The following is a 115,343-nucleotide window of genomic DNA, read 5'->3' as shown; positions in this document are numbered from 1 at the left end:
CAGAAGCAGCCCCTCCAAGATTCCGAGTACGCCGAAAATGGCGGCAAAGACGACAATCACGTATTTCGAAAGCCGAAGGGCCAGCGACTGCTGCAAGCCGACGATGGTCGAGTTCGCGATCGTCGTAGCCGCCAAAATGATAATGAGCAGATTACTGACCAGCTTCGCTTGCACGGCGGCTTGTCCCAGTATGATTCCGCCGACCATCGTTAGCGTCGGTCCGATCGTCTTGGGCAATCTGAGGCTGGCCTCGATCGTGAGCTCGATGACGAGAAACATGAATACGATTTCGATGATGGCGGGGTAAGGGACGCCGGCGCGGGTTTGGGCAATGGATAACGCCATTTCAATGCGGAGCACTTCGGGATTGACGGAGACCAGGGCGACGTACAGTCCTGGCAGGATCATCGTTGCCAATGCGCCAATGACGCGAAGCACGCGTACAAACACCATTAACGGCAGCGGAAAGTTCCGGTCGCTGTCCAGGCAGAAGGCATCCCATAACATGCCGGGGGCGACTAATGCGACCGGAAGCTGATCGACGAATAGAACGGCACGTCCTTTTCTTAGGGAATGGGCGGCTTCTTGCGGCAGCTCCGTATGGTTGAATTTCGAGATCATGGTCCAAGCCGGGAACCCCATGATTTCTTTCGAAAGCTGCTGCATGTTCTCGATGCTTTTGTGCTTGTTTTTTGCGATCTGGCTCACGATTTTGTGAATGAAATCCATATCGGCGCGGCCCTCGTAATAGACCAGCGCGAGATTCGAGGTTTCTTCGGTTCCGATCGGATAGAGATTCACCCTCAAATTGTCGGAGAGTACTTGTTTGCGAACCAATCCGATATTGGTATCGATATCCTCCGTGAACGAGTTCAGGGAGCCTTCCAATACGTTTTCGTTGATCGGCGCCTCAACGGCGCGGCGAAGCGCCTTGGGAGCAGGGTCCATGATGACGCTGGAGCCGTCTTCCTCGAAATAAATCAATAGTTTTCCTTGGAGAATGCGGATATAGACATCCTGAGCGCCGGCTGGTTCGTTGACTTCTCCGAGTACCTTTTTGAATGCGTCCAGCGTGATGTTGGATTCGATGGCGGCATTATGATACGTTTGCAGGTTGAGTTTCATAAGCACGACATCAATGAGCGTTTTCAACCCGAATAAGAAGACCGGCTTGCCTAGAAATGAGTCTTGAAGCATGAAGAAATCGTCGTTGCCCGAAAATTTATCCCTTAGCGTCCGAATCATCGGGTTCATTGGTGTTCATCCTCTGCATGATCATTGATAGGAGGAGTATGTCCCGGAACGAAGGGAATATACAAAATTTGGGGAGGCGGTTGCCTCCGTGCTCGAGCTTGGGCTGATGCAAACGGCACTGCTAGCTTAGCTTGGCCGGGGGCAAGCGGCGAATGGAATTTCTCCTATTGGCCGTATTTCTCCGCCATAGCTCGAATGTGATTCTTTAACTCCCGGATGAAATCCGGCGGTTCAATCGCCGTAACCTGGCTGCCGTAGCTAAGCACCGTCTGGATGGCGCGAGCCGCGGAGGAATAGTGGGCATGGACCGACAATGTGCCATCTATATTGTCATGAATCTGGTCGAAGCCGAATTCATCCAGCACGCGCGTCCTCGCGGATGGGGCGAAATGCAGCAGTACCTTCACCTTGGAGAAGTCTGCTCGGTTCATGAACTGCTTCTCCACGTCCTGAAGGGTATAATTCCGCCGAACGAATGTCTCCGGCAGCACCTGCAGACGGAGAATGCGGGATAATCGGAAGTTGCGCATCTCGGACCGCAGCAGGCAATAGCCGTAGAAATACCAGACATAGCCTTTCAGATAAAGGCCCATCGGCTCGACCGTGCGCTCGGATTCTTGACCGTTATTGTTCAAGTAGGCGAAGTGCACCAGCTGCAGGCTTTTGATGGCTTCATGCAGCGGAGCGAATTTCTCCTTATCATTAGGCGTCGGTTTGAAGTCAAGATCGATCTTGGAAATTCCGGTTGGGGCGACCCCGGCCATGCCCGGAATCATCGCCCCGATTTTGTCGAGCAGCTCATGATCATCCGCGCTGTCCGTCGCGGTGCGGATGCCGCGAAGGGCCGTATAGATGGACGCGAAATCATCGAGCGTCAGCACTTGCTTGTCGATCCGGTAGCTGGACATAATTTCGTACCCTCCATCCGCACCGGGGTAGGACACGATCGGGATCCCCGATTGATTGATGGCGTCCATATCCCGGTATATCGTTCGCAGAGACACTTCGAAACGCTCGGCCAAGGCCGTTGCGCTCACGCGAGGTTGATTGAGCAAGGTCATCGTAATCGCCAATAAGCGGTCCAGTTTCATAACGGCATCCTCCTTGGTGTAGCTGGTAACGATCATGCGAATTCAGCTTCGCCGTGTTCGCTACTACCAAGATTCTACGCCTGGATGGGAATGCCTTTATAAGCAGAACTCTCATACGGAGGGCCGGTATAGAAAAAGGCCGACGTGCGGCCTATACAGTGGACGGAAGCGACTGACGGAAACGACTAACGGAAGCGGCGGAAGAAGCTTTGAAGTTCGGAGACCAGAAGCCGAGGCTCGTCGTAGGCCGCAAAATGCGTGCCGCGCTCGAATTCCGACCACTGAACGATGTTCGAGTTGTCCCGTCTGGCAAAGAGGCCGATCGACTTGAAATCGTTGCCGAATACGGCAATGCCGGTTGGCGACGTATTCACTTCCTGAGCGGAGGGACTTGGAAGATGCGCGTTCTCGTAGTAAAGGCGGGCCGCCGACTCCATCGTGTTCGTTAACCAATAAATCATCGTATTCGTAAGCAGTGAATCGCGATCGATGAAGTCGATGTGGTCGCCAAATCCGTTAAACAGTTCGGCGATCCAGGCGAGTTGACCGACCGGGGAGTCCGCGAGGCCGTAAGACAGCGTCTGCGGGCGAGTCGATTGTATCGCGTTGAAGCCGGCGCGCTCATGGAAGTTCGCGAGGAATTGCAGTCTTCGGCCATCCTCCTCCGTTAGATTGGCCATCTCGGCCGGATCGCCGGAAGGGAAGGAGAAGAGCTGGAGCACGTGAAGCGCGAGCAGTCCCTGCGGCTTGATCAGGCCAAGTTCTCTCGAGACGAGCGCGCCGAGATCGCTGCCGTGAGAGCCATACTCGTCGTACCCGAGGCGGCTCATCAGCTCATCCCAAGCATGCGCGATGCGGGTAATGTTCCAGCCTTCCTCCAGGCTTGAGCCCGAGAACCCAAAGCCGGGTACGGACGGAATGACGAGATGGAATGCATCGGCCGGGTCTCCGCCGTAGGCGCGCGGATCGGTCAGAGGACCGATCACATCGAGGAACTCGGCAATCGAGCTGGGGAACCCGTGCGTAAGAAGGAGCGGAACGGCATTCGGCTCCGGGGATGCGATGTGCATGAAGTGAATGTTCGCGCCGTCGATGGTCGTGATGAATTGCGGATATTCATTCAGGCGCGCCTCAAACTTGCGCCAATCGTAGCTGTCGTGCCAGTGGCCGACGACGTCCTTCAGATAATCCTTGGATACGCCGTACTTCCATTCCGAGCCTGCTGCGCCGTTCAGCCAGCGCGTATTCGCTAAGCGCTGCTTCAGATCGTCCAAGTCCGCTTGGGCGATATGGATGCGGAAGGGGCGGATTTCGGAACCGGTGGGGTTTGCTTGATTGGCTTGAGCTGCTTGGCTTGCTTGATTCGTCGTTGTCATTTGAAAGGCCTCCTCGAATTTGGGTTTGCTGTGCTTCGGTGGACTTCTTCGTATTCCGCTGTGCTCTCTTGCTTACATGTATAAGTGTATACCTTTGACCCTGACAGCCTTATGTCAGGGTTTTTCGCTGCTGCTGGTTATTTTTTCTTTTCGAAGGAAGCCGCTCGTCCCGCGCGGGCGAAACGCGCTAAAAGCCGCCAAGCAGCAGCTTCTAAGGCCCGGCAGGATAGGGCTGTGAAAGTTGCGCGATAAGCACGAACGACGCGCACACATGATGAGGAAGTTTTTGGACATAATACGGTCAACGTTTGCCAATGCGAGAAGAAATCGGAAACAGAGGTGTCTCCCTTGATCCAATTCAACAACGTCGTGAAGACCTATAAGGACGGCGCTCCGGCGCTGAAAGGCATCAATTTGGAAATCAAGGCGGGCGAGCTGGTCACGCTGATCGGTCCGAGCGGCTGCGGCAAGACGACCACGATGAAGATGATCAACCGTCTGGTCGAGCCCACCTCGGGCACGATCTTGGTCGACGGGCAGGATATCTCGAAGATCAATCCGATCGAGCTCCGCCGGAATATCGGCTACGTTATCCAGCATATCGGCCTCTTCCCGCATATGAAGATCAAGGACAACGTGGAAATCGTGCCGAGACTGAAGAAGATGGACAAGAGCGCCTACGAGCGAAGAACCGACGAACTGATGGATATGGTCGGGCTCGACCCGACCCAGTATAAGAATCGTTATCCGGCGGAGCTCAGCGGGGGTCAGCAGCAGCGGATCGGCGTCATCCGCGCGATGGCTGCGGAGCCTTCCATCATCTTGATGGACGAACCGTTCAGCGCGCTCGATCCGATCAGCCGCGAGCAGCTGCAGGACGAACTGATCCGCTTGCAGGAGGAAGTGAGGAAGACGATCGTCTTCGTGTCCCACGACATGGACGAGGCGTTGAAAATCGCCGACCGCATCGTCCTGATGCAAGGCGGGGAGATCGTCCAAGCGGATACGCCTGAGCGGATCATCAGAAGGCCGAAAAACGATTTCGTCCGTACATTTATCGGGGAAGAGCGCTTGAACCATTCGGAGAAGCTGGTCGTCGAGGACGTCATGCTGCAAAGTCCCGTGACCATCCATCAGACGAGGGGCTTGGCATACGGAGCGATGCTGATGAGGCAGCACCGCGTGAACGGACTGCTTGTCATCGACAAGAACCGGATTTTGAAAGGCGTCGTCACGAAAGAGATCTTGGAAGCCCAGTTCGGGCAAGAGGATCTGACCTTGAACGACATCATGAGAACCGATATCCCTTCCGTAACCGTCGGAACCGGCGTAGCCGAAGCGGTGGAGATCATGAAGGAGCATGGGATACACAACCTGCCCGTTATCAAGCAAGGCGGACAATTGGCGGGTCTGGTTACGAATTCAAGCTTGATTGACGCGTTGTTGAAACAGCTCTGATGCGGAGGCAGCCATGAATCTTTGGGACGTGTTTGTAAACCGAAAAGAAGACATCCTTCGTGCCACGTTGGAACATATCCAAATCTCGCTCATCGCGCTCGTCATCGCGATCGTCATCTCGATTCCGCTGGGCCTCGTGCTGACGCGTTTTCCTAGGCTGGCGTCGCCTGTCATCGGCGTCGCCTCGCTATTCCAAACGATTCCCAGCCTGGCCTTGCTGGGCTTCATGATTCCGATACTCGGCATCGGCTTCGCCCCGGCCATCGTGGCCTTGACGGTGTATGCCCTTCTGCCGATACTCCGGAACACGTATACGGGCATCATGAACGTAGAGAAGCCGATCAAGGAAGCCGGAATCGGCATGGGCATGACGAGCATGCAGGTCATGTGGAAGGTAGAGCTTCCGTTGGCGTTGAACGTCATTATGGCCGGCATCCGCACGGCGACGGTCATGATCATCGGGGTGGCCACGCTCGCTTCGCTGATCGGAGCGGGAGGCCTCGGAGATTTGATTTTCCGCGGCATTTCCACCGTCAACACGGATCTGATCCTGGCCGGCACGATTCCGGCGGCGCTGATGGCACTGTTGTTCGATTACGTCTTAGGTCGGATGGAAAGAGCGATAACGCCTCGCGGACTGCGGAAAAGCTCGCGGCGGCCGAGGCTGATGAGAGGCGTGGAAATCGCGCTCGGTTTGCTGCTGATCGCGGCGCTGATCGCCGGTTTAATGTCCCGTCTCGGACAGTCCGGCGGTGCGGATACCGTAATCGTGGGCGGTAAAAATTTTACGGAACAGGATATCCTGGTCCATATGATGGCTTCGCTGATCGAAGAGAAGACGGATCTGAAGGTCGTTCGCAAAACGTATCTGGGCGGCTCGGAAGTCACCCACAGTGCGCTTATCGGAGGGGACATCGATCTGTATCCGGAGTATACGGGAACCGGTTGGACGGCGGTGCTGAAGGAACAGCCGGTCGGCGGCGATCCGGAGGTCACTTACCAGAAAGTGAAGAAGGCCTACGAGACGCAATTCAATGTGACCTGGCTGAAGCCTTTCGGCTTCAATAACACGTATACGCTGGCGATGAGGAGCGACCAGGCAGAGAAGCTCGGCATCACGACATTCTCGGAACTGTCGCGGCAGGCTCCTAATCTGGTTCTTGGAGCGACGCATGAATTTCTGGAAAGGCCAGACGGCTATAAAGGCCTGCAAGCCGCATATAACATCAAATTCAAGGAGACGAAGGGACTGGATCCCGGGATTACCTATGCAGCCGTAAGAGACGGCAAGGTCGACGCGAACGATGCCTTCTCCACGGACGGTCGCATCCCGGCGTTCAAGCTGAAGGTGCTGAAAGACGACAAGCAGTATTTTCCTCCCTACTACGCCGTTCCGATCATTCGCATGGATACGTTGAAGGCTCACCCGGAGCTGGAGCAGACGCTGAATGAGCTCGCCGGCAAACTCAACGAGAAGATCATGTCCGAGCTGAATGCCGAGGTGGATCTGAAAGGACGTCAGGCACGCGATGTGGCGGAGGACTGGTTGAAGTCAGCGGGACTGCTGCAATGACTGGCCTGTGCCAAAACCTCTTCGACACAAAGAACAAAGAGCCGCGCAGAAGCGCGGCTCTTTGTGTTGGGAAATCAAAAATCGCTTCAATGAGGTCGCCGGTCGCCGATCGCCGATGCAAACCAATATCGCCGTGCTTGCGAAAATGAACCTGAAGCACCGCGCGCAACGCCTAGCGCGGTGAGGTCGCGTGACGGCGGTCAGCCAACTCATCCTGAAGCTAACGGTTGCACGGATGACTAATCGGCTGGAAATGCCCCTTTTATAGTGCTAAAGGTTGTCAGAGGGCCTATTGCGAGATTTTCCCGTATAATCAGCTCAACTACGTCCAATAACGTCTGTCAGAACCATTAAAGCTTTATAAGCAGCCTTATTCGTGGATTAGCAACGCTGACAACCGTTAAGTGTGCAGCAGAATGCTGCAACTCCAACCTCGCGGTTGTACACGCCAACCAGTTTCCGTCCGAATTCACGTTGCATCCTCGGCGGCTTGCCGTTTCGATACCTCTACTTAGCAGCCTTCAGAAGCAGCCTTCAGAAGTAGCCTCCAGAAGCAGCCTCCAGCAGCTCCCGACCGGCACCGATTAAATGAATTGCACGCTCCTTCGGCTGGCGGCCAGCAGCTCCTGAATCCCTTCGGCGATCAGCCGGATTCCCCTGTCGATCTGTTCCTCCGAGACCTGCGATATGCTAAGCCGGATCACCGTGTTCTTGCGGAAGTCAGGCAGATACATGCCGGACGCTTCGTGCAAACGAACCCGTTTCGCCTCCAGATGCCTGCTCAGCTGCTCGCCCGTCAGCGGGTGAGGCAGCTCCAAGAACGCATAGAAGCCGGACCGTGGCTCGGTATGGACGGTCCCTGCCGGCAGATACCGTCTGCAGGCTTCTTTCAGCTTCTCGGCTTTGCCGCGGTAGATCGTTCGCATTTTCAACAGATGGGCGTCGAACATGCCGTTCTCGAGATAGATTTCCAGCGCGCCCTGCATTAATACCGGCGTATGCACGTCGGCGGCGAATTTGGCACGCAGGAAGGATTCGTGCAGCGCTGAGGGGAGCACGGCGAGCCCCAGCCGAAGTCCCGGCAGCATGACTTTCGAGAAGCTCTTGGTATAGATGACTCTCCCGGACGGATCATAGGCAAACATCGGATCCTGCTTGCTATCGTGGTCGAGATCGCCCAGGTAATCATCTTCGATGACGTAGATATCGTATTGCCGGGCCAGCTCCACGATTCGTTTCTTCTCCTCGTTGGCGTAGCTGTACCCCGTCGGATTGTGGAATCTCGACACCGTATAGAATAGCTTGATCTCCCCGGTCCGGAATAAGCGCTCCAGTTCCTCCATATCCAGCCCGTCCTTCGTGATCTCTACCCCGTAAACGCACGCCCCCTGCTGCCTTAACGATTCCAGCATGGAAGGGTGGGTAGGCTGCTCCACGACCAGCTTGCTCTTGCCATTGGGAAAAGGAAGCGCGATCAGCAGATGCAGCGCCTGCTGGGAGCCCGTCACGACAAAGACGTTCTCCGGAACCGTGAATACCTGAACATCTCTCAGCTGCCGCGCCAGTTGAACGCGCAGGGAATGCATGCCTTGCGTCTCCGAATAGCTGAACAGATCCTCCCGGTATCGCTCGATCGCCTGATTCATGGCGTGTTGGAAATCCCGATAAGGCATCGCATCCCGATCGGGCCCGGCCGAGAAGAAGTCGATCACCTCGTCTTCGTCCTTCTCTTCTTGATGAGTTTTCTGCGGATCCACGACGAAATAACCGCTTCGCGGCACCGCATAGATCAGATGCTCCCGTTCGAGCTGCTGGTACGCTTTAATAATCGTATTGGTGCTGCACCGGAACGCCGACGTCGAAGATCGGATGGACGGCATGCGGTCTCCTCTTCGCAGTCTGCCCTGCTCCATGTCCAGTTTGAAACGCAGAACAATTTCCTCATATCGATTCATTCAGCGTGTCACTCCTCTTGATCTGTATGGGTACAGGACGCACAAAAGCTCCTGCAGGTTGCGGACAGGCTGGACTATACTGGGAAACACCAACGAGGAAAGGAGGACGCGCGGTTCACTTATCCCCATTAAACCCAATCAGAATCTTTACCCGGAAGGAGCTTACAACCATCATGCAATCGTTATCGACAACTTTATGGAAAATAGGACAGCGGGCGCTGCTGCTAATCGGCATCGTCCTGCTCGCGAGCGGGATGACTCCGCTGCAGGCTCAGGCGGGAGCACCCCGTACGCATGAGCTGAAGGCAGAAGCGTTGTTCCATGGAACCCCGGGCACGATGATCATCAAGAATCTGAAGACCGGCGAACAATATGTCTATAACCCCAAGCGGAGCATGGAGCGGTTCACGCCGGAGTCTTCCTTCAAAGTAGCAAACGCGCTCATCGGCCTGGAAGAAAAAGCGGTGTCCGACGAGTATGAAGTCAAGCGATGGGACGGCGTCGTTCGCCAATTCGACGTGTGGAATCGGGATCATTCCTTGGCCTCGGCGATGCGGGCCTCGGCGATCTGGTATTATCAGGCGATGGCGCGGGACATCGGCAGCGAGAAGATGCAGCGGGATCTCGACCGTATCGGATACGGCAACCGCGATATATCCGGCGGCATCGATACCTTTTGGCTGAACAGCAGTCTCAAAATCTCGGCGCAGGAGCAAATTGCGTTTATCGAGAAGCTCGTGAAAGAAACCTTACCATTCAGCGAGCAAAATATGAAGACGGTCAAGCGCATCATGATCGACGATGACCAGGATGATTATACGATCCACGGCAAAACGGGAACGCGGCTGTCCGATATGGGACTCGGCTGGTACGTCGGCTATGTGGAGACCAACCGGAACGTCTGGGAGTTCGCCACCAATATAGACGGCAGCGGGGCGACGGCGCGGAGCATCACATTGGATGGTCTCGAGAGCCTGCATATCATCGATCGACCGGATGCCGAGCTGGACAAGTGAACGAGCAGGTGAGTTCATGGGGCCGTATTTCTATTCAAGAACGATCGGAATCGTCTTAGGGCTCGTAACCATCCTAGCATCGTTAGGATACGGCCTTCTGTATTGGCTTGGTACTTCCTTAGGGCAGGCGCTTCAATCCGAGGCGGATACATCGGCAGCGGATCGACGTACGCTGGTTATTCTTGCCGGCCTTCTCGCCGTCGGCATCATAACCGGCGCGGGTTCGCTCGGAATAAGTAGGAAGATATGTAGAATCGTTTACGTTAGCTTTTGCTGGATCGTCGGCATGGGTCTTCTTGTTGCCTTTGTTCGATCGATCGGCGCGTTAGGCAGCAGATTGGAATGGATGATTGGCGGAATGGGCATGCTGTATCTCTTATTGGGCTATCTGGTAAGCAAGGAGAAATGAAATCGGCGGTTCGTTCGATGGTGTAACGGTAAGACCAGGGAGCTTCCCTCCTGCTGGATGACGGCGGGGCGGAAGCTTCTTTTTGTTGTCAAGCGGCGGATGGCCAAGGGAGCTTTGGCATAGAGAAAGCTTGACCCGTGGGTACGGGCATGGAAGCCAACAGATGATTCTGGCCTATTTTTGAATAGGACCGAAATGGAGATTGTTTTTAAAATACTTATAACTATGGGTAAATTTAGCAGGAATAATAGAGGGGAATAGGTCTTGAATCACATAATCGATTCTTTTCTCGATTGTAAATGGCAAAAACAAACGTAATATCTACCAAATGGGCCATTGGAAGCTGGTGGCGTTGCTGCTATTTGGCTAACATTGGAAATGAAAAGGTCATTATAAGTACGAGGAGAATCGACATGACGGTAACGCAACAATCGGCAGGTGGAAAATTAATATCGGGGACCGGAACGTTTAAACTGGCGTTTCTACTTGGATTTATGCTGGTGGGACTGGCCTGCATGCTCGCCTTCGCAGGCAAAGCTTCGGCGCATGGCTACGTTGAATCGCCGGCCAGCCGGTCGCTGCTGTGTCAGCAAGGGGCCAACAAGGATTGCGGAGCGATTCAGTACGAGCCGCAAAGCGTGGAAGGCAAAGGCGGATTCCCGGCATCCGGGCCGGCGGACGGCCAGATTGCGGGAGCGGGCAAATACGCCGAATTGGATGCCCAGACGTCCGATCGCTGGAAGAAAGTAGACATGAAGGGCGGCAAGAACGCCTTCAATTGGAAGTTCACGGCGAATCACGTGACGAAGGAATGGAAATATTACATCACGAAGATCGGCTGGGATCCGAATAAGCCGCTTACCCGCGATCAGCTGGAATCGAAGCCCTTCTGCACGGTTGACGGAGGCAACGCGAAGCCCGAGATGGCCGTCACGCACACTTGCAACGTGCCGACAGACCGAACCGGCTATTATATTATCCTCAGCGTGTGGGAGATCGGCGATACAGGCAACGCCTTTTACCAGGCAATCGACGTGAACTTGACGCAAGGCGGCGGCACGACGACGCCTGATCCGGAGCCGACGGAGCTGCCGAATTTCCCGGCGAGCGTCTGGTGCTCCGCTCATACGGAGAGCAGCATCACGATGTCATGGTCGGCATCGACGGCTTCGGCAGGCATGAAGCAGTACGAGGTCAGCAGGGACGGCAAGGTAGTCGGAACGACAGCGCAAACGGCGTATACCGACAAGGGTTTGCCGGCCAATGCAACCTATTCGTATACGGTCATCGCGGTGGATAACGCAGGCAATCGTTCGAAGGCTAGCGCGCCCGTCTCGGCAAGCACGCTGCCCGTAGTCACGCCGGCACCGGATACGGAGGCGCCAACGCGACCGACGGGATTAGCGGCCAGCAATGTAACGGAATCGGCTGCTACCTTAACCTGGGCAGCCGCCGCGGACAACATCGGCGTGACGAAATACGAGGTGTATCGGAACGGCAAGCTCGCCGGTTCAACGGCTTCGAGAACGTATTCGGACAGCGGCTTGAGCGCTTCGACGGCCTACTCGTACACCGTAATTGCGTTGGACGCGGCGAATAACCGCTCCGCGGCGAGCGCTGCCCTGACGGTTACGACGAAGACGGCGCCGGTCGTGCCTGTACCGGGAACGGTCGCAGCATGGGATAGCGCCAAGATCTATCTGGCTGGCGACAAAGTCGCTTTTAACGGCGCGGAGTATACGGCAGGCTGGTGGACCCAGGGAGACCAGCCGGATGTTTCCGATGTGTGGAAGGCGGTTTCCAAGGACACCGTGCAGACATGGAACGACACGAAGGCCTACAATGGCGGCGATAAAGTCGCGTATGCCGGACATACCTATCAAGCGAAATGGTGGACCAAGGGAGAGATACCGGGTAAGGCCGGTGTCTGGACGCTGATCGCCTAGTAACGAGTGCCGTACAGGCAGATAACAGCAGCTCAGCAGCGTTAAGGAAGGCAGCCGATACGGCTGCCTTTTCCATTTGCTGCAACCTTTCAGCGTGGCCCGCGTCTACCCTTTTATTGGGATAAAAGGAAAAGATGACGGAGGTCCAAATATGAAGAAAGTCATCGCAATTACCGCGGTTTCGGGCGTATTGGCGGGTCTATTGATCGGAGCAGCGCAGAAGCCGAAGCCGATCTCGCTTATCGTGAACGGCATGACGCAAGAACAAGCGCCGCTGCGCAACCTGCCGAGCCCTCAGATCGTGGACGGCTATGTCATGATTCCGGCGGCTTCCTTGAATCGCACCTATCGAGAAGACGTGAAGTGGAACAGCGATTCCCGCAGCATCGAAATAAATCCGGACGTGTGGAAAGAGGGCGGATTCGGCTATAAGGCGCAAGACTGGCCGAAGGTGCGGAATGTCATCTATAAGTATCTGATCGCGGTTCAAGAAACGGATGGGAATCCCTCCGCCTACGTAAGCGAGGCATTCCATTCCGACTCGGTCTGGGAAGGCGTCTCGATCATGGATATTCAGTTCCGGGACGGCAAAGAAAACGAGACCGCGTATACGGTAAGGGTTGCGACGGTGAACTATAACACGGCTCAAGACACGCTCTATAATCATGTCATGGATTTCTCGATCGACAAGAAGAGCTTGAAAATCAATCGGATCGCCAGCGCCCCGGGCGGCGGCCGGTTTCGCGAATATACGGTATTGCCGGGCTTGGAGATCATGACACCGATCGAGGGCTAGCCAGAGAGGAACATCCATTCATGAAAAAGCGGTTGTACATGACGGGCATTAGCATTGCGGTTCTGCTGGCTGCCGGTTCGATCTTGGCTTATCAGCAGAAAGAAATCAAGGCGGGTCGGATTTACGGCTATGGCTCGTCGGCTTCGGACGAATACAGCATTTTCACCATTCCGGGAGGCGGCGGCACGATACCGTGCACCTACGAGGTTATTCACGCGATAGCCGACGATTCTTACACGAATGTTTCGTACGAGGTTATTTACGAGCAGCATAAATGGTTTAAGAAGCATCCGCGCATCATCAAGCTTCTTCGATTCGAACGACCGTTTCCCGAGGGACAGAACAGAGACGTAAAAAGCTTCTATTATCGCCTGGCAGACGAAACGCTCGAACAAGTCAACGACCATACTTCCGTGTTCACGAGAATATATGAGAAGCGCGAAAGCATGAATAATCTGTTCGACGTCGTTCCGCAGTCCATCGTTATTCCCAAAGTAGAGAGCGTGAAGAATGCCAGGCAGTGGGTGCAGCGGCATGAACCGGATTCTCTGCAGCTGCTGGACGAAACCGTAGTCGAAGACGACGTGCTGGGCAGCTGGAAACGAGACGACTACGAGCAGGCATACAGCGAAGCGTCACCCGAAGGATTAACGCTGGCGGATGTCGTAAGCAAGCATCATGATGAAGCACCGTGATGATGTTATAATGGATCTATCTTCCAAAATGAGGTGAGACGGTTGTCACTCCGAATCGTTCGAAGTAATTAGTTCCCGGGCTGGGCAAAACGCGTACCAGCCGCCAAGGGGGAGTTCTGTCCTTTTGGTCACAGGAAACTAAACGTTGAACGGTGCCCGGGCTGATAACGATTTTTAAGCCAAGGACACTCGTATTGCGTGTTTGATCATGCATGCCCGTACTTGGCTTTTTTTGATCTCATTTTATTAGCAGATGGAGGATGCAAGTATGAACAGTTCGGAGTACAAAGCCTTTTACGATCAAGTCGGAAAGCTGAACGGTTGGAACTTTAGTCATGTGAAAGCAACATCCGAGGGCGTGCAATGGGACTTCTTCAATGAGGTGGCCAAACGATGCAAGAAGTCCGACTCCCTGCTCGATATCGGAACGGGCGGCGGGGAAGCGCTGTTAGCGATCGCGGATTCCGCGCAGCTCCTTGTCGGCATCGATCAATCCGAAAGCATGATCCAAACCGCTGCCAAGAACTTGGCAGAGGCTAAGAAGACCAACGTTAAATTCATCCAAATGGAAGCGGAGCAAATAACGTTCCCATTTGGCTTCTTCAACGTCGTGTCCCGCCGTCACAGCGAGTTCTACGCGCGGGAGGTTGCGAAGGTATTGGCGCCGGAGGGGGTTTTCCTCACGCAGCATGTAGCGAAGCCGACAAATCCAACCTCACGCAAGCTTTCGGAAGAGGACAGCGTTCCGTAACCCGCAGCGGGACGCTCAAGGAGATGTACCTGAGCGAGCTCGCGGAAGCGGGCTTTACCGACATACAATCCTATGAATATGACGCAACGGAGTATTTCCGCACGTACGAGGATTTGCTCTTCCTGTTGAAGCACGCGCCCATTATTCCAAACTTCGGGCAAATGGACCAAGATTTCGATATCCTTCACGATTTCGTGAGAGCCAATCAAACGGCCAAGGGGATAAGGACCAATTCCGCGCGCTTCATGATCGTGGCTGGCAAATAAATTCGCCGGAAGAAGCGTATCACGCCAAAGCGGCGGCCCACGACGCTCACGTGCGTGGGCGCCCCTTTATCTGAGAAGAATGCTGCCCGCTTGCTCACCCTGGTGAATACGGACGGACTGCTGCATCCTTTTGCATAGAGATGAAGGGTGCGAATTCATTGTTGAATAGTGATGTTGATCCAATGTACTTCAACTATCCAAGGACGGCTTTGTTCGCATCTGTTGCGGACGGAGTCGTTTTCTTATTCAGGGCCTTGCATTTGAAGTCGAACAGAACCCCTGCCCCCATGGACAACAGCCTCCGGCCCTGTGATATCATGGTCATAAAGCGGTCATGGAGACACGGGCGATCCCGCTCTCTTATCTTGACGAGGAAATGCTAGTTACCCATCGGGGGAAGCAAATCCAACATAGAAACAGTAAAATGCAGCTATCCTTTTCGATTTATGAAAGCGCTACACTTAGAGAGCAAGGTACAAGAGACGAAAAGAGGGTGTTGTGACAATGAAGCTTAAAGGATGGTCGGCGCTCGCAAGCGTGCTGCTGCTAACGACAGTCATGTCGGCCTGCGGCTCGAACAACAACGATGGAGGCAATTCGGCTGGGACGAACAACGGCGCGACGAACAACGGCGCGGCGAATGCCGGCACGAATGACGGCGCAGCTACGAACGACGGGGCGGCAACCAATGACGGCGCCGCGAACGCAGGCGCGGACGGCGTGAAGAGCGACAAAGAATTCACGATCCGCGTGGGCGCCTGGTTCTTGGATGAGCGTCCGTATATGGTGCAGTTCAAGAAGGACGTGGAGACGGAGTACGCGAAGCTGTATCCGAAAGCGAAGATCCAATGGGATGTCGTTCTGGGCGCTACCTATTTCGATAAATTGAAAGCGCAATTCGCTTCGGGCTCCGCTCCGGACGTTATCTTCTACCAAGGTGCCGACATTGCGGCATCGGGCAACCTGGCGGATCTCTCCGGCGAGCCTTGGGTAGCCCGTCTGACCGACGGCGCCAAGAAGGACCTGCAAACGCACAGCGGCGGCAAAACGTACGGTGTACCGATGGGTCTCTCGATCGGCGGAGGCGTGTGGTATAACAAGAAAATCTTCTCCGACCTCAGCATCACGCCGCCGAAAACGGCGCAGGAGCTGTTCGACGCCTCCGCCAAAATCAAAGAAGCCGGCAAAACGCCGATCACCCTCGGCTTCAAGGATCAATGGACGGCGCAAATGTTCTTCACGAACTGGCTGAACTCGTACTCGATCGACAACCCGACGCTCGGCAAAGACGTCTACGACGGGAAGGTCAAAATCGCCGACGACGCCACGATCCAAAAGGTGTACACGAACTTCGAGCAAATGAAAGCCAACGGCTACTTCAATAAAAACGCGATCAGCATCGACTGGCCGCAATCGGGTCAAATGTTCGCTTCCGGCGAAGCGGCGATGATCGTCCAAGGCCCTTGGATGCCAGGCGCGAACGTCGACAACATTACCAAAGGCGGCTTCGACAAGTTCGATATCGGCTTCTTCCCGCTCGCAAGCGACGACGGCAAAGTGGCGATGACCCTCGGCAGCAACGAGGCGCTCGGCGTTAACGCCAAGACGGAGCTCGCGCAGGAATCGAAGGACCTCGTCAACCTCATCACGACGGAGAACATCATCAGCCCATTCATGGCGGGCGACGGCGCGCTGACTTCCTTCACGGACGTGCCGGTCACCTACGCGGATCCGGCGATGAACGAAGTGCAAGAAGCCGTTAACGGCAGCACGGTGCTGACATCGCAATTCATCAGCTACCTTCCGGCCAGCGCGGTCACGAACATGCTCGACTCGCTGACGAAAGTCGTCTCCGGCGTCAAGTTCGACCCGAGCGACCTGAAAGCGGCGCAATCGAGCCTGGAGAAAGACAAAGCAACGGTCGTGCTTCCGACGGAATAAGCAATCCGCTTCACACCCCGTAAAATTTCAACCAAAACCGTTCAGCCGCGCTTCTTGCGGCTGAACGCGTTTTATCCCGTCATGAAGAGTAGGTGAACCTTAATGAAATTGGAACGCAAGCAATATTGGATCGCCTGCTTGTTCCTGCTGCCGGCGCTTGCGATTTTCGGCTTGTTTTTCTATTACCCGTTCCTGCAGAGCTTCTATTATTCCTTCACGCAGTGGAATGGGCTGAAAGCACCCGTGTTTATCGGCTTCGACAATTACAAGTACATTTTCTCGGATCAGCAAATGCTCGACGGCATGAAGAACACGCTCAAGATGGTTGCGTTCGGACTCGTCGTGCAGAACCCGCTTGCCCTGCTGCTGGCGCTCTTGCTCAATCGAAAATTCCGGACGCGCGCCTTCCTGCGCACTTCCTTCTACTTGCCGATTATCATCAGCCTTGTCGTTACGTCCATCATTTGGGGGGAGCTGCTGAAGTACGACGGCTTCTTGAACGGCATCTTGAAGCCGATTATCGGCGAATCGCATATTCAAGATTGGCTCGGAACGGTCTACACCTCGTTCCCGACCATCATTCTATTGACCCAGTGGCAGGGGATCGGCTATTGCGCCCTTATCTACCTGGCCGGCCTGCAGTCGATTCCGACGGATATTTACGAAGCGGCGGATATCGAAGGCGCGAAGGGCATCGCGCTGTTCCGCCACATCACGCTGCCGATGCTCATGCCTTCGGTCACCATCGTGCTGTTCCTGACGATCGTCGGCGCGCTGCGCTTGTTCGACCTGCCGTACCTCCTCACCAACGGCGGTCCGGGCACTTCGTCGTATACGCTCTTCCTGGCCGTCTATAATGCCGCATTCAAAGCGCAAAATTACGGCTACGCGACCGCCGCGGGCATCCTGCTGGCTATCTTCATCATCATCGTCACGGTCGTTCAACTCGGCATCACCCGCAAGAGGGAGGTCGAGCTGTAATGGGACTCAACAAACGTCCGTCCATCCTGCTTGAGATCGTGCTGATCCTGGTCGCGCTGTCGTTCCTGTTCCCGGTCTTCTTCCTCGTGGAGTCCAGCTTCAAGGAACCGCGGTATTTCTTCAAGCCGTTCGCGCTGCCTCACGGCTTCTATCTGGAGTACTACAAGAAAGCGCTGCAGGACATGGACTTCTTCCGCGGGCTGTGGAACACGGTTTTGGTCACGGTCGGCGCGCTCGCCCTGGCGATCATGGTCGCTTCCATGGCGGGTTACGTCCTGTCCCGCCGGACCGAGCGGCTGTTCCGCTACGCGTACCTGTTCTTCCTGAGCGGCATGGTCATCCCTACTGTCGGCTCGCTCATCCCTCTGTTCACGCTGGCGGTCAAGCTCCACCTGATGAATACGCGGATCCTGCTCGTGCTGATCTACACGGCCGGCTTCATCCCGTTCGCGTCGTTCCTGTACGCCGCCTTCACGAAGGCGATCCCGCGCGAGCTGGAGGAATCGGCAAGCTTGGACGGCTGCGGGCCGCTGCGCCTGTTCTTCCGCATTATTTTCCCGCTGCTGCTGCCGGCGACGGGCACGTTCATCGTGACGAACGTGTACGGCATCTGGAACGACTTCCTGACGCCGCTCATCTTCCTTAACACGCCGGAGAAAATGACGCTCATGCCGCAGATCGTCCAGTTCATGTTCAACAAGCAGTCCGTCAATTACGGCCCCGTGTTCGCGGTCAGTGTACTTGCGGTCTTGCCGCTGGTCGTCCTGTTCGCGTTCACGCAGAAGTATATGCTGCGCGGGCTGACGGCGGGCGCAGTCAAAGGGTAGGGATAGCGCTTGGCGCTGGGTTTATCAGGCGAGGCAGCTGCGCTTCAGAGCCGGCAGAGCCGACGAGCGCTCCCGTGGTGCTATTCGCACCAAAGTCGCTCTCGTTCGGCCTGCCGGCGCTTTCGCTCCGGCCTTCGCCGGAGTGCCGCGCTTTGCGCGTGGGGGAGGGAACAGGGGCGCTTCGCGTCTGAGGCTTGGCCGCTGCGCTCTTTAGGACCCCTGCCCGCCTTTAAAACTTGTGCTTCCGCTCAAGTTAAAACAAATTCTGCCTTTTACGGGCAGCGAAAGAGAATTTCAATCATACGCTACACATTCGCGCGAAGCGCGTTATTGGGGCGAGGGCCGAAGCGCAGGCGCCGGCATGCCGAACGAGAGCGACTTTGGTGCACGGCACCACGGGAGCGCTCGTCGGCATTGCCGGTACCGAAGCGAAGCTGCCTCGCTGATAAATTGCGCTAGACGCTGACCACCACCTTTAGGAGGCGAAGATGAACATGTCTCAACCGCAGCATCCCTATGAAGTCGCGGTGTACTATTTTCCGCAATGGCATCCCGATGCGAAGAATGAAGCGAATAAGGGCGAAGGATGGACGGAGTGGCCAACGCTGCGTGCGGCGAAACCATTGTTTCCCGGGCACGAGCAGCCGAAGGTGCCGCTTTGGGGCGAGCTGGACGAGTCCGACCCCGAGGTGTCGGAGAAGCAGATCGACGCGGCCGCCGATCATGGCGTGACGTCGTTCATTTATGACTGGTACTGGGATATGGGCGGGGGAGACGGACCCTTCCTGCATCGCGCATTGGAGGATGGGTTCCTGCAGGCGCCGAATCGGGACCGTTTGCGCTTCGGCATCATGTGGGCGAATCACAACGAGGTGTCGCGCGAGCGGTTCGACGCGATGACGGATTACTTAATCATCCGTTACTTCAATGAGCCGAACTTCCTGAAGCTGGACGGCAAACTCTATTTCTCCATCTATGAGTGCCACACGCTGATCAAAGGCCTGGGCAGCATCGAAGCGACGCGCGACGCGTTGGAATCGTTCCGCGTCAAGACGCGCGAAGCCGGCTGCGGCGAGCTGCATCTGAACTTGGTCGAGTGGGGGTTGAACGAACGTCATCGCGACATCATCGGGAATCCCGTCGAGCTCGTTCGCACGCTCGGCATCGACAGCGTGACGTCGTACGTCTGGGTTCACCATGCGGAACCCGAAGCGTTCCCGGATGCTCCTTATGCCGATTGTGCGCGCGAGGCGGCCGGCATGTGGCCGCAATTCCGCGACGCGTACGACGTGCCGTATTATCCGAACGCGACGATGGGCTGGGACCCGGGACCGCGCTGCAATCAGGATCAGCCGCATGTCAAAGGCGAATACCCGTACATGTCGATCTTGACCGGCAACACGCCGGAGGCGTTCGAGACGATGCTCGCCGAGCTGAGGACGTACCTCGACGACGAATCCGGCCTCGCTACCCGCATGTTTACCATTTACGCCTGGAACGAGTGGACGGAGGGCGGCTACTTGGAGCCGGACACGGTTCACGGAATGAAGTATTTGGAAGCCATTCGGAATGTGTTCGGCGCGTAAGCTCATTCGGATTACGGACGATTAGCGCACAAACGAACGATTAATCGAGCAAACGAATAACCGAACGAAAAGGACAGCCCCTCGGCTGTCCTTTTGTCGTTTCGTTCTAGCGCGAACGGTCGGCCAGCGGCCCGAATTCCTCTCTCAACAGACCGTAGACATATTCGTCGTGCCGCCTTCCATTGGTGAAAATCATGCTCCGGAGCGTGCCCTCCAGCTGAAAACCGAGCTTCTCCTGCAGCTTGACGGAGCCGTCGTTGAACGCATAGACATGCGCGACAGCCTTCTCGTAGCGCAATTCATGAAAGAAGTAACGGAGCAGCAGCGTCACGGCTTCCGACGCATAGCCCTTCCGCCAATGCGGCCGGAAGATGGCGATGCCGTATTTGAACGTTCCGTTGCGCGGATCGCAGCTATGCGAATTCATGCAGCCGACGAGCTCGCCGTCCAGCGTCTCGATCGCGAGGCGGATGCTGTCGCCGTTTTGCCCCATGAACGCTTGCTGTTCGGCCCACGCCCGCGTGCCTTCTTCCGACCTCGGAAAGTACACGGCATCGGATGAACGCGCCCCCTCCGAATCCTGATCGTTCTCGTGAAATTTGACCCAATCCCCCGGGACGATGGCACGCAGTCTGACTTTCTCGCCTTCCCAAATGTTCACCGGCTTCCTCCCCTTTCCATATTCAGGATAGCATAGCCGGCGGATCGCAGACTAGGCGGATCTCCGAAGCCGTGCGTGCGGTGCAAAGGCGTTTTGCGGGAAACTCTTCCACGCCTCAGGCTGATTTTTAATATCCTTTTAAGCCTCGTCGGTTACGATGGATGAAGGTCGCATTTTGATAGACGGGGCGAGTGGTTACGGTGAAAATCGATGAATGGTTTGCTGCATTTCCTACCCTGCATACGGAGCGGCTCAGCTTGCGGCGAATGGAGCCCGGCGATGCGGAAGATCTGTACTCGTTCCATGCGGATACGAAGGTAACGAAGTATTTGGACTGGCACGGACCCGGCTCCGTCAAGGATTCGCGGCTGTTGATCGAGTCGTGGAATCAGGCTTTCGAGGAAAAAAGGCTGATTGCTTGGGGGATCGCGTACCGCCGGCAGCCGCGGTTGATGGGCACGGTCATGCTGATGCCGACGAGGGGAGTATTTGACGAAGAATCACGTTATCCGCTGACGCTCGGCTACGAACTGAGTCCTGCCCATTGGAACAAAGGCATCATGTCCGAGGCGCTGGACGGCGTACTGACCTTTACGCGGAGCGCGCTGCATCCTTACAGGATCCAAGCCGAGGTCGCTCCGGAAAATACGGCTTCGCTCCGGCTGCTGAATAAGCTTGGCTTTCAGCAGGAGGGCGTGCTGCGATCCTATCTCATGCATGAGGTGACGCACAAGCTGCTGGACATTGCCGTCATGGCGCTGCTTTGCAACTAAACCGAGGATGCGACAGCTTAACCCTGCAAGGGAGTCCAGCTCGAGACCGTTATTCCGCTCAAGGAATCCGGTCTTTTTTTATGGGTCGATTCGGGAAACCTAATCTTACCTATGCGCAGCTGGCTTGACCTTAACCAAGGTTCAGGTATTACGATACTTGAGCAGGACAGGCCAAGCTGCCACAAGAAGAGGAGCGAATCAGATGGAAACCACGTACGCAATCGCGGATATTTCGGCCGAAACGGGATTTAGCATCGACGTCATCCGCTACTATGAGCGAATTGGCCTGCTCCCGGCGGTGAAACGCAAGGAGAACGGACATCGGACCTACTCGAAGTCGGATCTCGCCCGGTTCACCTTCGTCAAGCATTTGAAACGGACTCAAATGCCGTTGAAGGAAATCGAGCAATACATCCGCTACTACAACGAGGGGAATATCGAAGCCTGCTACCGCGTGCTGCACGAGCATAAGCTCAGCATCGAGCGTCAGATCGCGGAGCTGACGGACTCGCTCGGCATGATGAATTATAAGCTGGACAATTATGAGCAGTTGATTCAACCACAAGAATAGGAGCGATGCAATCATGCAAACGACTACTACCTATACAAAGACAACTCAAGAGCCGATTCGTTCCGGCTTCGGGAGTGAAACGACGGCTGCGGAAGCACTGGGAGGCCGCGATCTGAGCGGTAAAATCGCGATCGTCACCGGCGGTTATTCGGGACTGGGGCTTGAGACAGCGCGCACGCTGGCGGAAGCGGGCGCCACGGTAATCGTGCCTGCGCGTACGCCGGACAAGGCTCGGGCGGCCCTCGCGGACATTCCGCGCGTCGAGCTCGAGGCGATGGATCTGATGGATCCCGCATCGATCGACGCTTTCGCGGAGCGGTTCCTCGCAACGGGCCGGCCGCTCGACATGCTCGTGAACAGCGCCGGGATTATGGCCGTTCCGCTGACGAAGGACGCCCGCGGTTACGAGTCGCATTTCGCGGTCAATCATTTGGGCCATTTTCAATTGACGGCCAGGCTGTGGCCCGCGCTTAAGCAGGCCGGAAGCGCGCGCGTCGTAGCCGTGTCCTCGCGAGCGCTTCGTATATCCGGCGTGGATTTGGCGGATCCGAATTACGAGCATCGGGAGTATGAGAAATGGCAGGCCTACGGCCAGTCCAAGACGGCGAACGTGCTGTTTGCGGTCGAATTGGACCGAATCGGCTTCGCGCATGGCGTTCGGGCATTCGCGGTTCATCCGGGTACGATCATTACGGATCTGTCCAGACACTTGTCCGACGACGAGATGAGAGCGATGGGCGCGCTCGATGATCAGGGCCGCCGCACCGCGCATGACAAGAGCCGCGAGTTCAAGTCGATCGCGCAAGGCGCCGCGACGAGCGTCTGGTGCGCGGCGAACGAACAGCTCGAAGGTCTAGGCGGGGTATACTGCGAGGATGCGGACATCGCCGCGTTGGTGACGCCGGATTCGAATCCTTTTGGCCCCGGGGTTACGGAATGGGCGGTCGATCCGGATATAGCCCGGCGGTTGTGGACGCTAAGCGAGGACATGACGGGCGTAAAATTTCTGTAAGTGGAAATCCTATCGTTGAAACGTACGCGAGCGCGCTCGCAAGATTCGGAGCGGTTATGTTTGACGCGGGTTCGACAGCATGGATGACAGGAGGTTGGCGAAGCATGTTTACCAATATTTTGGTTGCCTACGACGGATCTAATCTGTCCAAGAAGGCATTGAATAAAGCGATCGAGTTCTTCAGGCAATCGGAGGAATCGAAGCCGTCCAAGTTGGAAGTCGTGCATGTGTTCCAGGAAATCGTCAGGAGCGGCCAAGTTTATTTCGTGGTCGACGAAAAGTCGGAGAAGGAGTACAACGAAAAAGTGTTCGATGAGGTCAAGGCAGCGGTTCCTCCGGACATCCGCATGGAGTATTTCAAGGTGAACGGCGATCCGGCCAGAACGATACTCGAGCACGCCGATAAGCATGGCAACGATCTGATCATTATGGGCAGCCGCGGTCTTGGCAGGATTCGCGAGGTCGTGCTCGGCAGCGTGAGCCATAACGTGGCCCAGCATGCGAAAATTCCGGTGCTCATTATAAAGTGAAGCTGTTGTCGTAGAGCAGCACAGAAGCAAGAAGCAAAAAGCAAGAAGCAAGAAGCAAGAAGCAAGAAGCAAGAAGCAAGAAGCAAAGAAGCAAGAAGCAAAGAAGCAAAGAAGGCCAGCAGCTCGGCTGCTTGGCCTTCTTTGTATGTGAAACTATCTTGCTCGGCACGCAGCCAGCCCATGCTTACAAATAAGGCTCCACGATGCGCCGGACGCGGTTGATGCCTTCCCACATATCGCCGGGACCGTCGTAGATGAGCGAGATCGCGCCCTCATAGCCGCCTTCTTTCAACAGCGCGAGACAGCGGAGGTATTCTTCCGTATCGGGCAAGCCGTTCTCGTCATACTGCGCCTTGGCGTGAATGGACACGGCGTAAGGGAGAATCGCGGCAAGCTGCTCGTACTTGGTCTCGCCTTTGAAGTTGCCGAAGTCGTCGACAACGTTCAGTTTTCCCTCGAACGCCTCGACGATGGCGAGCACATTGTCCGAAATGGACGTAAGCGGCTTGAAGTTCTCGGTGATCACGCGGACGTTGCTGCTCTGCCCGTAAGCATGCAGTTCCTTTAGCGCTTCGATGGAACGGGCAAGGGCGGCCTTGTCGGACGGTTCGCTTTCGCCGGCGACGACGCGGATGTTCTTGGCGCCGGCTTTGGCCGCGATATCGATCCACTCGCGGATATAGGCGAGGTCGGCCTGTCTGCGGACCTCGTCGGCGCTCGAAATATCGCCGTAATCCAGCAAAATCGTATCGAACGAGAGGCCGACGCGCTCGAACGCGCCGCGCAGCTCGCCCAAATATTCGTCATCCGTGGAAGGGAAATGAAAATGGCCGATTTCCAGCGCGCCGAATCCTTCCTTGGCCATGTAAGCCGGCAGGTCGACGAGCTTCATCAGCTCCGGCTGCGGGGTCTCCGCGAAAATATGCTTGCTGGCATCCGCATCCCACTGCGTCCAGCGCAGCGGGCCAAGATTGCGGTGCAGGCTCCAGGTGCTCAGGGATAAGTAACTCATTTCAGCGATCACGCTCCCATAAGATGGTCGATTGCTTGTCGAGACAGACAGTGAAGCACAACAGATTTATTGTAGCAAACTTGCGGCGCTTGTATAGCGAAAACAAAACGGAGGCCTTGGAGCGGGAACTACCCGGGAAGGCCTCCGTTTCTTGTTCTGCTGGAGCGAGCAGGTCAGCTATGGACAGCGGCAGCTCGCGCCGGAAACCGAGAGAGGGCCGTGAGAGAACGGCTACAGAAATCTTCTGCACGCTTCGCATTTCTTGACCTTCGGATACTCCCGGGCCTCGAAGAAATCGTCGGTGAACAAATATTTGCCGTTCTTGTTGGCGTTATCCGCGACCTTCTCGCTGAAATGCTTGAGATCGACGAAAGTGCACCGGTTGGAATGCAGCTTGCGCCCCGTCGTGTCCGCGATGATAAAATAACCTTCCTTGCTTTTGTGCGTCTTGAAGTCCTCGACCGTTATGATTTCGATCAATGTGGTTCAACTCCGATCCTCGGGATGGATGCATGGGCGGAAACCATGCGTCGCTCGTTACGTCCGGGGAGCGCGGCAGCGGTGCGGGAAAGGGGCTTATTCGCGCGCAAGCCTCGCAAAGGCGTTACGCTGCGCATCGATGATCTCGTCTTCCCACGCAGCTTCGTCGGCATTCGGAATCCGGTCTTCGGCAGCCATGGCGTCGAACACCATCCGCATCCCGTCTTCCAACGAGACCGCCGGCGCGAATTCAGGTACGTCGCGCATCAATTTCGCGGAGCTGTAGATGACATTATGCGCGAAAATCTCGTCGCAAATGCTGAACCGGCCCGAGTCGATCGACTTCAACGTTTCGAGCGAGACGCCGACGAGCTCGACCTCGCGGCCAAGCACGCGCATGGCGAGCTTATGGTACTGCTCCCACGTCGTAAAGCCGCGGCCTACGACGTTGTACGTCTGCCCGATGCAGCGCGCTTTGCCGAGAACGCCGGCGAATGCTTGAGCCGCGTCGTCCGCATGCATGAACGAATGCAGCGCCTTGCCGTCTCCGCAGACGAGAATGGGCTTGCCTTTCCGAATCCGGTCGATCCAGCTGAAATCCCACGCGACTTGACGGAGCATGCCGCTCTGCGGGCCGTACGTCGTCGACGGTTTCAGAATCGTAACCGGGAAGCCTTCCCGGTAGTACGCCTCCATCAGGACGGCATCCGCTTCAGCTTTGCCGCGGCCGTAGCCGGTCGTCGGACGGAGCGGGTGGTCTTCCGTCACGGGCAGCCAGTCATAGTCGATGCCGTACGTGCAGACGGTGGAGCATTGCACGAAATGCTTCACCCCGCGGAAAGCGCGCAGGCTGCTCTCGGCATCCTCGCGGCTGAAGCTGATCATGTCGATCGCGGCATCGAAACGCTCCTGCTGCATGACCTGTTCGAAGGTTTCGCGCTCGCTGCGGTCGCCCCGGATGATGCGTACGCCGTCCGGCAGCTCCCGTCCGTTTTGTCCACGATTATAACATGTAACGTCATGTCCTTGCTGCAGCAAAAGCTTCACGATGCTCGTGCTGATCGTGCCGGTCCCGCCAAGAATAACAATTCTCATCGCCATAACCCTCTCTCCATATAATCTTCTTCGCCATAACGAGCAAACCTCCTGTGTCGGTTCAACACAGGAGGCATAATAAATCCGATCGGCTAGCCGCTTACCATTCCCAAGGCATTTTCGGCTGCTCTCCGACGCGTTCGTTGCGGAAAAGGCGCTGCGCGCGTTTGGACATGCCGTCGTACGTGTCGCGCGGAATCGAAATCTCGTGGCAGCTGCCCAGCCAGCTGCGGTTGTAGATGAGCGCGATGTTCGTGCGGCGCGAATCCGAACGATTAGGCGTGCCGCGGTGCCACATGCGGATGTCGCGGATGACGATGGAGCCCGCTTTCATGTAGACGCGCTCGGAGTGCATGCCTTCCGCGGCGCGGACGATGTGAAGGTGCTTGTTCACGGAACCGTCCAGCGTATCGTGATTGGAGCGGTCAGGCGTCAGATGCGTGCCGCCCGGCCAGATCTCCAGCGGCCCGTTCTCGTCCGTCGTATCGACGAGCGGAACATTGAACACAAGGCTGTAAGCCGGCAGCGCGACCGACAGATCCTCGAACAACGGCATGTTGTCGCAATGCACGTTCTGGTAATCGGAGCCCGGCATCGGCGTGTCGGAAGCGAAGTAAACGCATTTGCAGTCCTTGCCGATCAGACGTTCGATGACGGACAGCGCGATCGGATTCGCCACGATGGATTCGTGGTTGAACGGCGCTTGGAACGGCAAATGCATTTGGGCGCGGTTCGTGCCGGTGTTGTAGCCGCGGCGCTCGATGTATTCGTCGAATAGAGGATCGAAGCTACCTTTCAGCTCGTCGATCTGCTCTTGTGGAATAACGCTGTCGAAGACGATATAGCCGTTCACGGCGACTTGCTCGACGGCAAGCTCCAGAGTCTCGGGTTTCAACGTTTGCGTAGCCAATTCTTCTGCGGATAATTTGATATGCATATGAGGTCAACCTCCAAGTAAGTTAGAATTCTGCGAAATGCAATAAGGTTTCACATGAAACGCGATTCGCGGGTTTCAGGTTGGGCAATGGGCCATGCGCGAAGCGCGGCTTGGTTGGAGAAATACTCAGGCGCGAAGGGGCCAAGCGGAAGCCGCCGTCATGCCGAACGAAAGCGACTTTGGTGCGAAGCACCACGGGAGCGCTCGTCCGGCATTGACGGCAAGCAGCGCAGCTGCCTCGCCAACCCGGCGCGAAGCGCCATTGTCCCTCCCCAAAACGCGCGAAGCGCGAAACGGGGTTGGCGAGAGGCCAAGCGGAAGCTGCCGTCATGCCGAACGAGAGCGACTTTGGTGCGGAGCACCACGGGAGCGCTCGTCGGCATTGGCGGCACTGAAGCGCAGCTGCCCTCGCTTTTGAACAGCGCCAGCGCCCTCCCGCCCTATCCTTTCACCGCCCCGAGCGTCAATCCGCTCTCGATGCGGCGCTGGAACAACACGTACACCAGTATCGTCGGCAGCGCCGAAATCATGGCGGACGTCGAGACCATGCTGAAGTCCATCGTGAACTTCGAGCGGAAATAATCGAGACCGACCGGCATCGTGCGCAGCGCGTCGTCCTGGATGAAGATCGTCGGGAACATGTAGTTGTTCCACGACCCCATGACCGCGAAGATCGTAACGGCCACGACGGCAGGCATGACGAGCGGCAGAATGATGTGGATCATGTTCTTCCACTCCGTCGAGCCGTCGATGCGCGCGGATTCCAGCAGGGAAGGCGGCACGTCCTTCATGAAGCCGCGCAGCAGGAACACTGAGAACGGCATGCCGAGCGCGATCTGTGGCAAAATAATGCCAAGCAGCGTATTCAGCAAGTGCATGGATTTCAAATCATGAAACAACGGGATAATGATCAGTTCAACCGGAATAATGAGTCCGAGCACGATGAACAGGAAGAGCAGTTCCTTGCCTTTGAACTTCATGTAAGCGAACGCGTAAGAGGCCAGCACGGACACGAGCACGACGCTGAACGAGACGGCTAAGGTTACGATAACGCTGTTGCGGAAGTAGATCGGGAAGTTGCCGACCTTCCAGATGTCCACGTAATTCGACCAATGGAAGACGCTCGGCAGCGCCAAGGGACCGTCCGCGATAATATCGGCGGAGCTGCGGAGCGACGTGTTAAGAATGAGCAGGAAAGGCGCGATGGTAGCCAGCGCGGCGATCAGAAGCAGCCCGTAGACGGAGATGCGTTTCGCGAGTTCTGAAGTCGTCGTGGTCATCGTTAATCAGCTGCCTTTTCTCTGAAATAAATGATGGTGCGCGAAGCCGCGAGCACGATCAGCGTCAGAATAATGGACGCCGCGGCGCCGAATCCGACCCGGTTCACCATGAAGCCTTGGTTGTACACGTAATACGAGATGACATACGAGCTGTAGCCCGGTCCGCCCTTGGTCGTCGTCATGACGAGGTCGAAGATGCTGAACGACCAGACGGTCATGAGCGTGATGACGGTTGTAATGGATTGATGCAGCCCCGGGATGGAGACGTGGCGGAACTGGCCCCAGCTGCCGCAGCCGTCGATCTTGGCGGCATCGTACGTTTGCGGGTCGACGCCCTGCAGCGCCGCCGTGAAGATGAGCACGCAGAAGCCGTAGCACATCCAGATATAAATGATGAAGAGAGCGAGCATGACGATATGCGGATTGCCGAGCCAGCCGGTCGCCCAGCTGGAGAGGCCGATTTTGTTCAAGATCACGTTCAGAGGACCGAAGACCGGATCGTAGATCCATTTCCAGATGACCGCCGCGATGACCATCGAGATGACCTGCGGCATGAAGAAGATGATCTGGAACCAGCGTCCGAAGCGGATGCGTCCACGTACGAGCAGGTTCGCCAGGAGAAGTCCCAAGCCGACCGGGATGGTCGCCGAAGCGACCGCCCAGAGCAGCGTATTGCGGAGGGATTTCCAGAACAGGTCGTCCACCGTGAACAGGTCAAGATAGTTTTGCAGGCCGACGAAATGTTTGGGGCTGATGCCGTCCCAGTCCGTCAAGGAAATGATGCAGGTCTGCACGACGGGATAGCAGACGAAGAGGAAGAACAGGCCGAAGGCCGGAAGCAGGAACAAGTAAGCGGTCAGGCTGCTTCGCATATTGGCTATCCAAGAACGGTTCATTGCGTTTCACCACCTAGCTGCTGCCTTATTGTTTCGTAGCCTGCTTCACAAGCTTGTCGTATTCGGTCTTGATGTTCGTCCACGTCTGTTCCGGCGTGATCTCGGACAGCATCATGCGCTGCGTTTCCTTGCCGATGACGTCCAGGATGCCTGGTACCGCATTGTCGAGGTAGAAGCCGATTTGCGTATCCGCGACTTCCTTGTTGAGCTCCTGCTTCAGCGGCGTCAGCGTGTAGCCGGTCTCGTCATGCTTCACGGAGGACGTCAGACCGCCTTCGCTCCAGATCTTGACCACTTCCGGATCCATGAAGAGATCGACGAAATCGAGCGCCGCCTGCTTCTTGTCGCCCGTCAGCTTCGCGTTCAGCGCCCATGCGCCGTCCGTCGAGTTGACGATCGTGTTCGGCCGGTTCGGATCGACCTTCGGGAACGGGAAGACGCCGACGCCGAACTTCATGTCGTTGAAGGAAGGCAGATCCCAGTCGCCGTCGACGATCATGGCCGAGTCGCCTTTGGAGAAGAGCGGCAGCAGGGCGGAACCGTCGATGGACGCCATGTCTTTGCGGAAGTAGCCTTTATCGACCCAATCCTGCACTTTGGTCAGGGAAGCCAGCATCGCTTGTTCGAACGCCGGAGTCGCGCCCTTCTGGTAATAGAATTGGTTGACGTCCTTCATGTCGACCTGGCCGTAAAGCAGGGAGTAAGTCGTCCACATGAGCTGGTAGTTGGACAGGCCCGCATTCTCCATCGGCGTGTAGCCGGCGGCTTTCGTCTTCTCCAGGATCGTCTGGAATTCATCCGCCGTCTTCGGAGGCGTCAGGTTCAGCTTCGCGAAGATATCCTTGTTGTAGTACACGACGACCGGCGCCATCAGGAACGGGACGCTGTAATATTTGCCCGGCGTACGGATGTTGTTGAACTCTACCGCGCCAGGTATTTGTTTGTCGATGTAGCCTTTCTCCTTCACGACGTCGGTGAGGTCCATCAGGTAATCGTTCTCCTGCAGCATTTGCTGCTTGATGTCGTCGAGGTAGACGATGTCGTCGCCTTCGCCGGAGCTGAAGGAGAGCTTGAGGTTCTTGTCGTAATCCTGGCTTGTCGCGGAGTATTTGATGACCACGTTGGGATGCGTCTTGTTGTAGATCTTGATGGTCTCGTCCATCATTTTGATCCGGTCTTCGCTGCTCATTTGCGAGCTGACCTTGAGCGTGATCTTGGCGGCGGCGGATCCGCCGGCGTTGCCGTTATTCGCGGCTTCCTTCTCGGAACCGCATGCGATCAAGCTGCCCGACAGCGCGAGTACCATGCCTGCGACCGCCGATTTCTTGAATAGGTTTGTTTTTGTCATCCCTTAGCCCCCTGGGTCAAAATGTGTTGTCGTTTGCTATGGGTTCATGGTAACGCACGGCGGCCGGCGAAAAGATGTAAAATTCAACGGAAAAGGCGGGGATCTTTCGAACTTGAAGCCGAAGCCGAACCGCCCGGGCAAAAAGATGGACGATATTACGATTCCGTGACTACGGGCAGCCGGAGCGTGATCGTCGTTCCCTCGCCTTCGGCGGATTCAAGGACAAGGCCGTAGCGCTCCCCGTAATGCAGCCGTACGCGCCGGTGGACGTTCATCAGGCCGATGCCATCGCGGTCCGGTCCTTCTTCTTCGATGCCGGGGGCGGCATTTCGCAGCTCTTCCGTCAATGCGGATAGGCGATCGGCCGGAATGCCGTTGCCGTTATCGGAGACGCGAAGCACCGCTTCGCCCTGCTCGAGGCGGCCGCTGATGGTGACCGTGCCTCTGTATTGCCGCGATTCCAAGCCGTGAATGAGACTGTTCTCGATCAGCGGCTGCAGCAGCAGTCTGGGAATAAGCGCTTCGCGCAGCTCGTCCTCGACGTCGACATGGAGCAAAGCGCCTTCGCCGTACCGGCTGTTCATGATCGTCATGTAATGGCGCAGATACTCCAGTTCTTCCTGCAGCGGAATGAGGATGGACGTTTTTTTGAAAATCGGGCGAATCAGGCTGCCGAGCGCGGTGATGCTCTCCATGATCGGTTTCGCGTTCACGGCGATGGCCATCCACTTGATCGTATTGAGCGTATTGAACAGAAAATGCGGCTGGATATGCGACTGCAAAACCTGCAGCTCCGCTTTCCGCTTCTGCCGCTCGATCTGCTTCTGCTGCGTCATCAGCTCCTGGATGCTTTGCGACATGCTGTTGAATTCCGTAATCAACAGGCCGATCTCGCTGCCGGGATGCTCCGGGATGGAGACGCCGAGCCGGCCCTGCTCGAGGGTGCGCATACCTTTGATCAGCGTATAGAACGGCTTGGTGAGGCGTCTGGTCCAGAAATACGTGGAGACCGCCGCGATCGCCAAGCTGATGAGGGCGATATAGACGATCGTGGAGCGCATGCGATTGATATCGGACGTGTATACGGTGAGCGGAATTTGCATGCAGAGCGTCCAATTCGTATCGGGGATTCGGTAATAGATGACCTGATTCTGGCCGTCTGTTCCGTTATCCGTGAAGCTGCCGGTCGTTCCGGTCATCCGGGGGTAGACCGGGCTTGGCTTGCCAAGCAGTTCGGCTCCGGGCGAGCCCGAGATGATCCGGCCTTTCTCGTCCAGCATGAAGACGCGGCTGCTCGGATTGGCGGAGAGATTCCGGTACGCGCCATAGACCTCGGCTTCGTCGATGTTGATGACAAGCGTACCGCCTCTTCCGCCGCCCGCCTCGATCCGTCTTGAAGCGGTAATGAGCGGGGTGGCGAAGGACGGGTCGGTGTCGAAGCGGAACGAGCGATCGTAATCGGCGACCGCCTTGCCGCCGGTCCAGACGAGCTTGGGCGCTTCGGACTTGGCGAGCGACCGCTCTTCGGACGTATAGAAGGGGTGCTTGGCGGCGTCCTTGCGGTAAATGTAATCGTTGGCGTTGATGCCCGTGACGCGCCCGTCGTCCGCGAATAAATAAATGGAGACGATATACGGGTAGGTGTACGTCAGCTCGGACATTTTGGTCCGCATCGCGAGAATGAGGTCAAGCTCCGGGGAACCTGTCTGAACGTCGCCGGCGAGGAAGTGCGCGTAATCCCCGCCCATGAGGAATGACTTGGAGATGCTGTCGATTCTGCTGCGGAACGAATACAAGCTGTCGTCGACCTGCCGGAAGCTGGCTACAGTCGCCTCCTCGGATCGCTCCTTCATCATGCTCAGCATGCTGGAGTAGAGGAAGGCGGAGCCGATCCCGATCGTGACGAGAATGGTGAAAATGAACATGAGCAGCAGCTGCGTCCGAAGCTTCAGCATCTTCCGGCGCGGCTGCGGGCGGAGCGGCCTGAGCGGCTGCTCGTTGTTAGGATTGGCGGCGTTGTCCGTCGTCATCGCCCATGTCCTCCTCTCCGTTCGGGTCGGTTGATCGGCTTGCGGTGCCGCTGCCGAGCGGGCCGGATGCGTCGCTGCGTTTGCGATTAGCGGCATCGTCATTGGCATCGGCATCGGCGACTGCATCGACTGTCGTAGTTGCAGCGGCAGTGACCGTTTCAGTTGGAAGCGCAGCGGAAGAGAGGTGCGGCTCTCCTAGTTCAGCGGCGTCGACTGCATCGGAGCCGGACAAATGGCGGCGGTATTCCCGCGGATTGAAGCCCGTCAGCTTCTTGAATACTTTGCTGAAGTAGCTGTGGTCGGTGAATCCGACCTGCGCCGCCACCTCGTACGATTTCAGGCGGGATTCGCCGAGCAGCCGTTTGGCCTTCTCGATCCGCAGCAGATGGATATAGTCGACGACGCCATGGCCGGTCTCCTTTGCGAAGAGCGTGCTGAAATAATTCGGACTCATGCCGACTCCATCGGCAATCTCCTTCAGCGACAGGTCGCGCTGGCAGTTGCGGCCGATGAAGCTTACCGCGTCCGTCACTTCCTTGCTGGCAAACGTACGCTGCGTCTCGTAGAGCGAAGCGAGCTCGAGCACATAAGCGGTGAAGAGCGCGACCGCATCGCTCAGCGTATCGGCCGACTCCAGCTGCTCGTGGACCTGTAGGCTCGCCCGGCTAAGCGCGCCGTCGCTGCGCAGCTTGAAGAAATGAACGGGCAGCTGCATGAGCTGCTGCAGGAAATGGACGAGCTCCTTGCGGCCTGGCGTCTCGCCTGTATCGCTTTCGCTGTCCGCGTTCTGCAGGAAGGCGTCGATCTTGGCGCGGATCTGCGCGCGGAAAGGCAGATTCGGGAAGGCGGCGCCGCTGTCCTCGAGCGGCCGAAGCTTCTCGGCGATCACGACGAGCTCGCGGCAATCTTGCGAGGCGGAAGCGGTCAGCTTATCGGCGCCGTCGATGAAGACCGCGTTCAGTCCTTTCATCGCGCTGCGGTAGAGCGAAGGGAGCACGGCGAAGCCGTTCTTGACGCCGGAGGCCGAGAAATACACCGGCACGCCGTAGAGCGTACGCAGCGTATGCCGCCATTTCTGCGTCAGCTCGAGCACGATGGCATTCTGCTTCTGCTCGCTGACGATATCGCTGAAGCTGAGAATGGCGATGAACCGGTTGCGCTCGTCATGGAACAGCTCGCCGCGCTCGAACGGTTCGAAGACCTCGGCGAGCACGTTCAGCAGCGTGAACTTGGCGAGGTCGCCTTGCTCGTCCCGCAGCCGTTCGCGCAGCCGGCCGTAGCCGCCGATCTCCATGACCAGCACCAGCAGCCCGCGGTCCTGCAGCTTGCGGCGGTCGGTCCGCTGCAGCAGCTCGGTAAGCTCTGCGGCGGAATAGAGCTGCCGGAACATGTAGTCCTTGAACAGCTTCTCGACGACGAGATTTTGGTTCACCGAAGGCGTGGCGGGAAGCTGCTTCGTGCTGCGCTGCAGCTCGCTGGCCACGCGCTCCAGCACCTCCTCCATTTCGTCCGGCGTCATGGTGAGCTTCAGAATATATTCGCGTACGCCGTAATGCATCGCTTTGCGCACGGTTTCGAACTCCTCGACGCAGGAGAGGATGATGATTTTGGTATCGGGATCATGCTCGCGCACGCGCCGGATCAACTCCATGCCGTCCATGACGGGCATGCGGAGATCGGTGATAATGACATCCGGCTTCTCGCGCCGGTACACGTCGAGCGCTTCCTGGCCGTTCGGCACGTCGGCAATGACCTCCATGCCGAAGCGTTCCCAGCGGATGGAGCCGCGCAGTCCCAGCCGCACGAGCATTTCGTCTTCCGCGATGATGACACGGTACATCGACTTCACTTCCTTCGTTTCTAGTGTTAGCCAAGGATGAGTTATAAAGCGTTTTCAAATCGAAAATTTTTGATTCGTCCAATCAGAAGAAACCGCAAATGCAAGAAACACCGTTGAAGGGGGAGTAGTTAAGGCAAATCAGACTAAAGAGTAATGGAAAAGCACCGATCCGTAAACCATAAAAAAGAGCGAAAGCCAAAAAACCGGAAATCCATTGGCGGATTTCCGGTTCATATTCGTTCGTCGGGAGTGAACGGCGCTGGGCCGGCGGAAAACTCGAATTCGGGTACATGTAGTGCACCCAGTGCACTACATTCGGCGGAAAGCTCGAATTTGAGTGCAAGTAGTGTACCTAGTGCACTGCACGCTAATCCCGTCACATCATGTCGTTGCGTTCAACTTGGCTTCGGTCAACGCTTTGACTTCGCGCCACTGCGCAAGCTGCTGCTCGAGGCCGTAAATCAAGGCTTCCACGCCAGCGGCGAAGCCGCCGCTGCCAGTGCCCTGAGCCTGTGCCGCTGCATAGGCGGAAAGTGCTTCCGGCGTCAGCGGCTGCACGGCCGCGAGCGCCGCCAGCAGCTGCTGCAGACTGGAAGCCAGCGGCTCCGAGCCCGCCGCCGTTCCAGCGGCCGCCGTGCCAAACGCAGCGGCTGCTGCCTCGGCTTGCGCGGTGCCGCCCGCACCGGCACGGGCTCCGGCGCCAACCGGGTCCATGACGCCGCCGGCCGTCGCGCCATCACTGGCAGCACTGCCAACGCCGCCGACAGCTGAGCCGAACAGCCCGCCGTCTACCCCAGCGGCCCCGGCTGCGCCGATCGTGCTGCCCCCGGCAATCGCGGCCGGCATTCCCGCCCCTGCGCCATTTCCCGCTGCCGTACCATTCCCGGCAGCGTCAGCTCCGCCGCCAGCCGCAGCAGACTCCGCGGCCAGCCTCGCCTTCTCGGCTTTCGCTTCCGCCGCGCGCTCGGCCTGCTCTGCTTTCAGCTCCGCGGCTCGCTCGCGCTCTTTCTTGTTCTGCTGCACGGTCGACCAAGTTTGCAGCAGCTCGAAGCCGTTCTTGTAGAGCAGCTTGTCCTTCGTGCCGTCCGAGATTTCCTTGTCCTTGAACAGCTTGGCGATCTTCTTCACGTCGCTGACGGGCATCTCGTCGCGCGCGACGATGAGCGCGAGCGGATCGCGGTGCTCGATCGGCAGATCCTTGATCGGCAGCAGCTGATCCTCGGTCAGCTTGTCCTTGCGGATCTGCGTGCCGCTGACGATGAGCTTCCGCACGGCGTTGCCGAATTTGAGCAGCTCGCACTTGTTCTTGATATAGGCTTCCGGTTTGCCGAGCTTGCTCGCGAGAAACTTCAGGGAGCTGTTGAACTTGGATTCGTTCATCAGCTTATGGAACGCCTCGGCCTCCTCGATCGGGGAGAAGCCCTCGCGCGTCAGATTTTCCGCGATCTGCTCGAGATAGATCTCCATCTCGTCCGTAGCCGTCGAGACGATGCACGGAATGGTGGGCTTATTGAGCATTTTGCTCGCTTTGTATCGGCGGTTGCCGTAGATGATTTTATACCGGCCGTCAGGCGCCGTCCGCACCTTGATGGGGGAGAGCAGTCCGAGCTCCTCGATGCTCTTCATCAGCTCCTCGAGCGCCTCCTGGTCGAACTGGTAACGCGGCTGGTCGGTATCCTCATCGATTAAATGCAGGTCAATATGAATAATATCCATATGTAAGGACTCCTATCTATTGGGAAGGTGGTCAAATTCATCGAAAGAGGGCGCTAGCGGGTCCTCCGTATTATATACCACCCATTCGTCTGTGAAAATGACCCCGTAACCGCTTACGTCGAAATTGGGTTCTGCCGCGCGATGTGTTACGATCTAGCTATTGGGTTTACGGGCGGCAACGATATTGCGGACAGACCTGATCCGGCGGCTTTCCATGATCGGCTTGGATCAGTGCTTTCGCGCGTTGACGCGTCGCTTTACTTAGGAGAGAAGGGGGTGTTTATCTTGTCGCATGACATCGATGCACGTACGGTCGTGGGTAACGTTCAGCTGCGGGTCAGCGATTTGGAAAAGTCGATCGGGTTCTATCAGACGGTCGTTGGACTCCGGCTGCTATCGCGCAACGAGCAATCCGCGCAATTGGGTGTGCCGGGTTCAAATCAGCCCTTGCTGAAACTGACGGAAATCCAAGGCGCGAAGCCTCGTCCGCGCAGATCCGGAGCAGGTCTTTACCATTTCGCCATTCTCGTTCCGGACCGCCGATCGCTCGGGCTGGCACTGCGCAATCTGATTGCGAGCGGGATTAAGATCGGACAGTCGGATCATCTCGTCAGCGAAGCGCTCTATCTCTCGGATCCCGACAACAACGGCATCGAGATCTACCGGGATCGTCCGCGCAGCGAGTGGAAGTGGGACGCGAACGGTCATGTCCGCATGGCCGTGGATCCGATCGACTGGGACGGCTTGTTGGCGGAGGCAGGAGACGCGACTTGGAACGGACTGCCCGCCGGCACGACGATGGGCCATATTCATCTGCACGTGACCGAGCTGCCGACGACGGAGCATTTCTATGTCGACGTGCTGGGCTTCGGCGTGGTCGCACGCATGGCGGATTCCGCCATGTTTATTTCGGCAGGCGGTTATCACCACCACATCGGGCTCAATGTATGGGCGGGGGTCGGAGCAACGCTCGTGCCGCAAGACGCGCCGGGACTTGATTGCTTCGACATCGTCGTACCTACGGAAGAGGCCCAAATGGCAATCTTCGCAAAACTGCAGGCGGCAAGCGTACCGCTTCGAACGGATCGGGGAACGATCATCGTGCACGATCCATCCGGCATCCAACTTCATATCGTCGTCCGCGGCTCCGCTTAATCTCCGATGAGCGCGCTGGAGGCGCATCGTTCCGCCTCCGGCAATCATCCGCATTGCAGGAGGCTTTTTCGGCCGTTTCGAGAGCGAACCGCGGGCACGTGCAAAATGGCTGCGATTGCCAGCTAGACTTGAGCGAAAGCTATATGTTGTGCATATTCGCTGACCGGAAGGGTCGGCGAGACACCCTCATCCCAACAATCGGAAAGGAGCTGCAACATGGCTAGACAACGCGGACTGCTCATTACGTTCATTCGATCCAAATGGTATATCTACGCCTCGGGGGTTTCTTTCACGCTCGCGGCGAATCTGTTCCAATCTTACTATCCGAAGGTACTCGGGCAATTCACGGACCAGCTGGAGCAGCAAGGCCTTACGCAGGCGGCCGTCCTAGACGCCAGCCTGGCGCTGCTGATTATCGGCCTCGCCTACGGCATTTTGGGCGGAATCGGTCAATTTCATATCATGTATGTCGGGCGGCTGTTCGAGAAATACACGCGCAAGCGGCTGTTCAAGCATTTCACGAAGCTCGGCGAGCAGTTCTACGCGAAGAACGGGGTCGGCAAACTGCTCAGCTATGTGATGAACGACGTGACGACCGTGCGCGAGTCGATCTCGATGGGCGTCAACCAGACGGCCAACGCGCTCATGCTCATCGTGTCTGCCATCGTCATGATGGTCATCAGCGACATTCCGCTGTACCTCATTCTCGTCTGCATTTCGCCGCTCATCTTGATTCCCTGGATCGTCGTGAAGCTCGGCCCGAACATCCGCGCCCGGTCGCATGCCGTTCAGGAGTCGCTTGGCAAAATGACTGAGGCAGCGGAGGAGCAGTTCGGCGGCATCCGGGTGACGAAGAAATTCGCGGTGGAGGACATCATGAACGAGCGCTTCGGCGCCACGGTCGACGTTATCAAGGACAATCAGCTGAAGCTGGTGCGCGTCTCTTCGTTCTTCCAGGCACTCATACCTTTCCTGGGCGCAATGTCGCTGATCATCACGCTGGCTTACGGCGGTTATCTCACGCTCGTGAACCAAATCACGCTTGGCAATTTCGTCGCGCTGACGCTTTATGTAAGGATGATGGTTAACCCGCTGCAAGCTATCGGCAACGTCATCAATACGATTCAGCGTTCCCGGGCCTCGCTGGAGCGGGTAAATGATCTCCTCAACAAGCAGCCCGAAATCGTGGAGCATGACAAAGCGGTCGACGTCGATTGGTCGCATGCTCCGCTGTCCGTCCGGAACCTGTCATTCGCCTATCCCGGCGCAGCCAAGGAAGCGCTCCGAGGGGTGTCGTTCACGCTTACGCCGGGCAAGACGCTCGGTATCATCGGCAAGACGGGCAGCGGCAAAACGACGCTCGTCAAGCTGCTGCTGCGCGTCTTCGACCCGCCTGCCGGCGCGATCGATATCGGCGGAACGCCGCTCGACCAGCTGACGCTGGAGAGCCTGCGGGGCGGCATTGCCTACGTGCCGCAGGACGGATTCCTGTTCAGCACGACGATCCGCGATAATATCGCCTTCTTCCGCCGCAGCTCCGAGCTGTCGCTCGTCGAGAAGGCCGCGGAGCAGGCCAAGATTCACGACAGTATCAAGAGCTTCCCGGACGGATTCGAGACGAAGCTGGGCGAACGCGGCGTCACGCTCTCCGGCGGACAGCGGCAGCGGACGGCGCTGGCGCGCGGGATGCTGATGAACGCGCCGATCCTTATTCTGGACGACAGCGTCAGCGCGGTCGACGCGGTCACGGAGACGGCCATTATCGACACGATCCGGAAGGAACGCAAAGACAAGACGACGATTCTGATCGCCCACCGGATCAGCGCGATGAAGCATGCCGACGAGATCATCGTCATGGATGAAGGACGCATCGTGCAGCGCGGCACGCATGAATCGCTGCTTGCGCAGAAGAACGGCATCTATGCGATGCTGCACGCGATACAGGAGGAGGGGAGCAGCGTTGGCTAAAGCGAAACCGATGGAGACCGGACAACCGGCCGGAAGTGCCGACGCCGGGACGCCGAAGAAATTCAATAACCGCTCCGCCTACAAGGGGCTGTACAACTACTCGAAGCCGCATCGGTGGACGTTCCTGGGCGTATTCGGCTGTATCATTATTGCCATCGCGGCGGATTTACTGCAGCCGTATCTCGTCAAGATCGCGATCGACGACCATCTCACGAAGGGCGACAAGAATCCCAATACGCTCTTCCTTATCGTCGGCATCTATCTCCTGCTGTCCGTGGCAGGCTTCATATTCACGTACTTACAGAACAATCTGCTCCAGCATGCGGGCCAAAGCATCGTCGCTTCCATTCGGAAGCATCTGTTCCGCCATATTACGAAGCAGTCGATGTCCTATTTCGACCGGATGCCGGGCGGCAGCTTGATTACGCATGTATCGAGCGATACGGAGACGATCAATCAATTCTTCAGCCAGGTGCTGCTGAGCGTGTTCCGGGACGGCCTGACGCTCGTCTTCATCATCGTGCTGATGTTCCAGCTCGACGTCCGAATGACGCTGTACTGTCTGATCCTGCTGCCGATTATCGTGCTGAACGCCATCGCGTTCCGCTCGTACATGCGCAAGACGTACCAAATGACGCGGACGAATCTGTCCCGTCTCGTGGCATTCGTGGCGGAAAATCTCGCCGGCATGCACATCATCCAAGTGTTCCACCAAGAGAAGGAACAGCAAAAGCAGTTCTCCGAGCGCAACCAGACGTACTTCCGTTCCAACCTGCGGGAGATTCGCACCAACGTCCTGTTCAACCGGTCGTTCGACATGCTCGGCAACCTGTCGGTAGCGTTCGTGACCTGGCTCGGCGGCAATGCGGTGCTGGGCCATTCCGTGCCGTTCGGCGTCCTGTTCGCGTTCATTACGTACATTCGGCAGTTCTTCCAACCGATCAACACGATCACGCAGCAGTGGAACACGCTCTTGTCCGCATCGGTGTCGATGAACCGGATCTGGTCGATCTTCGACACGGTGCCGGACGTGCAGGACAAACCGCAAGCGGCGGTGGAATTATCGGGCGTGAAGGGTCAAATCGACTTCAATGGGGTAAAATTCGCGTATACGGATGGGCAGCCGGTCATTCATCACCTTGACCTGCATGTGCGGCCGGGCGAGATGATCGGCATCGTCGGGACGACAGGCGCGGGCAAGAGCTCGCTCATCAGCCTCCTTTGCCGGTTCTATGACGTGAAGGAAGGCAGCGTCGCCATCGACGGCATCGACGTCCGCGACATGCCGCAGGAGAAGCTGCACCGGCTGATCGGACTCGTCCAGCAGGAGCCGTACTTGTATTCCGGCAGCATCATCGACAACGTCCGGCTGTTCGACGATTCGGTGTCGCGGGAGGAAGTCCTCGAAGCCTGCAGGCTCGTCGGCGCGGATTCGCTCATCGCCGGCATGAAGGAAGGCTACGATACGCTGCTGTCCGAGCGGGGAAGCGGTTTGTCCGCGGGCGAGCGGCAGCTGATTTCTTTTGCACGGATCATCGTGTTCAAACCGAAGGTGCTGATCCTGGACGAGGCGACGGCGAATCTCGATTCCCATTCCGAGCAGCTCATCCAGCGGGCGCTGGCGGTCGTCTCCGAAGGACGGACGACGCTGGTCATCGCGCATCGCTTGTCCACGATCATGGGCGCGGACCGGATTATCGTGATGCGCCAAGGCGAAATCATCGAAGAAGGCACGCATCGCGAGCTGCTCCAGCGGGGCGGCTATTACGAGGAGCTGTATCGACATTCGCAGGGCCGAGCCGAAGTGACCGGAAGCCCGCTTAGCGGGAACGCCGCCATCGAAGCAGGCTGAAATAGACAACCCGGATTGAACTGTGCGATAATAAACTGCTGTCGAATTCAGGCTTCGGTAAGGAGTTAGAGAATGGAACTATTTCTACTGATTATGGAAATTTTGCTCGTCAACCTCGTTTTGAGCGGCGATAACGCCGTCGTTATCGCGCTGGCCAGCCGCAATCTGCCGAAAGAACATCGTCAGAAAGCGGTGTGGTGGGGCGCGATGGCCGCGGTCGGTCTGCGGATCGTGCTGACGGTGGTTGCCGTATATTTGCTCAAGGTGCCGTTCATTCAGATCGCGGGCGCGCTGATGCTGTTCTGGGTCGCCGTATCGCTGCTGAAGGACGACGGGGAGAGCAAGGACATAGAAGGCGCGCAGTCGTTGTGGAAAGCCATCCGCACGATCGTCGTGGCCGACTTCATCATGAGCCTCGATAATGTGCTTGCCATTGCGTCGATTGCGGAGAACCGGATTTGGATCATGGCCGTCGGCGTCGCGCTCAGCATTCCGATTATCGTATGGGGCAGCCAGTTGATCATGGCCGTGCTGCATAAGTTCCCGATCTTCGTCTTTCTCGGCGCGGGCATTCTCGGTTACACCGCCGGCGAGATGCTGGAGGAGAACGAGACGCTTGCGAAGGCGATCGGCAAGGTGGCGGACTGGGCGGACAGCGCCTTCCCGTTCGTCTGCGGACTGCTCGTCATCGGCGTCGGGTATTTGCTTCAGAAGCGCGATCGTTCGCGCGTGCAGGAAGCGCATTGATGTAAGTCAGTACCAGAGGTAGCTTAGAGAACAAGAAGGCCATGCCGGAATTCCGGCATGGCCTTCGTTCTTGTCGCGAGAATTCGGCGCCTATTCTTTCTTCTCGCTCAATTCCGCGAGTACAAAGTGCCAACATGGAGTAACAACCTATAGCCGCACACGATCGAACCTCTCAGCAGACAAACATCGCTTCGGATTACCTTGCGAGCGCTAACGATTGCACGGAGGGCTAATCGGCTCTAAATGCCCCTATTAAATCGCTAATGGTTGCCAGGAGGCTTATTGCGAGATTTTCCTGCCAAAATCCGGTCTCTAAACGCCTAATAACGTCTGCTAGAACCGTTAGCTTTTATGTAGCCGTATTTTTTGAGGAATAGCAACGCTGACAACCGTTAAGCGTCAGCGTCAGCCTGAATGCACGTTGAACGATTGGCAGCTCGTCTCTAGGAAAATAGTGGCGTCATCTGTATATCGTTGCATATGACATAGTATATAATCTGATATAGACGGAGCTCGATTACGGCTCTGCTTCTATAGCAACAATCTGAAAGCGTTTACTATAGTAAACCAAATCATGATTGATTTATCAGACAGCATTATATAGGAGCGTGAAATCTATGAACGCAGTTTACCAATTTGACGAAGCTGCCAGACTTCCCTTGCCCGGGGACAACTGTGCCGTTGCGACTCGCCAACTGGACGCCGGCACTGTCATTCACTATGAAGGCCAAACGTTGACCTTGGATTATACGGTTATGGAGGGCCATCGGTTTGCGGTGAAGGAGATTGCGCCCGGCGAAGACCTGCTCTCTTGGGAAATGCCTTTCGGTGCGGCGATTCAAGCGATCCCGCCCGGCCATTATGTGGTCAACGACTCGGTATTGCACGAGCTTAGCGTACGTCAGCTGAAATTCGCTCTTCCGGCGGAGCCGAACTTTGAAGATCACGTGCCTCCGTATGTGCTGGACGAGGCTAACTTTCAGCCTGCCCCGGCAGCTCCGGCGTACACGGATACGCGTACGTTCATGGGCTATCGCCGCTGTGAAGAACGAGGCGTCGGTACTCGTAACCACGTGGTTCTGCTCGGCACCACCTCGCGTACGGGCAGTTACGTGAAGCAGCTCGCAGGTCGTCTGCAAGCGGATTTGAAGAACTATCCCCATATCGATGGCATCGTCCCTGCTGCGCATACGGAAGGCGGTACAGAGAAGCCGAATAACCTGGATCTGCTGCTGCGGACGCTCGCCGGATTTATGGTGAATCCGAACGTCGGCGCGGTCTTGGTCGTGGATTATGGCAATGAACCCGTAACCAATTCGATGGTGGAGTCCTATCTGAGCGAACATAATTATCCCATCCATGACGTGCTGCACAAATTCGTATCGCTGCAAGGCGGGTTTGAAGCGAATCTGGCTCAGGGCGAAGCGATCGTACGCGAATGGCTGCCCGCGGTCAATGCGATGCAGCGGACGAGCGAATCCATCAGCCATCTGAAGATCGGACTGCAGTGCGGCGGCTCGGATGCCTTCTCCGGCATATCGGCGAATCCGCTGCTGGGCTGGATTTCGGAAGAATTGGTACGGTACGGCGGCGCTGCCAGCCTGGCAGAGACGGATGAATTGATCGGCGCGGAGCCTTATGTCCTATCGAAGGTACGTAACGTGGAAACCGCCCGCAAGTTCCTGGAGCTGGTGGACCGTTTCAGGGAGCGCACGTCTTGGCATGGGTCGAGCGCGGAAGGAAATCCATCCGGCGGCAACAAATATCGCGGTCTTTATAACATTTATCTCAAATCCATCGGCGCGGCACGCAAGAAAGATCCGGTCACTCGCCTCGATTATGCGACGGAATACGGGGAGCTCATGAAGGATGGCGGCTTCTATTTCATGGATAGCCCCGGCAACGACCTTGAGAGCATCGCCGGACAGGTGGCAGCGGGCTGCAACCTGATTTTCTTCACGACGGGTAACGGCTCGATCACCAATTTCCCGTATGTGCCAACGGTTAAGGTCGTCACCACGACGACTCGCTTCCAGTTGCTGTCCAATGACATGGATGTCAACGCCGGGCAGTATCTGGAAGGAACGACTATGGAGGAGCTCGGCCAAGAGGTGTTCGACCTGACCCTCCAAATTGCCTCCGGTCAGCGCAGCGTCGGCGAGAAAGCGGGTCATGCCCAGGTGCAAATCTGGCGCAATTGGCAGCAAAATGATGCCAGCCAGCTGGAGAGCTTGCTCCATCCCCCTGTGCCGACGGGAGAGCCGATCGCCATCCCGGCGGATGCGGGAGCGGTGGAAAGACCAATCGAATTCACCTTTAACCGTCATCAAGACGGCCGGTCCAGCGACAGCATCGGTCTCATCCTGCCGACCAGTCTGTGCGCCGGACAGGTAGCCAATATGATTACGCAGCGGCTCAATAAGCAAGGTGCCGGCCAGCCCGAGGTCTCGCGCTTCGTGGCTTTGGCTCATACGGAAGGGTGCGGCAATTCAGGGGGCCAAGCGGAAGAGCTGTATGCGCGAACGATGATCGGCTATGCGAGCCATCCGATGGTGCGGCATTGCCTGCTGCTCGAGCATGGCTGCGAGAAAACCCATAACGATTTCATGCGCCATGAGATGGAAGAGATGGGCGTTGACGCGAGCAGGCTTGGTTTTGCCAGCATTCAGCTGGACGGCGGAATTACGAAGGTGACGCAGAAGGTAGAGGATTGGTTCGCCGATCGATTGGCTGCAGCGAGCGGAGCCGAGAACGAGACGGTCGGTTTGGAAGGACTGCGAATCGGCATCCTGAGCGATGGAGCGATCACGGGCGAAGCGGGAGAGCAGCTGGCTAAACTGACCCAAATGATCGTCGACGCAGGCGGCTTGGTCGTCGTGCCTCGGAACAGCGGACTGTTGTCCGCGGCCGCTTACGCCAAACCGCTATCCATCGAATCCGATGTTCGGCCGTCCATCGCCTACGGCGAGCGCGTTCGCAGCAACGGCTTCCACATCATGGAGACGCCGACCGAGCATTGGGTAGAGACAATTACCGGCCTTGGCGCCACGGGCGTAGAGATCATGATCGCGCTGGTCGGCAATCGTCCTATGCAGGTACATCCGTTCATTCCGATGCTGCAGCTGGCATCGGAGTCGGCGGCGCCGCGCAACGATGACAAGGATTTGGATTTGCTGCTCACAGGCGATCCGAACGCGTGGACGCAGCAGATTCTCGAGCGCTGCAAGCAAACCATCGAGCATCGCTACACGCCGCGGCTCTTCCAGCAGGGGAATGTGGATTTCCAGTTCACGCGCGGGTTCTTGGGCGTATCGTTGTAAGTGGAATAAGCGAACGGCTGAAGCAAAAAAGGGGACGACCGCTGAAGGTCGTCCCCTTTGTACGTGACGGTACGTGTTATGGCTTCTTAAACTTTTCCGGGTTTTCAACCCGAATGGATTGCACCTCTCCGCAGTCCGTGCAGATTGTTAAGATCGCTGAGGAACCGCGGGCAAATATGGCATTCAATGGAAATACCGAGGCTTGTCCAGTCAGTTGACCGAAACCGAACGATGTTCCCCCGCATGCTTGACACGGTTTTATTTCTGACATAGGTTTAGCTCCTCTTAGCCGTCCAATCCATTCAGCTCCTCGAACGAGGCTTGTCCCTTATCGAAATAATAGCGCCGATAATTGTTGACGTGCCCGAAGAAATACCGCGAAATTTTGATGAGCCGTTTGACGTTCAGGTCCTTGCCGTAATAGAGCGAGCGGACGACTTTCTTCTGACCGTACAGCTGGTTGATCTCGGCCGACAAAGCCGGATCGGTGACGTAGCGTTTCAAAACCATTCGCGGCACATTCGTCCATAGTGCGGTAGCGTGGCCGTATACGCAGTCGGCGTTCTTGCCGTAAACGACTTGATCGATGAGCGCCGCGATCATGTTCAAGCCTGCTGCCCGAACGAACAAGCTGCTTCTGCCCAATCGCGGGTTGATTTCGAACATCATGTATTTGCCCGTTCTGCTGTCGAACTTCATGTCGATGTTGGAAAATCCGACGTAACCGATTTCCTCCAGGAACGCCTTAATCTTGTCATAAATGTCCATATCGGAGCGGCTAATGATGGCGGCGTAGTTGCCGAGCGTCTTCGGTGCGTACTCTTCGAGCACGGGCTGGCCGAGACACATCATTTTCACGTTGCCGCGATTATCGGAGTAGCTGTTGATGACGCGCATGGCGCTGTCGCCGCCGGGTATGAACTCTTGGATGATCAATTTGCCGTTATAGTCGGACGTATTCATGCTGCGGACCATCGCGATATAGTCTTCTCGTTTGTTAAAGAAGAACACTTTCTTCTTGCCCTCGAAGTGGCAATGCAGGTATTCGTAGGCGTTGCTGTTCTCGGGCTTCACGACGATCGGAAATTGAAAATCCATGCGTTCCAAGGCGCTTTCGCGCTCGTGCGGCTCGCAAACGACCGTTTTCGGATAGTCCAGCCCGTACCGTTCGCACAGTTCGTAGAACTTGTCCTTCGTATCGAGCGTTTCCAGCAGCGTAGCGGACAGGAAATGATTGTCGATCAATCCTTTGAATTTGCCGTAGTGGCGCGACAACATGCCGGCATAGTAATCCGAGCAAGGAATGACGATCAGCTTCTTGTTCGGGGAAGCGTGTTTCTCCAGGATGGACAACAACGCGCCGGGGAAGACGTCTTCTTGGTCGAAGCGGTCGATTTGGATGAGATCGAACAGGCTGCTATGCATCGTTGGAATCAACAGTCGCGTGCAGAGCAGAAGCGGCTTGATTCCGTAAGTTTCATGGATAATTCTGACGTTGCCATAGGCGTTCTCGTCGCTGCCGAGTATAATCGGTACAAAATCGTTAGGCTTCATTTGGTTCTCCTCATTCAATAAGTTCTTTGGATCTTTGCTCTTATTATAGCGTATTGTGGCTGGAGATGAGATGACAAACTGGCTACATAAAGTCTATGATTAACATCTGATCCTCATGGATAAATTAACCACATGACAATACAGACAAGGCAGTCATGGAAAGCTACAAGCACATCAAGGATTATCAACTGCCTCCAAACTGGGCGCATAGTAGAAAATAAGGGAGCGTATGCAGATGATCGTCGTTACGACCGAATCCATTCCGGGCTATACAGTCAAAGAAGTCAAAGGGCTGTGCTTCGGACTGATCGTTAGGAGCCGCGGGTTGGGCGCTGATATCAAAGCGGCATTCAAAGGGTTGGTGGGGGGCGAAATCAAGCAATTCACCTCGCTGCTCGAAGATCTCCGCAAAGAATCGATGGACCGCTTGGTACAAAACGCGCAGGCCATGGGTGCGAACGCCATCGTGATGGTCCGCTTCGATTCCGGGGAAATCGGCAAGTCGATGGGGGAAATCGTCGCCTACGGCACTGCCGTCGTGGTTGTAAAAGACAGCGAATGAAGTGGGTCTATGGCTACTATGGCGTTCAGGCCGTTATCATCTTGGTCATCATCATCATATCCGTGCTTTACTATGACAAACGCTACAAGAGAAGAAAGTCCGCTGTTATCCCCGAGGGGTTTATCCGCACGGAGGAAGTTAGCATTGATCCCGTTACGAGGGAAAAGCAGCGGGTTTACTACAACCCGGATACAGGTGAGCGAATCTATAATCGTGAATAAGCCCAATCGGTTCTGGCGCCATAGATGCGAACAGAGCCTTTTTATTTGGGGGGAATTTAATACTGGCCGTTCATTTGACAGTAGAGCTTGCTTGAACGCCACCAATGTTTAGAATAAAGGTAAAACATGTGGGAGAGGGAGCGAAACCAATGACATTATTGGATGATCACGAGCATTTGCCAGCAGCCAATGCCGCGGAGCAGGGAGGGCCGGCCGTTCTACCGGTGGAAGTGTATGACGAGAAGCTGGAGAAGGTAAGAAAATACAGCATTCTTAACAAGATGGCCCGGAAAGGGCAAACCGTGTTGGCCGGCTCATCGCTGATGGAATTTTTCCCGATACACGAGCTCCAACAGGCGATAGGCCGCAGCGACTGCATCTACAATCGCGGCATTGCCGGCTACGTGTCGGCGGAATTGCTAGCCTCCATGGAGGCCTGCATCTTCGAGCTGGAGCCCGCCAAGCTATTCATCAACATCGGCACCAACGATATTAGCGCCCCGGACTACGAGCTGGAGCGGCTGCTTGCGAACTACGACGAGATACTGAACCGCATTCGCAAGCGGCTTCCAGCCTGCCAGGTCTACGTGATGGCGTATTATCCCGTGAACGCGAAGGCGGAATTTCCTTACGTGCCCAGAGAATCGATGGAAGAGGTGTTTCGGAAGCGAACGAATGCGGCGGTCCAAGAGGCGAATCGAGCCATCGAGCAGCTGACGGAGAAGTACGGTTATGCGTTCATCGACGTGAACGAGGGACTGACGGATGCGGAAGGCAACTTGAAGAAGGAGTACGCCATCGATGGCATTCACATGTTCGCGAACGGATATGCTGTCGTGCTGAACAACTTGCAGAAGTACCTGTAATTTGGTTGTGCTGGCATCCTTGCGGATCCTGAAGTGCCGCGAACCACGCAATTGACGTTAAAATAAACGGAGTGCTATGCTCGCTATGCGTTTGTATAGCGGGCATGCTGGTGTATGTTTTCATAGACAATTCAGTCCTGAAGGAGATAGAGCATGGATGGCAAGAAGGTAACGCTCAGGGATGTGGCACTGAAGGCCGGGCTGTCGGTGAACACGGTTTCGCGGGCACTGAAGGATAAAGAGGACATCGCGGCGGCGACACGGAAGGTGATCAAAGAGCTGGCGAAAGAAATGGGTTACGTCGGGAACGCGCTTGCCGGCTCTCTCCGGTCGGGCCTTACGAAGACGATCGCGGTCATCGTCAGCGACGTGGCGAACCCGCATTTCGGCATTATGGTCAAGGATATCGAGAAGGCTGCACGCAAGCATCACTATACCATTTTCGTGATTAATACCGAGGACGATCACGAGCTGGAGGAGCTGGCGATCTACACTGCCATCGGCAAAAACGTGGACGGCATCATCATCTGCCCCTCCCAGCGCGGCGCGGATACGATTCGGATCTTGAAGAAAAACGGCGTTCCGTTCGTACTGATCGGCAGAAGGTTCGAAGACGAGCCGGAATTCGATTATGTGATCTGCGACGACGAGAAGGGCGGGTACTTGGCTGCCAAGCATCTGCTGGAGATTGGTCATGAGCGCGTGCTTTATCTGAATGGGCCTAACCGTATCTCGAGCGCCCGGGAACGGCTGGCGGGATACATGCGGGCTTATCGAGAAGCCGGATTGCCCATCCGCGAAGATCTGATTATCGAGGTCGAGCCGACGGCGGGAGAGACGCGAAAGGTCGTCAAGCAGTTGATCGAGCAGAAGGCTGATTTTACGGGCATTTTCGCATTCAACGACGTGATTGCCTGGGAAGCGGCCTACGTGCTGCAGAAATACGGCCATCGGGTCCCCGAGGACTATGCCATCATCGGGTTCGATAACATCCAGTCGCGGCTGTTCTTGCCGTTCCAATTGTCGTCCATCAGCAATTCCAAAGGCAAAATGTCCAAGCGAGCGGTTGATATCCTGCTGCACAAGATCAATCATCCGGGCGCCAAGGAAAGCTATCGCGATGTGATCGACACGGCACTGATTGTGAGGGACAGCACGAGGCAATCGAGCGGCGGGAATGGGTAGGGGAGCGAAGCGACCTGACTCTTCGAGTAAAGAAAGCGTATTCATTTGAACGAGGGGAATTGACCCCGAATGGCGTATTGACAGTCAAAATACGGGATGGTAACTTTACATTATCGTTAATGTTATCGTTACTCATGTGAAACTCAGTAGATTTGCAGCTTGTATCCTACTTACTTTATTACTCTATTTATCTATTACTTAATTACTCTACCTTGCTCGCCATGACGGCCGAATCGGCCCATACAGCGGCAAGAAGCGATGGAAAGGAGATCGTTCCGCATGGCGGTTCATGATCGATCACGAAGGAAACTATTTTTGTCGGATATTGACGGCACTTTAATGGACAGCCGGAAGCAAATCCAGGCTGAAGATATTCAAGCGATTCGGGAGGCGCATCGGCAAGGCGTCGTAATCGCGCTCGCTTCCGGCCGCATGCACGCGGAGATCAAGCAGGTCATGGATCTGCTCGAGGTGCCTTGCTACGCGATCTGCCAAAACGGCGCGGATCTCGTCGGCTTGGACGGCGAAGCCGTCCGGTCGTTTCGCTACGATCCGGACCTGGCGTTGTCCGTTCTGGCGTTTACGGACCAAGAGGGGCTCGTCCCCGTCGTCTGCGGTGCAGATGGCAATTACGTGGCGGAGCTGAATCCGCAGGCGGAGCAAGTAGGCAAGCGATTCTTGACGCCGCTGCGCGAACGCAAGCAGCTCGCGGCGGACATTGCAGGCGGAATGCCGATCACGAAATTTTCCGTGTACGGCGAGATTCCGGCGCTGCAATTCTTGCTTGAGGAGCTGCGGAAGCAATTCGGCAGCCGGATCACGGCTTCGTTCTCCGATCCGGACGGCGTCGATGTCATGCCGGGCCGCGTCGATAAAGGCTCGGCCGCGGAAGCGTTAATGGAGCTGCTTGGCATCGAGCGCGCGGATACGGCCTGCATCGGCGATTCGTTCAACGATCTGGCGATGTTTCGGGCATGCTCCCGCAGCATAGCGATGTCCCACGCACCGGAGGAAGTGCGCGGCGCCGCGGCGCATGAGGCCGACACGGTCGCAATCGCGCTACGCGAATGGCTAAACGAAGCGTAATTGTCCGAACAATGAATTTCAAGCATAATTTTCCTAAGAAAATGAATCCCCAAGCATCGTTATCATACGAGTGATACGGATAGCCATTCATTATTCACTATAGAGCAGAGAGGTGTTTTCCTTGTCCAGCCAAACGACGCATGCAACTATGCGGCCGACAACCTATAAGTACCAGACCATTCGCAATCTGCCCGTCCGCGCCGTAAGCATCGACGATTCCTTCTGGGGACCGAAATTGAAGGTGCTGCGCGACACGACCGTCCATGACGTGCTGAATAAATTCGAGCAAGACGGAACGCTGCGCAATTTCGACTTCGTGGCCGCAGGCGACGGGGGTTATCATAGCGGAGAGCCTTGGTTCGACGGGCTGCTCTACGAAACGATTCGCGGCATATCGGATATTCTGGCGGTCCATCCTAACGAAACGTTGGACCGCAGAGTCGACGACATCATTGCGAAAATCGCCGCGGCGCAGCAGGCCGTAGGCGATGGCTATATCAACACGTACACGCTGCTCGACCGGCCCAACCAGCGATGGGGCGACAACGGCGGTCTCTTGCGCTGGCAGCACGACGTGTATAACGCGGGCTGTCTGATCGAAGCCGCCGTGCACCATTACCGGGCCACGGGCAAGACGTCGCTGCTTGAGGTCGCGGTCAAGTTTGCCAATCATATGAGCGACTTAATGGGGCCGCCGCCCAAACGCAACATCGTCCCGGCGCATTCTTTGCCTGAAGAAGCGGTGCTCAAGCTGCACCAGCTGGCTCTCGACGAGCCCGCGCTCGGAGGGAAGCTGAACCTGCCGTTCGAAGCTTCCGATTACTTGGCTTTGGCTGCGTTCTGGATCCATAACCGGGGCAATCACGAAGGCAGAGTCTCCCATGACGGCGAATATGCCCAAGACCATAAGCCGGTGCTGGAGCAGGACGAAGCGGTCGGGCACGCGGTACGCGCGACGCTGCTCTACGCGGGTTTGACGTCGCTGTACCTGTCGACCGGCGAAGCCCCGTATTTGGAGATGGCCCAGAAGCTGTGGGATAATATCGCCTACCGCAAATCGCATATTACCGGCGGCGTCGGCGCTATTCATCATGACGAGAAGTTCGGAGGCGACTACGAGCTCCCGGACAACGGGTATTTGGAAACCTGCGCGGGCGTAGGCCTCGGCTTCTTCAGCTGGAACCTGTTTCTCGCGACCGGGGAGAGCCGTTACATCGATAAGCTGGAGACGATTCTGTACAATATCCTGCTCGCGGGAAGATCCATGAACGGGCATAAATACTTTTACGAGAACCCGCTCGTCAGCGACGGCGGCCACAATCGGTGGGAATGGCATACCTGTCCGTGCTGCCCGCCGATGATCATCAAGGTGCTGCCGGAACTGGCTTCTTATATTTACGCGCACGATGCGAATGGCGCTTATGTCAATTTATTCATCGCGAGCGAGAGCGCGTTCAGCGTCGGCGAGGTGCCGGTTCGCCTGAAACAGCAAACCCTGTATCCATGGGACGGAGCGGTGGCGATCTCGGTTATGCCGGAACGGGAGGCGCGGTTCGACGTTCGCGTGCGAATTCCCGAATGGTGCATGCGCTACGCCATTACCGTCAACGGTCAAACGGCAGCCTACGAAATGAATAAAGGTTATGCGGTGCTGAACCGGACATGGAGCAAGGATGACGTCATCCGACTGGATCTCGGTCTGTCCGTCGATCTGATCGGGACGCATCCGAACGTAGCCACCCACGACAACCGGGCGGCGATCAGACGAGGGCCTGTGCTGTACTGCCTGGAGTCCATGGATAACGAGCGTTACGACGACGGCGGTATCGTCAACTATGCGCGGGAGGCGTTGGATAAACAAGTGCGCTTGAATCGCAAGCTCCCTCGTTCGCCCGTATTCGAGACGCAGTACGATCCCGCCTTTTTCGACGGCGCCGTTATCATCCGAACGGAAGACGCCGGCGGCCGTCCGCTGGTGGCCATCCCTTATCCGTATTGGAATAATCGTTCGCGCGGGACGATGGATATATGGCTCGCGTACGACCATGCGGCGGGCAGGGAAGGATGGGACAACAAGCTGTATCGGAAACTAAATCAAGATTGAGGCAGAGCAAGCGCTGCTGGGCGTACAAGGAAGCCAGTCCGAGGTTCAAGGGGCTGGCTTTCTTGGCGCTCTACGCGGCATGAACCACCATTCTCCGCGTGACTTTTCCTCTTCCGGTTTTCATAGACCTTTACAAAATGTTCTTATCGGCTTAATGGACAAGCAATACTTGACCATTAGCATGGGAGGGAACGGTAAATTTGGTTTTCCAGGAGGAGAATAGTAATGAGATTGGTTCTGATGGGCGACTTGCATTATCACGAGATCGATGCTGCGATTCCGGGGCTGCCGGAGGCTAGAACTGCTTTCTACCACACCTTGCTGGATCATTTTCTGAATATCGACGCCGATTTGCATATATCGCTTGGGGACCTGACGAATTTTGGATCACCTTCGGAGCTGCGGGAGGTTGGCGCGCTGCTGCGGCGCGATGACCGGGCATTCATCCACGTGCTGGGCAATCATGACGTGTACTCGCAGACGCGCGAGCAGGTGCTCGCGATCACGGGGCAGCAGCGCTATCGCGCGATCGACACGGACGAGGCGATGCTGGTCTTCCTGGACACGGCCAGGGAGATGGATACCGCGGACTGGAGCGGCTGGATGGACGACGAGCAGCTGCAGTGGCTGGAGGCGCGGGTGGAGGAATCGGGCACGAAGCCGCTGCTCGTCTTCGGTCATCATCCCGTGTACCGGACGACGGCACGCTCGGAGATCGACAAAGGCTCCATCCATCCGAGCATCGACATGTGGCGCATTCTGAACCGGAAACAGGGGGCGGGCGTCTATTTCAACGGACATACCCATGTGAATTCGATCGTTGCCCAGAACAACTGGACCTTCGTGCAGCTCGCGGCTTGTTTGGATCAGCCCGGGTTCCGGATCGTGGAGCTGGAAGGCGAGGAACTCCGAATCTCCGCGGTGGACATGATGGACGAGGACATGATGGCGCATGCGGCCACGATGCACCGGCATATCTCGCATTTTCACCCGACTCCGAACGCGCGCGGACAAGAGGCGGACCGTCGGTCCGAGATTTCCGTCGCGGCGGCGCAGCCCCAATAATGGAGGCGAAAGGAATGAGGAACGCCGCGAACGCCGCGAACCATGCCGCCTTCTTGAAAGGCCTCGCCGCACATCGAATGATCGCTTCCATCAAAGACCCGAGGCATATCGAGATCGCCCTGTCGCTGCGCAGTCAATTGAGCGGAATCTTCCTGTTAACCGGACATATCGGCGTGGTGAAAGGCTATGTGGACGTATTCAAAGAGCATCACTTCCCCGTCTTCCTGCATCTGGAGAAAATAGGGGGCCTCAGCACGGACAATTACGGACTGGACTATCTGGCGAAGGCGATCAAGCCGACCGGCATTATTTCGACGAAAACCAACGTGATCAAAACCGCCAAAAAAATGGGGCTGGTCACCATTCAGCGCTTCTTCCTCGTCGACAGCGAAGGCTTGGACAACATCGCCAAGAGCCTCTGCCAAAGCGAGCCGGACGTCATCGAAGTCATGCCTGCCCGCATCCCCGACATGATCGGCAAGGTGAAGGCGTTCACCTCGCTGCCGATCATCACCGGCGGCTTGCTGTACGAGCAGGGTCATGTCGAGGAGTGTCTCCGGAACGGCGCGGCGGCGATTTCGACGTCCAAGCCCGAGCTGTGGCGCGGCGCGGGACCTGCTTCGGATCAGAAGAAGGACCGGCGGATTATTTGAATGAAAATCCACATAATCTTTGCAAACCGCTAACACGGCGTTAACGAACCTCCTGTATCATTTGATATGAAAAGTAAATAGCGATCGGTTGGAGTAGTGGAGAAACCTTATCCGCGCGAGGACATGCAAGCTGTCCTCGGCAGGATTAAGGTTTCTTTTTTTGCGCCCCCGTTCGTATCTCAGAGAAGAAAAGGTGGAGGATGGGACAATGGTTAAGAAGCTTACTGCAGTGACGCTAGCGGTGCTGATGACAGGGGTACTCTCGGCTTGCGGAGCGGGAGAAGAGAAAACGAACGACACGAGCGCAGGCGCGAATGCCGGCGCCAACGCAGGTACGAACAAGGGAGCGGACAACGCCGCAGCCGGAGCCGACGCGGAGCCGGCAAAAGACGACGCATCCAAGAAGATCGTCATTAAATACTGGTACGCGTTCGGAGACAAGATCGAAGAAGCGAAGAAGCACATGGTTCAGACCTTCAACGAGTCGCAGGACAAAATCGAAGTCGTGGCCGAGTTCCAAGGCAACTATGAAGATCTTCACGCCAAAGTCCAAGCCGCTTTCGCGGCAGGGGACGCGCCGGCGGTCACCGATCTCGAGATCTCGTCCACCGGCGTATTCGCGCATTCCGGCATGCTGGAAGAGTTGACGACTTATGCGGAGCGAGACAAGGATCAGCTGCAGCTGGACGACTTCAATCCGGGCTTAATGGGCAATGCCTACGTGGACGACAAGCTGTACGGCCTGCCGTTCATGCGCAGCACCCCGATCCTTTACAAGAACGTCACGATGCTCAAGGATGCCGGACTCGACCCGGCCGGTCCGAAGACATGGGACGAGCTGGAGCAATATTCCCGCGTCCTGAAGAAGAAAGGCAAGATGGGCATGACCGTACCGGCCGATATCTGGTATTACGAAGGCCTAGTGGCCCAAAGCGGCGGCAAAATGCTGAGCGACGACGGCAAATCGGCGGCGTTCAATTCGCCTGAAGGCGTGAAGCCGGTCGAATTCTGGAAGAAGCTGTCCAGCGAAGGGCTGATCAAGATCCCGATGGGCGACGAAGCGGGACCGACCGCGGATAAGGATTGGGCTAACCAGCTGTCGGCCTTCAAGTTCGGTTCGACGGCCGGCGTAACCGGCAGCATGGAGATCGCGAAGGGCAACGGCTTCGAGATGGACACGGCGTTCATGCCTGCCAATGTCAGCTACGGCGTGCCGACCGGCGGCTGTCAGCTTGTCATGACCTCGAAAAGCAGCGACGAGGAGAAACAAGCGGCGTGGGAATTCCTCAAATGGATGACGTCGAAGGAAAACACCATTTATCAGCACAAGCATGTCGGTTACCTGCCGACCCGCATGTCGGCCGTCGAGAGCGACGAGCTGAAGGCGCATTTTGCCGAATTCCCGCAGTTCAAGGTCGCCGTGGACCAATTGGAATACGCCAGACCGCGCCCGATGGAGAACGCGTATCCGGAAGTGGCGAAGATTCTGAAGGAAGCGATCGATAAGGCGATTCTCGATCCGAAGACGACCCCGAAGGAAGCGCTCGATCAAGCCGCGGAGAAAGCCAACAAGCTGCTTGCCAAATAACGGCTGTCCGTTCGCCGAGTCCCAGTAATTGACTAGCCAAGGGGAAAGCTTTCGCTTCGCGGAAGCCTTCCCCGTTCCATTCTAAGAGCGGAGAGGTTGCAGCTTATGTACAACGAGACGTGGTTGTCTGCGATTAAAGTGGTCGTATTCGATATGGACGGAACGCTCTACCAGGATGACACCTATCTGGAGCGATATATCCGTTACCTGTTGGAAGGAACGGAGCACGAAGGAGAGACCGAGGCGGCCATGCGCTTAGGCAGAGCGATTCTGGCTGACCGGCATGCGATCCGATTCGGCCATTTTTACCACACGAGGAACGATGTGGGCCTGGTGCGGGAGGGAGAACGTTTCGTCCGGAGCATGACTTGGGACGGGATGGCGAGAGACGAACCGGCGCAAGCCTATGAATCTCTCTCCGCGCATGAGCCTCATCTGATCTATATTGGCGACCCATGGGGAATCGCGGCGGCGCTCAGCCATAGATTCAAGCTTTCCGAGCAGCAATTGAGATCGGCCTTCGAACGCGTCCGCGAAGAGATGCTTCTCCCGCCTTATCGCTTCGCATGTCACGACGACTTGTTCCGTGCCATTGAAGAGCTCACCGCCGTCGAGAAGAAAAGCCTCATGACCAACACCCACCTCGAGTCCGGCGTCGCGTTCGTGGGCTACATGGGGATCGGCCATTTGTTCGGGGATAAGGCGTACGGCGCGAATAAGCCCGCGGGCCTTCAGTCGTATATCGCGTCCCTGCTGGAGCAAGGCTACCTCCCTCATGAGATTCTGTCGATCGGGGACAACCCGTGGAACGATCTGCACCCGGTCAAGAAGCTGGGCGGACGGACCTGTTTCATTTCCCCATACCCGAGCAGCGATCCGGAGGTCTGGGACTTGCGGCTTCACCGTTTGGAAGAGTTGGCGCAGCTGATGCGCGCGATTCAGACATCCATTATAAGGAGGAATACAGCGGATGGCGAAGATCGAGTTGAAGCAGATAAGCAAGAAATTCAAGGATGAGACCATCATCGAGAATTTGAACCTGACCATCAAGGACGGCTCGTTCACCGTGCTCGTCGGACCGTCGGGCTGCGGCAAATCCACGACGCTGCGCATGGTCGCGGGGCTTGAGAAGCAAAGCGGCGGCGAAATCTGGATCGACGACAAATGCGTGAACGATACGCCGCCAGGGCTGCGGGACGTAGCGATGGTTTTCCAGAATTATGCCCTGTATCCGAATATGACCGTTCGCGGCAATATCGAATTCGGCCTCAAGAACATGGGCATCGCGAAGCAGGAGCGCGAGAAGCTGATCATGGACATTTGCGAAATTGTCGGCTTGGCGCCGCATCTGAACAAGAAGCCCCAGAACTTGTCCGGCGGGCAGCGTCAGCGGGTGGCGCTCGCCAGGGCGATGGTGAAGCAGCCGAAGGTCTTCATTCTCGACGAGCCGCTGTCCAATCTGGATGCCAAGCTGCGCAACCAGATGAGAACCGAGCTGATTCAGCTGCACAAGCGTCTTGGAACCACGTTCGTCTACGTGACGCATGATCAGGTGGAGGCCATGTCGATGGGCGACGAGATCGTCGTCATGAACAAGGGCGTCATCCAGCAGGCGGATACGCCGATGAAGCTTTATCACGATCCGGCCAACCAGTTTACCGCGGAGTTCATCGGAACGCCGGCCATGAACATGATGGATATGCGGGATATGCAGGGGCTGGAGATCCAGTCGGCGGCGTTCGCGGGCTATGTCGGGTTTCGTCCGGAGCAGGCGCTGATCGGCGCGGGCGCGGATATCGAAGGGTACGAGATGGAAGGCGAGATTCTGACCCGCGAGAGCCTGGGAGCGGAAAATATTTATCAGATCCAGTCGCGAACCGGCGTGTTCTTCGTCAAGGCCTTCCTCGCGCCTCTGGAGACGACGCGGCACGTGAAGGTGACGATTCCGTACGACCGGCTTTACTATTTCGGACTGAACGGGGAAAGGCTGCGCGGCGTCGAGGCAAGCTCGAAACATCCTGCGGCGGCTGGAGGAAGATAAGATGAGCGTATGGGAAAAGCTCCGTCCGTACAGCATGGTCGCTCCGGCCATTATCGTGTTCTCCCTGTTCTTCATTTATCCGATCTTCTACATGATGTACTTGAGCCTGTTCGACTGGAATTTCGTCAGCCCGGACAAGACGTACGTCGGCTTCCAGAACTTCAAGGACCTGCTGACCGATCCGGATTTCCGGCAGGTGCTCTCCAATACGACGATCTACACGCTCCTCACGGTGACGTTGACGACCGTGCTCGCGCTGCTGCTCGCGCTGTGGCTGAATCGCAAAAGCGTCTTCCATGGCTTCGTGCAAGGCGCGATCTTCAGCCCGCATATCATCTCGCTCGTGTCCATTTCGCTGTTATGGAGCTGGTTGATGGACCCTGAATACGGACTGCTGAACTGGGTAATCGGGCTCGTCGGATTCGGCAAGCTGGCGTGGCTGTCCCATCCGAGCACGTCGCTCGTCTCGCTCGTCATCGTGGCCGTATGGAAGGGACTCGGTTACAACGCGTTGGTGTTCATCGCGGGACTGCAGAGCATTCCGCCGGATATCTACGAAGCGGCGACGCTGGATCGTTCCAAGCCGTGGGCGACGTTCCTGAAGCTGACCCTGCCCATGCTGTCGCCTTCGATTTTCTTCCTGGTGATCATCAACATGATCGGTTCGTTCCAGGTATTCGAGACCATCGCGATCATGACCCAGGGCGGTCCGATCAATTCGACGAACACGTTGGTCTATTACATCTACGAGAACGGATTCCGGTTCTTCAAGATCGGGTATGCCTCCGCGGCAGGCGTCATCCTGTTGTTCATCGTCGGGGTACTTACGATCATTTACTTCAAACTGTTGTCGAAGCGCGTTCATTACCGTTAAGAGGAGGTGAAGCTCTTGAAAACCGCAGACGATATGATCGGCGGATCCCCCATCGGGACTGCCGCCGCCGGTAATCGGTTGACCCATGTTCGTACCCGCAAAGCGACGATCAGGCAGGCAATATTCGCCATTTTGCGCGTATTGAATATTGTCGCCCTGCTGGCGCTGGTACTGTTCTTTGCATTGCCGTTCATTTGGATGCTCTCCACGTCGCTCAAGACGCTGCCGGAGACGATGATTTTCCCGCCGCAGTGGATTCCGGACAATCCCGTCTGGAAAAATTACGCGGATGCCTGGAACACGGGACCGTTCCTGAAGTATTTCAAGAACAGCATCATCATCGCGGGCGGCATTCTGATTCTGCAGATGCTGACGATTATTCCGGCCGCTTATGCGTTTGCCCGGTACAAGTTCGTCGGCTCGGGCTTCCTGTTCGGCATCGTCATGGTCACGCTCATGATTCCGGCCCAGCTGATCTTCCTGCCCGTGTACCTGGAGCTAAGCGCCTTCAAGCTGCTCAATACGCATCTGGGACTCATTCTGCCCTTCGCGTCCAGCGCCTTCGGCATCTTCATGCTGCGGCAGGCGTTCATGCAAATCTCGGACGAGCTGATCGAAGCGGCCCGGCTGGACCAGGCGGCCGAATGGAAAATCATCGTGCGGATCATGGTGCCGCTCGTGAAGCCGGTGCTGGTCACCTTCGCCTTGTTCAGCTTCATCGCCCATTGGAACGACTATTTCTGGCCGCTCGTCATGACCACCAACGAAACGGCGAGAACGCTGCCGCTCGGCATCGCCAAGATCCGTGAAGTGGAAGGCGTCGCGACCTGGAATATTCTAATGGCCGGTAACCTGATTCTGGTCGCGCCGATCCTGGTCGTCTTCTTCTTGTCGCAGCGGCAGATTATCAAGGCGTTCGTGTACAACGGCGTCAAATAAGAGATTGGAAGGGATGATGAAAGGATGATGGAGAAGATGAACGAGAATAAGGTAACGATCGTAGCGCACCGCGGCTGTTCGGGCGAGGCGCCCGAGAATACGATGGCGGCCTTCAAGCTGGCGCTCGGCGAACCGGATATTGCGATGATCGAGCTTGACGTGCACCTCTCCAAGGACGGCGTGCCTATCGTCATCCACGATCATACGCTGGACCGGACGACGAACGGTTCGGGTCCGGTAGCGGCTTATACGCTGGAAGAGCTGCGCCAGTGGGACGCGGGAAGCAAATTCGCTGCCTCGTTCGCGGATGAGCGGATCCCGACGCTCGAGGAAGTGCTGGAGCTTGCGAAGGGCCGCTGCACGCTGCATGTGGAGCTGAAGATGCTGGCCAACGAATACGCGGGCATCGAGGAGGAGGTCATCTCGCTCGTTCAGCGGCATGGCATGCAGAAGCAGGTGGTGCTGTCCTCCTTCAATCACGATTCGATGAAGCGGGCGCACGGGATCGACCCTTCCATTCGTACGGGACTAATCTTCCTCGGCAAGCCGACGCTGCTCGCGGAACAGCTGCGTTATGCGGGAGCGACGTGCTTGTCGATGCATTATGCGTTCGTTACGCGCGAGTTGTTCGACGAGATGACGGGGCTGGGAATCGATATCGGGGTCTGGACGGTCGACGAGCCGGAGACGCTGGCGCGAATCATTCAGGAATATCCTGGGATGCGGATCACGACGAATTATCCGGACCGCGTGCTGCGGATCGTACGGGGAGAAGCGGCAAGCGTATAAGCGCTGCGGTACGAGAGCATAAGCGCATACGAGTACAAGAGATAGAAGCATAAAAGGATAAGCGTATAGTAGCCTAAGAGCATAGAATCATAAAAGCATACGCATATAACAACAAGCCCCCGACCGTAAGGTCAGGGGCTTGTTCATGCTGCATGAGGCCGGGAGAATCGGCAATTTGAAGGACGAAATCGTAGCCTATGGAATCGGATCCGCCGCAATAGATACGAAGAGAGCCATTATATTTTGGGGAAATTTAATGCTCCCTGTTCATCAGACGATTCTCCGATGTGGTAAAATTTAGGTTATAAATTGAAAGGGGGCATACATGAGGAACTATTATCGCTTTGGAATTGCGCTCGCGCTTCTACTGACTTGTTCGATCCTGATTTTTGGCAAGGAGAAGTCGATATCGGAAGAAGAAGCCGAATACATCGCTCTTTCCCAGGCTGCAAAGGATGGCTATACCGGCGTGGAAATATGGAATCGATTCAATCAAGAAACATCGGCTCGCCATACGTTCTCGCTCGCTCATCATAAATTCGTCAACGTATGGCAGGTTTATCTGAATGCTGCCGGGCATCCTGCTATTTTGAATACACCGGCAGTCATTTATTATGTGGATCGTAAAGACGGCTCCATCGTGTCCAGCGTGAAGGGGTTACTGCAGGTTGGAATGGATTTGAAACTGAGCGATATTGAACTGAATGACCTCAACGACGGTCAAGAACGAGGCGTTACTGTTACCATAAGAAACGAAGGAAAGAAGCCCTATGTAATTGAATGGATACAGCCATTAGTAGACAACACGGTGCAAGATATGTCCCAGGACGAGGCGCCGAAAATGATGGTTAATCAACCTATTCTCACAGACGAAGTACTGGTTCTATCCGGTACGCTGGGAGACAAGCAATTCGCATCGCAACCGCAAACGATGAAGGGCTTCTTCGTCAAAGTTCAAGAAGAAGAACAGCCGGCCCTTATCCTCGAGAACGAATAATGCAACATTTGTATTTTCTTTTCGTCCTCGTTTATGGAGGATTTTTCCATAACTATGATTGGAGGAGCAACTAAAATGAATAACAAACTAGCAGGTGCTATTTTAATCGGATTTTCGCTCATTAGTATCGTGATCGCGTACGGTTTGGATCAACTGTCGGAATCGATCAAAAAAGGGGCCGTATTCGTTCAAGGCGGTGGATCGATCAGCTCCGGAAGCGCCGCAATTCCCGGTATTTCGTTGCTGTTCATCATCATCGTCGTCTGTCTGGGCATAGGGTTGATGAGCATGAAAGATAAGAAGTAGAGGAGCTTGCCATTGGGCAGCCTCCAATGCCAAGGAGCGAGCGCTATGACCTTTAAACGATCCGTCGGTTTTGGAACATTCGCAGTCGTTGTTCTTATCATCGGGTTTTTATTTAACTTTAAATTTCAAAATGACTTCATGCTCAGCCATTATCTGTTTAAGCGATTCAATTGGGATATCTACACGAATGGAAGCGATGGCTTTCACATTCCATTTATAGCCGCAATGGTGTTTTGGGTTCCGGCCGTGTTCATTTCGAAGAAATACCCCCATGATTGGGGAGCCTCTTTGAGCTATAAGGTCGGAGGATTTATGCTCGCGGCAAGCAGTGTCGTGTTTAGCGTTTACTTAGTGGGAAGGCTTATGTAACGAAATGGACGAGGCGGAGTTAGACCGATACAAGGAGAAGCTGATTAGGTTAAGTAATACAAACAGCTTGAATTTCAAAGTCCATGCGTCTGAAACGTTATGATGAGTGTTAGTATGCAAAAACAAGAGATGGGAGCGAGTTGAATGGTAAAAGAACTAATCATCGGAGATGTGTTGCAGGAGTTGGCAAATACGCGTCGCATGTTGGAGCACCTGCCTCAGGAGCACATGGCATGGAAACCGCACGAGAAGTCCATGAGACTTGGCGAGCTGGCCACGCACGTCGTTAACCTGCTTTACTGGCAATCAGCCATTCTCGTAAACGCGGAGTTCGATTTGGCGTCCGTGCCATCTCGGCGGGAAGCGCTGGAGAGCCCGGCGGCGGTTCTTCAAGAGTTCGACGTTAGGGCTTGCGAAGTCCAGAACATACTTGCTGAGAGCAGCGTGGAGATGCTCGGTGAGGAGTGGACGCTGCGTAATGGCGTCCAGATTATCCACCGTCAGCCGCGGGCGGTCGCGCTTCGTGCCATCGGTTTGAACCACTTGGTTCACCACCGGGCACAGCTAGGGGTATATCTGCGGCTCCTCAATCTGCCGGTGCCGGGCATGTATGGTCCCTCGGCCGATGAGCTTGGCAGTTGACGGAGACACGAGCCTTATCATGCAATAAACGATGCGATAAACACATGAAGAAGGCAACCGGATAAACGACCGGCTGCCTTCTTTTCATTCAAGAGCAAGCTCTCAAATAATAATCGAGTTGCAGAGACTTCACTACTTCTCGGCCAATTCTACCTCTTTGAGCTTCGTGCCGTCCGCGGTTAATCGATATAGACCGAACACAACGGAATTCGCTTGCACCAAGCCTGCCTTCACTAAATCTTTTAGCGACTGATTTACGATGAATTGATTTCCCGATTCTTTGGAAAAACGTTCGGAGAGCTGCACGGATGACAGCCATTCCGTGGTCAAGGCTAGCAGCACGGTTCGTTGATCTGTGGTCAAGTTCATGTCTCTTCCTCCAGCTTTGTTAGGACTTCTATACTGTACGTTCATGCTGTTGAAAGGATTCGTAAGAATAATCGGATAAACGAAGCGAAGCAGTTCAAGTGGGCCGTCAGCACTCCTCTTGGTTTCCTCGCACCACGGCATGACGGGCATGGGCGGGAGAAATGATCTCGGAATGTGGAATAGAACAACAAAGGGAATACTTATTCTTTTGTTCGCGGTGACGATGCTGTTTGTAGTCCAGCCTTCGCGTGTTCATGCCTGCTCTTGTGCGGGTCCGCCGAGCATAGAAGATCAGTTGAGCCGAAAGACCGCCATTTTCACGGGTAAAGTACGAAGCGTGACCGAGCCTGCTAAGGGGAAGCTATGGTCGAGCGCGGACGAGGTGAAGATTCAATTCGAAGTGAAGCGAGTATGGAAAGGCGAAGTGGGTTCTAATACGACGGTTTATACCGCACGGAGCTCGTCCAGCTGCGGATACGAGGGATTCGAAGCGGATGCGGAATTCATCGTTTTTGCTTACGGGGATATGGATCACCTGGCAACAGGCCTTTGCGAAGGCAATAAGACGCTCGCGTCCGCACAAACGGAGCTTCAAGCACTGGGAGAAGGATACGAACCTTTTCAGACGCCAATGCCTCAAGAGGCTAACCGATCGATCATCATCCTTGCAATTGTTGCGGCTGCTCTAACCTTGTTCGTCTTGGGGGTGGTAGTATGGAAGAGAAAAAGAAACCATGCTTAGTACTCCAGGGCCAGCGTCTGCCTAAACCACGAGATGAAAGGAAAACAGCATGAATAATATATTGTTCGCGTATTTGACGAGATACACGTCGCTTAACGAAGAAGAACAGCAGGCGATCGTGCAAGAGATATGCATCGAAGAATATAAAAAAGGAACGGTTCTCCTTAGACAAGGCGATGTTCCTACCAGATGTTACTTCGTGTTAAAGGGATGCGTAAGGCAGTATGCGATCGATGAAGCGGGCAAAGAAGTCACCTCTAATTTCTACACGGAAGAGCAAGCCATTTCGATTTTCAATCATCACAAACAAGATAAGTCATCGGAGTACACGTTTACATGTCTGGAAGACTCGGTGTTGGTCGTTGGAGACCTGGATGACGAACAAGACATGTATAACAAATACACGCAATTGGAATCCATGACGCGCAGGATGATCGAGGGAAACTTTGGTCAAGTGCAAGAGGAATTCGCCGCCTTTATCGCTTCTACGCCTGAAGAACGCTACAAATCAGTAGTCCTGAAACGACCGCATTTAATCGATCGGGTGCCCCAGCATCAGTTGGCGAGTTATCTCGGTATCACCCCGGAGTCGTTAAGCAGAATTAAGAAGCGGGTCCATCAAGATCATAATTAGGCCGGGATCACGCCTTTTTTAGAAACTTTCTGTCCTCTTGCTAGCAGCCATAGCCCAAATCCCAATTCTCCCGCGCTCATGGGCACCGTAAATATAAGCTTAAACATCGTAATGAGCTCATCGAATTGTGGGAAAAACGTGCTGCATAGATGAATGGCAATATAACCAATTGCAGCAATCAACACCAAGATACTAATGACTTTAGGGATGCCGTCGGATTGAAAAGCCAAACGGCCAACAAGCAGTAAGTGCACGCCGAAAATGATTAAACCAATCGACCAGATGGATTCGAATGCTTTCAAATCCTGCATCACTTGTGCTTGATTTTGATCCGTCTCCAATAATAAGGAATCGTCGGTACCGTTCAAGCGAAGCCATACCACTATCAGTTTCAGTATGGCTGCTCCCAATATGGCCGCATAGGCAAGACGGAGCCATGCACCGAACAAGGACAGACGTGGATGAATGGGCCTCAGGTAAATATATAAAGCCCAAGCGACCACGATGTCGCAGATCAGAATGATGAACCAACCCAAGATTTCAGCCGCGAAAAGCAAACGTGATGACATGATATTATGAAATGTGGCGGAGGCATCGCCTTGCTCCACAAGGCTCCCATGGACATAGCCATACGAAAAAACTGCAGCAAGCGCCATAATGACAAGCGACGTACCCGCGGTTATAGCGGCCTTTCTCTCATTCGTCCGTTCTTTGCTTAAGTGAACCATCAATGAACCTCCTAGTTGTTTGTTTTGAACTCATTGTACTAGGCGGGCGGTGACGGTTCATTGACTTAAATCAAGGGGGAGTCAAGAAGCACCTGTCGAATCGGCAGCTGCTCCTTGTTTGTATGATCTTCACGCTGCTGAAGGCTTCTCAACTTTCACATGCCGAGGACTATAGATGGAAGCTCTCACAATGATCAGTACTAGATTAAGCGCCAGGAACAGCAAGCCGGCTATGACCGCGTACTTCGTGCCCATTCCCGAGATGAAGAATCCGCCAATGAACGTACCGACGGTGACGCCTAGGTTGGCGAAGGCGACGAACAAGCCGTTGGCGAATTCGGGTGCATCCGGGGCGGCGGAAGTAATCCAATATTGCGAAATATTAAGTCCCAAGGTGAAGAGGATGCCCCAGACCGCGATAAGGATGATCATCGGAGCGGAATAATTACCGAAGATGAATACGAGCGTATAGATCGCTCCGAGTGCAAGTGGATATAGCAGCGCAGTTTGAATGGCTTTACGGCTCAGAGATTTGCCGGCCAAGAGATTGCCTGCAACGCCGGTTAAGCCGAACAGGATCAACATGAGACTGATTTGTTTGCCCGACATATGCGTCACTGCATTGAGATACTCGGCGAAGAAGCTGTACATGGCATACATGGCTGAGTTAATGGCAATGACGGTTGCAATGCTAATCCAGACGATCGGTTTTTTCAAGACGCTCAACTGAGCTCCATAGGTGAGTTTCTCCTTAACCGGCATGGAGGGTATGAAGAGACTGATTGCGATAAAGGTCGTCGCATTCACGATGGCGAAGAACCAAAGCGAGGCTTCAAGGGATATCGTATCGGCGATAAAAGAGGAGATCGGCGTGCCGATAACCATGCCGGCGGTCACGCCCATGAACACCTTGGAGGTCACTTGCGCGACCTTTTCTTTGCTGACGGTATTCGCGGCGGCCACGAACGCCACGGAGAAGAAGACCGGATGCAGGAAGGCGGGGAAGATCCGAGCGATAAGAAGGATGGCGAAGTTAGGCGCATATACGGATACGACATTGGAAATCACGAAAAGTCCGATGACGAGGAGCATTAATCGTTTGCGATTGATTCCCGATAGAAGCATGGGCATCACGGGGCCGGCAATCGCGACAGCCAGAGCGAAGAGACTGACAAGCAAACCGGCTTGGGATGCGCTTATCCCGAATTTTTGAGCGATTTGGGGCATAATACCGATGACGCCCATTTCTGTATTGATGATGCCGAACACGCCGAACGCAAGAATATATACCATCCATGCTCTGTACGTAGTCATATGGATCTCTCCTTATAATTGGGTTGGGGGATTATCGTTGGTCCTGGATTCCGGGCCGGCTGCAAGAAAACTCGATGCGAAACGACGTAGGCGAGGACAGCATGTTGCGGGTAGTGAAGCAGCGGGTAAGCGTTCTGATGGATCTTGAAACCTATTCAAATATTCACACTCCTTCTGCAGGTTGTTGAGCTTATTCTTAAGGTGACTGAATGTTTGTTGTTCGAGTTTTTTAGTACAATAGGATAATAACATACGGGAATGGGAAGTCAACCATTATTTTAAAGTACTAAACTATTGGTACGTTAGTAAATTGAATAATGGTTGCGAATGTGCTATTCTTTTCTTATGAGAAAACAATATCAACCCCAAACAAGCGAAATTCGATTATCCTCTGTTCTGCATGCCTTGAGCGATCCGAGACGGCTTCAGATCGTATTGAGCCTCAAAGACGATGCGGAAGAGAGCTGTACGATCTATCATGACTTGATGCCCAAGTCGACGCTGACCCATCATTTAAAAGTCCTCCGGGAGGCAGGTGTGGCCAAGGTAAGAATTGAGGGGACGCAGCATTTCTATTCCTTGCGGACAGACGACCTCGAGCAATTATTTCCGGGATTGATGACGTCCGTGTTGAACGTGAAGCTGGAGTTAATTGAATAAACGGTAAAAAGGCACAGATGCTCCTGATGATAGGAGGCTGTGCCTTTTTGATGCGTTGGAGGCATATCATATGGACTTTGTGTATTATCTGTATTACTATATATAATACTTAGTTGTTGGATTATTTTGGATGCAAACAAAGGTGTGAATAGAGAGTTAAACAGGAATAGAGGAGGCGACCAAAGATGGTGATTTCCATACAACTAGACAGCGAGACACCTCTTTTTGAACAGCTGCGTAATCAAATCGTCATTGGAATCGCTACGGGCGAGTTAGCAGAACAAGAGAAACTGCCCACTGTTCGCCAGTTGGCGGATGACTTGGGCATTAATGTAATGACGGTCAATAAAGCCTATTCGATATTGAAGCAGGAAGGCTATATTGTAATCGATCGTCGGCACGGAGCGAAGGTGAGTCCTCCAGGCTTGCAAACGCAAGCGGAACCCGATCTTCCCGAACGATTGGAGAAGCAGCTGCAGCTCATTATTGCGCAAGCGGCAATCAAAGGGATCGACCAATCCAGATTTCATGTCCTTTGTTCCACTATTTTCTCCAAGATGACCTACCAGCACTGAAAATACACGGAAAAGAGTGGGTTCCATGTTGACGTTGACGGCGATTGTTTTAAGTTCAGCTTTGATCTGTTACATTGCTTTGCTCGTCACCTACAAGCCTCAGGCGACATACAAGAACGGAATTCTGTTCGCCGTTACCTTGCCTGCGGATGCGATGGATCACGAGGAGATTCGTAACGTTCAGGCACGCTTCAATAAGCAGACAAGACAAGTCAGTCTCTGGATGATGGCATCTCTTATTCCATTCGTCCTGCTCTACGTCTGGACCGCTTATCAAATGATTTATTTTTTTGTCTGGCTTCCTGCGTTTTTTATCGTCATGGTTACTCCATTTCGTCGCGCGTTTCGAGATACACTGGCTTTGAAACGCGAACATGAATGGTTCGTAGGTACGCGGAGGGTTATTCAGAGCGATCTGCGTGTCGCGCGCTTGAAAAATCAACGTTCAGCATCGATATGGCTATTTACGATCCCTTTTGCGATGGCGATCGGTTTACTAATCTGGGCAGCGAATGAAGAAATTCAGTCCCTTGGCGTTGCCGCAAGCGGATTATTCCTTACCATGGTTCTGCTGCTCATTTCGTATGGCATGCGGAGAACGAAGGCTAAGGTATTTAGTTTGAATAGCGATGTGAATGTAAGCTTAAATCAGTCGAGACGCAGAGCGTTATCTTATCTTTGGCTGATCCTGGGCATCATTGAGAATGTGCACGTTCTGTTCATCTGTGTGTTCGTTGTTAACGAGACGGAAGGCATGTACGGCCTATGGATGACCATCGTGCTGGTATTTAGTGCGCTGCCGGTCGGCGCGGTTTTCTATGTCTATCGTAAAATAAGCGCCCTGGAGCAGGAAGTGTTGGAACAGGATGGAAAAACGGTCTATACCGATGATGATGAATACTGGGCCAACGGCTTCACCTACCATAATCCTGACGATAAAAGCGTCTTCGTACAGAAGCGGGTGGGCATAGGCGCGACAGTCAATACGGCAACCGTGGTTGGAAAATCTATTGTGTGGGGTACCGTAGGGATTACGGCACTGTTCATTATTGGGGTTTCATTCTTGCTCATTCGGTCGGAGTTAACCTCTCCGCGCTTAACCATTACGCCAAACCATCGCATTGAGATTGATTATTCGATGTATTCCATGGCGTTCGAGGCAAGCGAAGTCGAGCAACTATCACTCGTCGAAGACGTGCCCTCCGGCAAGAAAACGAACGGCGAATCCACGGCTGATCGCGCACGCGGACATTTTCGCTTGAAAGAGCTGGGGAAAACGAGGCTGTATATTTTCAAAAACAATCCGCCGTATATCAAAATCAAGCTAGCGGATACGTATATTTTCTATAACGATAAGGATTCGCTTCAGACCAAACAGTTATTCAATGAGCTGCAAGAACAGGCTGGGAGTCAAGGCATACCAGTAAAAAACTGAAGGCTCCAATGAAGATTATTTTGTATGAAGGGATCGTTCTTAGGCTCTCATTGCAACAATGACCATCCATTTTCGTCATAAATTGGGAGGGGCTCATTTAACGAGGGGGTTTATTCATGAACGGTAGAATTCTTATTGGTATTTTACTAGCTACTGGCTTGATAGCTGGCTGTGGTTCGCAAGGGAGTTCGGGTTCCAATTCAAGCGCAGACTGGGCTTACTCGTTTGTCATCCTCAATGACGACATTTATAAAGTCCTTAATGAAGAAGTGACTCCTGAAGACATAGGGGAGCAAATCGGAGAGGTCAAAAGCTACTCCGACCGTGAAGGCATCTATTCGAACGGTTTCTCTAATACATATCCGGCAGGTACGAAATTATATAAAATCAATGGGATAAAAACGTCGGAATATATCGCGATCGGAACAGGAGAAGAGCAATATATCAAGGCGAAAGATAAAGGGAAGTACGGGAAGTAGATTAACAAACAGAGAACGATCGTTGAACCTAAATGACCGCACCTATTGAAGCATAGATGCGGTCGTTTAGGTTTGTTGAATTTCTTACCTAGGAATCCTTTTAAACTATTTTTTTCTGATGCAACCGCCTGCCCCTTTTTCACATCTAATTACTGTAATCACAGAACAGGATGAAGGAGCAGAGCGATTGAATGGACAAGCTGTTGTCAACTTGGCGATTGCCGGGTCGAAGGATGCTTTTATTTCGCTTATTCGCGAGAACGAACAGATGATGTATGCCATCGGCAAAGGATTGTTGAAGAATGATGCGGATATCGCCGATGCGATTCAAGAAACCATTCTGAACGCTTACAATGGAATCGGTAAACTGCGGGATCCGTTGTATTTTCGTACCTGGCTTACCCGAATTCTCATTAATGAATGCCGACAGATTTTCAGGAAAAACAGCAAATATGTTCCCTTGTCCGTTAACCATGAACAGGGAGTCAGCGAAACCAGCCCATCCGCTCGGATAGAATTGGAAGATCTATTGGGCGGGCTCGATCTGGATCACCGGGAGGTTGTCGTCTTCTATTACATCGACGATCTTTCGATAAGAGAGATTGCGCACCTGCTCGACCTATCGGAAAATACCGTTAAATCCAGACTATACCGCGCTCGTGCGAAGCTTGCCTCTGCATGGAAAGAGACGGAAGCACAGGAGGAATTGAAATGAATCGGTTTCATTCCACAATTGATGATCGGCTAAGGGATCGAATAAATCCGAAGAGCGGCTTGCCGAACGAGGTCAGAATGCGAATCGACGCCGTATTGGAGGGACTCCCTACTAAAATGGCGGACGCCTCCAATTCATCCGATCCGACCGTAACATCCGTCACAACCGCCACGCCTGTCAAAGCGCGTGCTTCTTCCGTGCTTCGTAAGCGTACTATAGTCGCGTGCCTAGCTTTCTGCATAATTGCCGGTAGCATGTTATTCGCTGCAGGAAGCAGCAGCTTCGCGGATGCGTTCAAGCCTTTCATCCATTCGATCTTTTCCTGGCAGGGAGACAAGGGGCTTGCCGGCGACGAAAGCGATGCCCAGCATGCGGCTTCCGAGCTGCCCATTCTAGCTGAACAAGAGAGTAACGGATACATCTTGCGCATTCACGAAGCAACGTTCGACGGTTTACGCTTGTCCTTCAGTTATTCCTTGGTCGGAGAAGGCAAGCAGGATGGCAGTAGGCTTTATATTACGCCTGCCTTCCAACTGGATTCGAAGATCAAGAAGCTCGACCCGGGAATCGTCAAATCCGATTCCGGTGCGAAGTGGGGCGACGACCGCGTTGGGATCGTCAATTATTTCTTCGATAAAGAAATGCCGGATCTCCTTGAGCTCCATGTTACTGTACCGCAGCTCGCTTTCATGGATGGGGAGCATCCTGGACAAATGACCCTGCCGGGCGACTGGAGCTTCCAGCTGAGCGTCCGTAAGACGGGGTCTGTTTCCTCCCGTTTGTATGGCGCGGATTATTCCGTTACAGAAGATGCCGTCGTATTCGAGGCAACAGGCTCCCGCAATTCCCCGCTCGCGTCCGAGTGGAGGCTGCGATGGGAACTGCCCAAGAAGCTGGTCGATCAGTATAGAGATCACGGTCGGTATGGAATGAAATATAGGATTCAATCCGATAACGGCGACGTGTTATCCTTCGTAACCAGCGTCACCAGCAGCCGCGTAGATGATCGGAATTTACCGCTAGCTGAACAAACTTACCTGGAAAATGTCCGTCTGCTGGGCGAGCCGCTAGCTGCCGGGACGAAGACGGTGACCATTACGCCTGTGCTCATGGATTTCCCTGAGACGGAGAAGGAGAAATACGAGGAAGTCATGTTGAAGCAGTTCTCCGTGAAAGTGTCGGTTACCGACGTATCGTTGCACTAAGGTGAACGCTTCTTCATACAGACAGGGAAGAAGGATGCCGAGCGGATCGGTTGCCTTAGCCCGGCGATATGGGCATAGAATGCGACGTAGCAGAGGATGAAGCGCATGGTACCTGTTTTAAGGCAGTTCAGGCGGTATTCATCACCACGGCCGTTAATGCTCGACTATTGATTGAACCTTCAGATATTCCAAATGGGGCTAAGGCAATGATGGTGAACGTGTAATTATAAGTTCCTGGTCCCGGGTTATCCACCCAAGTAAGGCTGGTCGTAACCATTAGTTGTTCGAAATTCGGCTGATTCGGATTTTGGAATACCACGTCATTGTCAATCGTGACAGTGTCTCCGGGATTTCTGGATATAAAGCTGCTCACCGAATAACTTTGAACATTCATCAAATTGGTATTCGAGAAGGCATCTAATTTCACGACTTGATTCGCTGTTAGAGTGATAGGCGGGAAGGTGAGTTCAACCATGGCAAACGGCGTTTCATCTGATTACTTACAAAAAGAACAGGGTCATTACTTCCTGAAAATCTATAGTCTACAATTCCCACGGAACCAGCTGGTCCGGCGGGGCCAGGTGCCCCTGCTGCCCCTGCTGGGCCTGCCGTTCCCGTTGCACCAGTTGGTCCCGCCAGTCCAGCTGCCCCAAGCGCTCCGGCAAGCCCTGCAAGTCCAGCCGGTCCGGCTGCCCCAAGTGCTCCAGCAAGTCCCGCAAGTCCGGCTGGCCCAAGTGCTCCAGCAAGTCCGGCAGGTCCAGCGGCTCCAATAGCTCCAGCAAGTTCTTGAAGTAATTGCGGTCCCTCTACGAAGGCCCTTGGGGGGCCGGGAGGACCTTGGGGCCCTCGCGGTCCTACCGGTCCTGGAGGTCCAGGGGGACCATTTAATTTACCCATACGTTCATCTCCTCTTTAGATGATGGCCAACCAAAACGGCGGGCATCTCCTACTTCGTGAATACGCTTCTGTAAGTTATGATGTAACAGAGCTGTAAAATGTTAGGTTATGCATGCCGCGACATTTATGCCTGCACCCATGTTGATCTTGGTGAAACGTAAGTCCATCGGAGCCGTAAGGATAGGATCATGCAACAGATAAGGGGGGCTGGAATGAAGATCAAAACGATCGTCCTGATTATGATCGGCATAGCCGTTATCGGCTGCATTTGGTATTTGACGCCCAAACGATATACGAAGACGATAGATGGCGTCTATTATCAACTCGGAAAGGAAGGCATTATCGAGCCTATCAAAATGAATCTGGACGGGAAGCTGCGACATCATATCAATGGCAAAAAGTCTTTTCATGGCACGGTTGACTTTGAAGGGAAGAAGGTTCCGCAACTCCCGAAAAATATTGCTGAACTTGAGCTTTACTACGGCGGAGAAAATTTCAGTTCGCTATTTGCGTCGTTCCAATCTACGGATGCTGGAGGCCGAAAAGTCCCGGAACTCTTTATGTATGGTGCCATCTATATCAATGACGATTTCGATGTGTTTACGATAAAATTGATTGCGAATGATGATGCGCGTCCATGGTCGGAATCCGACGGCTTCATGATTACGGCGCCTGCGACAAACAGAGCGGAAGCCACGATGGAATCCGAGCAACTCATTAAGGATTTCAATGAAAAATCTCTCAAACGCTAGATAAGAAGCACTGGCCAAAACCTCATAATCGCCGAAAGCGCCGACCTTCTCGAGGGGCGTTTTTTTGCTGCGCGCCATCACCCTCGGTGTCTACGTAGTTTGCATTTCGACATTATAATCACCGGAAAGCTACAAATTGTTACCTACTTCCCCCCTCAACTACCAGCAAGGGCGAAAAGAATCATTTTCCCTTGAACCGACACGGGATTTGTCAGCGCGCAATTTTCCAGGAAGTCATAAAAACGCTAACAACGGCACATTACTTCCTAGTCAACGCTCTGATACGAAATGTACCATTATAGGGCATGGCAAGTCTTTCATACAGCGAAAAAGGAGATGAAGGAATGGGCGGGAAGTTCAAATGGCTGAAAACGCTGAGCCTGATGAGCCTGCTGCTGGGCAGCGCAAACGGGCTGATTGCAGCGGGCGAGGCAAGCGCGGCAGCCGGGGACATAACGGGAAGCTCCGTTGCGTTCGACGGAACGGGCAAATTCAAAGACACCTTAGATACGCTGGACAATGTATTTATGAAATCGGGCGTGAACGCGGCGAACGGAGGGGTTACGGGGCCGGGGGATCTGTATTATTACGCCGGCAGCACCAGCTTCAAAGGCGTGACGATCGATGTGAACGCTTTCAAGTGGTCGCTCAAGTATACGGAGGCAGACGATCTCAAGGTGTTCGAGGCCGAGTACGACAGCGCCTCCGGTACGTTCACGGACGGCGACGAGGTCACGATGGTGCGGAAGCAGAAGCCGGATCTGATGACGAGCCGCGATCAGCTGAAAGCTTCGTATGTATCCGGATCGGTACCGGCGGGGACGAAGTATTTACATATCCGGCTGCCGCAGGCGAGTTTCTTCAACAACTCGGAGTTCGGTAATTTTTCCTTGGATAATGTAACGCTCACCAGCACGGCGTCCTCCGCGGCGGCGAACGACTACATCGTGGATACTTTGGCGTCCTTCAATAAGCTGGCTGCGGGCGCGGTCACAAGCAACCTGCATGCCGTGACGAATGTCGACTGGGACGTGCAGACCTTCAGCAACCTGTCCAATGTCGAGCGTCTCGACGCCACGTTGGAGGACAAAGGGCTGACGTACGAAGTTCCGGCAGGCAAAGAAGCCAAGAGCGTATATGCGGAGGGCTATTTCAACTTCCTTCCGTCGAAATATTTCGAGGTATGGGCGTCCCCGGACGGCACGACCTACACGAACGCGACGCAAAGCAGTTCCTATCATAAGCCGGCAGTAGCTTATGACAGCAACTGGGTGCCGACGTCGGTCGATATCGGCAGCCTGCCTGAGGGCACGCGCTTCGTGCAAGTCCGCCTGCCGGCCTTTACGTCCGGCGAGCTCTACGGCATGAAGCATCCGAAGATGACCCGCGTGGCGATCGGCTACGGGGATCCATCGGACGACAGCGGGCCGGTCGAAACGCCGGGGCAGACGACCATCAAGCAGGCGGCCGGAGCAATTAGCATTAACGGCACCGTCGAGCTGGACGACAACGGCAAACCGACAGGCGGATGGCAGGGCGCGAACGCCATTACGCTGACCGGAATCACGGATACGAACGGCGACGACCACGGCGCGAAGGTGTATTTCAGCTATGACGCCGACAATTTGTACGTGGGCGCGGTCATTGCGGATCCGACGCCGATGATCAACGAGAACACGGGCACGAACCTGTGGGGCGGAGACAATCTGGAGCTGTTCTTCGGCACGGAGGATACCGACTATAGCCAGTTCCCGGACAAGAAGAATACGATGCTGGCCAGCGACGTGCAAGTCGTCATTAGCGGCAGCATCAGCAACGGCCCGCAATCCTATGTCTACCGCAATTCGAACTTCTCCTTCCCGACGATTCCGCTTGCGGGAACGAAATCGGTGGACGGCAAGAGCTACACGCTGGAAGCGGCCATTCCGCTCAGCGAGCTCGGCATTACGAATCCGTGGGACAATAAACGGATTTTGCTGAACGCCGTGCTGAACGACGGCAGCGCAAGCGGCCGCGGGCAGTGGGGGTGGACGACGACTGGCGAGACGTTGAAGAAGAACAGAGGACAGTGGGGCAAAGCGGATCTTGAAGCCGGCTCAGCGCCAGTGCAAGCCATAACCGCCGACGTCAGCGTCGACGAGAATACGAATCGGATTACGGTCGCCGGTCAAAGGGCCGACGGTTCGAGCAAAGACGTCACCTTGCTCGTGACCGACCCGAACGGCGCGATCGCATACGTCGATCAAGCGGCGAGCGACAGCCAAGGCCATTATTCCTTTACCTTCCCGATTACGGGCAGCGCCTATGCGAACGGTCTCTATACCGTATCCGTCGGCGGAGACGGCATTGCTCGCTCGACGAGCGTCACGTTCTCCTTCACGCCTGGCGATCCGGTTCCGGACGATTCCGGCGAACCGAGAGGAACGCTTAGCGGACCGGATAGTGCTGTAGCGGGCAGCGCCATCGAGCTAGAGGCCGGCTTCCTCGGGGGTGGCGATGCGCATTACAACGTGCTGCAAGCCGTCATTCATTACGACAAAGATAAGCTGGACTTCGCGGTTGATTCGGAGCATCCATCGCGGCTGGCATCCGGCGTCGTCACGTCCGCCGTATCGGGATTGAGCGTGCTCGATGCCGCGATCAAACCGGCTCAAGGCGAAATTATGGTACTGCTCGGCAGCACGGTTCCGGATTTCGCGGCGCAAGGGCATCTGTTCACCCTGCATGCGACGGCCAAGGCCGGTGCCGCGGCAGGCGAGACAACCGTGTCCATGCAGGAATTCCAGCTGTCCAACGAAACGGATCTCATCACGGCAGCGGACAGCTCCGTCTCGATCCAACTGACGGCAGCCGATCATTCCGCATTGGTAACGGCAATCGCCGACGCGCAGCAAACGCATGACGAAGCCGTGGAAGGCAGCGCAGCGGGTCAATATCCTGCCGGCGCGAAAGCCGCGCTTCAAGCTGCGATCGACGCCGCGCAAGCGGTCGCCGACAACGCATCCGCAACCCAGGAAGCAATCGCCGATGCGGCAGCCGCGCTTCAAGCCGCCGTCGACGCATTCTTGGACAGCGTCAACGTTCCGGTGGTCGATTCCGACAAAACAGCCCTTACGCATGCCATCGAAGCGGCGCAGTCCACGTACGACGCAGCCATCGAAGGCAGCAAGGTCGGCCAATACTCGCAGGCTGCCAAAGCTGCGCTGCAAGCGGCAATCAGCCAAGCGAACGGCGTGCTTAACAATGCCAGCGCCGCCCAGGCTGTCGTCGATCAAGCCGTTACGGCGCTCCAGTCGGCCGTTCAAACGTTCAAAGGCCAGCTGGTAACGCTCGTACCGGGCGAAACCCGCATCACGATCCGGGATCTCTCGATCCTGGCGAAATATTTCGGCATGACTTCCTCCGATCCGAACTGGTCGGCAATCGAGAAAGCCGATCTGTTCAACGAAGGCGAAATCACGCTTCGTTCGCTGGCTGCCATCGCGCAAATGATCCTTGACGACTGGCTGAACGAATAGCAGATCGACTAACAGATCGACTAACAGAACGAATAGCAGAACGAATAACAGATCGACTAACAGATCGACTAACAGAACGAATAACAGATCGAATGACGAATCAAATCGCATCATGAATTGTATAATCATCCGCGGTTGACTTGCCGGGAGCGACGCACAAGGTGTTTGCCGCTCCCGGCGGGCAGCGCGGGGTCAGAGGGAAGAGGGCTGCGCCATGGTTAGAAAATCATTCACGTTACTGCTGCTGCTCGGCATGCTGCTCATCATCGGATTGCCGTCGCTCGCATTGGCCGGCGCCCTGCCGTCCGTTGCCTTATCCATCGACAAGCAGAATGCTGCCGTCGGCTCGGAAGTGAAGGTCACGATAACCGGCAGCTCGCTGACCGATGTCTATGCTTACGAAGCCTCGGTCCGGTTCGACGTCAAGCGGCTGAAGCTGAAGAGCGCCGTCAGTCTGGTGGACGGCTTCAGCGTGCAGCCGATCGTCAAGAACGACGTCGTGACGTTCGCGCATACGAAGATCGGCGATCGTTCGGGCGACAGCGGTACGTTCGCGCTGGCGACGCTGACCTTTACGGCGTTGGCGAACGGAGCGGCCGAGATTTCGCTTATGGAATCGAAGCTTGTGAATGCCAAGCTCGAAGCCAAGACGCTTCCGGGCGCAAGCAAGGTGAAGACGGTTATATCGAACGGGCATGCGCTTCGCGATATTGCCGGCCATTGGGCGGAGGCTTCGATCAAGCGGGCTGTTGCACTCGGTATCGTGCAGGGCTACGCGGATGATCGCTTCCTGCCGAACCAACCGGTTACGCGAGCGGAGTTCGCCGTCATGCTGGTGAGGACGCTGAATCCGTCACCCGAGGTCAGTAAACCCGCCTCATTTAAGGATGCGGCAAGCTTACCCGCCTGGGCGAAGAGCGAGGTGTTCATCGCGGCGCTCGAAGGCTGGATTACCGGCTACGACGACGGAACGTTCCGCGCAGGCAAGCCGATTACGCGCGCCGAGCTGTCGGCCATGAGCGTCAGGGGTCTAGGGTGGAAGCCGGGCAATACGGCGAAGCTTGCTTTTGCAGATACGAATGCAATCGCTCCGTGGGCACGGCCTTATGTGGCGCTGGCCGCCGAGCGGAAGCTGATGGGCGGAAGAGGCGGCAATCTCTTCGCGCCGAACGAAGTGACGACCCGCGCGGAAGCAGCGGCGATAGTGGTCAAGATGTACGACGCCAAGATGACTGAAGGAGGATAAGGGAGATGAAAGCAAGCAAGCGATGGAAGGCAGGCCTGTTGGTCGCCTTAAGCGCATTAACGTTGCAATTGGCCGACATAGGGAGCCTAGCTGCCCGCACGGCTGCGGCCGAGGCTGCCGGCGCGATCTATTACGTGGATTCCGTATCCGGCAATGATGCCAACAACGGAACAAGTACCGGTCAGCCGTGGCGGACATTGAGCCACGTCAGTTCGGTAGGCGGCGCAGGACAGCTGCATCCCGGCGATCAGGTGCTGTTGAAATCGGGCAGCGTCTGGAATCAATCGCTCGATATTACGTTCTCGGGAAGCGCCGAGGGCCAAATCACGATCGGTTCATACGGCGGAGAAGTCAAACCGATTATTAACGGCGGCGGAGGCAGCTACGGGGTGCGGATCGAGAACGAGCAGTACGTCACGCTTCAGGACATTGAAATCACGAATTTCAATGCCGCGAATCCCAATGATTACAAGACGGAGTTTCATAGACGCTCCGGCGTGTGGGTCATCGCGCACCATGAAGGCGTGATGAGCGGCATTCAATTGAAGGATCTCGATATCCACGACGTCGCGGGCATATCGGTCAGCGGAGAAGACTCGGTCATCGATACGGACGGAGAATCGGTCAACAAGAACCACAACGCGGCGATCATGGTCAATGCGTGGGAGTGGCTGCCGAACATCGCGGACGACAAGCACGGGTACTTCAAGGATATGCTCATCGAGAACAACAACATCCACGACATCCAGACGATCGGCATCAATATGGACGGCTACACGAACGATCTGACCAAGTACCATCAGAACGTCGTCGTCCGGGGCAATACGATTAACAAAACAGGCTCCGACGGCATCGTTATCGGCGTGGCGGACCATCCGCTCATCGAGAATAACGCCGTGTACGACGTTGCCATCAACTCCTACGATTTCAAATGGATTGCCGGCATCTGGGTATGGAAGACGAACGGCGCGATTTTCCGTCACAATGAAGTGGCCCGCGTTCATTACTTGAATTCCGCGTCGGCCGACTCGGCTGCCTTCGATACCGATATTTTGGCTCAAGGCGACCATCTGTACGAATTCAACTACTCGCACGATAACACGGGCGGCTTCGTCATGGACATGGGGCAGCTTCAGAACGGCACGAACTATTACCGCTACAACCTCAGCCGCAACGATCAGCATCACAAGGCGTCCGGCCAGACGATATCGTCGAACGACAAAGGTTTGTTCTACAACAACGTGTTCTATAACGACAACGGCGACGGCATCGTCATGTCGAACAGTCCGAAATCCACGTTTATCAACAACATTTTCTACACGTCGCAGGGCAATCAGCCTTATCCGACGGCACCGGCCTTCTACAACAACGATTTCTACGGCTCGACGCCGCCTAGCCAAGGCATTCGCAATTTGAACGTCGATCCCAAATTCGTCGATCCGACGGGCGGAGACGGCATCGGCAAAGTAAACGGCTTCAAGCTGCGCTCCGATTCTCCGCTGATCGGAGAAGGCCGGGTCGTAGCCGATAACGGCGGCAAGGACTTCTTCGGCAACCCGCTCTATACGGGTTCGCCGGATATCGGATTGTTCGAGGATCCGGCAAGCACCAAGAACGACGCGACGGCACCGAACGCGCCGACGGGGCTGCAGGTCAAGGACCGGACGGACACGACGGTGAAGCTGGCATGGACGGCCGCTGAAGGCGGCGTGCCGCTGGATGGCGACATCTATGACGCGGGCACGGACGAGAAGCTGGCGTCGGTCATCATGAGCAATACGGTGACGCTGACCGGACTGACTGCCGACACGGACTATTCGTTCTATGTGATCGCACGGGACTTCTCTGGCAATGAATCCGTACCGAGCAGCACGCTGCCGGTCCGCACGACGAGCGCTTCCGTCATCGTTGACGATGCGGCCGCCGCGAAGACGGGTTCATGGACAGCGGGCACGGGCGGCTACGGCAACGGATACGTCTACGCTGCCAAGGGAAGCGGCGCGAAGTCGGTCACGTGGACGCCGAATTTGCCGACGGCCGGTTATTACGCCGTGTATTATTGGCTGCCGCCGCGGGTAGCCAACGAAAGCCGCGCGACGAATGCCGCCTTCCGCGTTCAGTTTGACGGCGGCAACAAGTCGTATACCGTCAATGAATACACGTCCGCGCAAGGGCAATGGCTGTTGCTCGGAAACCATAAGTTCGCGGCGGGCACGGGCGGTTCCGTGACGCTCAGCGATAATGCCAATGACAAGGTAGTCGCGGATGCCGTGAAATTCGAGTATTTGGCCGACTTCGGGCCGGAGAGCATCACGAAGGTGACGGTAACCCCAGGCAAGCCGCAGCTGAAGACGGGCGATACCACGTCTCTGTCCGTTATTGGCGCGGACGATGCCGGCAAGACGCTTGACTTGAAGGCGGAGGACGTCGCCATTGCTTATAGCAGCGACGCGCCATCCATCGCTTCCGTCTCGGCGGACGGCACGGTAACGGCGGTTGCCGCGGGTACGGCGCATGTGCATGCGGTCGTCACCGTGAACGGTCATGACCTGGCCTCCAATGAAATCGCGATTATCGTCGGTAGCGGCTTGACCGTATCGACGCCGGTCTTCAAGGACGGCAGCGGCAACGCGATCACGACGCTTCAGCCGAGCGGCATCGTGAAGGTGTCGACGACGATCGTCAACTCCACCGACGCCGACCAAAGCGTGACGCTGATCGTGGGCGTATACAATGCGAACGGCCTGCTGGTGTCCACGACCGAGAATGCCAACGTGAAGACCTTCACGAACCAAACGCTGACGGCCACGATCGTGCTGCCTGCGAATACGAACGGCGCGAGCATCCGTGCTTTCGTATGGGACGGCAAAGGCTCGATGCATCCGCTGGCATCCAAAACGCTGTTCCCGCATTGATCGTATCAGTTTAGTCAAGGCGGCTTGAAGCCGTATACGCGAAGGGAGACTTGCGACGATGAGAAACGCAGTTCTGAAAACGCCGGCGCGCCCGATAACCGGGCCGACGCCCGCATTCTTCCATAAGAAGCGGCTTCAAGCCATCGCGATTGCGGCCGCCGTGCTGCTGATCGCCGCAATCGCAGCCGTGTCGTTGCTGCAGCAGCGGGGAGGCGGCACCAAGCTCCGTATCGCCGCGACCGTCAATGGCGAGCCCATCGCGCTCGAGGAGCTCCAACAGGCGATGTCGGCGCAGAAGGCGAAGACGGCGGCGTATTTTAAAGCCAAGTATGACGCCGATTCCGGGCCGGATTTCTGGACGGCATCGTTCGAGGGCGAGGTGCCGGCCGAGATGCTGAAGAAGGAGGCGCTTGCGCAAGTCGTTCAGCTGAAGCTGCAGCAAGCGATGGCCAAGCGGGAAGGCTTGACGGGAGATATTACGTATGCCTCGTTCCTGAAGCAGTTTCAAGCGGAGAACAAACGCAGAGCGCACGGAGGAGACGATCAGCAGGGCGTATACGGGCCCAAGCAATACACCGAATCGGCCTATTACAGCCTGCTGAATTCCAATCTGATCGGCGATCTGAAGAAGAAGCTGGAAGGCGGCATGACGTGGTCGGATGCGCAGCTTCGCGCGTTCTACGACAAGCAGGCCGCGGATCAATTCACGAGCCGCGATTCGGTTCGCGCGGACACCGTTTCCGTGGCTTATGGGGAGGGCGCTTCCCTTACCGATTCGGAAGCGGAGGCCGCGGCGAAGAAGATCGCGGAGCTGCTGGACGCAGGACAGTCCGCGGCCGCCGCGTCAAAGGCAGTCGAAGGCGCGGCCGCCAAGACGGTCATGCTGGACGCCGAGACGGCAAGAGCGGCTTCGCTCGAGACGCCTCTGTTCGTATCGAGCGTTCAAGATCTCCAGCCGGGCCAGCATACCGGCGTCTTCAAGGAGAACGGCGCTTACGTCCTCGCCGTGGTGACGGCGCGCGAGAAAAGCGAAGCTTATGCGTTCGAAGACGTCAAGGAAGGCATCGCAGCACAGCTGGCCGACGAAGCCTACGATGCGCTCGTTGCCAAGGCAGCGGCGGACGCGAAGGTCGTCATCGAGCAGGACGTATACGACCGCATGGATCCTGAAGCGCAGTAGGTTGCGAGTCTAGCAAGTCTCGCGATCCTAGTAACTCTCACGATCCTAGTAACTCTCGGCAAGTCTCGCAATCCTAATAAATCCCGCAAGTCTCGCAATCCTAGTTGATCTCGCAAGTCTAGCAAATCTAGCAAGTCTAGCAAGTCTCGCAAGTCTAGCGGGTCTAACAAGCCGATCATGCTCTATTCTTCACGCAGGCGCAGAGCCGGCCGCGAACGCCAAACAGTCCGTTTCCAGTGGAAACGGACTGTTTTTTTTTATGCCGTAATGCTACTCTAGGTTTATACTAATTTCTGTAAGAATCGTGAGAATTACGGAGGTGCGGGTTGATCGTCATGGTCCGAAAGAAACGTACGCTGCGCTATAAGTTCATTATCGGATTCGTCATCGTGACCGTACCCTTGATTTTATTTTTATTTTATAACAATTATTATGCGATGAACGTCGTGCGGGAGCAGGTGTCCCAGTCCAACAACAATCTAATCTCCACGCAGGCCGCGAAGAAGGATATCACGCTGGGACAGACGGTTAACTACCTCCTCAGACAGGTGAGCAGCAATCCGTCTTACCCGAATTTGTTAGCGCTCTCATCCTATCCGGAGGAAAGCGGCGACTACTTCTTCGCCAAGCAGGCGCTGCTTACTTCGTTCGATCAAGACCAGGCCGCTTATAAGGAAGTCGACACGTTCTTCGTCTATCTGGACATGCCGAGCAGGCTGCTCACAAGCCAGCGAACGTATTGGGAGACCGAGCGGTACCATCTGGTGCTGGATCGGTATTTGGCGGATAAGAAGAATCGCGTCATTCACGATTGGGACATCATCCATGCGGATAATACGTACTATCTCGTTCGTTTGGAACAGGTGGCCGACGCCAATGCCGCCGTGTATGTCGGGGCTTTGATCAAGGCGGAGCAGTTAATCGACGAGCTGAACGCAACGTCCTCGGACTCGGGATTGGAGGAGCTGCTCGTCTCGAATGAAGGCATCCCGCTTACGGCGACTTCGTTGACCGCCGGAGACGTCGAGAAGATCGAGAAAAGCCTGAAGAAGCCGGGCAACGAGGCGTACAGCAAATTCAACCGGGCGAACGGTCTCGGCTACCTTGCGGTCAACGCTTCCTTTTCTCAAGCGCCGATTCATATGATCGCGATCGTGCCGGAGAAAAATCTGCTGAAGCAGCTCTTCTATTTCCAATGGGCGATCTACCTGATTCCGGTCGTCGGGCTCGTCGTGATCCTGTTCTACTCGTTCTTCTTGAAGCGGACGCTGCTGCAGCCGATGCAGGCGCTCATGTCCGGGATGAGGCGAATCATGCACGGCGACCTCAGCGTCCGACTGAAGGAAGGGTCCTCGTTCGAGTTCGCGTTTCTCATCGATACGTTCAACGGCATGGCCGGTCAGATCAGCAGGCTCAAAATCGACGTCTACGAAGGCATGCTGAAGAAGCAGGAGGCTGAATTCAAGCATCTGCAGGCACAGATCAACCCGCATTTCTACCTGAATTCCTTGAATATTATTTACAGTCTGTCCTCGCTTCGCAAGAACGAGCTGGTCGAGCAGATGACCGAGCATCTCGCCGATTACTTCCGCTTCATTACGCGTGCGCACCGCGAATTCATTACGCTGTCGGAGGAAATCGACCATATATCGAATTATTTGGAGATTCAGAAGCTGCGCTTTCCGGACAAGCTGGCATTCGAGGTCGATCTGCCGGAGCGGTTCGCCGGCTGCCCGCTGCCGCCCTTGACCATTCAGCCGTTCATCGAGAACGCGGTCATTCATGGCATGCCGGAAGGGGACCGGCTGTATGTCATATCGATCACGGTGCAAGCCCTGCAAGAAGGCAGCGGCTGCTGCGAGATCATCATTGCCGACAATGGGCGGGGACTTACGGCGGATAAGCTGCATCAGCTGCAGCGAGGCATCGAGGCAGAAGGAGCGGGGCAAGGGGCCGGCGGGCTCGGGATTTGGAACGTGCGGAGCCGGCTCGGCATGATTTACGGGAATCGGGCGGAGATCCGGTTCTCCGACAGGGAGCCCGAGGGCACGATCGTCAGCATCCGGCTGCCCGTGGAGCGGGACAATGAAGGGGGAGACAGCGATGTATAACTTGCTCGTCGTCGATGATGAGAAATATGCCGTTGAAGCGATTCTGAACTGTATCGACTGGCCGTCGATTGGCGTAACCGGTCTATTCAGCGCTTACGGGGTCGGAGCCGCGAAGGAGAAACTGCTCGCCAACCCGATTGATATCATCGTGTGCGATATCGAGATGCCCGGCAGCAACGGACTCGAGCTGCTGGAATGGGTCAACGAGAACAAGCCGGATACGTTGACGATTTTCTTCACCGGACATGCTAATTTCGCTTATGCGCAGCAAGCGCTCCAGCTCGGCAGCTTCGATTATTTGCTGAAGCCGGTCAAGCACAAGCAGATTGCCGAGGTCGTCTCGCGGGCATGCGAGAAGTTGAAGCAGGAACGGGACAAGAGGCACTATTCGGAGCGCTACGAGAAATACGCCCAGCTCTGGGAGACGCAGAAGCCGCTCTTATGGGAGAAATTTTGGCAGGACGTGCTCGGCGCGCGCGTCATGATGACGGAAGAGCGGCTCGGGCAGGCCATCGAAGCGTACGGCTTGCCGATCGCGGCCGATACGCGGGTAAGGCCGATTCTGCTCAGCGTGGAAGAATTCCGCGAGGCGTTCAGCAAGCGGGACGAGGAGATTCTGGAATACGCGCTGCTCAAGAGCGCCGAGGAAATGTTTCTGGAATCCCGCCGCGGCTGCGTCATTCGGGATACAAACGGCGTGCTGTTCGTGCTGCTCTATGAGGACGAGAAGGCCATGGATCTGCAGGAGCTGACGGCCGTCTGCAGGACCTACATGAAGGCATCCTCCTCGTATTTCTACTGCCGTTTGTCCTGTTATGTAGGCGAGCCCTCGACCATCGGCGGTTTGACGGGCACCTACCATGCCTTGCTCGAGATGGAACAGAGCAACGTGGCGGAGACGGAAGCGGTGCTGCTGCTGCGTGATCACGGCTTCGAGCGAAGCAGCGCCAAGCAGACGAAGGAGCCGGCGAATATCGACTGGGCGGAATGGACCGTCCTGTTCGAGTCCGGCAAGAAGGCCGAGCTGATGGAACGGCTGAACGCGGCATTTAAGGAGCTGGCGGGGCAGCCTGTCACGCACGAGTCGCTCGAGGCGGTGTACTACCTGCTTCTTCATATGGTGTACCATGTCTCTCATCGGAAAGGCTGGCCGGCCAAGGAAGTGGTCGGCAGCAAGCTGCTGAGCGGCGAAGGCTCCGCGACACGTTCACTGGCCCGCCTGAAGAGCTGGGCGGAGCGGCTGCTCACGGCCGGGATGGAATATTTCAGCCAGCATGAGGGGGACCATCGCGCCAATATCGAGAAAGTGAAGAAGTATATCGGGCAGCATATCCGGGACGTTAACCGGGAAGATCTCGCGTCGCATGTCTATTTGAATTCCGCCTATCTGTCGCGCCTCTTCAAGAAGGAAACGGGCCAGTCGCTCATGGATTTCATCATTCTGGCCAAGATTAATCAGGCGAAGATCCTGCTGACGGAGTCGAACCAGAAGATCAGCGATATCGGCGATTCCTTGGGCTACGAGAATTTCTCGTATTTCGGAAAGGTGTTCAAGAAGACCGTGGGCATTTCTCCTCAGGAGTATCGCAAGCGCTATCAGGGCATCGTAGGCTGAACCCTATTACGACGATAATCAGACCCCTGCCATTCGGCGGGGGTTTGTCATAATAACGTTAACTTTGTCACTTCTGTTCCTATCGGGCGCCTGCCGTTCTCTCTTACAATTACCTTAAGAACGAATCCAACATGCCGAAATGAACACGAGGTGATGGTACTGAACACGGAAGCGAAACGAAACGGATTTGCAGCATTCGGGCGCAAGGTAATCAAGAATCGGTATTTGCTGCTGATGATGCTGCCCGGAACGATTTATTTGCTGGTTAACAACTACTTGCCGATGTTCGGCACGGTCATTGCTTTCAAAAGCATCGATTACAGCAAAGGAATTCTCCATAGTCCATGGGTAGGCTTCACGAACTTCAAGTTTCTGTTCAAGACGTCGGACGCCTGGACGATTACCCGCAACACGATTTTGTACAACGCGCTGTTTATCACTATCACGCCGGTGATCGCCGTCACGTTTGCGATACTGCTGAACGAGGTGCGCAACCGGATGGCGGCGAGATATTACCAGAGCGTGATGTTCCTGCCCTACTTTCTATCCGCTGTCGTCGTCGGCTATTTGGGCTACTCGATGCTCAGCACGGAGTTCGGCTTCATCAATACGCATGTGCTCGAACCGCTTGGCTTCGATGCGATCGCGTGGTACAGCGAGCCGAAGTATTGGCCGTTCATCCTGCCGATCGTCTACATCTGGAAAAACATCGGCTACTCCACCGTCATCTACTTGGCCGCGGTCATCGGCATCGACAACGAATATTATGAAGCCGCGCTGATGGACGGCGCTTCCAAGTGGCGCCAGGCGATCAGCATCACGCTGCCGCAGATTCGCCCGATCATCATCATTTTGATGCTGCTGGCCGTCGGACATATTTTGAACGCAGATTTCGGTCTCTTCTATCAAGTACCGCTGGATGCCGGCGTGCTGTATCCGACCACGAACGTCATCGATACCTACGTCTATCGCGCCCTGATTACGCTTGGAGACATCGGGATGTCCTCCGCGGCGGGCTTGTATCAGTCGGCCGTCGGATTCGTGCTCGTGCTCGGCGTCAATCTGATCGTCCGCAAGATCAATAAAGAAAACGCTTTATTCTAGGGAAGGAGCGACATCCGCAATGAGTACAACGACCGTGAAGGCCCCTGCGACCGCGGCCGCCGTTTCCAGACCGGCAGCAAAACGCATCAACAGCATATCGCCGACCTCCAATCTCATCGTCAACCTGTTTTTCTTCATCTACAGCTGCGCCTGCCTGCTCCCGGTCATCCTCGTCATCTCGGCTTCCTTATCCGACGAGAATGCCATCACGTTGCACGGCTACTCGCTAATACCGCGGGTATGGAGCACGGCGGCCTACCATTATCTCACGTACGATATGCACAAAATCTTGACGGGCTACGGCATCTCGATCGCGACAACGGTTATCGGCAGCCTGATCGGCATGATGATAACGGCGCTGTACGCGTATCCGCTGTCGCGCATGGATTTCGGATTTCGGAGCTTCTTCTCGTTCTTCATCTTCTTCACGATGATTTTCGGCGGCGGGCTCGTGCCCAGCTACCTCGTCTATACGAATCTCTTTCATATCAAGGATACGCTGTTCGCGCTCATTGTCCCCGGGCTGCTCATGAACGCTTTCCTGGTTCTGACGACGCGGACGTTCTTTCAGCAGACGATCCATCCGTCCATTCTCGAATCGGCGCAGATCGACGGAGCAAGCGAGTTCCGCATCTTCTTCGGCATCGTGCTCCCGCTGTCGCTGCCGGTCATGGCGACGATAGGCCTCTTCTATACGCTGTCGTATTGGAACGATTGGTTTAACAGTCTCGTGTACATCAGCAACGACGACATGGTCAATCTCCAGTATATGATGTACCGCGTCATGCGCAATCTTCAGTTCCTTCAGTCCAACGCGCAGAGCAGCAGCGCCATCGGCGCGGCGGAAATCGCCAAGATTCCGAACGAAACCGTTCGTATGGCGATGTGCATCATCGGCATGGGACCGATCGTGCTTGCGTACCCGTTCTTCCAGCGTTATTTTGTAGCCGGCTTGACGGTCGGCGCGGTGAAAGGCTAACCCCGGCCTGGCCGGTTAGCATAGAGAACGACATTTTTATTTCCAAAATGGGAGGGTTTATATGAAAGGCCTTAAAAGAAACGGATTAACCGCGTTAACGGCCGCCTTTGCAGTGTCCCTGATCCTGTCAGGCTGCGGAAGCAACAATAACGGCAACACGGCGAACAATGGCGGCAATGCGGGCGGAAACAACACCCCCGCAGCGACGAATACCGATAACGGAACCAAGAATGAAGGAGCGGCGAATACAGGTACGGCGAACAACGGCGCTACCGACGCGTCGAAGCTGGAGCCGTACACGATCAAATGGTTCGTTCCAGGCGCCGCGGCACTTAAGGACCAGGACTTGGTCAACGCGGAAGCGAGCAAATATTTGAAGGACAAAATCAACGTGACCCTGGATCTGGAAGTCATCGACTGGGGCAGCTGGGATGACAAAATGAACCTGAAATTCGCCTCCAGCGAGCCTTTCGATCTCTTGTATACGGCGAACTGGAACGGATTCACGACGAAAATCGCGCAAGGCAACATCATCGATATGACGGATCTGATCGATAAGTATGCGCCGGAAGCGAAAGCCGTCATCGAGCCAGCGCTGCTCGAAGGCTCCAAAGTAAACGGCAAGAACTACGGCATGCCGATCAACAAGGAAATGGCCAGCCAATTCGGCGTCATGCTCCGCAAGGATCTCGTGGACAAATACGCGATCGATATTACGACGATCAAGACGCTGGAAGACCTCGAGCCTTACTTCGATACGATCAAGGAGAAAGAGCCGGGCGTCACGCCGTTTTACCTGAACAAAGACATTTCGCTGCTCAACGTCTGGAACCTCAACCATTTCGACCATTTCGAAACCGGGGGCGGCAGCCTTCCGAAGGGATCGACCGACTTCAAGCTGATCAACGGTCTCGAGACGCCCGAAGCGAAAGCCGGCTACGATCTCATTCACAAATGGTACCAAAGCGGCTACGTCAACAAAGACGCGGCAACGCTGCAGGATCTGAGCGGCGGGTTGAAGGCGGGCAAAGCGTTCGCATATCCGGAGCAGCTGAAACCGGGCAAGGACGCCGAAGTCAGCACGCAAACCGGCGTGCAATGGGTGCAAGTCGAGCTCACGCAGCCGATCGTCGGCACGGGCGATACGCAAGGCTCCATGGATTCGATCTCCAGAACGTCCAAGGATCCGGCGCGCGTCATGATGTTCCTCAACCTGATGTATACGGATAAATACTTGGTCAACCTGCTCGCATTCGGCATCGAAGGCAAGCACTACAAGAAAGTCGGCGACAACACGATCGACTTCGCCGACGGCGTAACGGCGCAAACGTCGGGCTACAACCTGAACCAAGCGTGGCTGTTCGGCAATCAGTTCAACGATTACCTGTGGGCCAACGAAGATCCGCAGAAATGGGAAAAGTTCGCCAGCTTCAACAAAGCGGCGAAGAACGACATCCTGCTCGGCTTCGTCTTCGATCCGACGAACGTGAAGACCGAAGTGGCGGCGATTACGAACGTGGGCAAAGAATTCAATTCGGGTCTCGGTTCCGGAACGCTCGATCCGAACGTGTATCTGCCGAAGTACATCGACAAGCTGAAAGCGGCCGGTCTCGAGAAAGTCATCGCCGAGCAGCAGAAGCAGCTCGATGCATGGAAAGCGGCGCAGTAATTCAAGCGTTTCAATGATGAAGTAATTCAAGAGTTTCATTCAAAAACAAGCCGGGAAGTCAGTGCCTTTGCGGCACTGGCTTCCTTTCATTATTTGGCGCAGGAGGCGGAGACGCAATGGAAAACAAGGTACTGAGCAAGGAGCAGATCGAGCAGTTCATGGAGCGCGGCTGGGTGAAGGTCGAAGAGGCTTACCCGCGGGAATTAGCGCTGGAATGCCAGCAATTTATCTGGGATAAGCTGGTGCAGTTCGGCGTCGACCAAGGCGATCGGAGCACGTGGCAGCGCCCGATGTACTACCTCCGGGAGGCGTATGACGGCGGAGCCTTCGACCGCTGCAATACGGAACGAATGGCGGATGCCATCGAGGACGTGGTCGGGCACGGACGCTGGATCGACCGCGGCGTGTACGGGAAAGAAAAGGTTGTCGCGACTTGGGGCTGGTGGCCGGTCAACATCTCGCTCGGCGCCGATCGTCCGTGGGATGTGCCGAAGGACGGCTGGCACTGGGACGGCGGGCATTTCCGGCATTACGTGGATAGTCCCGATCAAGGCATCTTGTGCCTGTGCATGTTTTCGGAGATCGGGCCGCGAGGCGGCGGCACGCTGGTCGTCGAAGGCTCCCATAAAGTCGTGGCGCGCTTCCTGGAGAAGCATCCCGAAGGACTCGAGCCGCAGGAAGGGATCGACATGCTGAACCTGGAGCACCCGTACTTGGCGGAGCTGACCGGACGGCCCGAAGCGGCTGAATCCGCGGATCCTAATCGGATTCGCCGGTTCATGGACGAATGGCATACGGATGCCGACGGCTTCAAGCTGCGCGTTGCCGAGACGACGGCATCTCCCGGGGATATCATTCTGTGTCATCCGTTCCTCTACCATGCGCCTTCGCAGAACCACTCCGGCATCCCGCGGTTCATGTGCAACCAGAAGACGCCGCTGAAGGCGCGGATGAACTATGACCGCAGCAACCCGGATGATTATTCGCCGGTGGAAGTCAGCATCCGCCAGGCGCTTGGAAGGGTATAGAAGTAGAAGTAGAAGTAGAAGTAGAAGTAGAAGTAGAGAGCAAAGAAGTAGTTTGAGTAGAGTAGAGTGAGTAGCTTAGAAGTAGAAGCGAAGAAAGATGGCATGTGGTTCACCATTCGGGGCGGGAGCAACTCCCGCCTCGTTTGCGTTGCTTCGAGAGAAAACGGCTGACTACGAAGCGCAGCGTGCAACGTGATCGCGATATGCGACCGCGATGTGGCAGCCGTTTGTTAAGCGAAACTTTAATGCCCTCTCCGGCGAACTATGGTAGAATGGCAGAAAATGAACCGGAACGTATGTGCTTGCGGTAAAGGGGCGGAAGCGGTGACGACAACGATAAGGACGCGAAAGCCGAACGTGTTTATCGGCTGCTCGCGGGAAGCGATCGATTATGCACGGGCCGCCGCTTCGCATCTGGAGCGGAAGGCGCAGGTCAATCCGTGGTATGCGGGAACCTTCGGCGCCGGCGATTATACGATGGAAGCTTTGGAGCGGGAGCTCGCGGCCAACGATTTCGGCGTGTTTATTTTCGCGGCGGAGGATGTGGCCTTGATTCGCGGCAGGCTGACGTTCGTCACGCGCGACAATACGCTCTTCGAACTTGGCTTGTTTTGGGGAAGGCTTGGCCGCAGGCGGGTATACGGTTTGATCCCTCGCGATATCCCGTCCTTCCCGGACGGATTCGCTGCCGGTTCGGGAAAGGCGGAGTTTCACCTGCCCTCGGACTTGGCGGGCCTAACGCTGCTGGAATACGGGACGAGGACGGACGGGAAGTACACGGCGGCCGTCGATACGGCATGCGGGGAATTGTTGACGATTATCGAGCGGGAATCGCTCTATAACGATCCGATCCGTCAGCTTGCGGAGCAGCAGTCGGTGCTTGAACGCAAGCAGAGCATTCTCCATTTCTTCTGGGAGTACGTACGCAACGCGGCGATTGTCGACGGCGAGCAGCGGTATGCGGCGTTTGCCGAAGCCATTCGCAATTCCTTCCTTGCGCCAGCCGGGTTCCGAACGACCGGCGCGGCGATCTGGCGGAAGGAAGGGGACAAGCATATCCGCCAGGCAGGCGGCAATGTCGGCAGAGGCCGAACCTATCCGATGAAGGCCAACGAAGGCAAAGCGGCGGGGTCATCGAATATTTACGTCCTGGATGCGTTTCGCACCGGAGAATGGGTATTCTTCAACCGCCGGGAGATTGCGGAGGTCTATATCCTATGTTATCCTTTAGGCAAAGAGCATGTGCTGTCCGTCCATATTGCAGGAACGGCAGCGCTCAGCGAAGATCAATTGGCGGAGGTCGTTGCCGTTAATGACGAGCTGCTGTCTACGATCAGCTATTTGGTGGGAGGGGATTCACGATGAGACGACGCGTGGGCAAACCGGAGGCTTCCGCCTACAGACTCGCAAGCGGCGGCATGCGTGAAGCTTCATTGGCCGGAGGGACGTTCATCCGCCATGACAGTTCATCCAATGTCTTCGTAGGACCGTCGGTGGAAGGCGCGGATAAGGAATATATGAAAATCATCAGCGGCAAGGTTTCGGAACGGAAACCATCGTTCGCGACATAAATGGAACCGCCCGGCTCTTCTAGAGCCGGGCGGTTTTTTGTTGCTGCGCGATGGTACGCGTGCAATCGACGATACGTGTACACACAATGGCGCGCATCCGTGGCGGTACGATCAGTACCTGCAACGGAATTATTGGCTATCACGTAGTCGTCATTTATTTAATTGCCTCGTGCTTCACAGCTCCTCCAGCCGCTCCTCCAGCCAATCCCGCGTGACATCGAACACTTCCTCGCGGTCCAGCTCGTTATGCAGCTCGTGCTTGAGCCCGGGCCACTCCATGAACGTGCACTTGGAGCCGGCGGCTTCGGCGAACTGCCGGCTGGCGAGCACGGACGTGACCTTATCCGAGCCGCCGTGCATGAGCAGAAGCGGGACTCGCCATTCCGCGGCATGCTTCAGCGCCCACAGTCCGGCGCCCTGCACGCTGAGGAAGAAGCGCGCCGTAATGGCGCCATGGCCGAGCTCATCCTCCTGATACCGCTTCACCATGACGGGATCCGATGTCAGATGGTCCCCGACCATCGGCCTGTCGTTCGTGTAGGACGGGAACAACCGGTTCACGATGCGCGCGATGATCAATTGCAGCGGCGGCGGATTAAAGGCAAGGCGCAGCCAAGGACCCGTCACGATGGCGCCGGCGATGTCGGGCTTGCGCCGCAGCACGTAATTCAGCGTGACGTTGCCGCCCATGCTGTGTCCGTACAGAAACAAAGGCTTATCGGGATAACGCCGCTTCGTCTCGGCCAGCATCGCGTCGACGCCGTCCATCAAGGCGATATAGGATTTGGTATGGCCTCGCTTGCCCTCGGTCTGTCCGTGTCCGACCTGATCGAAGCCGAATACGGCGTAGCCTGCCCGCGTAAACATGTCGGCGACATGCAGATAGCGTCCGATATGCTCGCCCATGCCGTGCACGAGCGCGATGACGCCAAGGATCTCCCGTTCTTCGTCGGGCTCCCATTCCGCCGCATATCGGCGCGAGCCGTCCCTGCAGCGCAGCTCGTATATACGCTCCTTCATCTTCCGCAGCCTCCTCGCTTACCAACATTTCTCTATTTCAACTTTACCACACTCGAATCGGAATTATGAAATGGGATGATGCCGCTTACACAAAATAAGTTGAAATCGGCAGGAGATTGCGAACGGGGAGAGAATGAGGTAAGCACGAGCGGTACGCAGAATCGGCTTGCTTAAAAGATGTCACGAGGCATGGCAAAGGACCGCACGGCGCTTGCCGGCGATGAAATAGACGTTTGGAGGATGGCACGACATGCACAATATGCCCAACATGAACGACGAATTCAGCATTGACTGCGGCGATATCGTGCTGCGGCTGTTTCGCCCGGAGGATTTGGACGACTTCCACCGCATTACGCATGAACCGGAGATCGCGCGTTTCCTGCCGGGCTGGAATGCGCCCGCGAAGGAAATGCGCGCGGATTGGCTGATAAACTACGAAATTCCGGGGAACGACCGGTTTCTTCAAGCCGTACGGCAAGGGGGGAATATAGGCGAGCTGCAGCTGCGGCTGGCCATGACGCTGAAAGCGACGGGAGCGTTCGTCGGCTGGGTATGCACGGGCATCAAGGAGGAGCTGCCGGAGCCGAATCGGGAAATCGTATATGGCATCACCGGCGCGCACGGCGGCAACGGATACACCACGCGGGCAGCGGCGGGGCTGATCCGCTATCTATTCGAGCGGGAGCTGGTCGACGAGTTGAACGCCCTCGCCCTGACGGACAATGTGGGCTCGAACCGGGTCATTGCGAAGTGCGGCTTCAAGCTGCAAGGCGAAGTGACGATCGATGGCGAGGCTTATCATCATTACAAGCTGTATCGAAATGAGAAGTGAGGCCTTTATAAGGTGATGTAAACGGACCCTTATTGTTAGGATACCCCTGGCATGCCGATGCGGCGTTCCAGGGGACTTCGTGCTGCCGTTAGAAGGATTTCGTTCGGGAGTCTTGCTGCGAGGAGCGGCCGGGGGCCCCGGTCGATTCGCGAATGACCAGGCTGGTGGGCAGCAATATTTTCTTATATCCATACGTCGAGGCCTTGCTGATCTCCATGAGCAGCTTGGCGCTCTCGTAGCCGAGGACGTCGAAATGCTGCTTGACCGTGCTGAGCGAGACCTTCGCGTACTTCGCGCTTTCGAAATCGTCGAAGCCCATGACGGATACCTGTTCGGGAATGCGTATGCCTTGCGCGGTCAGGTTCTCGACCATCTCCATCGCCCGTCTGTCGTTGACGCAGAAAACGGCGGTGAGCGCGCCGCTGTTGATCCGGTCGGCCAGCTGATGATAATCGAGCGTCTTATCCAGACAAATGATATCCTCGTTCAGCTGCAGCTTCGCGCCCAGCATGGCGTTGCGGTAGCCGTTATAGCGGTCGATCTCCGGGCTTAAGTGAAAATCGAATGCGGCAAAGCCGATGCTGCGATGCCCGAGCCGAATGAGGTATTCCACGGCTTCATAAGCGCCGTCATGGTTGTTGCAGGAGATGCAATTCACCGGATAGCCGGAAGGGAACCTGTCCATCATGACGAACGGGATCGCGTTTCTGCGAATCGCATCCAGGTAGGTTTTGGCCGAATCCGGGTTGGAGGAATAGATGAGAATGCCCCGCACCTCCGATTCGATCAAGCTCATAATGACCGCATGCTCATCTTCGACGCTGTTCTCGACGAACTCGATAATCAGCTTGAAATCCTGCTTGCCGATGTAGGATTGAACTCCCTTCATAATCTGCATGTAGGAGCTGTCGTACATTTCGATGCCGGAAATGACGAACGCGATCAAATTGGAAGACCTATCCGCCGCAGGCGCATGCGGGCCCGCCACGAAGCTGCCTTTTCCTTTGACCCGATAGATCACCCCTTCGTTAACCAGATCCGCCAGCGCCTTCCGCACCGTGATCGAACTGACGTCAAGCAGCTTGGCGAACTCGGATTCGCTCGGGATACGGTCATCCTGCGAGATCTCGTTGTTTTCGATTTGGGACAGCACGTAATCCTTGACCAACTGATACTTTGGAAGCGCGACATTTTTCTTGTTCACCGTGTTCACCTCTTATCGGCATTTTCTATCTATTATACATGATTTAAAGCTACATAGTATACTAAGTTTTGGCTTCCAAAAACAATCTTTTTCTTTTCGTTTTTACTAGAGTCCCTTTGTTTCCAACTTCATTATCGGTTCATCCACCTCTGTTCGGGCAGCTGATCGTAACGAGAGAAAAGGGAAAACTAGAAAAATTTTATAAAAAAGAGTTTGAAAAATATGGCGATTCGGTTTAACATATAGCCGAACATAGTATGTTATGTTTAAACTTAGTATAGTAACTTGAGGCGGGAGGTGAGGAACAAGCAAATCCGTTATTCGGCAAACTGCCGCAGCGGCATGATTGCACGGATGCGGATCATGCGGCGAACGTTTCTTGCCGCGATTGTGAAAGCGCTTAATAACGGGCGGGAGATAGGCGGTTTACGAAGGAGCGGACGACAACTAACATCACGGATCAGGCAGCGGCAATGAAAAACGACTCATTAGGAGGCTTATTTTCATATGAAACTGCGTTTCTGGAAACTGGCGGGACTGGCGGCAATTCTATTATTCGCGACAGCGATCCTGCCGGGCATCACATCTGCGAGCGAGCTTGGGGGAAAATGGTATGCCAGCAAGCACGAGCCGTTCATGATCAAGGTTGTCGATTCTCAGACGGGGCGAGGCATTCCGCTCGTGGAGCTGCGAACGACGAACAATATTTCCTACTATACGGACAGCGCCGGCGTCGTCGCATTCAACGAGCCCGGGCTGATGGATCAAAGCGTGTTCTTCCATATGACAAGCGACGGCTACGAGGTTCCGGCGGACTTCTTCGGCTATCATGGCCAGGCGGTAACGGTAACGCCAGGAGGCAGTGCCACCCTGCAGATGAACCGGGTCAATATCGCGGAGCGCCTCTACCGGGTGACGGGTCAGGGCATCTACCGGGACAGCCTGCTGCTCGGCTTGGATACGCCGATCAAGGAGCCGGTCGTGAACGGGCTGGTCATGGGGCAGGATTCCGTGCAAACGATCAAATACCGCAACAAGCTGTATTGGTTCTGGGGCGATACGGACAGACCGGCCTACCCGCTCGGCAATTTCCGTACGACGGGCGCGACCTCGAAGCTGCCCGAGAACGGCGGACTGGACCCCGACGCCGGCGTCGATCTGAAGTATTTCACCCAGCCGGACGGCTTCGTGAAGAGCATGGTGCCGCCGCTGTCCGACGGCGCCAACATGGCCTGGATCTTCGGGCTGATGACGGCGAAGGATGCCGCGGGCAAGGAACGCCTGCTGGCAGGCTACAGCACCTTGAACCCGGATCTGAACTCTCGCGGCATCTTGGTCTTCAATGATGCGACGGAGCAGTTCGAGCAGGTCGTTCAATTCCCGTCCAAGGACGACTGGCGCCATCCGGGCGGCCAGGCGAGCTATTACGAAGAGAACGGCCAAGGCTACTGGCTGTTCACGGAGCATCGGGTCCCGAATTTGCGCGTCGCGGCGAATTACGAAGCCATCATCGATCTGAATCAATATGAAGCCTTCACCTGCCTGATGCCGGGAACCGCCTATGATGGCGCGAACAGCGCTTTGGAGCGCGATGCCAGCGGCAAGCCGGTATGGGGCTGGAAGAAGAATACGCCGCCGATCTCGCAGGATCAGGAGAAAGAGCTGATTCAGCTCGGATTGATCGCCGCCGGCGATACGCACTATTTTCAATTGAAGAGCGCGGACGGCGGCGAAGAGGTGCAGCTCGCGCAGTCTTCCGTCGAGTGGAACCCGTACCGCCACCGCTATGTCATGATCGGGCAGCAATTGTTCGGCAAGACGTCGGTGCTCGGGGAGATCTGGTATGCGGAAGCTCCGTCGCCGCAAGGACCGTGGACGACAGGGAAGAAGATCGTCACGCACGATAATTACACGTTCTATAATCCGGCGCAGCATCCGATCTTCAGCAAGGACGGCGGACGCGTCATCTATTTCGAGGCGACGTATACGAACACGTACACGGAGCATGCCCCTACCCCCCGGTACAACTACAATCAGGTCATGTATAAGCTCGATCTTAGCGACCCGCGTCTTGGCCTGCAGCCGGTTTCAGTTCAGGACGGCGAGGCAGGCGCGGCTGGCTGACGGTTCGTGGGCGAGTGTCCGGCATCAGCCGGGTGAGATCGATCAAGCAGCGTAACCGTTAAAATAGAAATCATTCGTTCGTCCCTTCGCTGCGCAGCTGCAGCGGAGGGATGCTTGCCAACAACGCAATTCATGAATGGGGGACGGAGCAGTGGAGAAGGCGTATTTCGTGGATGGGTATCATGGAGGGATCAAGGGCCATATGCCGCTGGGTGCCTGGGCGGACGTGCTCCGGCAGCTGGAGCAGAATCGGCATTGGAAGCTGAGCTTGGACATCGAGCCGATTTCTTGGGAGGCGCTGCGGCGCACGGATCCGAAGTCTTATGCCGCGGTCAAAGCTTACCTGGAGGACGAAGAAGGCAGCAGAATGGAGATGCTGGCGGGGAGCTATGCTCAGCCGTTCGGCTGGGTGATCGGCGGCGAAAGCAATATCCGCCATTTGATCCGCGGACGACAACTCATCGCGGCGCATTTTCCCGGCTTGCCCGTGGATACGTATGCCACGCAGGAACCTTGCTGGACCAGCAGCCTGCCGCAAATTCTTCGGTCGCTGGGCTATAAGCGCGCCGTACTGAAGAATCCGGGCACCGGCTGGGGCGGATATCCGTCGGGCATCAACGCGGAGACGGTGCTTTGGGTCGGGCCGGACGGCACTTCGATCCCGTGCGTGCCGCGTTATGCAAGCGAGGACCTGGTGAACTGCTGGGAAAGCGAAGCGGGCTACATGAAGCCGGAGTTCGTGCAGAAATGCATCGCGAACGGCATCGCGCATCCGGCAGGCAGCTTCCTGCAGGATCTGGGCTGGCAGTCGAGGCCATGGCTTGACGGCGACTACATTCAATACGTGACATGGCGCGAGTATATGGAGGAGATCGCCGCCCGTCCGGAGCAGGAATGGCATTTTACCCAAGAGGATATCCGCTGTACGCTGCCGTGGGGCGAAGGCACGCTGCAGCGCATGGCCCGGGAGGTCAGGTCCGCGGAGAATGCGGTGCTTCAGACGGAGAAGCTGGCGGCGCTCGCAAGCGTGCTGACCTCGTACGTCTACCCGGCGGCGAAGCTTCAGGACGCATGGGATCAGCTGCTGCTTGCGCAGCATCACGATGCCTGGATTTGCGCCACGACGAAGGAAGGCCGCGGGAAATGGGCTTGGCAGGCGGGAGCCCAGACCTGGATGGCGGAGCAGCTGTGCGAAGAAATTCGCGGCGTCGCTCTGGACAGCCTTTGTGCCGCAGAGGAAAAAGGTGAAGGCAATAGGGCAGCGGAATACGGCGTGCAGGTGTTCAACACGTCCGGTCGGCCGCGGACGGAGATGACGGCCATCGAGATCGCTGTGCCGGCAGGTACGAAGTCGGTGCGCGTGAAGGATGCGGCGGGACGCGAAATTCCGAGCCAGCTTGTGCCGACGCGAGCTTACCGCGGCGACGGCAGCGTGAATGCGGGCGAGCTGCTGTTCGAAGCCGAGGCGCCCGCGACCGGCTCCGGCTTTTATTCCATCGAACCCTCGGACCGCGAAGGGGAATGGGCAGCCGCCGCACAGGCGCAGGTATCGGGCGATGGACGATATACGCGCATAACGACGGACCGGTACGACATCTGTATCGATGCCGCCAGAGGCGGTGTCCTAACCGAGCTCTTCGATAAAAGCCTGCAGCGGTCGTTCTGCGATTCCGGCTCGGAGCGGGCGCTGAACGAATATACGGGCTATGCGGTTAAGCTGGAACGAATGGCAAGCAGCGTGGAATCGCCCGCTGTCGTCACGATCATCGAGAACGGGCCGCTTCGGGTCAAGGTCGAGATCAAGGGCCAATTCGCGGATGCGGAGTTCGTAACCGTGTTGACCGCTGCCGCCGGTGAGGAGCGGCTGGACTTCAAGGCGCGGTTTGTATTCGCGGAGGAGACCTGGATCGGCGATCCGTGGGACATCGAGCCGGCCAATCGGATGACGGAGCGGCGCAAATCGCATCATGACGCGCGGTACAAGCTGCAGGCGCATTTCCATGCGGGGCTCCGCCATCCGCGGCTGTACAAGCATTCCGCGTTCGACGTGACGGAGAGCCGGCATGCGGATACGTACTTTCAGCGCTGGGACGAGATCAAGCACAACAACATCCTGGATTGGATCGACGCGTACGACGAGGAAGAGAACTACGGCTTGGCGATCTTCTCCGATCATACGACCGGGTATTCGCACGCGCAGGAGGACGGCTTGGCGCTGACGCTCGGATGGGGCGGCGAAGGCGGCTTCTGGTGGGGCAAGTGCCCCCTGAAAGGCGTGCAGGAAATGCGCTATTCGATTGTCCCGCACAGGGGCCGATGGGATCAAGCAGGCATTCCCCAGGCGTGCATGCGCTGGCAGGAGCCGCTGCTGCCGCTGCTCGCGCAGGCTTCGAAAGCGGCCGGATCGCCTTCGCTTCTTTTGGTGGAGGACGAGGCCGTTCTGATGACCTCGATCCAGCGAGAAGGCGGGGATTTGCTGGTGCGGCTGTTCAACGCGAGCGAGACGCCCAGGGCGTTTGCCTTGAGGATCGGAGCCGGGCCGGCTTCTGTCGCGCAGGTTGAATTGGACGGCAGGCACAAGGAAGAATTGGCCATTGTCAATCTTCCGGATAACGGCTGCAAGGTGCACTTGGAACTGCAGAAATTCGGTCTTGCCACTGTCCGCATCGGCGGCTGCAGCAACGATTAAATCAGAGGACGGGAGCAGGAACTTGAACAAAATGATGAATCAGGAAATCGCCTACCAAGTAGAGAAACTGCTGAAGCTGAAGGAAAAGAAGATGCTGTCCTCATTTGCTTCCGTCGCCTTTACGGGCTTCGTGACGAACGAGCAATTGACCTACGAGCAGGCGAAGGCGGGCGAATTCCGCCCGGTGGCTGCCGGCGAGCTCTGGGGAAGCGATTGGCAGTACGCCTGGTTCCGTGCCTTCGTCCGCATGCCCGAAGAGGCGGCGGGCAAACGGGTCGTGCTGCTGGCCGATTTCGGCTCGGAAGCGACGATTTACCGGAACGGCGCCGTCTCCGGGGCGTTCGATCTCCAGCATCATGACGCGCTGCTGACGCGCGGCGCGGTACCCGGCGAGATGATCGAAATCATGGCCGAGGCATATGCCGGGCATACGGGAAACCCGCCGCGGTTCGGAGAAGCAAGCGCGGCCATGTTCGAGGAAGAGGTCTATCAATTCTTCATCGACCTGGAATGCCTGTATCAGGTGCGCTGCCATATCGATCCCGATTCCTTGCGGACGGCGGAGATCGACCGCGGCTTACGGGACGTGATCGCGCTGGCGGACTTCGGCCTTGCCGGCGAAGCGCTTGCAGCGAATCTCGCACGCTGCCGCGAACGGATGCGGCCGCTGCTGGACTGCGAGAACGGATCGACCGCGCCGCTGTTGTATTTGATGGGCCAGTCCCATCTGGACGTGGCGTGGCTATGGCCGATGGCGGAGACGCAGCGGAAGATCGCGAGGACGTTGTCCAACCAGCTCGCGCTGATGGAGGAATATCCGGAATACCGGTACATGCACAGCCAGCCGTATTTGCTGCAGGTCGTGAAGGAACTTTACCCGGAGCTGTATTCGCGGGTGAAGCGGGCGGTTCAGGAAGGCCGGATCATTCCCGAAGGCGGCATGTGGGTGGAACCGGATACGAATTTGACGAGCGGGGAAAGCCTGATTCGTCAAATTCTCCACGGCAAGCGTTTCATGAAGGAGGAATTCGGCACGGACAGCCGCATGCTGTGGCTGCCGGACGTGTTCGGGTATTCGGGCAATCTGCCGCAGATCATGAAGGGCTGCGGACTGGACTACTTCGCCTCGGTGAAAATGTTCCAAACGTACGAGAATGCCGCGGACCCGTTCCCGTACAACGCGTTCATGTGGGAAGGCATCGATGGCTCGCAGGTGCTGACGCATCTGCTCGATTACGGCGATTATCCGATTCGGGTGAATCCGTCCTTCCTCATCCAGCAATGGAACGGCCGCAAGCAGAAGAACGGCCTGGCGACGAGGCTCGTCCAATTCGGCCATGGCGACGGGGGCGGCGGCTCCAACCGGGACGACCTGGAGTTTCTGCGGCGGCTGGACAATCTAGAGGGCGTGCCGAAGACGAAGCACGGCTCGCCGATCGATTACTTCGAGGATCAGATGCGCCGGGGAGTGCCGGAGGAGCGGTATGTCGGCGAGCTGTATTATCCGGCCCATCGCGGAACGTATACGACGCAGGCCCATCTGAAGCTGCTGAACCGCAAGGCGGAAATCGGGCTCCATGAAGCCGAGTTCTGGGGAGCGGCAGCCAGCAGGCTCCGTTCGCAGGCCTATGCTTACGACGAGCTGGATCGGTTGTGGAAACGGCTGCTGCTGCATCAGTTCCACGATATATTGCCGGGCACGTCCATTCATCGCGTTCATGAAGAAGCGCGGGCCGAATTAGCGGCGCTGTGCAGGGACATCCGCGAGCTGACGGGCGAGACGCTCGGAGGCTTGGCAGCCGGCGATTCGGCTGGTGCTGGCATGACCGTATTCAACTCGCTGCCGTGGGAGCGGCGGGAACTGGTCGCGCTTCCGGCCGGGCATACGTCGGCGCAGACGCATGCAGGTCAGCTGTTGCCCGTGCAAGAGGTGGAGGGCCAGTACTATGCCGAGGTTAGCGTGCCCTCGGCTGGCTGGGCTACGTATGATACGGGCCCACACAGCGCAGGCATGGAAGAGATACAGGACGGTTCGGGGCTTGGGCAAGAGAACAACGCGCTTCGCGGTAATGGTAATGTTGTCTCGGCTGAACATTTGACCGTCTCGACGACGAGGCTGGAGAACGAATATTTGATCGTCCGGTTGAATGAAGCGGGGGAGATCAGCAGTATCGTCGACAAGGAAAGCGGGACGGAATGGACGGCGGGCGACTGCAACGTCCTGCGTATGTACCGGGACAATCCTTCGGCCTTCGATGCTTGGGAGATCGACCGCCGTTATCGGGACGCCGAGCTGGAACTAGGCAAGCAGGCGAAGATCACCGTCGCCGCCGCGGGGCCGCTGCTGGCGAGCATCCGCGTCGAACGCGCGCTGCTGGATTCCGCGATGGTACAGGACATTCAACTTCGCCGCGGCAGCCGCCGCGTGGAATTTCATACTTGGATCGATTGGCGGGAGAGCAACAAGATGCTTCGCGTAGACTTCCCGGTCGCCGTTCATGCGGCCGAGGCGATGCAGGAGATCCAATTCGGTTACGTAAAGCGGCCGACGCACGCCTCGCGCCCGCATGATGCGGACCGCTTCGAGGTCAGCCAGCATAAGTGGGCGGCGCTCGCCGAGACGAATCGCGGCTTCGCGCTGCTGAACGACTGCAAATACGGCATCGGCATCAAGGATAACGCGATGAGCATGACGCTCCTGCGCGCTCCCGCCTTCCCGGATGAGACGTCGGATCGAGGCGAGCATCGGTTTACGTACGGCTTCACCGTCTGGAACGGCTCCTTCTTCGCCAGTCCCGTCATGAAGGAAGCGTACGAGCTGAACTATCCCGCGCTTGTCGCTTATACGAGCAGCCCTGTGAGATCGCAGTCGTTGTTCGGTCTGGACAGCGGCAATGTTATGCTCGAGACCGTCAAGCTTGCCGAGGACCGTTCCGGCGATTGGATCGTGCGGTTGTATGAAGGGAAAGGCACGTCCACGGCTTGCGGTCTGACGACCGCCCTTGATGTCATCGCATGTTGCGAGACGGATATGACGGAGGCACGGAAGACACTGCCGGAGAGTGTTCAGGGGGAGATTCGTCTGCGGTTCCGTCCATTTGAGGTGAAGACGATTCGACTAGCAATGAGAGATGGGGAAGCTGCATCTACCGATATTGAGGATTGACGCGTCCTAGGTTCGCTCGCCGAGACTGTTATGCGCGTACCGATTGCATGTGCCGATTGTTCTTTCCATAAGAAGCCTGCTCCGTCATCGGCGATGGAGCGGGCTTTCTTGTTTAGGTCTTTATAGTTTCAAGGGCAAGTGCTAACATGGAATTGACAGAATAATAGCCTATCGAAAATATGGCGCAGACATCTTAGACCACCGCCGCCATGCCGCCATGATCACGAATCTACCAATTCCGAGAGGGGATTTTCAGCATGCAGGCACTCATCTATGAAGGGCCGCAAGAGATGGTCATTAGAGAGGTGGACAGGCCGTCCGCGGGCGAGGACGAGATCCTCATCCGCGTCGCGTTTTCGGGGATCTGCGGATCGGAGCTGAGCGGATATTTGGGCAAAAACTTGCTTCGCAAGCCGCCGCTTATCTTTGGTCATGAATTTTCCGGTACGATTGCGGCCATCGGCAGCCGGGCGGAAGCCGCGGGCCGGTGGCAGATCGGCCAGCGCGTCACCGCGAATCCGCTCGTCACCTGCGGGCAATGCGAGCCATGTTTGAGCGGCAGGCAACAGCTGTGTACCTCGCGCAAGCTGTTATCCGCCGCGCTGCCTGGCAGCAACGCCGAGTATGTGAAAATTCCGGCGGCCTTCGTCTATGCCGTGCCGGATGCGGTGACGCTGCAGCAAGCAGCGATGACGGAGCCGGCGGCCTGCGCGATTCGCGCGGCAGAGCTCGCTTCGCCGAAACCGACGGACACGGTGCTGATCATCGGCATGGGGCCGATCGGACTGCTGGCGCTGCAGGCGGTGCTTCAGTACGGCGTCCGGAATGTGATCGCCGTCGACATGAACGCGGACAGGCTGGAAATCGCCGCCAAGCTCGGAGCGAAGCATACCGTTTGCCCGGCATCCGGCGTGGATACGCTGGAAGAGGTGAAGCGCCTGACCGGCGGTATTGGCGTTGATGCTGCTATCGACGCGGTCGGCGCGGGGCTGACGCGCAGACAGTGCGTGCTGGCTTGCAAGGGCGGCGGCCGTACCGTCTTCACGGGACTGCACGAGGAGGAGTCGGCGCTGCCGGTCAATATCGCCATTCGGAACGAAGTGACGATGACGGGCGCTTTTGCCTATTCGGCGTTGAATTTCAGGACGGCCTTGAAGTGGATCGAGGAAGGTCGCATCGGACTGTCGGACGGCGTGGTCGAGGCGCCGCTCGCCGAAGGCGGAGGTTGGTTCGAGACCTTGCTGAAGCAGCCAGGCGGCGTATCGAAAGTATTATTAGTGCCGGGAGGTGAACAATAATGCCGCGTTTTAATGAATGGCATGGGTCGGGTCCGGGGATCGAGCGCAAAATTTTCCCGCCGGGCAAGACGATCATGAGCATGACGGTGTCGCTGAAGGCCGGCTCGGTCGGATTGGCGCACTCGCATCCGCACGAGCAGCTGACCTACGTCGTCAGCGGCCGGCTGCAGCTCGAGATGAACGGCGAGATTACCGTCGCCGAAGCGGGAGAGCAATTCGTCATTCCGGGCGATGCGGTGCATGAGGTAACGGCACTGGTGGACACGGTCGTCGTGGAGACGTTTACTCCGCTGCGGGCCGACCTGCTCGCGACGATCTCGGACGGCGAGTAACGAAACCGAACAAGGAGCGTGAACGTGAACCGATGGCAAAGGTATTTTTCATCTCCGACCATCATTTCGGTCACAAGCATATCATCGATTTCGAATCCCGGCCGTTTGCGAACGCCGACGAAATGAACGAGGCGATGATCGAGAAGTGGAACGCGGTCGTCGGTCCCGAGGACAAGGTGTTCCATCTCGGCGATTTCTCGTTCCTGAACCGGGACAAGACGGCGGCGATCGTCTCGCGGCTGAACGGCTACAAGCATCTCATCCTCGGCAATCACGACCGGGGGCGTTCGCGCCAATGGTGGCTGAGCGTCGGCTTCGACGAGGTGAGCGAGCATCCGATCATCTACAAGGATTTCTTCTTCCTCTCGCATGAGCCGATGTATATGAACAAGCATATGCCGTACGTGAACGTGCATGGCCATATCCACGGGCAGAAGTACGAGGGCAACAACTATTTCAACGTCAGCGTGGAGCATTGGGATTATACGCCGCTCACCTTCGAGCAGATCCGCGACGCCGTGGTGCCGAGCGAGGAACAGTCATGAGGGTCGTCTACGCGGGAAGCTTCGACCCCATTACGCTGGGGCATATCTCGGTCATCGAGCGGGCGGGCAGCCTATTCGACGAGGTCCATGTCATCATCGCGAACAACCGGAGCAAGAAGCATTACTTCGACATCGCGCAGCGTACCGAGCTCGTGCAGCTGTCGATCGGCCATATGTCCAATGCGGTCGTCGTGCCGTTCGAGGGCATCGTCGCGGACTATGTTAATGCCAACGGCATAAAGGCCGTTATTCGCGGCATTCGCAATTCGACGGACCTGGAGTACGAGCTGCAGCTGGAGCAGTACATGCGCAGCACGACGAAGGCGGACACCGTCTATCTGTCGCCGTACCTCAAGGACATTCAGACGAGCAGCTCGCTCGTGCGAATGTTTCTCCAGTCGAATAAGACCGAGCTGGCGCAGGCGTATATGAACCGCGACGCGTATGCGAGAATGGTCACGTTTACGGTGTAGGTGGCTGCACCGCGGCCTGGATGAAGCCGTGGAAAGGGGAATCCTGTACGTGTTCGGTCTATTTAAACGCAAGATCAGAGCGGCAAGCGATACGCCATCGTACGACCCTATTCCGATCGATAAGCAGCTGGAGCATCTTCGAGCCGCAGGAATAAGGCTCAAACCGGATGCGGAGATTGAACAGTTGAGAAGCATCATGGACGTGGAGCTCGGAGATCGTGGAGGAAACCCGTATATTCACCTGTTATTGACCATGGGGCGGGAGCAAAGCGGCGAAGACGGTTACGAAGGCGTATTCATGACCGACGACGTTTGGTGCTTCGATCGGGAATGCATCGAGGATCATGGGGATTATGTGCTGAAACTGGAGCGAATTGCGACGATGCTTGCTCCGGATATGATTGTCACGGATTCGCAGGATTACGTGGATATCGAGGCTGGCGAGTGCTGGATTTCCTTTCGTGCCGACGATAAAGTCTATCGTCATGCGCTTGCTTTAAACGACGATTGGCTGAGTCTCGAATTGTTCGCGATCTTCTCTGAATTGCTTGCCGCGAGCGGCAGCCCCAAACGGTTCTTCTTCTCGGATACGGGCAATGAACTGTTGGTCGTGCTTATCGACAAGGATAATTTCCGTCCGCTGAACGAGCTGATCAACATTTTCTTGCCGACCATGCAAGATTAACAAGAGGTCTTGCGATACTATAACTCCATATTCACAAGCAACGGCAGCCTATTATCGTGGAAGCTCACGAGATAGACTGCCGCTTTTTATGCCTATGGAAGGCGTTAAATCTCTTCCGCCCCGGAGGACAATAATAGGGCTCGTAATTCCGACAAGTGATGAATGACTGCCAGCGGACAATGCCCATGAGGCAGGGGCTTGTTCTTCTTATTGAACCACACGGATTGCATGCCGTTATCCATCGGGCCGGCAACATCGTTCGTCCAGGAGTCCCCCACGACAAGGACTTGCTCGGGCCGCAGGGAGGTGGCGCGCAGGATGTGCTGATAAATTTCGCGGGTCGGCTTCTCATGTCCAACGGCACCGGAAATAAATACAAGCTCTGAAGCTAACGCATCGCTCAATTGAATGGCCTCGAGCTTATGCAGCTGCCAATCCTTGCTCCCGTTGGTGATGATCCCGACTTGATAATGTCCGTGAAGCTCGCCGATCAGCTTGTTGACGTCGTGATCGGGCTTCATATGACGCTTGCTGGTGGATTGATAGAGCTGCTCAAAATCGAATGCGATGGCGGGGTCCGCTTCCTTCCCGGCCTGCTCCATCGCATGCAGAAATCGTTTCACCCGAAAATCTTCGACCGTGATTTGCAGATTATCCAATTGTTCGACCAAACGCTCGGTGACTCGTTCGAAGATCGCGAACATCTCGTTCGTGTCGAGCTCGCTCGTGAAATAATGCTGCGTAAACGTTTCCTTGACGGAAATCTCCCAATAGTCATCGAAATGAACGAGCGTATCGTCCAGGTCGAATAAAATCAGTCGGATTGGCCGCATCCTCGGTCCCCCTCAGCAACTCTTAACATGCTTGCAGGATTACAATATACGTAGGCTCGGTCGCTTTTTATTCCTCGACTTCAAAAATAGAATCCACGATAATCGGCAGATTATCTCTCAAGGAGACCGCTCCCAGGACGGAACGGGCATGCTGGCCGCGGTCGCCGAATACATCCAGCATGAGATCGGAGCATCCGTTCAGCACCTTGTGGTGTTCTTCGAAATCCGGATCCGCATTGACGAAGCCTTGGAGCTTCACGACCCGTTTCACTTTATCCAGCGAGCCCAATGCCGATCTCAGGACGGCCAATATCTCAATCCCCGTCTCTCTAGCGAATTGATAGCCTTCCGCGGTCGTAAAATCCTTTCCCAGCTTCCCTTTCGGTTTGCCGGCAGGGCCTTTCCCGGAAACAAACAACAGTCCGTTTACGTTCACGCAGTTCGCGTATTTTGCCGCTGGCTCGCTGGCAACGGGCAATAGAATTCCTAATGATGCCAGTCTATCATCTACCGACTGCTCAGGCATGTGCGCTCCTCCGTCGTGGGTGAATTTTCCACATTGTACTGCTTGTTCGGATTTAATTCAATACAATCCTATTTCTCCTTCACAATGGATTATTCCAGGACGGGGGTTGCTTTGCCGGCATCGCGGGTGTATCCTACAACTATCGATTCACAAGCGAGTGTGACTGGCGTAACGCGGCGAACCGCGGGGGAGCACATCGTTCATACGGCCGTACGCCTGGGCAGAGGTAAGGGAGCATATCCCTTGCCTCTTTCTGTTTAAATAGCCTCAATTGGAAAGGGTGAAGACTCGTGTCACAAGCGGAAACGATTATTCTTGACGGCAATGCGGTCGCGGAAAGCATCAAGGCGCAATTGTCTGCTCGCATTGCGAAGCTGGCTGCAAAGGGGATTACGCCTTGTCTGGCTACGATTCTGGTCGGCGATGACCCGTCCTCCGCAACGTACGTGCGGATGAAAGGGAATGCCTGCAGGCGGCTCGGAATTGCTTCGATTCGCGTTGACTTGCCAGCCAGGACGACGACCGAGGAGCTGATCGCCGCGATCCGCGAATTGAACGCGGACAAGGCCGTGCACGGCATCCTGCTGCAGCATCCCGTGCCGCATGGCATCGATGAGCGCGCGGCTTTCGAGGCGATCGCCATCGAGAAAGACGTCGACGGGGTGACGACGCTCGGCTTCGCGCAGAACGCGTTCGGCTTCGCGGATTATCCGTCCTGCACGCCGGCGGCGGTCATGGCGATACTGGACTATTACAAGCTGCTCGTGCAGGGCCGTCATGCCGTCGTCATCGGCAGGAGCCCGATTCTCGGCAAGCCCGTGTCCGCCATGCTGTTGAACGCGGACGCGACGGTCACGACCTGCCATTCGCGGACGACCGACTTGCCCGCCGTCGTCAAGCAGGCGGATATCGTCGTCGCTGCCGTCGGCAAGCCGAATTTCGTGCAAGGCGATTGGATCAAGCCGGGCGCCGTCGTGCTCGATGCCGGCTACAATCCCGGCAATATCGGGGATGTGGATTATGAAGCGTGCTCGGCGAATGCCTCCGCCATCACGCCGGTACCGGCAGGCGTAGGGCCGGTGACGATCGCGACGCTGCTGAAGCATACGGTGGATGCGGCGGAGAAGTTCGGGGCGCAACAGTAGCAAGACGTAAGAGACCAGTAGCAACTGCCACAGCAACAGCCAGAGCAACAGCCACAACACCAGCAATAGCCAGAGCAACAGCCACAACACCAGCAATAGCAAGAGCAACAGCCAGAGCAACAGCAACAGCAACAGCAACAGCAACAGCAACAGCAACAGCAACAGCAACAGCAACAGCAACAGCAACAGCAACAGCAACAGCAACAGGTTAGTGCAGTACTTCCGCCAAGAGCAAGTGCGGCCTGAAGCCGCCTCTGCGATAAAAGCCCGCTTACCCCTTCGTTCCACGGGGCAAGCGGGCTTTTTCGTGCTGCCTTGGTAGGTGTGTCTTCCGTCACGTTTCGAATGCTTGCTGTAACTTTGTGGAAGCTGCAACCGTCTAGTACCAGGACATACCCAAGCGATTCGAAGGAGGCATTTTACCATGCGCAAACTCAAACGCACGTTGTTCGGCGTGCTTGCTGCGGGACTCGTCATCACTTCCCTGGGAGACGCGGGCACGGCTTCCGCGCAATACGGCAGTGCGCCAAGCTATAGCCTGAACACGAGCTACGGCTTCGAGAATCCCGTTCCGGCAGCCGTGCCGCTATGGAGCGCGGAGCTCGACCGGCCATCCAGCACGGACAGGACCCTCATTCCGCCGGTTGTCGGGGCGAAGAATCTGTACTACGTCAAGAATGGCGCGTTGACGGCACGCGGCATCGTATCGGGCAAGACGCTTTGGACGTTCGGCTCCAAGCTGCAGCCGGGCTCGGCCGTCATTGCCGGGAACTTCGTCTATGTCGGCGCCGCGGACGGAAGCGTCTATCGAGTGAATGCGTCGACGGGCGCGGGCAAGCGGCTGTACCAAACGAAGGACAAGACGCTCGCCTCGCTCCAAACCGATGGCTCCGCGATCTATGCATTCTCGAATACCGGTTTGGCGGCCATTGATCTCGCGACGGGCAAACTGAAGTGGGCGGCAGGAAGCGGCGGCGGGGGTCATGGTGAAACGATTATGCTGGATAACCTGCTGCTTGTCGGAGCTTGGGAATCCGGCGCGATCACGGTGAATATCTTCTACGCGATCGACAAGGCGACGGGCAAGACGCTGTGGAGACTCGAGGGCAGCCATAACAAGCTGCTCAAGGCGGACGGAGATACGCTGTATTTCAACAATGACTGGCCGCGCAACGACATGTCGACACACGTCGTCACGGTCGATACCGTGAACGCCAAGACCGGCAAGGTGACGGGAAGCCGCGAATACGTCAAAGTCAGCACGGCTCTCGATCCACTCGTCCAAGCGCCAAAGTTCGTCACGGTCGACGGCAACGACATCTACGTCGTGACTCAGGATAACGGCGTATTCTCGTATAATATGAACGACGATCCGGATGCGGTGGCCGCGGCCTATATCGGCGACGGGGGCGACTTCATCGCCGGACCGTACAACGGCAAGCTATTTTTCCAGAACCCCAACAATCTGGGCCTGCACGGCCGCAAGCTGGTTGATCAGTCGACGGTGTATTACGAGGGGCTGGACAATCCGGCGAGCCGGGTGGATTTCGTTAACGCGGGGATGTACGTCGGACAGACGGACGGAGATATCTATGCGCTGAACGTGAGCACGGGCAAGGCGAAGTTCCGCTTCCAGACGCAAGCCCGCAATTTCGGACCGTTCCAGGTCGCCGGCCGCACGCTGCTCGTGCAGGCGGAGGGCAAGCTCTATGCGTTCGCGCTGCCGGAGGAGCTGACGAAACCGCTGGACACGGGCTCGACGGGAGCGTTCGTCAAAGCGCAGGCCGGTCTCATCCTTGACGGCAAGGCGAAGCAATTCCAGCCAAGCATGATGACGCTGAACAACCGCATGTTCGTTCCGATGCGTTTCCTCATGGAGGCGATCGGCGCGAAGGTCGGTTACGACGCGGCGAGCAAGCAGGTGAAGATCACTTATGGAGCTGCCTTGTTCACGATTAAAGAGAATTCCGCGTTCGCGAGCAAGGACGGCAAGCAGATCCCCTTGTCCTATGCACCGGCGACGCTGAACGGAAGCCTTTACGTACCGATCGGCGATATCGGCAAGCTGCTCGGCATCGGCGTCGTCTGGGAACCCGGCCCTCGTAACGTCATCATTACGACGAAGACGAAATAATGTAATTCGGCCAGAGCCGCCTTACGCATCGAGGCAGCACCTATCCGAATCCAATCAAAGAGAAACCCGCCGTTTCGGAGGAAACGCGGGTTTTTCGAGCTGCCTTGACGGCCTATACGAAGAGGCCTTTTTTTATTTGAAGGCGAAGCGGTTCGCGCCTATTCGGCTGTCTCATCGAGATCCTCGGCGTAGGCCAGGATGCCGCGTTTGAAATACTGCAGCTTCTCGTCCGTGCTCGTCTCCATTAGCGAGGCGATCAGCAGTTCGACGCTTTCTTTGTAGCCTTGAGAATTATACAGCGCCATCGCAAGGAACACTTGGATCGCCCGATTGTCCGGAAACTCCTTCGCGCCTCTGCGCAGCGTGCTCACCGCCTGCTCGTAGTGCCCCCAGTAGCGGTACGTGCTTCCGAGTCCCATCAGGCAGCGTTCCAGATCGGGTCCGGACAAGCCAAGCGCAAGCGCCCGCTCGTAATAGGGAATCGCCTCCCGGCCAAGACCCGAATTGTCATGCGCGATCCCGGTTTGATAGTTGATTTGCGCGTCGTCGGGATAATGGGCAAGCAGCTCCAGCAGTTGCCCCCGCACCTCGCCCAACATCGCTTGATCCTGCTTTGCCCGGCCTTCTTCGCGCTTTTCGATCAGGCGGTTCAGCTCGTCTCTCTTCATCGGTTCATCACTCCAAGGCTAAGAATGTAAGGCTATCTGATTCCTTCGAATCTAACAAGGATTATCGTATTTTGCAAGACTAGAAGACTAGGTTAAAGGAATGCGAAGCATGCAGGCGTGTTGGAGAAGAATCTGGCATGGACCGCTGCTGATTTGCTTATGCGAATCAAGTCGGCGCAACAATTGCTCCCCAATTGCGTCAAATAATGGGAGATGCTGTAAAAGCCGTCTCGAGGATACGAACTTGCAGGGAGGCAGCGATGGCTTACGCACGATTGATTATTTTGGTATTGGGGTTTGAAGTATTGATTACGGCCGTCATCGGAATTGGCGTGTATGCCGGATTTTCCGTGTTTCCTTATACGGCATCTTCGGGAATGACGGCGGGGCTGCAGAACGTCAGCTTCAATGCGACCATTCCGCTATACATGCCCGCGCTTCAGGATCTGAAAATCCCCTATACGTATCTCCAAGCCGTGAAGCAAGAGTGGGGAGCCGTCGGGTTTCTCGTGTCGGCGGCGCTAATGGTCCTGCAGAGCTTCGTCCGGGGCATGTATCTCGGCGGTCTGAAAGGATGGGCATTGACACGTCAGTCGGTCTCCCTGTTCGCATGCGGACGCAAGTATTTCGGCGATATGCTGCTCTGGTCAATTTTTCAAACCGCCGTCGGCGCGCTGGTTGTGTTTCTGGCGGCAGCCTTCTTTCCATTCGGGCTCTTATTGATGATTGCATTGTTGTTCTACTCGCTTACGCCTTATCTGATTGTTCTCCAAGATACGACGGTCGGCGAAGCCATGGCCGATGCTCCCCGCCTGCTGCGGCGCTATTTCGGCTCGTTGTTCCCGCTTGCGCTGCTTGCCATGGTTTGCACGCTGATCATCAGCTTGTTTCGTTCCTTGGAATCCCCGTGGGGATACGGGGTACCGCTGCTCGCTTACGCCTGCGCGGGCACGTGGCTGATCGGCGAACTGCTGAGCCGGCTGGCCGTGAAGCTGAAGTCGGACGGCGAACAGGTTCCGGGGCTTCCCCCGGTTGAGGTTCCCGCGCGTAGACCGGTCAAAGCGATGGTGCTGCTGCTCGTACCGGTACTCGTCGCGGCGGGGATGTATGCGGCTTCCGGCAAGCACCTGAGCGCTTTGGAACTCGGCCATAAGGCGAAGCTTGGCGGGATCGATTACAATGCGGATTTCTCCGACGTCTTCTATATATCCGAACAACGGTACACGGCTTACCGATGGCAGAATGGAGGCGAGCGCATCGCGATCAAACTTCCGGACTTGTCCTGGAAGAAGAAGCCGAGCGAGCTGCGGGGAATCGCGGACATCACGTGGCAAGTGGATGAGGAGGTCCGCGCGGTAAGCGGTCGGTCTACGCAAATTTCCGTGCAGCCGATCCCGCATAAGAGCCAGGTGATGTACCGGCTTGTTCGGGAGACGTCCAACGACGGGACCGTGTATTACTCCAGCATGAGCGGCTCGGCTTCGATCCTGCTGGGAGGGGAGCGGCCGCGGGATCCGATCGCCGTTCAAATGATGGTCAGCGGGGACGGCCGCGATGTATTCGTCATGCAATACCCGGCGCGTTTCGATATCAACCCGGTGTTCCGCGTGTCGGAGGACGGGAGGTATCTGATTCCTGGAACGAGCCAATTGAATCCGGCGGATTTTCATACGTATTGGTTCAGCGCGGACCATTCTGCAGACAAACTGCTCGACTTGCTGGCTGCCAAGAACAATCAGAATTACGTCGCGTCGCTTAACCGGACCTATACGGCGCTTGCTTGCGCCATGCAGGAGGGAGACGGGCGGATGGTTGTCAGTCTGCTGAAGATGATGCGACAAGGCGGCGTAACTGTAACAGCGCCCGACTGGGACGAGGCGGCATGGACGGACAACTTGCGCAGCCGTTACGAAGGAGCCAAATTGCAGGAGACGCTGGAGCTGCTGACCCGCGCCGGCATTCAGAACGGTTACGAACCTGCCGAACAAGCGACGCAAAGCGATGAGAAGATCGGCGTTTACAAGTTCGCGGTTCAGTTTCCGCATGGGATGATGAGCATTACGTATAAGGAGTCGAAGGCGGATGGCAAGCTGCTGGCTGTAACTGTCGCAGATGTAGTCTACTAAGAAATGAAGTGATGAGCGTATGTACCAACTGTTGGCGCATGAATATCGGCGTGTTATTGGTCTTGTGAAGGACCGTGTCAAATTTCATAATGTATTCGTCTATTCGGTGCTCGATGGCAATCAACCGGGGAAAGCGTTCGTCAACAGCAGATCGAAGCCGACTGCAGGGATTATCGTTCATCGCGGAGGGTGCTACTATGTTTTCGGGGATTTGTCGGACTTGGCGTTCAACTGCGAGCTTGTGGATTACTTAATGGATTCTGCCAATCACGCCAACTTCTATGATCTCTATACTTCATCTGAGGAATGGAATACGTATCTGGCTAACGCGCTTAGCGGGAGGGTGGTCCGTCTATCGAGGACGCACTATGTCTATCCGGAATCCGAAGAAGTCGATCTTAGTGCTGAACTGCCGGAAGGGTTCGAGATCGCCGCGATTAACGGGCAGCACTATCATGCTTACCGGACCGCCATGGACAGCACCTATGATTTGCTTTGGGAGTCAGGCGACGTTTACATGGAGAGAGCGTTTGGATTTAGTGTATTGGACGATCAAGGCGGGTTTGCCAGCGTATGCAATACGTTCTTTATCGGCGGCGGATGGATTGCACCGGATATTCTGACCGTTGAGAAATACAGGAAGCGGGGGCTTGCCGCCTTGGTGTGCGGATATTTCATCCGGGAAAGCCGATCGCGCGGCCTTCTTCCGTACTGGGACTGCGACACGGGCAACGAAGGCTCCAACCGGCTTGCACAGCAGCTGGGCTTCTTGAAAATAGGCGAGCTGCCGATTCTGTGGTGGCATGAGAATGCGGACGTCATTACGAATTATTTAAAGAAAAATAACTACGCGGAGACGTAGTTATCGACTGAGGCTCACAAGTCTCACAAGTCTCACAAGTCTCACAAGTCTCACAAGTCTCACAAGTCTCACAAGTCTCACAAGTCTCACAAGTTACAGCAAAAGCTGCCGATTGGCAGCTTTTGCTGTGCTCTAGAGCTATGATTGGACCTCTGTCAAGAAAGTAGACACCAGCTATGACCCGGTTCTCTTATCAAACTGAGCTGCGAAACGAATCGGGGACAGGTAGCCTAGCGAGCCGTGGATCCGTTTACG

Annotated in this window: 95 protein-coding genes, 1 pseudogene and 1 riboswitch (1 of these 97 running past the window's edge); of the genes and pseudogenes, 72 read left to right on the top strand and 24 right to left on the bottom strand. The window is 56.0% G+C overall.

What is annotated here, in order from left to right:
• The 3 genes from AC0YNU_RS18095 to AC0YNU_RS18085 all read right to left on the bottom strand — a co-directional run.
• Positions 1 to 1,254, bottom strand: partial view of a spore germination protein gene (locus AC0YNU_RS18095; RefSeq protein WP_475759086.1) — the 5' portion only. The gene continues 87 nt to the left of window position 1, outside the view; 1,254 of the gene's 1,341 nt are visible here — the first part of the coding sequence; it begins with the start codon at positions 1,252 to 1,254; its stop codon lies beyond the left edge, outside the window.
• A gap of 164 nt (positions 1,255 to 1,418) precedes the next feature.
• Positions 1,419 to 2,345 (bottom strand): helix-turn-helix transcriptional regulator, encoded by a 927-nt coding sequence (locus AC0YNU_RS18090; RefSeq protein ID WP_475759084.1) that lies wholly within the window; start codon positions 2,343 to 2,345, stop codon positions 1,419 to 1,421.
• Positions 2,346 to 2,530: 185 nt separating this feature from the next.
• Positions 2,531 to 3,721 carry an epoxide hydrolase family protein gene (locus AC0YNU_RS18085; protein ID WP_475759082.1) on the bottom strand — a complete coding sequence of 397 codons (1,191 nt, stop codon included), beginning with the start codon at positions 3,719 to 3,721 and terminating at the stop codon, positions 2,531 to 2,533.
• Positions 3,722 to 4,069: 348 nt separating this feature from the next.
• Between AC0YNU_RS18085 and AC0YNU_RS18080 the strand changes: the two genes are divergently transcribed.
• Positions 4,070 to 5,179 (top strand): betaine/proline/choline family ABC transporter ATP-binding protein, encoded by a 1,110-nt coding sequence (locus tag AC0YNU_RS18080; protein ID WP_475759079.1) that lies wholly within the window; start codon positions 4,070 to 4,072, stop codon positions 5,177 to 5,179.
• A 13-nt stretch (positions 5,180 to 5,192) separates the two neighbouring features.
• Positions 5,193 to 6,752 (top strand): glycine betaine ABC transporter substrate-binding protein, encoded by a 1,560-nt coding sequence (locus tag AC0YNU_RS18075; RefSeq protein ID WP_475759077.1) that lies wholly within the window; start codon positions 5,193 to 5,195, stop codon positions 6,750 to 6,752.
• Positions 6,753 to 7,336: 584 nt separating this feature from the next.
• On the opposite strand, the gene AC0YNU_RS18070 is transcribed toward AC0YNU_RS18075, so the two are convergent.
• Complete coding sequence (locus tag AC0YNU_RS18070; protein WP_475759074.1) at positions 7,337 to 8,707, bottom strand: aminotransferase-like domain-containing protein; 1,371 nt, start codon at positions 8,705 to 8,707, stop codon at positions 7,337 to 7,339.
• Positions 8,708 to 8,880: 173 nt separating this feature from the next.
• Between AC0YNU_RS18070 and blaOXA the strand changes: the two genes are divergently transcribed.
• From blaOXA to AC0YNU_RS18025, 9 genes and pseudogenes are all read left to right on the top strand, one after another.
• A complete protein-coding gene (blaOXA, locus tag AC0YNU_RS18065; RefSeq protein ID WP_475759072.1) occupies positions 8,881 to 9,723 on the top strand; it encodes a class D beta-lactamase in 843 nt (280 codons plus the stop codon).
• Positions 9,724 to 10,545: 822 nt separating this feature from the next.
• A complete protein-coding gene (locus AC0YNU_RS18060) occupies positions 10,546 to 12,078 on the top strand; it encodes a lytic polysaccharide monooxygenase (protein WP_475759070.1) in 1,533 nt (510 codons plus the stop codon).
• A gap of 151 nt (positions 12,079 to 12,229) precedes the next feature.
• Positions 12,230 to 12,874, top strand: a complete 645-nt coding sequence (locus AC0YNU_RS18055) for a hypothetical protein (protein ID WP_475759067.1) — start codon at positions 12,230 to 12,232, stop codon at positions 12,872 to 12,874.
• Between the two features lie 20 nt (positions 12,875 to 12,894).
• Entirely contained in the window at positions 12,895 to 13,569 is a 675-nt protein-coding gene (locus tag AC0YNU_RS18050; protein ID WP_475759065.1) for a hypothetical protein, read from the top strand.
• Between the two features lie 268 nt (positions 13,570 to 13,837).
• Positions 13,838 to 14,586 (top strand): annotated as a pseudogene (locus AC0YNU_RS18045) (class I SAM-dependent methyltransferase).
• A 504-nt stretch (positions 14,587 to 15,090) separates the two neighbouring features.
• Positions 15,091 to 16,527, top strand: coding sequence for an ABC transporter substrate-binding protein (locus AC0YNU_RS18040; RefSeq protein WP_475759063.1), 1,437 nt, complete (start codon positions 15,091 to 15,093; stop codon positions 16,525 to 16,527).
• Between the two features lie 102 nt (positions 16,528 to 16,629).
• Positions 16,630 to 17,508, top strand: coding sequence for a carbohydrate ABC transporter permease (locus AC0YNU_RS18035; RefSeq protein ID WP_475759061.1), 879 nt, complete (start codon positions 16,630 to 16,632; stop codon positions 17,506 to 17,508).
• On the top strand, positions 17,508 to 18,335 hold the full coding sequence (locus AC0YNU_RS18030; protein WP_475759059.1) for a carbohydrate ABC transporter permease: 828 nt from the start codon (positions 17,508 to 17,510) through the stop codon (positions 18,333 to 18,335). Before AC0YNU_RS18035 ends, AC0YNU_RS18030 begins: the two co-directional genes overlap by 1 nt.
• A 494-nt stretch (positions 18,336 to 18,829) precedes the next feature.
• Positions 18,830 to 19,921 (top strand): glycoside hydrolase family 99-like domain-containing protein, encoded by a 1,092-nt coding sequence (locus tag AC0YNU_RS18025; RefSeq protein ID WP_475759057.1) that lies wholly within the window; start codon positions 18,830 to 18,832, stop codon positions 19,919 to 19,921.
• A 106-nt stretch (positions 19,922 to 20,027) separates the two neighbouring features.
• Here the strand turns inward: AC0YNU_RS18025 and AC0YNU_RS18020 are convergent, their stop codons facing one another.
• Positions 20,028 to 20,582 (bottom strand): GNAT family N-acetyltransferase, encoded by a 555-nt coding sequence (locus AC0YNU_RS18020; protein WP_475759055.1) that lies wholly within the window; start codon positions 20,580 to 20,582, stop codon positions 20,028 to 20,030.
• Positions 20,583 to 20,782: 200 nt separating this feature from the next.
• On the opposite strand from AC0YNU_RS18020, the gene AC0YNU_RS18015 reads away from it, so the two are divergent.
• From AC0YNU_RS18015 to AC0YNU_RS18000, 4 genes are all read left to right on the top strand, one after another.
• Positions 20,783 to 21,355 carry a GNAT family N-acetyltransferase gene (locus AC0YNU_RS18015; RefSeq protein WP_475759053.1) on the top strand — a complete coding sequence of 191 codons (573 nt, stop codon included), beginning with the start codon at positions 20,783 to 20,785 and terminating at the stop codon, positions 21,353 to 21,355.
• Between the two features lie 202 nt (positions 21,356 to 21,557).
• Positions 21,558 to 21,926, top strand: a complete 369-nt coding sequence (locus AC0YNU_RS18010; RefSeq protein WP_475759051.1) for a MerR family transcriptional regulator — start codon at positions 21,558 to 21,560, stop codon at positions 21,924 to 21,926.
• A 13-nt stretch (positions 21,927 to 21,939) separates the two neighbouring features.
• Positions 21,940 to 22,938, top strand: a complete 999-nt coding sequence (locus tag AC0YNU_RS18005) for an oxidoreductase (RefSeq protein WP_475759049.1) — start codon at positions 21,940 to 21,942, stop codon at positions 22,936 to 22,938.
• A gap of 104 nt (positions 22,939 to 23,042) precedes the next feature.
• Positions 23,043 to 23,468 carry a universal stress protein gene (locus AC0YNU_RS18000; protein ID WP_475759047.1) on the top strand — a complete coding sequence of 142 codons (426 nt, stop codon included), beginning with the start codon at positions 23,043 to 23,045 and terminating at the stop codon, positions 23,466 to 23,468.
• Positions 23,469 to 23,652: 184 nt separating this feature from the next.
• Here the strand turns inward: AC0YNU_RS18000 and AC0YNU_RS17995 are convergent, their stop codons facing one another.
• From AC0YNU_RS17995 to AC0YNU_RS17950, 10 genes are all read right to left on the bottom strand, one after another.
• Complete coding sequence (locus AC0YNU_RS17995; RefSeq protein WP_475759045.1) at positions 23,653 to 24,480, bottom strand: sugar phosphate isomerase/epimerase family protein; 828 nt, start codon at positions 24,478 to 24,480, stop codon at positions 23,653 to 23,655.
• A 231-nt stretch (positions 24,481 to 24,711) separates the two neighbouring features.
• Positions 24,712 to 24,960 carry a hypothetical protein gene (locus tag AC0YNU_RS17990; RefSeq protein WP_475759044.1) on the bottom strand — a complete coding sequence of 83 codons (249 nt, stop codon included), beginning with the start codon at positions 24,958 to 24,960 and terminating at the stop codon, positions 24,712 to 24,714.
• Positions 24,961 to 25,056: 96 nt separating this feature from the next.
• A complete protein-coding gene (locus tag AC0YNU_RS17985) occupies positions 25,057 to 26,061 on the bottom strand; it encodes an NAD-dependent epimerase/dehydratase family protein (protein ID WP_475759043.1) in 1,005 nt (334 codons plus the stop codon).
• Between the two features lie 94 nt (positions 26,062 to 26,155).
• Positions 26,156 to 26,992, bottom strand: coding sequence for a phytanoyl-CoA dioxygenase family protein (locus AC0YNU_RS17980; RefSeq protein ID WP_475759041.1), 837 nt, complete (start codon positions 26,990 to 26,992; stop codon positions 26,156 to 26,158).
• Between the two features lie 440 nt (positions 26,993 to 27,432).
• Complete coding sequence (locus tag AC0YNU_RS17975) at positions 27,433 to 28,272, bottom strand: carbohydrate ABC transporter permease (RefSeq protein ID WP_475759039.1); 840 nt, start codon at positions 28,270 to 28,272, stop codon at positions 27,433 to 27,435.
• Positions 28,273 to 28,274: 2 nt separating this feature from the next.
• Complete coding sequence (locus AC0YNU_RS17970) at positions 28,275 to 29,168, bottom strand: carbohydrate ABC transporter permease (RefSeq protein WP_475759036.1); 894 nt, start codon at positions 29,166 to 29,168, stop codon at positions 28,275 to 28,277.
• Positions 29,169 to 29,193: 25 nt separating this feature from the next.
• Complete coding sequence (locus tag AC0YNU_RS17965; RefSeq protein WP_475759034.1) at positions 29,194 to 30,516, bottom strand: ABC transporter substrate-binding protein; 1,323 nt, start codon at positions 30,514 to 30,516, stop codon at positions 29,194 to 29,196.
• A gap of 155 nt (positions 30,517 to 30,671) precedes the next feature.
• Positions 30,672 to 32,546 carry a cache domain-containing sensor histidine kinase gene (locus AC0YNU_RS17960; RefSeq protein WP_475759032.1) on the bottom strand — a complete coding sequence of 625 codons (1,875 nt, stop codon included), beginning with the start codon at positions 32,544 to 32,546 and terminating at the stop codon, positions 30,672 to 30,674.
• A complete protein-coding gene (locus AC0YNU_RS17955; RefSeq protein WP_475759030.1) occupies positions 32,518 to 34,386 on the bottom strand; it encodes a response regulator in 1,869 nt (622 codons plus the stop codon). The genes AC0YNU_RS17960 and AC0YNU_RS17955 overlap by 29 nt, the downstream gene beginning before the upstream one ends.
• A gap of 381 nt (positions 34,387 to 34,767) precedes the next feature.
• Positions 34,768 to 36,102: a ParB/RepB/Spo0J family partition protein gene (locus tag AC0YNU_RS17950; protein ID WP_475759027.1), complete on the bottom strand. Its 1,335-nt coding sequence runs from the start codon at positions 36,100 to 36,102 to the stop codon at positions 34,768 to 34,770.
• Between the two features lie 276 nt (positions 36,103 to 36,378).
• Between AC0YNU_RS17950 and AC0YNU_RS17945 the strand changes: the two genes are divergently transcribed.
• The 5 genes from AC0YNU_RS17945 (at position 36,379) to AC0YNU_RS17925 (ending at position 45,144) form a co-directional block, all read left to right on the top strand.
• Positions 36,379 to 37,257 carry a VOC family protein gene (locus tag AC0YNU_RS17945; protein ID WP_475759025.1) on the top strand — a complete coding sequence of 293 codons (879 nt, stop codon included), beginning with the start codon at positions 36,379 to 36,381 and terminating at the stop codon, positions 37,255 to 37,257.
• Positions 37,258 to 37,473: 216 nt separating this feature from the next.
• A complete protein-coding gene (locus AC0YNU_RS17940; protein WP_475759023.1) occupies positions 37,474 to 39,225 on the top strand; it encodes an ABC transporter ATP-binding protein in 1,752 nt (583 codons plus the stop codon).
• 10 nt (positions 39,226 to 39,235) lie between these two features.
• A complete protein-coding gene (locus AC0YNU_RS17935; RefSeq protein ID WP_475759552.1) occupies positions 39,236 to 41,077 on the top strand; it encodes an ABC transporter ATP-binding protein in 1,842 nt (613 codons plus the stop codon).
• Between the two features lie 72 nt (positions 41,078 to 41,149).
• Positions 41,150 to 41,824: a TerC family protein gene (locus AC0YNU_RS17930; RefSeq protein WP_475759021.1), complete on the top strand. Its 675-nt coding sequence runs from the start codon at positions 41,150 to 41,152 to the stop codon at positions 41,822 to 41,824.
• A gap of 617 nt (positions 41,825 to 42,441) precedes the next feature.
• On the top strand, positions 42,442 to 45,144 hold the full coding sequence (locus AC0YNU_RS17925) for a UxaA family hydrolase (protein ID WP_475759019.1): 2,703 nt from the start codon (positions 42,442 to 42,444) through the stop codon (positions 45,142 to 45,144).
• A gap of 285 nt (positions 45,145 to 45,429) precedes the next feature.
• On the opposite strand, the gene AC0YNU_RS17920 is transcribed toward AC0YNU_RS17925, so the two are convergent.
• Positions 45,430 to 46,698, bottom strand: a complete 1,269-nt coding sequence (locus AC0YNU_RS17920; protein WP_475759015.1) for a carboxylate--amine ligase — start codon at positions 46,696 to 46,698, stop codon at positions 45,430 to 45,432.
• A 235-nt stretch (positions 46,699 to 46,933) separates the two neighbouring features.
• On the opposite strand from AC0YNU_RS17920, the gene AC0YNU_RS17915 reads away from it, so the two are divergent.
• From AC0YNU_RS17915 to AC0YNU_RS17830, 18 genes are all read left to right on the top strand, one after another.
• Positions 46,934 to 47,260, top strand: a complete 327-nt coding sequence (locus AC0YNU_RS17915; RefSeq protein ID WP_475759012.1) for a YbjQ family protein — start codon at positions 46,934 to 46,936, stop codon at positions 47,258 to 47,260.
• Positions 47,257 to 47,481, top strand: a complete 225-nt coding sequence (locus AC0YNU_RS17910; protein ID WP_475759010.1) for a hypothetical protein — start codon at positions 47,257 to 47,259, stop codon at positions 47,479 to 47,481. Before AC0YNU_RS17915 ends, AC0YNU_RS17910 begins: the two co-directional genes overlap by 4 nt.
• A 149-nt stretch (positions 47,482 to 47,630) precedes the next feature.
• Positions 47,631 to 48,347 (top strand): GDSL-type esterase/lipase family protein, encoded by a 717-nt coding sequence (locus tag AC0YNU_RS17905; protein WP_475759008.1) that lies wholly within the window; start codon positions 47,631 to 47,633, stop codon positions 48,345 to 48,347.
• 153 nt (positions 48,348 to 48,500) lie between these two features.
• On the top strand, positions 48,501 to 49,532 hold the full coding sequence (locus AC0YNU_RS17900; RefSeq protein WP_475759006.1) for a LacI family DNA-binding transcriptional regulator: 1,032 nt from the start codon (positions 48,501 to 48,503) through the stop codon (positions 49,530 to 49,532).
• A gap of 279 nt (positions 49,533 to 49,811) precedes the next feature.
• Entirely contained in the window at positions 49,812 to 50,618 is an 807-nt protein-coding gene (locus AC0YNU_RS17895) for an HAD family hydrolase (RefSeq protein WP_475759004.1), read from the top strand.
• A 121-nt stretch (positions 50,619 to 50,739) separates the two neighbouring features.
• Positions 50,740 to 52,722 (top strand): glycoside hydrolase family 127 protein, encoded by a 1,983-nt coding sequence (locus tag AC0YNU_RS17890; RefSeq protein ID WP_475759002.1) that lies wholly within the window; start codon positions 50,740 to 50,742, stop codon positions 52,720 to 52,722.
• Between the two features lie 225 nt (positions 52,723 to 52,947).
• A complete protein-coding gene (locus AC0YNU_RS17885) occupies positions 52,948 to 53,787 on the top strand; it encodes a metallophosphoesterase family protein (RefSeq protein WP_475759000.1) in 840 nt (279 codons plus the stop codon).
• Positions 53,788 to 53,801: 14 nt separating this feature from the next.
• Positions 53,802 to 54,440, top strand: a complete 639-nt coding sequence (locus AC0YNU_RS17880; RefSeq protein ID WP_475758998.1) for a glycerol-3-phosphate responsive antiterminator — start codon at positions 53,802 to 53,804, stop codon at positions 54,438 to 54,440.
• A 208-nt stretch (positions 54,441 to 54,648) separates the two neighbouring features.
• Positions 54,649 to 56,028 (top strand): ABC transporter substrate-binding protein, encoded by a 1,380-nt coding sequence (locus tag AC0YNU_RS17875; RefSeq protein WP_475758996.1) that lies wholly within the window; start codon positions 54,649 to 54,651, stop codon positions 56,026 to 56,028.
• A gap of 105 nt (positions 56,029 to 56,133) precedes the next feature.
• Positions 56,134 to 57,045: an HAD family hydrolase gene (locus AC0YNU_RS17870; RefSeq protein ID WP_475758994.1), complete on the top strand. Its 912-nt coding sequence runs from the start codon at positions 56,134 to 56,136 to the stop codon at positions 57,043 to 57,045.
• Positions 56,999 to 58,069: an ABC transporter ATP-binding protein gene (locus AC0YNU_RS17865; protein ID WP_475758992.1), complete on the top strand. Its 1,071-nt coding sequence runs from the start codon at positions 56,999 to 57,001 to the stop codon at positions 58,067 to 58,069. The genes AC0YNU_RS17870 and AC0YNU_RS17865 overlap by 47 nt, the downstream gene beginning before the upstream one ends.
• A 1-nt stretch (position 58,070) precedes the next feature.
• Positions 58,071 to 58,943, top strand: coding sequence for a carbohydrate ABC transporter permease (locus AC0YNU_RS17860; RefSeq protein ID WP_475758990.1), 873 nt, complete (start codon positions 58,071 to 58,073; stop codon positions 58,941 to 58,943).
• A 108-nt stretch (positions 58,944 to 59,051) separates the two neighbouring features.
• Positions 59,052 to 59,882, top strand: coding sequence for a carbohydrate ABC transporter permease (locus tag AC0YNU_RS17855; protein ID WP_475759550.1), 831 nt, complete (start codon positions 59,052 to 59,054; stop codon positions 59,880 to 59,882).
• Between the two features lie 36 nt (positions 59,883 to 59,918).
• A complete protein-coding gene (locus AC0YNU_RS17850; protein ID WP_475758988.1) occupies positions 59,919 to 60,671 on the top strand; it encodes a glycerophosphodiester phosphodiesterase in 753 nt (250 codons plus the stop codon).
• Between the two features lie 325 nt (positions 60,672 to 60,996).
• The gene (locus tag AC0YNU_RS17845) at positions 60,997 to 61,668 is read left to right on the top strand and encodes a hypothetical protein (protein WP_475758986.1); all 672 of its coding nucleotides are present in this window, start codon (positions 60,997 to 60,999) and stop codon (positions 61,666 to 61,668) included.
• Positions 61,669 to 61,743: 75 nt separating this feature from the next.
• The gene (locus AC0YNU_RS17840; RefSeq protein ID WP_475758984.1) at positions 61,744 to 61,974 is read left to right on the top strand and encodes a hypothetical protein; all 231 of its coding nucleotides are present in this window, start codon (positions 61,744 to 61,746) and stop codon (positions 61,972 to 61,974) included.
• Between the two features lie 45 nt (positions 61,975 to 62,019).
• Positions 62,020 to 62,343: a hypothetical protein gene (locus AC0YNU_RS17835; RefSeq protein ID WP_475758982.1), complete on the top strand. Its 324-nt coding sequence runs from the start codon at positions 62,020 to 62,022 to the stop codon at positions 62,341 to 62,343.
• Between the two features lie 144 nt (positions 62,344 to 62,487).
• Positions 62,488 to 62,985: a DinB family protein gene (locus AC0YNU_RS17830; RefSeq protein WP_475758980.1), complete on the top strand. Its 498-nt coding sequence runs from the start codon at positions 62,488 to 62,490 to the stop codon at positions 62,983 to 62,985.
• Between the two features lie 132 nt (positions 62,986 to 63,117).
• Here AC0YNU_RS17830 and AC0YNU_RS17825 read toward each other — a convergent pair whose 3' ends face one another.
• Positions 63,118 to 63,354 (bottom strand): hypothetical protein, encoded by a 237-nt coding sequence (locus AC0YNU_RS17825; protein WP_475758978.1) that lies wholly within the window; start codon positions 63,352 to 63,354, stop codon positions 63,118 to 63,120.
• Between the two features lie 172 nt (positions 63,355 to 63,526).
• Here AC0YNU_RS17825 and AC0YNU_RS17820 point away from each other — a divergent pair, with 172 nt between their 5' ends.
• Positions 63,527 to 64,096, top strand: a complete 570-nt coding sequence (locus tag AC0YNU_RS17820) for a hypothetical protein (protein ID WP_475758975.1) — start codon at positions 63,527 to 63,529, stop codon at positions 64,094 to 64,096.
• A gap of 49 nt (positions 64,097 to 64,145) precedes the next feature.
• Positions 64,146 to 64,730 carry a Crp/Fnr family transcriptional regulator gene (locus tag AC0YNU_RS17815; protein ID WP_475758973.1) on the top strand — a complete coding sequence of 195 codons (585 nt, stop codon included), beginning with the start codon at positions 64,146 to 64,148 and terminating at the stop codon, positions 64,728 to 64,730.
• On the opposite strand, the gene AC0YNU_RS17810 is transcribed toward AC0YNU_RS17815, so the two are convergent.
• Positions 64,727 to 65,458 carry a DUF4386 domain-containing protein gene (locus tag AC0YNU_RS17810; protein ID WP_475758971.1) on the bottom strand — a complete coding sequence of 244 codons (732 nt, stop codon included), beginning with the start codon at positions 65,456 to 65,458 and terminating at the stop codon, positions 64,727 to 64,729. The genes AC0YNU_RS17815 and AC0YNU_RS17810 overlap by 4 nt on opposite strands.
• A 129-nt stretch (positions 65,459 to 65,587) precedes the next feature.
• Complete coding sequence (locus tag AC0YNU_RS17805; protein WP_475758969.1) at positions 65,588 to 66,772, bottom strand: MFS transporter; 1,185 nt, start codon at positions 66,770 to 66,772, stop codon at positions 65,588 to 65,590.
• A 345-nt stretch (positions 66,773 to 67,117) separates the two neighbouring features.
• Here AC0YNU_RS17805 and AC0YNU_RS17800 point away from each other — a divergent pair, with 345 nt between their 5' ends.
• The 19 genes from AC0YNU_RS17800 to AC0YNU_RS17710 all read left to right on the top strand — a co-directional run bounded on the left by AC0YNU_RS17800 (position 67,118) and on the right by AC0YNU_RS17710 (position 92,426).
• On the top strand, positions 67,118 to 67,432 hold the full coding sequence (locus tag AC0YNU_RS17800) for an ArsR/SmtB family transcription factor (RefSeq protein WP_475758967.1): 315 nt from the start codon (positions 67,118 to 67,120) through the stop codon (positions 67,430 to 67,432).
• Between the two features lie 185 nt (positions 67,433 to 67,617).
• Positions 67,618 to 68,007, top strand: a complete 390-nt coding sequence (locus AC0YNU_RS17795; protein ID WP_475758965.1) for a GntR family transcriptional regulator — start codon at positions 67,618 to 67,620, stop codon at positions 68,005 to 68,007.
• A gap of 25 nt (positions 68,008 to 68,032) precedes the next feature.
• Positions 68,033 to 69,442 carry a DUF5808 domain-containing protein gene (locus AC0YNU_RS17790; RefSeq protein ID WP_475758963.1) on the top strand — a complete coding sequence of 470 codons (1,410 nt, stop codon included), beginning with the start codon at positions 68,033 to 68,035 and terminating at the stop codon, positions 69,440 to 69,442.
• Positions 69,443 to 69,558: 116 nt separating this feature from the next.
• Complete coding sequence (locus AC0YNU_RS17785; RefSeq protein WP_475758960.1) at positions 69,559 to 69,921, top strand: hypothetical protein; 363 nt, start codon at positions 69,559 to 69,561, stop codon at positions 69,919 to 69,921.
• Between the two features lie 187 nt (positions 69,922 to 70,108).
• Positions 70,109 to 70,636 carry an RNA polymerase sigma factor gene (locus AC0YNU_RS17780; RefSeq protein WP_475758958.1) on the top strand — a complete coding sequence of 176 codons (528 nt, stop codon included), beginning with the start codon at positions 70,109 to 70,111 and terminating at the stop codon, positions 70,634 to 70,636.
• Positions 70,633 to 71,841 (top strand): DUF4179 domain-containing protein, encoded by a 1,209-nt coding sequence (locus AC0YNU_RS17775; RefSeq protein WP_475758956.1) that lies wholly within the window; start codon positions 70,633 to 70,635, stop codon positions 71,839 to 71,841. Before AC0YNU_RS17780 ends, AC0YNU_RS17775 begins: the two co-directional genes overlap by 4 nt.
• Positions 71,842 to 72,950: 1,109 nt before the next feature.
• The gene (locus AC0YNU_RS17770) at positions 72,951 to 73,490 is read left to right on the top strand and encodes a hypothetical protein (RefSeq protein WP_475758954.1); all 540 of its coding nucleotides are present in this window, start codon (positions 72,951 to 72,953) and stop codon (positions 73,488 to 73,490) included.
• Positions 73,491 to 73,834: 344 nt separating this feature from the next.
• Positions 73,835 to 77,008 carry a sugar-binding protein gene (locus AC0YNU_RS17765; protein WP_475758952.1) on the top strand — a complete coding sequence of 1,058 codons (3,174 nt, stop codon included), beginning with the start codon at positions 73,835 to 73,837 and terminating at the stop codon, positions 77,006 to 77,008.
• A 214-nt stretch (positions 77,009 to 77,222) separates the two neighbouring features.
• Positions 77,223 to 78,254: an S-layer homology domain-containing protein gene (locus tag AC0YNU_RS17760; protein WP_475758949.1), complete on the top strand. Its 1,032-nt coding sequence runs from the start codon at positions 77,223 to 77,225 to the stop codon at positions 78,252 to 78,254.
• 5 nt (positions 78,255 to 78,259) lie between these two features.
• Entirely contained in the window at positions 78,260 to 81,169 is a 2,910-nt protein-coding gene (locus AC0YNU_RS17755) for a golvesin C-terminal-like domain-containing protein (protein ID WP_475758947.1), read from the top strand.
• A 58-nt stretch (positions 81,170 to 81,227) separates the two neighbouring features.
• A complete protein-coding gene (locus AC0YNU_RS17750; RefSeq protein WP_475758945.1) occupies positions 81,228 to 82,349 on the top strand; it encodes a peptidylprolyl isomerase in 1,122 nt (373 codons plus the stop codon).
• A 335-nt stretch (positions 82,350 to 82,684) separates the two neighbouring features.
• Positions 82,685 to 84,460, top strand: coding sequence for a sensor histidine kinase (locus AC0YNU_RS17745; RefSeq protein WP_475758942.1), 1,776 nt, complete (start codon positions 82,685 to 82,687; stop codon positions 84,458 to 84,460).
• Positions 84,453 to 86,075 (top strand): response regulator transcription factor, encoded by a 1,623-nt coding sequence (locus tag AC0YNU_RS17740; RefSeq protein ID WP_475758940.1) that lies wholly within the window; start codon positions 84,453 to 84,455, stop codon positions 86,073 to 86,075. The genes AC0YNU_RS17745 and AC0YNU_RS17740 overlap by 8 nt, the downstream gene beginning before the upstream one ends.
• A gap of 153 nt (positions 86,076 to 86,228) precedes the next feature.
• Positions 86,229 to 87,179 carry an ABC transporter permease gene (locus tag AC0YNU_RS17735; RefSeq protein WP_475758938.1) on the top strand — a complete coding sequence of 317 codons (951 nt, stop codon included), beginning with the start codon at positions 86,229 to 86,231 and terminating at the stop codon, positions 87,177 to 87,179.
• A gap of 19 nt (positions 87,180 to 87,198) precedes the next feature.
• Positions 87,199 to 88,158: a carbohydrate ABC transporter permease gene (locus AC0YNU_RS17730; protein ID WP_475758935.1), complete on the top strand. Its 960-nt coding sequence runs from the start codon at positions 87,199 to 87,201 to the stop codon at positions 88,156 to 88,158.
• A gap of 61 nt (positions 88,159 to 88,219) precedes the next feature.
• Positions 88,220 to 89,827 carry an ABC transporter substrate-binding protein gene (locus AC0YNU_RS17725; protein WP_475758933.1) on the top strand — a complete coding sequence of 536 codons (1,608 nt, stop codon included), beginning with the start codon at positions 88,220 to 88,222 and terminating at the stop codon, positions 89,825 to 89,827.
• A 116-nt stretch (positions 89,828 to 89,943) separates the two neighbouring features.
• The gene (locus AC0YNU_RS17720; protein WP_475758931.1) at positions 89,944 to 90,855 is read left to right on the top strand and encodes a phytanoyl-CoA dioxygenase family protein; all 912 of its coding nucleotides are present in this window, start codon (positions 89,944 to 89,946) and stop codon (positions 90,853 to 90,855) included.
• Positions 90,856 to 91,179: 324 nt separating this feature from the next.
• A complete protein-coding gene (locus AC0YNU_RS17715; protein ID WP_475758929.1) occupies positions 91,180 to 92,220 on the top strand; it encodes a TIR domain-containing protein in 1,041 nt (346 codons plus the stop codon).
• On the top strand, positions 92,217 to 92,426 hold the full coding sequence (locus tag AC0YNU_RS17710) for a hypothetical protein (RefSeq protein ID WP_475758927.1): 210 nt from the start codon (positions 92,217 to 92,219) through the stop codon (positions 92,424 to 92,426). The genes AC0YNU_RS17715 and AC0YNU_RS17710 overlap by 4 nt, the downstream gene beginning before the upstream one ends.
• Positions 92,427 to 92,600: 174 nt before the next feature.
• On the opposite strand, the gene AC0YNU_RS17705 is transcribed toward AC0YNU_RS17710, so the two are convergent.
• Positions 92,601 to 93,446 (bottom strand): lysophospholipase, encoded by an 846-nt coding sequence (locus AC0YNU_RS17705; RefSeq protein WP_475758925.1) that lies wholly within the window; start codon positions 93,444 to 93,446, stop codon positions 92,601 to 92,603.
• Between the two features lie 250 nt (positions 93,447 to 93,696).
• Here AC0YNU_RS17705 and AC0YNU_RS17700 point away from each other — a divergent pair, with 250 nt between their 5' ends.
• Positions 93,697 to 94,278, top strand: a complete 582-nt coding sequence (locus tag AC0YNU_RS17700; protein WP_475758923.1) for a GNAT family N-acetyltransferase — start codon at positions 93,697 to 93,699, stop codon at positions 94,276 to 94,278.
• Between the two features lie 88 nt (positions 94,279 to 94,366).
• Here the strand turns inward: AC0YNU_RS17700 and AC0YNU_RS17695 are convergent, their stop codons facing one another.
• Positions 94,367 to 95,482 carry a LacI family DNA-binding transcriptional regulator gene (locus tag AC0YNU_RS17695; protein WP_475758921.1) on the bottom strand — a complete coding sequence of 372 codons (1,116 nt, stop codon included), beginning with the start codon at positions 95,480 to 95,482 and terminating at the stop codon, positions 94,367 to 94,369.
• Positions 95,483 to 95,989: 507 nt separating this feature from the next.
• Here AC0YNU_RS17695 and AC0YNU_RS17690 point away from each other — a divergent pair.
• The 8 genes from AC0YNU_RS17690 to AC0YNU_RS17655 all read left to right on the top strand — a co-directional run bounded on the left by AC0YNU_RS17690 (position 95,990) and on the right by AC0YNU_RS17655 (position 106,794).
• Positions 95,990 to 97,606 carry a hypothetical protein gene (locus tag AC0YNU_RS17690; protein WP_475758919.1) on the top strand — a complete coding sequence of 539 codons (1,617 nt, stop codon included), beginning with the start codon at positions 95,990 to 95,992 and terminating at the stop codon, positions 97,604 to 97,606.
• A gap of 151 nt (positions 97,607 to 97,757) precedes the next feature.
• Entirely contained in the window at positions 97,758 to 100,295 is a 2,538-nt protein-coding gene (locus AC0YNU_RS17685; RefSeq protein ID WP_475758917.1) for a glycoside hydrolase family 38 C-terminal domain-containing protein, read from the top strand.
• A 31-nt stretch (positions 100,296 to 100,326) separates the two neighbouring features.
• Positions 100,327 to 103,461, top strand: a complete 3,135-nt coding sequence (locus AC0YNU_RS17680) for an alpha-mannosidase (protein ID WP_475759548.1) — start codon at positions 100,327 to 100,329, stop codon at positions 103,459 to 103,461.
• A 257-nt stretch (positions 103,462 to 103,718) separates the two neighbouring features.
• On the top strand, positions 103,719 to 104,759 hold the full coding sequence (locus AC0YNU_RS17675) for a zinc-dependent alcohol dehydrogenase (protein WP_475758915.1): 1,041 nt from the start codon (positions 103,719 to 103,721) through the stop codon (positions 104,757 to 104,759).
• Positions 104,759 to 105,091: a cupin domain-containing protein gene (locus AC0YNU_RS17670; RefSeq protein WP_475758913.1), complete on the top strand. Its 333-nt coding sequence runs from the start codon at positions 104,759 to 104,761 to the stop codon at positions 105,089 to 105,091. The genes AC0YNU_RS17675 and AC0YNU_RS17670 overlap by 1 nt, the downstream gene beginning before the upstream one ends.
• Positions 105,092 to 105,123: 32 nt before the next feature.
• Complete coding sequence (locus AC0YNU_RS17665) at positions 105,124 to 105,636, top strand: phosphoesterase (protein WP_475758911.1); 513 nt, start codon at positions 105,124 to 105,126, stop codon at positions 105,634 to 105,636.
• A complete protein-coding gene (coaD, locus tag AC0YNU_RS17660; RefSeq protein WP_475758909.1) occupies positions 105,633 to 106,109 on the top strand; it encodes a pantetheine-phosphate adenylyltransferase in 477 nt (158 codons plus the stop codon). The genes AC0YNU_RS17665 and coaD overlap by 4 nt, the downstream gene beginning before the upstream one ends.
• 49 nt (positions 106,110 to 106,158) lie before the next feature.
• Positions 106,159 to 106,794: a hypothetical protein gene (locus AC0YNU_RS17655; RefSeq protein WP_475758907.1), complete on the top strand. Its 636-nt coding sequence runs from the start codon at positions 106,159 to 106,161 to the stop codon at positions 106,792 to 106,794.
• Positions 106,795 to 106,898: 104 nt separating this feature from the next.
• Here the strand turns inward: AC0YNU_RS17655 and AC0YNU_RS17650 are convergent, their stop codons facing one another.
• Entirely contained in the window at positions 106,899 to 107,627 is a 729-nt protein-coding gene (locus AC0YNU_RS17650; protein ID WP_475758905.1) for an HAD family hydrolase, read from the bottom strand.
• Between the two features lie 67 nt (positions 107,628 to 107,694).
• A complete protein-coding gene (locus AC0YNU_RS17645) occupies positions 107,695 to 108,153 on the bottom strand; it encodes a RidA family protein (RefSeq protein WP_475758903.1) in 459 nt (152 codons plus the stop codon).
• Between the two features lie 149 nt (positions 108,154 to 108,302).
• Positions 108,303 to 108,382, top strand: a riboswitch (ZMP/ZTP riboswitch).
• 61 nt (positions 108,383 to 108,443) lie between these two features.
• On the opposite strand from AC0YNU_RS17645, the gene AC0YNU_RS17640 reads away from it, so the two are divergent.
• Together AC0YNU_RS17640 and AC0YNU_RS17635 are read left to right on the top strand one after the other, a co-directional pair.
• On the top strand, positions 108,444 to 109,298 hold the full coding sequence (locus AC0YNU_RS17640; RefSeq protein WP_475758901.1) for a bifunctional 5,10-methylenetetrahydrofolate dehydrogenase/5,10-methenyltetrahydrofolate cyclohydrolase: 855 nt from the start codon (positions 108,444 to 108,446) through the stop codon (positions 109,296 to 109,298).
• A 424-nt stretch (positions 109,299 to 109,722) separates the two neighbouring features.
• Positions 109,723 to 111,432 (top strand): outer membrane protein assembly factor BamB family protein, encoded by a 1,710-nt coding sequence (locus AC0YNU_RS17635; protein WP_475758899.1) that lies wholly within the window; start codon positions 109,723 to 109,725, stop codon positions 111,430 to 111,432.
• 158 nt (positions 111,433 to 111,590) lie between these two features.
• On the opposite strand, the gene AC0YNU_RS17630 is transcribed toward AC0YNU_RS17635, so the two are convergent.
• Positions 111,591 to 112,100 carry a tetratricopeptide repeat protein gene (locus tag AC0YNU_RS17630; protein WP_475758897.1) on the bottom strand — a complete coding sequence of 170 codons (510 nt, stop codon included), beginning with the start codon at positions 112,098 to 112,100 and terminating at the stop codon, positions 111,591 to 111,593.
• A gap of 260 nt (positions 112,101 to 112,360) precedes the next feature.
• On the opposite strand from AC0YNU_RS17630, the gene AC0YNU_RS17625 reads away from it, so the two are divergent.
• Entirely contained in the window at positions 112,361 to 114,226 is a 1,866-nt protein-coding gene (locus AC0YNU_RS17625) for a hypothetical protein (protein ID WP_475758895.1), read from the top strand.
• Between the two features lie 19 nt (positions 114,227 to 114,245).
• Positions 114,246 to 115,088 carry a GNAT family N-acetyltransferase gene (locus tag AC0YNU_RS17620; RefSeq protein WP_475758893.1) on the top strand — a complete coding sequence of 281 codons (843 nt, stop codon included), beginning with the start codon at positions 114,246 to 114,248 and terminating at the stop codon, positions 115,086 to 115,088.
• The last annotated feature ends 255 nt before the right edge of the window (positions 115,089 to 115,343 follow it).

The organism is Paenibacillus sp. J31P316 (genome assembly GCF_056269105.1).
The sequence above is the reverse complement of the archived record's forward strand: the minus strand, read 5'-3'. Positions and strand labels throughout refer to the sequence as shown.

Excerpts from the sequence above, each read along its gene's own strand:
- AC0YNU_RS18090 (WP_475759084.1), bottom strand. The coding sequence starts at position 2,345 with ATGAAACTGGACCGCTTATTGGCGATTACGATGACCTTGCTCAATCAA.
- AC0YNU_RS18085 (WP_475759082.1), bottom strand. The coding sequence starts at position 3,721 with ATGACAACGACGAATCAAGCAAGCCAAGCAGCTCAAGCCAATCAAGCA.
- AC0YNU_RS18075 (WP_475759077.1), top strand. The coding sequence starts at position 5,193 with ATGAATCTTTGGGACGTGTTTGTAAACCGAAAAGAAGACATCCTTCGT.
- AC0YNU_RS18070 (WP_475759074.1), bottom strand. The coding sequence starts at position 8,707 with ATGAATCGATATGAGGAAATTGTTCTGCGTTTCAAACTGGACATGGAG.
- blaOXA (WP_475759072.1), top strand. The coding sequence starts at position 8,881 with ATGCAATCGTTATCGACAACTTTATGGAAAATAGGACAGCGGGCGCTG.
- AC0YNU_RS18060 (WP_475759070.1), top strand. The coding sequence starts at position 10,546 with ATGACGGTAACGCAACAATCGGCAGGTGGAAAATTAATATCGGGGACC.
- AC0YNU_RS18055 (WP_475759067.1), top strand. The coding sequence starts at position 12,230 with ATGAAGAAAGTCATCGCAATTACCGCGGTTTCGGGCGTATTGGCGGGT.
- AC0YNU_RS18050 (WP_475759065.1), top strand. The coding sequence starts at position 12,895 with ATGAAAAAGCGGTTGTACATGACGGGCATTAGCATTGCGGTTCTGCTG.
- AC0YNU_RS18040 (WP_475759063.1), top strand. The coding sequence starts at position 15,091 with ATGAAGCTTAAAGGATGGTCGGCGCTCGCAAGCGTGCTGCTGCTAACG.
- AC0YNU_RS18035 (WP_475759061.1), top strand. The coding sequence starts at position 16,630 with ATGAAATTGGAACGCAAGCAATATTGGATCGCCTGCTTGTTCCTGCTG.
- AC0YNU_RS18030 (WP_475759059.1), top strand. The coding sequence starts at position 17,508 with ATGGGACTCAACAAACGTCCGTCCATCCTGCTTGAGATCGTGCTGATC.
- AC0YNU_RS18025 (WP_475759057.1), top strand. The coding sequence starts at position 18,830 with ATGTCTCAACCGCAGCATCCCTATGAAGTCGCGGTGTACTATTTTCCG.
- AC0YNU_RS18010 (WP_475759051.1), top strand. The coding sequence starts at position 21,558 with ATGGAAACCACGTACGCAATCGCGGATATTTCGGCCGAAACGGGATTT.
- AC0YNU_RS18005 (WP_475759049.1), top strand. The coding sequence starts at position 21,940 with ATGCAAACGACTACTACCTATACAAAGACAACTCAAGAGCCGATTCGT.
- AC0YNU_RS18000 (WP_475759047.1), top strand. The coding sequence starts at position 23,043 with ATGTTTACCAATATTTTGGTTGCCTACGACGGATCTAATCTGTCCAAG.
- AC0YNU_RS17995 (WP_475759045.1), bottom strand. The coding sequence starts at position 24,480 with ATGAGTTACTTATCCCTGAGCACCTGGAGCCTGCACCGCAATCTTGGC.
- AC0YNU_RS17985 (WP_475759043.1), bottom strand. The coding sequence starts at position 26,061 with ATGGCGATGAGAATTGTTATTCTTGGCGGGACCGGCACGATCAGCACG.
- AC0YNU_RS17980 (WP_475759041.1), bottom strand. The coding sequence starts at position 26,992 with ATGCATATCAAATTATCCGCAGAAGAATTGGCTACGCAAACGTTGAAA.
- AC0YNU_RS17975 (WP_475759039.1), bottom strand. The coding sequence starts at position 28,272 with ATGACCACGACGACTTCAGAACTCGCGAAACGCATCTCCGTCTACGGG.
- AC0YNU_RS17970 (WP_475759036.1), bottom strand. The coding sequence starts at position 29,168 with ATGAACCGTTCTTGGATAGCCAATATGCGAAGCAGCCTGACCGCTTAC.
- AC0YNU_RS17965 (WP_475759034.1), bottom strand. The coding sequence starts at position 30,516 with ATGACAAAAACAAACCTATTCAAGAAATCGGCGGTCGCAGGCATGGTA.
- AC0YNU_RS17960 (WP_475759032.1), bottom strand. The coding sequence starts at position 32,546 with ATGACGACGGACAACGCCGCCAATCCTAACAACGAGCAGCCGCTCAGG.
- AC0YNU_RS17955 (WP_475759030.1), bottom strand. The coding sequence starts at position 34,386 with ATGTACCGTGTCATCATCGCGGAAGACGAAATGCTCGTGCGGCTGGGA.
- AC0YNU_RS17950 (WP_475759027.1), bottom strand. The coding sequence starts at position 36,102 with ATGGATATTATTCATATTGACCTGCATTTAATCGATGAGGATACCGAC.
- AC0YNU_RS17940 (WP_475759023.1), top strand. The coding sequence starts at position 37,474 with ATGGCTAGACAACGCGGACTGCTCATTACGTTCATTCGATCCAAATGG.
- AC0YNU_RS17935 (WP_475759552.1), top strand. The coding sequence starts at position 39,236 with ATGGAGACCGGACAACCGGCCGGAAGTGCCGACGCCGGGACGCCGAAG.
- AC0YNU_RS17930 (WP_475759021.1), top strand. The coding sequence starts at position 41,150 with ATGGAACTATTTCTACTGATTATGGAAATTTTGCTCGTCAACCTCGTT.
- AC0YNU_RS17925 (WP_475759019.1), top strand. The coding sequence starts at position 42,442 with ATGAACGCAGTTTACCAATTTGACGAAGCTGCCAGACTTCCCTTGCCC.
- AC0YNU_RS17920 (WP_475759015.1), bottom strand. The coding sequence starts at position 46,698 with ATGAAGCCTAACGATTTTGTACCGATTATACTCGGCAGCGACGAGAAC.
- AC0YNU_RS17915 (WP_475759012.1), top strand. The coding sequence starts at position 46,934 with ATGATCGTCGTTACGACCGAATCCATTCCGGGCTATACAGTCAAAGAA.
- AC0YNU_RS17910 (WP_475759010.1), top strand. The coding sequence starts at position 47,257 with ATGAAGTGGGTCTATGGCTACTATGGCGTTCAGGCCGTTATCATCTTG.
- AC0YNU_RS17905 (WP_475759008.1), top strand. The coding sequence starts at position 47,631 with ATGACATTATTGGATGATCACGAGCATTTGCCAGCAGCCAATGCCGCG.
- AC0YNU_RS17900 (WP_475759006.1), top strand. The coding sequence starts at position 48,501 with ATGGATGGCAAGAAGGTAACGCTCAGGGATGTGGCACTGAAGGCCGGG.
- AC0YNU_RS17895 (WP_475759004.1), top strand. The coding sequence starts at position 49,812 with ATGGCGGTTCATGATCGATCACGAAGGAAACTATTTTTGTCGGATATT.
- AC0YNU_RS17885 (WP_475759000.1), top strand. The coding sequence starts at position 52,948 with ATGAGATTGGTTCTGATGGGCGACTTGCATTATCACGAGATCGATGCT.
- AC0YNU_RS17880 (WP_475758998.1), top strand. The coding sequence starts at position 53,802 with ATGAGGAACGCCGCGAACGCCGCGAACCATGCCGCCTTCTTGAAAGGC.
- AC0YNU_RS17875 (WP_475758996.1), top strand. The coding sequence starts at position 54,649 with ATGGTTAAGAAGCTTACTGCAGTGACGCTAGCGGTGCTGATGACAGGG.
- AC0YNU_RS17870 (WP_475758994.1), top strand. The coding sequence starts at position 56,134 with ATGTACAACGAGACGTGGTTGTCTGCGATTAAAGTGGTCGTATTCGAT.
- AC0YNU_RS17865 (WP_475758992.1), top strand. The coding sequence starts at position 56,999 with ATGGCGAAGATCGAGTTGAAGCAGATAAGCAAGAAATTCAAGGATGAG.
- AC0YNU_RS17860 (WP_475758990.1), top strand. The coding sequence starts at position 58,071 with ATGAGCGTATGGGAAAAGCTCCGTCCGTACAGCATGGTCGCTCCGGCC.
- AC0YNU_RS17850 (WP_475758988.1), top strand. The coding sequence starts at position 59,919 with ATGAACGAGAATAAGGTAACGATCGTAGCGCACCGCGGCTGTTCGGGC.
- AC0YNU_RS17845 (WP_475758986.1), top strand. The coding sequence starts at position 60,997 with ATGAGGAACTATTATCGCTTTGGAATTGCGCTCGCGCTTCTACTGACT.
- AC0YNU_RS17840 (WP_475758984.1), top strand. The coding sequence starts at position 61,744 with ATGAATAACAAACTAGCAGGTGCTATTTTAATCGGATTTTCGCTCATT.
- AC0YNU_RS17835 (WP_475758982.1), top strand. The coding sequence starts at position 62,020 with ATGACCTTTAAACGATCCGTCGGTTTTGGAACATTCGCAGTCGTTGTT.
- AC0YNU_RS17830 (WP_475758980.1), top strand. The coding sequence starts at position 62,488 with ATGGTAAAAGAACTAATCATCGGAGATGTGTTGCAGGAGTTGGCAAAT.
- AC0YNU_RS17825 (WP_475758978.1), bottom strand. The coding sequence starts at position 63,354 with ATGAACTTGACCACAGATCAACGAACCGTGCTGCTAGCCTTGACCACG.
- AC0YNU_RS17820 (WP_475758975.1), top strand. The coding sequence starts at position 63,527 with ATGTGGAATAGAACAACAAAGGGAATACTTATTCTTTTGTTCGCGGTG.
- AC0YNU_RS17815 (WP_475758973.1), top strand. The coding sequence starts at position 64,146 with ATGAATAATATATTGTTCGCGTATTTGACGAGATACACGTCGCTTAAC.
- AC0YNU_RS17810 (WP_475758971.1), bottom strand. The coding sequence starts at position 65,458 with ATGGTTCACTTAAGCAAAGAACGGACGAATGAGAGAAAGGCCGCTATA.
- AC0YNU_RS17805 (WP_475758969.1), bottom strand. The coding sequence starts at position 66,772 with ATGACTACGTACAGAGCATGGATGGTATATATTCTTGCGTTCGGCGTG.
- AC0YNU_RS17800 (WP_475758967.1), top strand. The coding sequence starts at position 67,118 with ATGAGAAAACAATATCAACCCCAAACAAGCGAAATTCGATTATCCTCT.
- AC0YNU_RS17795 (WP_475758965.1), top strand. The coding sequence starts at position 67,618 with ATGGTGATTTCCATACAACTAGACAGCGAGACACCTCTTTTTGAACAG.
- AC0YNU_RS17790 (WP_475758963.1), top strand. The coding sequence starts at position 68,033 with ATGTTGACGTTGACGGCGATTGTTTTAAGTTCAGCTTTGATCTGTTAC.
- AC0YNU_RS17785 (WP_475758960.1), top strand. The coding sequence starts at position 69,559 with ATGAACGGTAGAATTCTTATTGGTATTTTACTAGCTACTGGCTTGATA.
- AC0YNU_RS17775 (WP_475758956.1), top strand. The coding sequence starts at position 70,633 with ATGAATCGGTTTCATTCCACAATTGATGATCGGCTAAGGGATCGAATA.
- AC0YNU_RS17770 (WP_475758954.1), top strand. The coding sequence starts at position 72,951 with ATGAAGATCAAAACGATCGTCCTGATTATGATCGGCATAGCCGTTATC.
- AC0YNU_RS17765 (WP_475758952.1), top strand. The coding sequence starts at position 73,835 with ATGGGCGGGAAGTTCAAATGGCTGAAAACGCTGAGCCTGATGAGCCTG.
- AC0YNU_RS17760 (WP_475758949.1), top strand. The coding sequence starts at position 77,223 with ATGGTTAGAAAATCATTCACGTTACTGCTGCTGCTCGGCATGCTGCTC.
- AC0YNU_RS17755 (WP_475758947.1), top strand. The coding sequence starts at position 78,260 with ATGAAAGCAAGCAAGCGATGGAAGGCAGGCCTGTTGGTCGCCTTAAGC.
- AC0YNU_RS17750 (WP_475758945.1), top strand. The coding sequence starts at position 81,228 with ATGAGAAACGCAGTTCTGAAAACGCCGGCGCGCCCGATAACCGGGCCG.
- AC0YNU_RS17745 (WP_475758942.1), top strand. The coding sequence starts at position 82,685 with ATGGTCCGAAAGAAACGTACGCTGCGCTATAAGTTCATTATCGGATTC.
- AC0YNU_RS17740 (WP_475758940.1), top strand. The coding sequence starts at position 84,453 with ATGTATAACTTGCTCGTCGTCGATGATGAGAAATATGCCGTTGAAGCG.
- AC0YNU_RS17735 (WP_475758938.1), top strand. The coding sequence starts at position 86,229 with ATGGTACTGAACACGGAAGCGAAACGAAACGGATTTGCAGCATTCGGG.
- AC0YNU_RS17730 (WP_475758935.1), top strand. The coding sequence starts at position 87,199 with ATGAGTACAACGACCGTGAAGGCCCCTGCGACCGCGGCCGCCGTTTCC.
- AC0YNU_RS17725 (WP_475758933.1), top strand. The coding sequence starts at position 88,220 with ATGAAAGGCCTTAAAAGAAACGGATTAACCGCGTTAACGGCCGCCTTT.
- AC0YNU_RS17720 (WP_475758931.1), top strand. The coding sequence starts at position 89,944 with ATGGAAAACAAGGTACTGAGCAAGGAGCAGATCGAGCAGTTCATGGAG.
- AC0YNU_RS17710 (WP_475758927.1), top strand. The coding sequence starts at position 92,217 with ATGAGACGACGCGTGGGCAAACCGGAGGCTTCCGCCTACAGACTCGCA.
- AC0YNU_RS17705 (WP_475758925.1), bottom strand. The coding sequence starts at position 93,446 with ATGAAGGAGCGTATATACGAGCTGCGCTGCAGGGACGGCTCGCGCCGA.
- AC0YNU_RS17700 (WP_475758923.1), top strand. The coding sequence starts at position 93,697 with ATGCACAATATGCCCAACATGAACGACGAATTCAGCATTGACTGCGGC.
- AC0YNU_RS17690 (WP_475758919.1), top strand. The coding sequence starts at position 95,990 with ATGAAACTGCGTTTCTGGAAACTGGCGGGACTGGCGGCAATTCTATTA.
- AC0YNU_RS17680 (WP_475759548.1), top strand. The coding sequence starts at position 100,327 with ATGATGAATCAGGAAATCGCCTACCAAGTAGAGAAACTGCTGAAGCTG.
- AC0YNU_RS17675 (WP_475758915.1), top strand. The coding sequence starts at position 103,719 with ATGCAGGCACTCATCTATGAAGGGCCGCAAGAGATGGTCATTAGAGAG.
- AC0YNU_RS17670 (WP_475758913.1), top strand. The coding sequence starts at position 104,759 with ATGCCGCGTTTTAATGAATGGCATGGGTCGGGTCCGGGGATCGAGCGC.
- AC0YNU_RS17665 (WP_475758911.1), top strand. The coding sequence starts at position 105,124 with ATGGCAAAGGTATTTTTCATCTCCGACCATCATTTCGGTCACAAGCAT.
- coaD (WP_475758909.1), top strand. The coding sequence starts at position 105,633 with ATGAGGGTCGTCTACGCGGGAAGCTTCGACCCCATTACGCTGGGGCAT.
- AC0YNU_RS17650 (WP_475758905.1), bottom strand. The coding sequence starts at position 107,627 with ATGCGGCCAATCCGACTGATTTTATTCGACCTGGACGATACGCTCGTT.
- AC0YNU_RS17645 (WP_475758903.1), bottom strand. The coding sequence starts at position 108,153 with ATGCCTGAGCAGTCGGTAGATGATAGACTGGCATCATTAGGAATTCTA.
- AC0YNU_RS17635 (WP_475758899.1), top strand. The coding sequence starts at position 109,723 with ATGCGCAAACTCAAACGCACGTTGTTCGGCGTGCTTGCTGCGGGACTC.
- AC0YNU_RS17630 (WP_475758897.1), bottom strand. The coding sequence starts at position 112,100 with ATGAAGAGAGACGAGCTGAACCGCCTGATCGAAAAGCGCGAAGAAGGC.
- AC0YNU_RS17625 (WP_475758895.1), top strand. The coding sequence starts at position 112,361 with ATGGCTTACGCACGATTGATTATTTTGGTATTGGGGTTTGAAGTATTG.
- AC0YNU_RS17620 (WP_475758893.1), top strand. The coding sequence starts at position 114,246 with ATGTACCAACTGTTGGCGCATGAATATCGGCGTGTTATTGGTCTTGTG.